Raw genomic sequence first — 115343 nt, forward strand, 5'->3', positions numbered from 1 at the left:
GTTGTTGGGCGAACGACAACACCCGACCCGGCGACGACGCCACACCGGCCGGCAGCACCGGATCCGGCTCGGCCCGGACGCGCTCCTGCCCGGCCGCCACCTCGGCCCGTAGCCGGTCGGCCATCGCAGCCACGGTCTGCGCCTCGAACACGATCGCGGCGGAGAGCGGCAGCCCGAACCGGTCGCGCAACCGGACGGCCACCATCGTGGCCCGCAGCGAGTGCCCGCCCAGGGAGAAGAAGTTGTCGTCCCGGCCCGGCGACTGGCCGAGCACCTCCGCCCACACCTGCGCCACCTGCCGCTCCAGGTCGTCGCGGGGCGGCTCGCTGACCCGCTCGGCCGGTGCGGGCAGCGCGGCCCGGTCCAGCTTGCCGTGCGGGGTGAGCGGTAGGCCGGCGAGACGGACCCACGCGGCGGGAACCATGGTCGCGGGCAGGTACCGCGCCGCGTGCTCGGCCAGCGTCGCGTCGTCCGGACCGACCTCGGGCACGACGTACCCGACGAGCCGGGGACCGGCCGTGCCCTCGTGCAGACGGACCGCGGCGGCCCGCACGCCCGGATGACGCAGCAGCACGCTCTCGATCTCGCCCAGCTCGATCCGGTGGCCGTGCAGCTTCACCTGGTCGTCGACCCGGCCGGCGAAGTGGTAGGTGCCGTTTGGTAGCTGACGCGCCAGGTCGCCGGTGCGGTAGAGGCGGCTGCCGGGCGGCCCGTACGGGTCGGGCGGGAAGCGTTCGGCGGTCAGGGCGGGACGATCGTGGTACCCCCGGGCCACGCCCGGCCCGCCGATGAACACCTCGCCGAGGCTGCCGGCGGGCACCGGGCGCAGATCGTCGGTGAGCAGCCGGATGGCGGCGCCCGCGGCCGGATGCCCGAGCGAGGGCGGGCCGTCGCCCTCGACCGCCACCTCCCCGCTCATGGCCAGCACGGTGGCCTCGGTGGGTCCGTACAGGTTGACGGTGGTGAACGTGTGCTCGGGGCGGGGGCGGGCCAGCAGCTGCTGGCCCCCCGCGCCGAGGATGCGCAGTGCCCCGTCGGGCGGCGTCGGCCGGGTCAGCACGGCCTCGGCGAGCGGGGTGGGCAGCGTCGCCGAGGTGATCGCGTGCGCGGCGAGCCAGTCCACCAGCCGGTCGGGGTCGACCCGGGTCTCGTCGTCGGGCAGCCAGAGGCTGGCGCCGGCCACCAGCGGCGCCCAGATGTCCCACACCGACGCGTCGAAGCCGGGGGAGAACAGGTGCAGGCAGCGGTCGTCGGGACCGAGGCGCTCCGCGTCGGCCCGCCACCGGGCCAGCCCGCGCAGCGAGCCGTGCTCGACCATGACCCCCTTCGGGAGGCCGGTGGACCCGGAGGTGTAGATCACGTAGGCGAGGTCGCCCGGGCCGATCGGCACGGCCGGCGGGCGGTCGGGGTACGCGGCGAGCGCGGCCCGGTCGTCGTCGAGCAGGACGACCGGGGTGCCGGGAGGCACCAGGTCGGCCCGGACCAGCGACCGTACGGTGACGAGCACCCGCGCCCGGGAGTCGGTGAGCATGTGCCGGACCCGCTGCGGAGGGTAACCGGCGTCGATCGGCAGGTACGCGGCGCCGGCGGTGAGCGCCGCCAGCACGCTGACGATCCCGTCGACACCGCGGGGTAGCAGGACGGCGACGAGGTCACCTCGGCCTACCCCGGTGGCCCGCAGGTGCCGGGCCAGCCGGTTGCCGCGTGCGCGCAGCTCCCCGTAGGTGACGAGGGCGTCGTCCGTACCCAGCGCCAACGCGTCGGCGGGATGCCGGGCGATGGCCTCATGGACGAGGTCCGCGTGGTGTGGTTCGCCTCCGGCGGGCTCGCCGGGCGACCGGGCGGGGACGGGGTGCGCTGACCAACCGCTTTCCTTGATCATGATGCGCCGGATGCTGCCAGCGCGGCACGCCCGTCGTCAATGGAAACGGGCCGGGCTAGGGGCTGTCCGGGCCGTTGTCGGGGCTGTCCGGCAGCCCGCCGGACCAGGGCCCGGAGCGGCCCGGCCACGGGGCGACGGGTCGCCCGGCCCGGTGGCTCACCTCGACAGGCGGTCGACGGCCTCGGCCGCGGTGACCACCTCGCCGAGCTGCCCCAGCGTCTCCAGGCTCGCCCGGTGCGCCTCGTCGGTCGCGGCGGTGCACGCGTCGGAGACCACCACCGGCCGGTAGCCGTGGTTGACCGCCTCGAACACGGTGCCGGTGACGGAGAGGTTGGTGGCGACGCCGGTGAACAGGACGGTGTCCACGCCCCGGCGCCGCAGCACCGTGTCGAGTTCGCTGCCGAAGAAGCCGGTGAGCCGGACGTGGGTCATGACGACGTCGCCGGCATCCGGCGCGAGTTCGTCGACGATCTGGGCCTTCGGGGCACCTTCGAGGAAGGCCTGCCGCTCCCGGACCATGGCGAAGCTGGGCGTGTTGGGGATGAGGTCCGGGTATCCGGGCCGGTACGCGACCCGGGTGTGGACAACGAGGCCGCCACTGGTGCGCACCGCCGTGGCGACCTGCGCCGCGTACGAGGCGACGCGGTGCCGCAGGACCTGCTCGGCGAAGAACGGACCGAACACCCCGTCGGGACTGACGACCTCGTGCTGCCAGTGGACGCCGACGACGGCGGTCCGCATCGGGTCGAGTTCTCGCATCGTCCCTCCCGTCACGGGGCGGAGAGCTGTTGCGGCGCCGGCTGGTAGCCCTGGCCGCCCGCGCTGGCCGGCCCTCTGCCGTACGCGTCGAGGCGCCCCCACCGCCCGGGAATGTCGAGCAGCGCCACGAAGTCGAGACTAGCGGGCAGAGCGGGCCTGATCACGAGGTCTTCGCCGACCGGTTGCAGCCCGAGCATCGTGCGCAGCAGCAGCAGCAGGGTGGCCCCGGCGGACCACGCCTGCGGGCTGCACGCGGTGGGATAGTTGACCGGGTACTTGGTCTCGGCCCGGCTGTAGCCGGCGAACGCCTCGGGCAGCCGGCCGTCGTAGAAGACCGCCGCGTCCAGGATCCCGGCGGCGATCCGGGCCGCCTCGTCGCCGTACCCGTAGCGGCGCAGGCCCCAGGCGATGAACGAGTTGTCGAACGGCCAGATCGTCCCGACGTGGTACCCGATCGGGTTGTAGCGGCCCGCGTTCTCGGCCAGCGTGCGCACCCCCCAGCCGCTGAACAGCGCGGGCGACATCAGGTGCCGTGCCAGGGCGGCCGCCTTCGACTCGTCGACGATGCCGCTCCACAGCAGGTGGCCGATGTTGGGACGACAGGGCGTCCACCTGGCGGCCGTCACCGTCGAGCGCGAGGGCCATGTACTCGCCGTCGGCGACCCAGAAGTCGCGGTTGAAGCGTTGCTTGAGGTCGGCGGCCTGCCGTTCCAGCCGGTCCGCGTACCCCGGGTCGTTCCAGATCGCGCGGGCGAGGCGGGCGGTGCGCATCTTCGCGTCGTACGCGTACCCCTGCAACTCGCAGGTCGCCCGGGGGAAGCCGGGCAGCCGCCCGTCCTGGTACGAGATGCCGTCCCAGGAGTCCTTCCAGCACTGGTTCTCCAGGCCGTTGCGGGTGTTGCGCCGCTCGTAGGAGATGTAGCCGCTGCCCGTCAGGTTGGCGTAGTCGTCGATCCAGTCGATTGCCGCCCGTGCCTCCTGCTCGACCGAGCGGACGAGCGCGGCGTCGCCGGTCCAGCGTTCGTACTCGTCGAGCAGCACCAGGAACAGGGGAGTGGCGTCGGCGCTGCCGAAGTAGGGCGTGTGCGGGGTCTCCTCGAACACGCTCATCTCCCCGTACCGCATCTCGTGCAGGATCCGGCCGGGCTCCTCCTCCCGGAAGTCGTCGACCCGGCTGCCCTGCCGGAAGGCGAGCACCTGGAGGGTGGTGGCGGCGAGATCGGGCGCGAACGGCAGCGCCTGGAGGCTGGTGAGGATGCTGTCCCGGCCGAACAGGCTCATGAACCAGGGCAGGCCGGCGGCCGGCACGCTCCGGTCCTCGGCGAGGAAGGGGCTGAACCGCAGCGCGGCCAGGTCGATGAGGCTGCGCCGGTACGCGCCGCGCAGGGGCTCGAAGTCGGATTCCAGCCGGGGCGCCTCCGCCAGCCAGTCCTTGAGCCGGCGCTCCTTGTCGGGGGTGCGCGCCCGCCCGGGGATGGTGAGCCGCTCCAGCCCTCGCGGCATCGGGAGGTCCGGCTCGGCGGTCAGCCTGGTCCGCCACGTGCTGTGCGCCTCGAGGTGGACCGTGAGCGTCAGCCCGTCCTCGTCCAGCTCCGCCGGCGTCGTCGCGGAGACGAGCGTCTCCCGCCTGAACCGCTCCCGCTCGTAGCCGAGGACGAGGCGTCCGTCGTCGACGCGCCGGTAGTGCCGGCCCTTCTTGCGCGCCGTCGCGTCCTTGACCTCGAAGACGTCCGCGAAGTCGGCGTCCACGTCGACCCGGACGGTCAGGTCGACCGGCTGGCCGTCGTGGTTGATGATGCTCAGCTCCTCGTGCAGGCCGGCGTCGAGCGTGTGCACCCGCCGCACCGAGAGCGTGCTGTTGACGTAGACGTCCTGGTGGCCGGGGACCAGGTAGAAGCGGTTCTCGAAATAGTGGATGTCGTCGATGGCGAGGGTGCTCAGCCGCTCCCCGTCGATCGTCAGCACCCACTTCGACAGCAGGCGCGTGTCGTGGGCGAACAGGCCGAGCGGGGTGTCGGGCGACGGGACGATGTCGCCGGCCCGGTCACAGACCATGAAGGTCGTGCCGTCCAGGATGCCCACCTGGTCGTCACCCATGGCCGCCTCCCCGGTGACGCGTCGACCGGGACGTGGGCGGCGGCGGAAACAGCTTCCGGACGGTCGCGAAGATCCGGGGGGCTGCCCGCCACGGCCGCCTCACCGCGCAGCACGGTGGTCAGGAAGTACGCCTCCCCGCTGGCGATCCGGTCGAACACCGCCCGGTCCGCCTCGACGACCGCGTCCCCGCCGGTCGCCTCCTCGGTGACCCTGATGTCGCCCTTCTCGATGGAGACCAGCCAGTGGGCGGTCCGGCCGTCACGGCTGATGTCGAAGCGCACGCTGCCCTCGTCGATGCTTCTCAGCCGGCGGTCGTGCCCACGGCGCGCCAGGCCGTGGAAGAAATCCTGGGTGGCATCCGCCATCGCGACCCCTCCTCACCGGGCCACCATTCCCCGGAAACGCCGCTACCGCCTCACCCGGAGAAGGTGAACTTCGCCGACGCGGCGCCGCCGGGCCGCGCTGGCCGCCGGCCGGCCCCGAACCGCCCCGCCGTGGTGCGTGGGCGGCCCGGCCGACACCCGCCCCAACGCCCGGCATCGCCACTAGCCTGGGACCCGATGGATCCCATCCAGGCGACGCTGCTCGTCGCCGCCGGCGTCGCCACGGGTGCCTTCAACGCGGTCGCGGGCGGCGGTTCCCTGATCGCCTTCTCGGCGCTGATCGCCGCCGGCATACCGCCGCTCACCGCCAAGCTGACCAGCACCGTCGCCGTCTTTCCCGGCAACGTGGCGAGCGTCGCCGGCGGGTACCGGGACCTGCCGCCCCGCGGAGACGTCCGGCGCGTCCTGCCCGCGGCGGTCGTCGGTGGCGTCGTCGGCTCGGCGCTGCTGCTGGTGACGCCGAGCCGCGTCTTCGACGCGATCGTGCCGTTCCTGGTGATCGCCGCGTCGGCCGTCCTCGGTCTGCGGGGCCGGCTGGACGGGCTGGCCCGGCGCGCCGTCCTGCGGCACGGGCGGCAACACCCGGCGGCCCTGCAGGTGTCCGTCGCACTGAGCGGCGTCTACGGCGGCTACGTCGGGGCCGGGTTCGGCATCGTCCTGGTCGCCGGCCTGGCGCTGCTCCAGCACGAACCGCTCACCAGGACGATCGCCCTGAAGAACCTGCTGTCGGCCGTCATCTCGTTCACGGCGGTGGTGCTCTTCGTGCTCTTCGGCACCGTCAACTGGGCGGGGGTGGCGGTCCTCGCCCCAGCCACCGTCGTCGGCGGTGTCGTCGGTGCCCGGCTGCTCCGCAGGCTCCCCGGCGGTCCGCTCAGGGCGGTGGTCGTCGCGTTCGGGGTGGTCTTCGGGCTGTTCCTGCTGGGGCGCAACGTCCTGTAGACCGCGCCGTCGCGCGCCGACCGGCCGCCGGGGGACTCGGCCGACGACGGGACGGGGCCCCCGCCATCCGCTCGGATGGCAGGGGCCCGTCCCGCACCGGTCAGGTCAGCGGGACCTGGCGGGCGAGCGCGGCACCGCCGGCCTCGAAGGCGGCCAGGACGGAGGTGGGCGCGCCACCGGCGACCGGCACCAGGACGGTCACCGGGCGGCCGGCACGCACCTGCACCGAACGCTCACCGAGCGACCGGTCGCCGTCGGCGGTGTGCAGGTACACCGTGCCGGCGCGGTCGGCCCGGACGGTCACCTGCACGCCGCCGGCCACCTGTCGCTGGCCGGTCAGCCGCAGCGCCCGCTCGGGCAGGCGGGCGACGGCGGCCGGAGCCACGCCGTCCACCGCCGACTGCGCGATGGTCTGCGGGCTGTGCACGCTGCGGGCGGCGGTGTCCGGGAAGACCGGGGCGCTGGGCTGCCGCTGGGCCGGGGTGAGGCCGGGCAGGGTGACCAGGCCGTACCGGTACGGGTCGGCCCGGACGCCGGTGAAGGTGGACCAGCCCAGCCGCGACTGGGAGCTGAGGTCCTGGGTGTCCGAGTCGTACACCAGCACGTTGAAGCCCATCCGCGCCGGGTCGATGGCGTCGGGCAGCACCGCGAACGGGATGCGCGCCTCGATGGTGTAGCCGGCGTACGGCGCGGTGACCTTGCTGACGACGGTCATCCCCGGGGCGGTCGTGGCGCCCGGTCCCTGCCGGTTGTCGGCGTCGCGCTGCCAGCACGGCGGGTCGCCGTTGGCGGGGTCGTCGGTCACCGGGAAGATGCCCGCCTTGAAGACGGTGGAGGTGTCCGTCGAGTTCCCCTTCGGGTCGACGATGATCTCCACGCTGTCGGTGCGCCGCTGCCGCTTGCAGTCCTGCGGCACCACCTTCTTGCCGAGCACGTCGTCGGTGACCTGCACGAACACGAGGAGCGTGTCCTCGGTGAAGGCGATCCGGCCGGTGGCCGAGGCATCCTGCCCGGTGGTGGCCTGTCCCTCCCAGATGCGGGACAGGTCCAGCTCCTCGCCGGGGTACTCGCCGGGGGAGGCCACCCCGTCGACGGCGTGGTCGTGCCCGGCGTGCGGCACCTCGCTGGTCGGCACGATCTCCAGGGCGCCGGTCTCCACGGTGCTGCCGGCGGCGCTGGTGGTGGTGATGGTGATCCCGTAGTCGCCGCCGTCGCCACCCTCGTTGGCGGTGGGCAGACTGGCGTCGCTGTTGGTGACGGTGAACGTGACCGCCCCGGTCGCGCCCGGCGCCAGGGCGGCGTAGCTCTTCGTCGCCGCGTCGGCGGTGAAGCCGGCCGGCAGGCCGAGGCCGACCGTGCCGCTCTGGGCGGTCTCGCCGTGGTTGCGCAGGTCGACCCGGACCGTCCGGCTCTTGCCGGAGCCGATGGTCAGCACCGGCTTGATCAGGGTGTCCAGCTGCGGGTAGCCGCTGTCGCCGGCCCAGCTGCGGAACAGCCCCACCTCGGGCAGCGGCTCCAGGGTGCCGCGCACGTCGGCGACCACCCGGACCGCGCGGTCCGTACGGCGGTGCCCTGCCCGGTGGTCAGGGACGCGCCGACGAGGTGCTGCTCGTTGGTGTCGGCACCGGCGGGGACGGTCACGGTGAAGGTGACGGTCCGCTCCTTGCCGGCCGGTACGGCGCCGCGCACCGCACCGGGTCCGACGGCGGTCCAGCCCCGCGGCAGCCGCAGGGAGACCCGGGGCGAGGTGAGTGCCCGGTTGCGCGGCGCCCGCACGTGCGCGGTGACCTCGACGCTCTGCCCGGGGGCGAGGTCGAAGCGGTCGGCGGTCAGGTAGAGCTCGGTGCCCCGGGGGAGCCCGCCGGCCGCCGGGGGCAGCACCGAGCCGCGCAGGATCGCCTCGGGGGAGGTGTCCGCCGGGTCGTACGGGACGCGGCTGTCGACCAGGGTGTAGAAGTCGCAGCGGATCTTCGCGGGGTCGGTGGGGGCGGCGGCGGTGTTGGCCCAGCCCTGGGTCACGTAGTCCCGGCGGGCGTCGACCTCGACCTCGGCCCAGGTCTTGCCGCCGGCGCTGCGGGCGCCCTCCCAGATGCCGAACACCTGGTCGGTCGGGACGGCGGGCACGAAGCCGGTGGCGCACTGCGGGCCGGTCGACGAGCTGCCGGTGCCGCCGGTACGCAGGAACTTCGCCGCCCGGAACGGCTTGAGCCCCTCCCTGGTGACCTGCTCGGGGAAGGCCTTCGGGTCGGCGGCGGCGTGGAACGCCTCGGCGGCGAAGCGGGCGGCCTGCTGGTGGTTGCCGTGGTTGCCGGGCGTGGGCGACGGGTTCATCGTCATGACGATCTCGGGCCGGGTCTGCCGGATCACCCGGACGATCTGGGCCAGGGTGTCGTCGTGCCCCCAGATCTGCTCCGACAGGGGCGCGGACGCGGTGTACCAGAAGTCGACGCGGTCGAGGTTGTACAGGTTCTCCACTCCGGCGCGGCCGATCGCGGTGCGCTCCTCGCGCTCGCGGATGATGCCCAGCGGCGGACCCTCCTCCAGGCCGACGGCGTTCCCGCCGCCCTCGCCGCGGGTGATGGTGACGACGCCGGCCTTGGCGCCGTGCTTCTCCTTCCACTGGCCGAGGGTGGCGAGGCTGCCGGCCTCGTCGTCGGGGTGTGCGCTGACGAAGAGGACGTCCAGGTCGACGGCGTCCGTCGGCCGGGCGTCGGAGGGGGCGGCGAGGGCCACGGCCGGTGTCCCGGACAGGGCCAGGGCGAGCGCCGTGGGTAGCAGGAACGCCTTGAGACGCATGCAGATCCTTTCGCGTGACGCGAGGTCCGCGCAGCGGCCGGCGACGTCGGACGCGGGGCGTCGACGTGGGGTCGCGGTCGGACGGTGAGAGGGCGGGGCAGGGGCGCCGGGCAGAGGGAGCGCCGGCGTCACCGGGGTACGCAGCGGCACGGGGGTCCGTACACACTGGAAGGCCTTCGCCCGGTGACGCTAGGGACCGGCGCGGTGGCCCGTCAATGCTTTGCAAGGTCTTTCTTCATTTGCGAAAAAAACTAACCCCCCGCCAGGCGAGGTGTCGCTGGCGGCGGGCTCGCCCGTCCGGCGGCCTCGACGAGGCCCGCAGGAAGGGCGTTTCTGCTGCTCACGAAGAGGGCCGCAAGGTAACGAGACGGTTTCGTTACTTGACTCGATAGTTCGTTCGCCGTAGGAAGGAAGTGTGACAGACGTGGTGACGCCACCAACGAGCCCGGTGAGCCGGGAGCGGTCGAAGGAGATCAAGCGGTTGTCCGTGATCTCCACCGCCCGCCAGGTGCGGGTGCTCTCCCGCGCCGAGCTGACCGAGCTCACCGGGCTGAGCCCCGCCACGCTCACCCCGCTCGTGCGCGAGCTGATCGCCGAGGGGTACCTCATCGAGCGCGGCCCCGGGACCTCCCGCACCGGCCGCCCGCGCGCGATGCTGGAGTTCAACCCCCGGGCCGAACTGGTAGCCGCCGTCTCCCTGGAGCCGTCCCGGATCAGCTGCGAGATCGCCGACAGCGACGGCGCCGTCATCGCCCACCGCGCGGTCCGGCTCGCCGGCGACATCGTCGACACCATCTGCCGCTCGGTGCCCGAGCTGGCCGGCGACGGGCTGCCGGCGCTGCGCGGGGTGGCCATCGCGGCACCCGGCGTCTCCACCGGCGGCGCCGTGCGCCTGGCCCCCTCGGTCGGCCTCGTCGAGGGGCGGCCGGTGGGGGAGTCGGTGCAACGGCGGCTCGGGGTGCCGGTGGTGGTGGACAACGACGTGAACCTGATGGCGGCCGGCGAGCACGCGGTCGGCGCGGGCAGCGACGTCGCCGACCTGCTGCTGCTGCACGTGGCCGACGGCATCGGCGCCGGCCTGGTGCTCGACGGGCAGGTCCGCAGGGGTGCCGGCGGGGCCGCCGGCGAGGTCGGTTTCCTGCCGCTGGACCCGACCGACCGGGGCCACGACGGGATCGGCCCGTTCGAGGCCCGCTGGTCGGAGAACGCCATCGCCGAGCGGATGGTGGCCCTGGCTCCCGGGCGGCGGCCGGACTCGCCCGTGGCCGACCTGGTCGCGCTGGCGGCCATCGACGACCGGGCCGCCGCCTACCTGGACGACGTGCTCGCGGCCTGGTCGCGGCTCATCGTCTCCTGCGTCTGCGTCGTCGACCCCGGGCGGGTGCTGCTCAGCGGGGCGGCCGCCCACCTCGACGACGCCGCCGTCGACCGGCTCCAGGCGCTGGTCGCCGCCGCCGCACCGAGCACCACCGAGGTGCGCCGGGCCGTGCTCGGCGACCGGGCCGTGCTGCACGGGGCGGTCAGCTACGCCCTCTCCGCCGCTGCCGCCGGCATGCCCACCCTGCTGCCGACCCCTTGACCACACACCACGCACACCGCAGTTCCCCCCACACCCCTCGGAGGTACCCCATGAGACGTCGACTTCTCCTCGCCGGTGCGCTCGCCACCGTGCTCGCCGCCGGCACCGCCTGTGGCGGCGGCGGTGGTGGCGACGACGCGGCCGGCGGCGCGAGCGCCGAGAAGCTGACCATCTACACGGCCCGCGACAAGAAGGTCTCCACCTACGTCGTGGACCAGTTCACCGCCAAGTACCCCGAGTACAAGGGCAAGGTCGAGATCCTCAACCTGGGCGCCCAGGAGATCCTGGAGCGGGTCCGGGCCGAGAAGGCCAACCCGCAGGCCGACGTCTGGTGGGGCGGCACCCAGCAAGGGCTCTCCGCCGGCGCCGGCGAGGACCTGCTGACCTCCTGGCAGCCGGCGTTCGCCGGCAAGATGGACCCGAAGTACAAGGACGCCGAGGGCCGCTGGTTCGGGGAGATCCTGCTCCCCGAGGTCATCATGTACAACAACAAGGCGCTCACCCCGGAGCAGGCCCCGAAGGACTGGGACGACCTGCTGAAGCCGGAGTGGAAGGACAAGATCATCATCCGGGACGTGGCCGCGTCCGGCACGATGCGGTCGATCTACGCCGCGATGATCATGCGGCAGTCCCCGGACGGCAGCAACCCGCAGCCCGGCTACGACTGGCTCAAGAAGCTCGACGCCAACACCGGCGCGTACGCGGCCAACCCGACCGACCTCTACCTGAAGCTCTCCCGCCAGCAGGGCGTGCTCAGCGCCTGGAACCTCCAGGACGTCCTGCTCCAGGCCAACCAGTCGAACATGCCGTTCGGCTACGTGATGCCCGCCTCCGGCGCCCCGGTGCTGGTCGACGGCATCGCCGCGGTCAAGGGCGGCAACACCACCGGCGCCCAGAAGTTCATGGAGTTCCTCTTCGACGACAAGCTCCGCGCCGACCTGGCCAAGGACTACTACCAGATCCCGGCCGTGGACATCGCCGAGAAGCCGGAGTGGCTGGCCCAGCTCAACCTCAAGCCGCTGGACGTCAACTGGGACGTGATCGGCAAGAACGAGACCGAGTGGATCAACCACTGGAACGGCCAGATCAAGAACAAGGGCTGACCGCCCGGGCGTCTCGGGGGCGGGCCGGTCCCGCCCCCGCGCCCCCACCTGACGACCGTCCAGGTCCGGTACCGCACGAAGGAGAGGACCTCATGATCGATGTCACGCTCGAGTCGGTGAGCAAGCGCTTCGCGCGCGGCGGCGACACCGCGGCCGTGGACGACGTCGACATCACCATCGCCGCCGGGGAGTTCTTCACGCTGCTCGGCCCGAGCGGCTGCGGCAAGACCACCACCCTGCGCATGGTGGCCGGGTTCTACTTCCCCACCTCCGGCCGGATCCGGTTCGGCACCGAGGACGTCACCCGCCGGCCGCCGAACAAGCGCGACACCGGCATGGTGTTCCAGAACTACGCGCTCTTCCCGCACATGAGCGTCGCGCAGAACGTCGCGTACGGCCTGAAGATCCGCAAGGTCGGCCGGGTCGAGGCGCGGCGGCGGGTCGAGGAGGCGCTCGGCCAGGTGCACCTCGCCGGCTACGGCGACCGGCGCATCGACGAGCTCTCGGGCGGCCAGCAGCAGCGCGTCGCCCTGGCCAGGGCGCTCGTGATCCGGCCCCGCACCCTGCTGCTCGACGAACCGCTGTCGAACCTCGACGCCAAGCTGCGCGAGGAGACCCGGGTCGAGATCCGCCGCATCCAGCGCGAGGCCGGCACCACCTCCATCTACGTCACCCACGACCAGGCCGAGGCGATGGCCATGTCGGACCGGATCGCCGTCATGCAGTCCGGCCGGGTGCAGCAGATCGGCGCCCCGCAGGAGATCTACCACCGCCCGGCGACCAGCTTCGTGGCCCGCTTCATCGGCCGCAGCAACGTGCTCAGCCTCCCGGTCGTCGCCGCCGCCGCGCAGACCGTCACCGTGGGGCTGCCCGCCGGCGGCGAGATCACCGCGCCCGCTCCGACGGAGCACGGCCTGCGCCAGGGCGACACCGCGCTGGTCTCCGTCCGCCCCGAGCACATCGGGCTGACCTCGGCCACCGAGGCGGGCGCGCTGTCCGGCCGGGTCACCGAGGTGGAGTTCACCGGCATGGCCACCAACCTCGTGGTCGACGTGGCCGGCGAGCCGGTGCAGGTCGCCGCGATCGACGTGCCGGCCGGGATCGCCGCCGGCGACCAGGTCGGCCTGCGGCTGAACCGGGAGCGGATGTGGGTGGTGCGGCCGTGAGCACCATCCCCGCCACCCCCAGCCCGGCCACCGTCGCCCCGATCACCGGCGAGCCGACGCCGCCGCGCGGCCCGCGCCGCCGCCTCGCCGACCGCTTCGCCGGCGGCACCGGCTCGCGCTGGTTCCCGTACGTCCTGGTCTTCCCGCTCGCCCTGATCCTCTTCGGGTACGTGGTGCAGCCGATGTTCGCCACCTTCGCCGAGAGCGTCGGCGTGGACGGCGTGGAAAACTACGGCAGCTTCGTCACCGGCGGGGGCGTGGCCCGGTCCTCCCTGGTCACCTCGCTGATCATCTCCGCGGCCAGCGTGCTGCTCTGCGGCGTCGTGGGCGTGGCGATGGCCTTCCTGCTCAAGCGCTTCTCGTTTCCCGGTCGCAAGCTGATCGAGGCGATCATCCTGGTGCCGGCGGCGCTGCCGCCGCTGATCGGCGCGATCTCGTTCCAGCTGCTCTACAGCGAGACCGGCATCCTGCCGCGCGGCCTCCAGCAGCTCCTCGGCGCCGAGAACCCGGTGCTGCCGTTCAGCGGCATCGCCGGCGTGCTGGTCGTGCACACCTTCACCATGTACCCGTACTTCTACCTGTCCGCCTCGGCCGCGCTGTCGGGGATGGACCCGTCGGTGGAGGAGGCGGCGTACAACCTGGGCGCCGGCCGGGTCCGCGTGTGGCGCACGGTGCTGCTGCCGATGCTCACCCCGGCGCTGGTCTCCGCCTCGCTGCTGGTGTTCATGACCTCGCTGGCGTCGTACACCGCCCCGCTGCTGTTCGGGGTGGACCAGACGATGACCATGCAGATCTACATCAACCGCACCAACGGCGACCTGCCGATGGCCTCCACGTACGCCTCGGTGCTCGGCGTGGTCTCCGTGCTGTTCCTGCTCGGCATGCGCTGGTACGAGGGACGGCGCAGCTACCGCTCGCAGTCCAAGGGCGTCGCCGCGCACCGCCGCGAGATCACCAACCCGCTGGGCAAGTGGCTGGCCCTGGGCGCGTCGGTCCTGGCCACCGCGGTCCTGCTCGCGCCGGTGGCGACCATCGCCCTGGTCGCGTTCTCCCAGGACGGCTCCTGGACCACCGAGGTCATCCCGGCGGCGTACACCACGCAGAACTTCGTCACGATCTTCTCCGATCCGGCGGCGTTCCAGCCGATCCTGAACTCGCTGCAGATGAGCCTCATCGCCACCGTCGCCTGCGTCGTCGTCGGCGTGCTCATCGCGTACGCGGTGCGCCGGCTGGACTTCCGCGGCCGGGGCCTGCTGGACGTGGCGGTCATGCTGGCCTGGGCGCTGCCCGGCACGGTGGTGGCGATCAACCTGATCTCGGCGTTCAGCACGGGCAACGCGTTCAGCTTCGGACAGGTGCTGATCGGTACCTTCTGGATCATGCCGCTGGCGTACTTCGTGCGGTTCCTGCCGCTGGTGTTCCGGTCCAGCTCGGCCACCCTGGCGCAGATCGACCCGTCGCTGGAGGAGGCCGCGCGCAACCTGGGCGCGTCCTGGTGGCGGGCGTTCGGCACGGTCACCCTGCGGCTGATGCTGCCCGGTGTGGTGGCCGGCGCGCTGCTCGCCTTCGTGCACGGCGTGGGCGAGTTCGTCGCCTCGGTGCTGATCTACACCTCCGAGACCGCGCCGATCTCCGTGGAGATCAACAACCGGATGTACTCGTTCGAGGTCGGCACCGCCGCCGCGTACGGCATGCTCCAGGTTGTCCTGATCTTCGTGGTGATGGTGGTCTCCGGCCGGCTGGAAGGCGGCCGGCGCTCCAGTCGGGAGGCGGCCCGGTGGACGGCGTGAGCGCGGCCTGGCCGGCGGGCGGCGGGCTGGTCCCCGCCGCCCGGATCCCCGGCGGGGAACTCGCGGCGGTCGCCGAGGCGGCGGACTTCGCGGTGCTCCCGGTCGGCGCGGTCGAGTGGCACGGCCCGCACCTGCCGCTGGGCACCGACCTGATCCTCGCCGAGGGCTTCGCCGCCGAGAGCGCGATCCCCGGCGACGGCGCGGTGCCGTCCGGCGGCGGCACCCCGGACGGCACCGCGACCACCCCGGCCGGCGGGCGCGCGACGGCGGCGGGCCCGCGCGGGGTGCTCTTCCCCGCCGTGCCGTACGCCGCCTGCCCCGGCCAGACCCGGCCGTGGCCCGGCACCGTGGCGATCCGGCCGGAGATCGCGGTCGGCTACCTCGCCGACGTGATCGAGGGGATCGTGGCCGCCGGGTTCCCCCGGCTGCTGATCGTCAACGGACACGACGCGAACATGTCGACGGTCCGGGCCGCCATGGAGTGGGTCTCCGGGCGGCGCACGGCGAGCCTGCTGCTGGTCAACTGGTTCCAGCTGGTCACCCCGGCCGAGACCGGCGAGCTGTACGGGCCGCTGCCGGCGCGCGGGCACGGCGGGGCGTACGAGACCTCCGGCGTGCTCGGCTTCGACCCCGACGCGGTCCGCCTCGACGCGGTCGCCGACCTGCCGCCGAAGCTGAAGCTGCCGGTGACCCACCCGTACGTGCTGGTGGAGTCCCGGCCCGACCCGTGGCAGGGCTGGTCCGGGCACATCTCGCTGGCCGGCGAGGAGGCCGGCCGCCGGGTCCGGCAGCTGGCCGGCACCCGGCTGCGCGAGGTCGTCGCCGCCTGGGTGGCCGCCCCGCCGCCCGCCCCGCCCACCGCCGCCCCGCTGCCCACCGACGCGACCGCCGGTGGACCCGAGCCCGAGGAGGCGCCGTGACCGTCGACCGCGGACTGGACGTCGTCGACTTCCACCTGCACTTCCGCATCGGCGCGGACGAGACCGTCCGGGCCTGCGAGCACGCCGCCGACATGCACCCCGGCGGCGAGCACGAGCGCGCCGTACGCGCCGCCGGCTCCGCTCCGTACGCGCGGCGGTGGCGGCAGGCGTGGGGCTTCCCCGACCCGGAGCCGCCCGCCGCGCGCTGGCAGGACGAGGCGGACCGGTGGGCCGAGGAACTGCGCGCGGTGAACGTGCGCCGGGCGGTCTTCGTCACCGGCGGCGGCAACGACACCGTCGCCGACGTGGTGGACCGCCACCCCGACCTGCTGCTCGGCTTCGCCCACCACGACCCGTACGGCGCGGACGCCGCCGCCGAGCTGGAACGCGCCGTCACCGAGCGGGGCCTGCGCGGGCTGAAGCTCTTCGCCCCGCTGCTGCGCGGCCCGCTCGACGACGAGGCCCTCGATCCGCTCTGGGGCACCGCCCAGCGCCTCGGCGTGCCGGTGCTGATCCACATCGGCCACTACGGCAGCGCGGGCGGCCTGCCCCACGGCCGGTACGGCGGCCCGGACGAGCTTGCCCGGATGGCCCGCCGCGTTCCCGAGCTGGCCGTGGTGGTGCCGCACTTCGGCGTCCAGCACGTGCAGGACCTGCTCTTCGCCGCGTGGGGCTGCCCGAACATCCACGTCGACACCTCCGGGTCGAACCAGTGGGTGCGCTGGATGCCGTACAAGCTGACGCTGGACGAGCTGTTCCGGCGTTGCTACGAGACCATCGGTCCGCACCGGATCGTGTTCGGCAGCGACTCGTCGTGGTTCCCGCGCGGGTACGTCACCCGCTACCTCGACGACCAGCTGCGAATCTGCCGCGAGCTGGGGCTGCCCGACGACCACCTACGCGCGATCTTCGCCGGGAACGCCGAGCGCCTGCTCGGCCTGGACGACTGACCGGCTGACGCCCGGGCGCGGCGCGCGACGCCACGCCCGGCACGGAAGGAAGTAGAGACCGTCATGAGCACACCCGCGCTGACCACCTATCAGCGGCACCACCTCCGGCCGACCTACGACCACCACGTCGGGTACCTGTTCCCGGCGATGGTGCGGGCGAGCCAGGCCCACGTGGTGATGCTGACCGAGCAGGGGCTCGTCCCCGCGGAGCGGGGCGCCCGGCTGCTGCGCGGGCTGGCCGAACTGCGCGCCGACACCGCCGGCGCGCCGGAGTTCGACGGCACCTTCGAGGACACCTACTACCTGATGGAGAAGCGGCTGGCGCAGGCGTGCGGCATCCCCACCTCAGAGCTCGACGTGCAGATGGCCCGCAGCCGCAACGACCTCGACGCCGGGGTGTTCCGGATGCTGCTGCGCGACCAGCTCCTCGGGGTCCTCGACCGGGTGCTCGCGACCGGCACGACCGCCCTGGACTCCGCGCACCGCTACGCCGACGTGGTGATCACCGGCTACACCCACCGCCGCCCGGCGCAGCCCACCACCATCGGGCACGCCCTCGCCGGCTACGCCGAGGCCCTCGCCGGGGAGGCCGTCGCCTACGCCGAGCTGATCGACCAGCTCAACACCTCGCCGCTGGGCTCCTGCGCCTTCGCGGGCACCGACCTGGACATCGCCCCCGCCCGGGTGGCCGAGCTGCTCGGCTTCGACGGCCTGGTCACCAACTCGTACGAGGCGGTGGCCGGCGCCGACCACCTCGTACGGGTCGGCACCCTCAACGCCCAGGCCCTCGCGACCGGCGCCCGGCTGGCCCGCACCCTGATGGACTGGCTGAGCTGGCGCTGGGTGACCACGCCCGGCGACTTCACCCAGGGCAGCAGCATCATGCCGCAGAAGCGCAACCCGGTGGTGCTGGAGCACCTCGTCTCGATGGCCGGGGCCACCGCCGCCGACGCCGCCAGTGTGCTCAACAACGTCGGCGCCGCCTGGTGGGAGGACTCCAACAACGCCACCACCGACGTGCAGGTGCGGCTCTGGGAGAGCAACGACCGCACCGACCGGTTCTTCGCCCTGCTCGGCGGCTTCCTCGCCGAGATCGAGCCGCTGGAGCCGCCGTCGGCCGAGGAGATCGTCGCCTCCGGCGCCACCACCACCGCCGCGGCCGACGCGCTGACCCGGCACGGGGTGCCGTTCCGGGCCGCCCACTCGGTGGTCGGCCGGCTGGTCCGGGGCGGGGCCCCGGCCACCTGGACCGCGCAGACCGTCCGGGCGGCGGCAGAGGGGATCGCCGACGGGCTCGACGACGTGGCCGTCGCCGACCTGATCGCCGCCGCCGTACGTCCGGAACTGGTGCTGGACCGCGCCCAGGTCGACGGCCCCGGCGCGGACGCGGTGCGCGCCCAGGTGGCGGTGCTGCGCGGCACGTTCGACACCGTCGCCGGCCGGCTGGCCGCCGTCCGCGACCGCCTCGCCGCCGCCGACGAGGCGCTGGACGCGGTCGCCGCGCAGGGGGCGGCCCGATGAGCGCGCGGGACGTGGCGGCCGGGGGCGGGGAGGTGGTTCGGTGAGCGTGCGACTGGCCGGCCGGGCCGCCCAGTCCGCGTCGCCGGCCGGCGACGCGGGCGTGCTGCTCGGCATCGACTTCGGCGGCACCAAGATGGCGGTCGGGGTGGCCGACGGCGAGGGCCGGCTGCTGGCCCGCGAGCGGGTGCCGACGTACGCCGAGCGGGGTGCCCCGCAGGCCCTGGACCGGGCGCTGGAGCTGGCCGCGAAGCTGGTGGGGGAGGTCGGCGCGCCGGTCGCGGCGGCGGGGATCGCCTCGCCCGGTGTGGTTCGCTCCGACGGCATCGATCTGGCCCCGAACGTGCCCGGCTGGGACGGGCTGCGCCTGGCCGACGCGGTCCGCGACCGGTTGGCGGCGCCGACGGTGGCGGTCGACAACGACCTCAACGCCGCCGCCCTGGCCGAGCTGCGCCTCGGCGCCCTCCGCGACGCCGACCCCGGCCTGGTGGTGGGCCTGGGTACCGGCGTGGCGGCGGCGGTCACGGTCCGCGGGTCGGTGCTGGCCGGTCATCACGGCGCGGCCGGCGAGATCGGGTACGCCGTGGCCGGCGGCCCGTGGCCGGGCACGATGCTGGAGCTGGGCTTCTCCGGCCGGGCGCTGGACCGGCTCGCCGAGTCGCTCGGCGTGCCGGGCGGGGCGCGGGGGCTGGCCGCCGCCGCCGAGCGGCCCGGCCCGGCCCGCGACGCGCTGACCGCCCGGGCGGACGAGTTGGCCCGGCACCTGGTCACCTGCTGCCTGCTGCTCGACCCGCAGCGGGTGGTGCTGGTCGGCGGGGTGGCCGGCAACGCGTTGATCCGCGGCCTGCTGGGGGAGCGGATGGCGGCGGTCCTGCCGTACCCGCCGGAGGTGGTGCTGTCGCGCTTCGCCGACGACGCCGCGTTGCTCGGCGCGGTCATCCTCGCCCGCGAGGCGGTGCCGACACCCCGCTGACCGGCCCGGCCGGCGCCGCCGCCGGGCGCGCCGAGCCTTGCAAGTACTTGCAGACCACGAAGTCGACGATCCACGATGGATCGCCGGCTTCGTGGCTTTTGCTGGTTATGCATAAGCCGTGTCGGGGGCGTCGACAGTGTTGCCATGAAATTTCGAGAAGTTTGCTGCAAGGTATTGCAGAGCCTGCCGTCGATCGAGCATTGTCTTTGCTACGCGGACGGCCGTCCCCCTCTCGTCAGTGCCTCTTCGTCCCCGGAAGAAGGTCTCCCTGTCATGGCACGATCGACACCGCCCCTGCGCGCCCGCATCCCCCGCCTGCTCCTCGCCGCCGCCGTCGTCGTCGCGTCCGGCGCCACCCCGGTCGTGGCGACCGCCGCCGCGCCCGCCCACGCCGCCGTCGCACTCAACGACAGCGAGGTGACGGCCAACCTGTGGCAGTGGAACTGGAACTCCGTCGCCGCGGCCTGCACCGACCACCTCGGCCCGGCGGGCTACGGCGCGGTCCAGGTCGCGCCGCCGCAGGAGTCGGTCAGCCTGCCCACCAGCGCCGACGGCGTCCACCCCTGGTACGAGGTGTACCAGCCGGTGTCCTACAAGCTGGAGAGCCGGTTCGGCAACCGCCAGCAGTTCGCCGCCATGGTCACCGCGTGCCACGCCGCCGGCGTACGCGTCTACGTCGACGCGGTCGTCAACCACATGGCCGGCGTCAACAACCCCGCCGGCACCGTCGGCTACGCCGGCACCACCTTCACCGGCTACGGCTACCCGGCGGTGCCGTACGGCCACGGCGACTTCCACCACCCCGGCGACAACTGCCCGACCTCCGGCGGCATCACCGACTGGAACAACGAGTCCCAGGTGACCAGCTGCGAACTGCTCTCCCTGTCGGACCTGTACACCGAGAAGGAACAGGTCCGCGACAAGATCGCCGCCTACCTCAACGACCTGATCGGGCTGGGCGTGGACGGGTTCCGCGTCGACGCGGTCAAGCACGTCAAGAAGGCCGACTTCGCGGCCATCCTCGGCAGACTGAACAACACGGTCGCGGAGAACAGGCGCCCGTACGTCGCCCAGGAGATCTTCGACGGCGCCTCGAACGACGCGCTCAAGGCCCGCGCCTTCATCGGCAACGGCGACGTGCTCGACTTCGCGTACGCCAAGGGCCTCAGGTCCAGTTTCCAGGGTTCGATCGCGAACCTCGCGAACATCCCGAACTGGAACCTCGACGCGCCCGGCGCCAACGTCTTCGCCATGGTCACCAACCACGACCTCGAGCGCGACGGGGTGGTGCTGTCCTACAAGAACGGCAGCGACTACACCCTGGCCAACTACTTCGCGCTGGCGTACCCGCACGGCAAGCCGTCGGTCTACGACAGCTTCACCTGGACCAACCGCAACCAGTCGCCGCCGGCCACCGGCAGCGGTCACGTGACCGACTCCGTCTGCGGCGACAGCTGGACCTGCCTGACCCGGTCCACCGGCGTCAAGGGCATGGTCGGCTGGGCCAACACCGCCCGCGACGTCAAGAGCGTCTCGGGCTTCACGGTCGTCAACAGCAACGTCATCGGCTTCCACCGGGGCGACCGCGGGTGGATCGGCATCAACGACTCCGCCGCCGCCAGCACCGCCCAGTTCGTCACCGGCCTCGCCGACGGCGCGTACTGCGACGTCATCTCCGGCGCCGCCACCGCCGCCGGATGCACCGGCGCCACGGTCACCGTGACCGGCGGCCGGGCCACCGTCACCATCCCCGCCAACGGCGCGGTCGCCATCCACGCCAACGCCCGGGGCGGCCCCGCCGCCAAGGTGGCCACCACGTTCACGGCCGCCGCCACGCTGCCCGCCGACCGGACGCTGCACCTCGTCGGCGACACCCCGGCGCTCGGCAACGGCGACCCGGCCGCCTCCGTGCCGCTCACCCGTACCGGCACCGGCACCTGGACCGCGACGGTGGACCTGCCGGCGGCCACCGCCGTCTCCTACCGCTACGTGGTCAGGAGCGGCACCACGGTGGTCGAGCAGGAGGCCGCCAGCCGCACCTTCACCACGCCGGCCGGCGGGACGGCGACCCGGACCGACACCTACCAGCCGGGGCCCGTCGGCGACACCGTCGCCACGACCTTCACCGTCACCGCCGCCGTGACCGCCGGCCAGGAGGTCTACGTCGTCGGCGGCGTCCCGGCACTGGGCAACTGGGCGCCGGCGAACGCGGTACGGCTGCCCGCCACCGGCGGGGTGTTCCGCGGCGTCGTCGACCTGTCCCGGTCCGCCACCGTGGAGTACAAGTTCATCAAGAAGACCGCGGCCGGGGCCGTCACCTGGGAGTCCGGCGCGAACCGGAGCCTCACCACCCCGGCGGGCGGCAGCCACACCGTCACCGAGGCCTTCCGCGGCGACACCGCCGGGCCGGTCGCCACCTCCTTCCACGCCACCGCCACCACCTCCTTCGGCCAGAACGTGTACGTCGTCGGCAACCTCCCCGCCCTCGGCGGCTGGAACCCGGCGAACGCCGTCGCGCTGTCCCCGGCCGACTACCCGGTCTGGCGGGCCACCGTCAGCCTGCCGCCGAACACCGCCGTCGAGTACAAGTACCTGAAGAAGAACCCCGACGGCTCCGTCACCTGGGAGGGCGGCGGCAACCGGAGCTTCACCACCCCGGCGGGCGGCACCCACACCCGCACCGACACCTGGCGTTGACACAACCGGTGGCCGGCCCCGCCCGGGGTCGGCCACCCGGCCGCTCCATGGCGGTCGCACCTGCGGTGGCTACCGTGGCCGCCCGTGGACGGGACCTGGCCCGCGCTCCGCGACACTCCGATCCGAGAGGTGCACCGGCGCGCCACGATCGTCGGCGAGCTCACCTTCCACGAAACCGACGACGGTCCACGCGGCGCGGGACCACCATCCGGTCTGGGCGCGTACTGTGATCTATCGTGAGCGGGGAGTGCCGGCGCGACGCCCCGGCCTGGTGGCGTGAGCAGGGCGCCGTGCCGGCGCCCACAGGTCCACCTCCCGACCGAGTCGACCAACTCACCGGGAGTAAGGCATGGGCCTCATCCACATCGAACTGTTCGCGACCCTCGACCTCGTCGGGCAGGCGCCCGGCGGCCCCGACGAGGACCCGGTGGGGTTCCCGTTCGGCGGCTGGCAGGCGCCCCTGCTGGACGAGGTCGCCGGGGCGCAGGTCGGTGCCGCGTACGAGGGCACGGACGCCCTCCTGCTCGGCCGCCGGACGTACGACATCTTCGCCGCCCACTGGCCGCACCAGGAGGGCGGCGAGGACGACGAGATCGCCACGCTCTTCAACAGGGTCCCGAAGTACGTGGCCTCCCGCGGCCGGCCCGACCTCTCGTGGGCCGGGTCCACCCAGCTCGGTCCGGACCTGGTCGGCGCGGTGCGCGAGATCCGTGACCGGCACGAGCACGTGAAGGTCGTCGGGAGCCTGAACCTGGTGCAGACCCTCCTGCGCGAGAAGCTCTTCGACCGGCTCGACCTCTGGGTGCACCCGATCGTGCTCGGCGTCGGGAAGAAGGTGTTCGACGGTGGCGCGGTGCCCACGAACCTCACCCTCCTCGAACCGCCGGTAGCCGCGCCGAGGGGCACCGTGTACCTGCGCTACGGGCTCGCCGGTGGCACGCCCGCGACGGGGGACATGAGCGCGCCCGATCGCGGTGCCGGACGCGACGACTGACGTCGCCCCACGCCGGTGGGTCCCTGTCACCGGTGGGTGATTCCGCCGGGACCGGCCTCGCCGGCGCTTGCTCTCAAGTCCACTTCAACTTCTACCCTCGACACGTCAGACCTGATCGAGCGGACAGGATGTGGTCGGTGTGAGCGTGCGGCGGACGATGCTGGTGACCGGGGGGACCGGGCGAGTGGGTGGGCAGGTCGTCGCCCGGCTCGCCGGGGTCGGGGACGTGCGGGTACGCGTGTTGTCCCGCGACCCGGCGAGGGCATCGGCGGTCCTGGGGCCGCAGGTGGAGGTGGTCGGCGGTGATCTCGCCGTGCCCGACAGCCTGGGCGCCGCCCTGGACGGTGTGGACGCGCTGTTCCTCGTCTTTCCGTCGGTCACCGCCGACCGGGCGGCCGGTCGGTTGGTGGCGACGCTGGCCGAGCGGGTCGGGCGCATCGTCTACCTGTCCGCCCACGGCGTACCGGACGACCCGGACGGTGCCGCTGAGCCGGACGGGACCATCATGGGCTCCCACGCCCACGTGGAGGCCCTGATCGCAGGGGCGGCCGCCGATTACGCCTTCCTGCGCTCCAGCGGTTTCGCCGCGAACACCCTGGCGTGGGCGCCGCAGATCCGGCGGTCGGACGTACTGCGGTGGTTCGTGCCCCGGGCCAGTCGGGCCCTGGTGCACGAGGCGGACCTCGGGGCGGTGGCAGCGCAGCTGCTGACGGACGACAAGCACCACCGCGGGGCCTACCACCTGACCGGCCCCGAGCAGCTGACGCAGGTCGAGCAACTCGCGGCGATCGGTACCGCGCTCGGCCGGACGCTGCGTTACGAGGAGATGGACCCCGCACAGGCCGCCGCCGAGCTCTTCCCTTCGATGCCGGCGGGCGTGGCGGCCGGCATCATCGCCGGCCACGCGGCGATGGTCGCGCGACCCGAGCCGGTCACCGACACCGTCCGGCATCTGCTGGGTCGGCCCGCCCTGACGTACGCGCAGTGGGCCCGCGACCACGCCGAGGACTTCACCGGCCGCCGGTAGGGGCCTGTCCGGTCGCCCGCTGCGGCCGGTCGCCGTTCGGTGTCGACGACGGACGCGGCTCCGTCCGCGACCTACGTCGTCCGCATCTACGGCTCGAGTACTAGGCCGCCGACGCGGTCCGGGGGTCGTTCGGCCGGGTGCGCTGCGCCAACCCGGCGGCGGACCTGTCCGAGCGGCCCTGGCCGCTGGCCGGCCGCACCGCGTGCGGCGACGACTGCCTGGAGTCGGACCGGGCCATACGCAGGGCGCGCTGGGCGTTGTTCCAGGCCGGGCAGGGCCAGGCATGGCCCGCACAGAGCAGGTTGCGGCACCCGCCGTCGCCGTCCGGTTCGTGGGCGTCGGCCACGTCCAGGGCGAGCTTCCACAGCAACGGGTCGGTCACCTCGGCGGGACGGTCTGCCTGACGGTCGGACCGGTCGGTGGTGTCGGACACGAGTTTGATCCCCCTTGAGCGCAGGTGCGATCTTCAGCTTCTCCAGTTTCCACGCCGACGAAACCTCGACACCCCTTCCATGCTGCGGAGTGGGACCGCATAGCCTCCGCCGGGCGCGGAACGGGCGAGTACAGCGGGGCCCGCTCGTCACTCCGAGGCGGCCGGGCCCCGCCGCGGCCGGCGCATCCGGACCGCCGCGACGGCGGCGACGGTCAGCAGGACCGCCAGCGCCGGCCCGCCTGCGATGACCATGAGTCCCGCGCCGATGTTGGCGCCGATTCCTCCGGCGGTCAGCACCCGCCAGCCGAGGCCGACGAGGACGCCGGCTCCGACGAGCGGCGCCAGCACCCACCACCACCGGGGGTCGAGACGGCGACGTGCGGTGGCCCGGAGCAACCAGGCGAGCGCGACGACGACGCCGACGCACGCCAGGACGCCGACGATCCGGTCACCCGCCGGGCCGAGGCTCACCGGCCGGATCGCGTAGTCCAACTCGACGCCCTCGGCGGCGAGTCGGCGGGCCTCGTCGTTGGACAGGTCGCCGATGAGCCACCAGGAAGCCACCGGTGTGCCGAGCACCAGGACGAGCGCGGTGATCGGCGACACCAGTCGGTGCGGCTTGGTCATGTCTGTCGCCTTCTTCCCGCGGGCCGGTCCACACTGCTCGGGTAAGTATGTGGGCGGCCTTCAGGCAGGGCGTGAGCACACCTACTCACCGCCGGCCGCAGTGCGGCTCGCGGGTCCACCGGCGGCACGGACGGGACATCGACGGGGATTGACAGATCACTTTGTGTGCGCTGAGGATGACTCCAGTCCACCGACCTCGACCGGAACGGCCTCTCGTCCACCAGCCTGACGACGCTTCCGCGCCCGGCGGCGTCGGTCCGTCGCAACCGGACACCACCACCTCTCCTCCGCCGTGTCGCGACGCGCGGTCGTGGACGCGCGACCGACGGGGCGGAGCCGCGCAACCCGGGCGGCCCCCTCGGCCATCCCGTCCGGCCACCCTGCCGACATCAGAAGGGCGGACACATGCGTGATCTCCTAGCTCCCCGGTGGCGACGCCGCCTACCCGTCCCGGCCGCGCTCGCCGCCGCCACGGCCGCGGTGCTGCTGGTCAGCCCGGCCTCGGCCGTCGTGCCCGCCGCAGAACCCCCGGTCGAGCTGGTCCGGGTCGCCGACGAGGAGGCGGACGTCGTCGAGGTGCTGCTCACCGGCACCACCCAACTGGACGCCCTCGTCGCCACCGGCGTCGACCTCGACCACCACGTCACCCGCACCGGGAACGGGATCGTCGCGCACGCGGTCGTCACCGCCAGCGAGGCCGCGGCGCTGACCAGGGCCGGTTTCAGGCTCGGCGAGGTGCTGCACCGTCCCGCCGACGCCCGGGCCCGGGTGGCGGAACGCGAGGCGACCATCGCCGGGCACGTCGCGCAGAACCGCGAGTTCGCCGCCGCGGCGCGCGGTCCGGCCACCGCCGCCGCGTCCGACGTCAGGATCATCCGCGCGGACTACTACACCTCCGGAACGAGCCAGATACTCTCCGTCGAGGCGAAGTGGGCGCAGGGCCAGACCGCCACCGACGCCCTCACCGTCGAGCGGGACAGCGGCCCGGGCACCGAGATCGGCTCCGGCGGTACGCAGACGATCTCCCGTTTCGTCGACGCCGGCGTCTACCTGTACCACCGTGGGGCCGCGCAGGTGACCAGCCGGCCCGACCGGATCCGCATCACCAGCCCGACCGGCGACGTCGCCGTGGCCCAGGTGCGGGAGTGGCTCCCCACCCCGGGCGACGGTCCCGAGGGCCCGGGCTACCAGAAGGACTTCGTCACCAGCTACCTGACGCCGACCGAGCTGTACGCGCGGATCCATCAGCTGGCGGCCGAGTTCCCCCGGCTGGCCGAGGTCGTCGAGCTGCCGTACCGGACCAACGGCTACCGGCGGCACGCCCAGGCGGTGCTGGGCACCGCCGCCGACAGCCGCGTCGCGGTGGACTCCCTGGCCTGGGGGCACGAGGGCGGCAACGACGTCTCCGTGGAACTCGCCGACCCGGGCGCGGCGAACGCGCCGCTGTCGGTGACCGTCGCCGGCGCGGCCGTCCGGGTCACCCTGGGCACCGACGGCGACGGCGCGGTGACCAGCACCGCCGCGCAGGTCGTCGCGGCACTCAACGCCGGGGCCGGGACGCTCGTGCGGGCGTACACCTATCGGGGCAGCCCGGGCGGCGGCGTGGTCGCGCCGGCCGCGCGGACCCCGCTGAGCGACGGTCTGAGCGCGCCGGCGAGCGTCTCCCGCGACCCGCACCCGGTGTACGCCATCCGCATCGGCAAGCACCGGGACGGCTCGAAGCTCGGCGTGCTCGCCTACGCGCAGGAACACGCCCGCGAGTGGGTGCCGCCGCTGGTGACCGTCGAGACCGCCGAGCGGCTGCTGCGCAACTACGCCCACGACGGGCGGACCCGGCAGCTGCTGGACAGCCTCGACATCTGGATCGCCCCCTCGGTCAACCCGGACGGCGGCCACTACTCCTTCTACGACTTCAACTCGCAGCGCAAGAACATGACCAACCACTGCCCGACGACCGGGGCGGCCGACTTCCTGGCCCGCAACTCCTGGGGCGTGGACAACAACCGCAACTACACCGAGTACAGCCTCTTCGACGGCTACTCGGGGGCGTCGGCGAGCTGCACCAGCGGCACGTACGCCGGGCCGGGCGAGCTCTCCGAGCCGGAGAACCGCAACCTCGACTGGCTGGCCTCCCGCCCCAACATCAGGTTCTCGATGAACCTGCACTCCTCGGGCAACTACTTCATGTGGTCGCCGGGGGCGTACGCGCTGCCCGACCGCGTCTCCGCGCCCCGCCCGACGCTCGCCGAGGAGTCGGCGTTCTGGGGCGCCTCGTCGCGGATCCTGGCCGCCATCAAGCGGCACCGCAACATGGCGGTGACCCCGGCGCGCACCGGCCCGATCTCCGACGTGCTCTACTCGGCGGCCGGCAACTCCGGGGACATGCTCTGGTACAGGTACGGCATCTATGCCTGGAACTTCGAGGTCGGCACCTCCTTCCAGCCGGAATGGGACGAGGCGCACGCCGAGACGCTGGAGTTCGCCAACGGCCTGGTGGAGCTGATGCGGGTGGCCCGGGACTTCGCCAAGGACCGGACCCGGCCGCGCAGCACGCTGGCGGTCGCGCCCAGCGCGACGCCGGGCATGGTGGAGGTGACCTTCTCCACCAGCGAGCCGGCCGCCGTCTTCTACACCCTCGACCGGGCCGCCCCCACGTACGCCTCGAAGCTCTACGGCTCGGCGGGCGTCCGGGAGGGCGGGGAGACGCTGACCGTCCCGGCGGGAACGCGGATCCACTGGTTCTCGGTGGACTCGGCGGGCAATGTCGAGAACAACTACCGCCCCGACGGCAACGGCCGCAACTACCGCAAGGACACCGCCGTGCCGCCGTCGGGCTGACCGCCCACCGGGACGGGGGTGTGGGGCCGCCGGCCCCGCACCCCCGCCGTCTCCCGCGCCGACGCCCGGCCCGGCCGGCGTGCGGATCGCCGCCGCGCGGCAGGGTCGCGTGGGTGCCGGACCCTCACGCCGGTGGCCCCGGGGCGGGGACGGCACGGCCGTCCTGTGCCCGGCGGTCACGCTCCGCCCAGGCGTGCAGGGCGTCCCGGTCGCCGGCCGCGTCGAGGTTGAGGGCCGCCTCGACGAGGGCGAGGTGGGTGAACGCCTGGGGATAGTTGCCCAGCGCTCTCCCGTCGGGAGCGAGCTGCTCGGAGTAGAAGCCGAGCGGGCCCGCGTAGGTGTCGAGCCGGTCGAACAGTTGCCGTGCCGACTCGTGCTCGCCAGCGAGCACGAGCGCGGAGACCAGCTCGAACGAGCAGAGCAGGAAGGCCCCTTCCTCGCCGGGCAGTCCGTCGTCGACCCGGTATCGGCGGATCAGGGCGGGAGCGACCGCGAGATCCCGTCGGATCCGTTCGACGGTGGCGAGCACCCGGGGATCGTCGCCGGGCAGGAAGCCGACCAGCGGGATCCGCAGCAGGGACGCGTCCAGGTCGGTGGACCCGTACGCCAGCACGAAGCTGCCGACCGTGCCGTCGTAGCCGCGGTCGAGGACCTCGGCGTGCAGCGCGTCGCGAGCCTGCCGCCAACGGTCGACGGGAGCGGTGTCGTCGTGCAGCAGGTGGGCCAGACGGATCCCCCGGTCGAGGCAGACCCAGACCATCACCTTGGAGTTGACATAGTGCCGACGGGGACCGCGGATCTCCCAGACCCCGTGGTCCGGCTCGCGCCACCGCTGTGCCATCGTGTCGACGTGCCGGCGCAACAGCCGCCACTGTTCGCCGGTCAGTTCACCCGCGAGCTGCTGGTATGCCAGCGCGGCGTCGAGGATGTGACCGTAGGTGTCGAACTGGACCTGGTCGGCGGCCTCGTTGCCGGTGCGGACCGGTCGGGAACCGGCGTAGCCCGACAGGTGCGGTAGTTCCCGCTCGACCGTGCTGTGGCCGTGGATGCCGACGGCAGGGGCGAGCGGATCCGGACCGGCGCAGGTGGAGATCAGGAAACGTAGGTACCGTCGTCCCTCCTCGGCATGGCCCAGCCGGAACAGCGCGAGCAGGAGCAGGGCCGCGTCCCGGTGCCAGGTGTAGCGGTAGTCCCAGTTGCGGACGCCGCCGACCTCCTCGGGCAGCGCGGTCGTGGCGGCGGCCAGTAGCGCGCCGGTCTCGTCGAAGGACAGGCCCCGCAGCACCAGCGCGCTGCGCCGGACCGCCTCGGCGGCGAAGCCGGTGTAGTCGCTGCGCGCGGACCAGTCCCGCCAGGTGCGGCAGGTGTCGTCAAGCAGCCAGGCGGGATCGGAGGGCGACGCGGCGTCGCCGTAGTCGAGCAGCACGACGGCGGTCCGGCCGGCGGACAGCTCGGCGTCGGCGGTAAGCGTCGTGTCGTCCGCGACGAAGGGCAGGTCACCGCGGATCGTCAGCGGGGTGCCCCGGGCGTGCCACCGGTCGTCGATCTTCGACCAGGCGGTCGGCTGGCCGCCGTAGCCTGGCCGTGGGGCGACGCGCACGGCCAGCCGCACCGAACCGCGTTCGACCGTCACGTGCCGCACCAGGACCTTGGCGGCCCGGATCGGTTGCGTGTCGTCGCCGGGATCCACGGCGAGGAAGTCGTGTGCCACCGCCCTGCCGTCCGGGCAGTCGTACTCACTGCGCAGGACCAGGGTGTCCGGCAGGTACCGGCGAGTGGGAGTGACCCCACCGTCGATGACGAGCGACATTGCTCCGCCCACGTGCCGGTCGAGCAACCGCGCGAAGACGGCGTCGCCCTCGAAGTGGGGTACGCAGAGCCAGTCGACCGTCCCGTCGGCACCGATCAGGGCGGCGGTGTGGGTGTCCGAGAGGAACGCGTACGAGTCGATCGAGGGAAAGCTCACGTCAACTCCGGCAGGATCCGGTCACCGAAGACCTCCAGGAAGCGGTCCTGGTCGCGTCCGACGTGATGCAGGTAGATCTCCTCGACGCCAAGGTCGGCGTACTCGCACAGCCACTGCGCGTGGCGGCCGGGATCGCTGGAGACCAGAACGTGTTCCCGCATGTCCTCGGGGCGGACGTGGGCGGTGGCCTGGGCGAAGTCGTCCGGCGTCGCCAGGTCCCAGCCGAGGTCGCTGCCGAGGATCGCGGAGCGCCACTGCTCGTGTGCCACCCGAAGGGCGGTCGCGTCGTCGAGGGCCCAGGAGAGGTGCACCTGAAGCAGCACCGGCCCGGCGCCCCCGGCGGCGCGGTAGGCGTCGATCACCCGCCGCACCCCGTCGACGCCCTGGTTGATGGTGATCAGCCCGTCCGCCCAGGAGGCCGCCCACCGGGCCGTCTGCGGGGTGACCGCTGCCGCGTACAGAGGTGGCGGCTGCGCCGGCCGGGACCACAGCACGGCCCGGTCGACGGTGACCAGCCCGCGATGGTCGACACACTCGCCGGCGAAGAGCGCGCGGATCACCTGGACGCACTCCCGCAGCCGGGCGTTGCGTTCCGGCTTGTTCGGCCACCGCTGGCCGGTGATGTGCTCGTTGAGCGCCTGGCCGGTGCCGAGGGCGAGCCAGAACCGATCGGGGAACATCTCGGTCAACGTCGCCGCGGCCTGCGCCACGATGGCGGGGTGGTAGCGCTGACCGGGTGCGTTCACCACACCCAGCGGCAGGTCGGTGCGGGCCATCGCCGCCCCCAGCCAGGACCAGGCGAACCCCGACTGACCCTGCTCCGCTCCGAAGGGCGCGAAGTGGTCCGAGCACGTCGCGCGGGTGAAACCGGCCGTCCGGGCCCCCTCCACCAGGCGCAGCAGCGTGCTCGGCGGGAACTGCTCATGCGAGGCGTGGAAGCCGAAGGCCGTCACGAGGTCCTCCCGCCGTTGCTCCGCGTCGCCCGACGCGGTGGGGCGGGCTACCCGTGATCCGGCCGGGCAAACGCCGATCAGCGACCGGGGAGGCTGCCCAGCAGCACCGCTCGGGAGCTGCGGTGCGCCAGGTCCTCCGCCACGTTGCCCAGCAGTTTCTCGTCGAGCCCGTGCCCCCGCCTTCCGATCACCAGGAGGTCCACGTCCCGCGCCTCGGCGACTGCCAGGAGAGCGTCGGCCGGGTGACCCGACACCACCTCCGTGCTGGGAGTGGGCAGCTCGTCCGGCAGGTTGCGCGTGGCCTCGTCCAGCAGCAGTCGGGCCCGCCGGTGCTCTTCGTCCGCCTCGATGTCGACCACGTCCGGGTCGGTCACGGTGACCAGCACCAACTCGCCGGCCGTGCCGCCCAACGCGTGCGCGACGGCGCGCAGCGCGCGGTCGGAGTCGGGCGAGCCGTCCAGGCCGACCAGCACGCGCAGGCCGGATCGCGCCGGCGCCGGCGCCGGCACCCGGACGTCGACCCGTTGCGGATCGGCCCGGCCGCGCTCGGCGGCGATCGGGATGAACAGCGGCCCGAGCAGACCTCCGACGAGATACCACAGCAGGTTGCGGTGCCCACCGCGGGTCACGAAGACCGCTGCGGTGACCAGCCCGGCAACCAGCCAGGCCACGATCGCCAGCAGGGCCAGTCCCAGCTCAGCCACGGCGGCCTCCCGGCGTGGTCGGTGCGGGCGGACGGGTCATGCGGGTGACTACCCCCGGTCGCCGCGGGTAGGCCCCCGCGTCCGCAGGCGAGGCCAGTTGCCGTCGGACCCGGCGCCGCGACGGCGCTCGGGCGGGGTGGAGCGCCGGCTGTGGCGTGCGCGCACGACGAGGGTTCGACCGGTCGCGGTCGGGTACCACCCTGCTGGCGCCGGCCGGATGCGGGCGTCCCGGGCCTACGGCGCACGGGGTGGCTCCGGTCTCCGGGTGGTCCGGTCGGCGGTGGACGAGCCGGCCCCTTCGGACGAGGAGACCCCGTGACCGACGCCGGTCGGCGCCGTGGCAGCCTGTTCGCCCGGCGATCTTGGGCGGAGACCAGCCGCATCACTGCCATCCTGCGCCGGGAGACGGTGGGCGGGGCGCTTCTGCTCGTCGGGGCGCTGGTGGCGCTGCTCTGGTCCAACTCACCCTGGGTGGAGCACTACCAGGCGTTGCGGGACTTCCGCGCCGGACCCGCCTTCCTGCACCTCGACCTCAGCATGGCCACCTGGGCGGCCGACGGCCTGCTGGCCGTCTTCTTCTTCGTCGCCGGGCTCGAACTCAAACGTGAGTTCGTCGCGGGGGACCTGCGGGACCCGCGTCGCGCGGTGGTCCCGGTGGCGGCGGCCTGTGGCGGCGTGCTGGTGCCGGCCCTGCTCTACCACCTGATCGCCGGCGGCGACGCGGCGAAGGGCTGGGCGATCCCGACGGCGACCGACATCGCCTTCGCGCTGGCCGTGCTCGCCGTGGTCGGCCGGTTCCTTCCGCCCGCGCTGCGTACCTTTCTGCTCACCCTCGCGGTCGTCGACGACCTGATCGCCATCGTGATCATCGCCGTCTTCTACACCACCGACCTGTCGGTCGTGCCGTTGCTCGGCGCCCTGGCTCCGCTGGCGGTCTTCGGTCTGTTGGTGCAGCGCCGCGTCCGGTCCTGGTGGCTGCTGCTCCCACTCGCGGCCCTGACCTGGGCGCTGGTGCACGAATCGGGAGTGCACGCCACCGTGGCGGGGGTCCTGCTGGCCTTCACCGTCCCGGTGGTCCGCAGCGACGCCGCCGGGGGGCCGGGCACCGGGCCAGGACTGGCCGAGCACTTCGAGCGCCGGTTCCGCCCCATCTCCGCCGGCGTCGCGGTGCCGATCTTCGCGTTCTTCTCCGCCGGGGTCGCGGTGGGGGGCCTGACCGGCCTGGCGACCGCGCTCAGCGACCGGGTGGCGATCGGTATCGTCATCGGTCTGCTCGTCGGCAAGCCGGTCGGCATCATGGGGGCCACCTGGCTGGTTTCCCGGTTCACCCGCGCCCATCCGGACGAGGGCCTCAACTGGCTCGACGTGCTCGGCCTGTCGCTGCTCGGTGGCATCGGCTTCACGGTCTCGCTGCTCGTCGGCGAGTTGGCCTTCGGGCTGGGCAGTGAGCGGGACGACCACGTCAAGGTGGCCGTGCTCACCGGGTCCCTGCTCTCGGCGCTGTTCGCCTCCGTGGTCCTGCGCGCCCGGAGCCGCCTGCACCGGCAGGTCTGCGAGGCGGAGGCCGTCGACCGCGACCGGGACGGCGTGCCGGACGTCTACGACAGGCATCCTGACCAGCCGGACGCCCACTGAACACCCGTGCCGGGCCGACACCGTTCCCCGCCCGACGGACCGGGCAGTCGCGCGGCCGGGTGGGGCCCGCCGCTCAGTCCGGCAGCAGCGGCATCTCCAGGCCGGGGTCCCGGCCGAGCAGCACCGCCCGGGTGAGCGCCCCCGACCCGAACCGGTCACGCACCGCGTCCACGGCCGCGTCCAGGTCCGCCCCCGGATCGCGGTCGAACGGCAGCGGCGGCTGGACGGGGGAGTCGTCCAGGTTCCCGACCGACACGCCGAGCAGGGTCACGCCCCGTCGTTCGATCTCGGGCAGGGCGGCCCGCAGCAGCGCCCGCGCCGCGGCGAGCAGCGGGGCCGTGTCGGCGGTCGCCTTGGCCACCGTGCGGGAGCGGGTCGCGCGGGTGTAGTCGCCGAACCGCAGGCGCAACGTCACCGTCCGGCCGGCCCGCGTCGCCGCCCGCATCCGCCGGGTCACCCGGTCGACCAGGCCGGCGAGGACCGCCTCCAGCTCGGCGGGGGAGTGCGGGCCGGGGGCGAGGGCGTGCTGTGCGCCCATCGACCCGCGCCGGCGGCCGACCTGCACCGGCCGGGGGTCGCGGTTGTGCGCCAGGGCGTGCAGGTGCCGACCGGCGCCCGCGCCGAGCAGGGAGACCAGTGCCGCCTCGCCGAGGCGGGCGACCTGCCCGACCGTACGGATGCGTCGCTCGCGCAGCTTCGTGGCCGTCACCGGCCCGACGCCCCACAGCCGCTCCACCGGCAGCGGGTGCAGGAACGCCAGCTCCCCGTCCGGCGGGACGACCAGCAGGCCGTCGGGCTTGGCGACGCCGCTGGCCACCTTGGCGAGGAACTTCGTGCGGGCCACGCCCACCGTGATCGGCAGGCCGACCCGTTCGCGTACCTCCCGGCGCAGCCGGGCGGCGATGTCGGCGGGCGGGCCGACCAGCCGGCGCAGACCGCCCACGTCGAGGAACGCCTCGTCGATGGAGAGCCCCTCGACGATCGGGGTGGTCCGCCGGAAGATCTCGAACACCGCGCGGCTCGCCGCCGTGTAGGCCGCCATCCTCGGCGGCACGACGATCGCCTCGGGGCAGAGCCGGCGGGCCTGCCGGCCGCCCATCGCGCTGCGGACGCCCCGGGCCTTCGCCTCGTAGCTGCACGCGAGGACCACGCCCCCGCCGACGACCACCGGCCGGCCGCGCAGGCGCGGATCGTCCCGCTGCTCGACCGACGCGTAGAACGCGTCCAGGTCGGCGTGCAGGATGCTGGCCTCTCGCGACACGAACACATGTTCGCACGGAAGCCCGTGACGGCGGCGCTGACCTGCCCGAACAGCGCCGGACGGGCATCCCCGGAGGCGCCGGGGCCGCGCGACCGACCGGCGTGGCGGCCTACAGCTCGTCGAACGGGCGGGCGTAGGCGAACGCGCCCCGGATCGACGACCGCCAGGCGCTCAGCGGCCGGGCCATGAAGTGACGCGGCCCCCACGGCTGCGGCGGGGTGACGCCGAGGTCGACCGCCGGGCGGAACCCGAAGCGCGGGTAGTAGTCGGGGTGCCCGAGCAGCACCACCAGTGCCTCCTCGCGCGCGTCGGCCGCGCCGAGCACCGCGTGCATCAGCGCGGAGCCGACCCCGCGCCGCTGCCAGGCCGGCAGTACGCCGAGCGGACCCAACCCCAGCGCGACCGGCTCGCCGGCGACCCGGCCCCGGGTGCACACCACGTGCCCGACCACCCGCCCGGCGTCGTCCGCCGCGACGAGGGAGAGGGCCGGCAGCCACCCGTCGTCGGCCCGCAGCGCGTCCACCAGCCCCGCCTCGACGGGTACGGCGTCCGGCTTCCCCGGGTCGGCGAAGGCGGCCAGGTGCACCGCCCGGATCGCGTCGACGTCGGCGGGGGTCTCGCGTCTGATCAGCACCGGGCCACGATAGGCGCGGCGATGCACCCGACGCGCCTCATTAACGGCGTCGCCCGCTCACCGGGTGGGCCGCGGACGCCGGGCGCGGGTGGCGACGATCCGGTGTACCGCCACCAGCGGCAGCACCCCGACCGGATACCAGGCGAGATCGACCGGGTCGAACTGCACCCCGAGCGCGAGCCGCGCCAGCGGGCTGCGCGCCGACAGCGCCGCCGGTACCCCGGTCAACTGCGACAACTCGACCGCCCAGCAGAAGGCGATCGCGACCGCGCCGGCCACCGGCGGCGACAGCCGCGGCCGGAGGAACAACACGCCGGCCCAGACCACGCAGGCGTACAGCGCGGTGCCGGAGTGCTGTTCGAGGCCGCCGCCGGCTGCCGCGCGCACGACGAGGGCGACGAGCAGGAAGAGGACGGCAGCGGCGAGCATCAGGATCCGGCACCGCCTAGGGGTGATCGACATTCCGGCGATGCTAGGCGTTCTCCCGCGGCGGCCAGGAACTCCGCGCGTACTCGTGCGGCGCGTCGCGGACGGTCAGGACATCGCGGTCGGCGAGGGCGGGGCGGTGCCGCCCCGGGGGGCCTCCGCCGTCATCAGCCGGACGATCTGCGCCCGGTCGGCGTCGGACGGCAGCCCCCACTCGGGACGGTAGCCGTACACCTCGTGCAGGGGGTGCGAGGCGGTCCGGCCGTCGAGGACCTCGATCGAGTCGGTGTCGATGAGGCCCGGGTGCTCGACGCCGCAGGCCTCGGCGACCTTGACCAGGTCCCGGCGCAGTGTCCGGACGTAGTTGGCCGCGCGGACGGACTTCGACCCCGGGTCAACGCCCCTGGCGAGCCACGGGTTCTGGGTGGCGACGCCGGTGGGGCAGGTGTCGGTGTGGCACTTCTGGGCCTGGATGCAGCCGATCGCCAGCATCGCCTCCCGGCCCACGTTGACCATGTCGCAGCCGAGCGCGAACGCCACCACCGCGTTGTCGGGCAGGCCGAGCTTGCCGGCGCCGACGAACACCACCTGCTCGTGCAGGTCGTGCTCGGCGAAGACCTTGTAGACCCGGGCGAAGCCCTGCTGGAACGGCAGCGACACCGAATCCGTGAAGATCAGCGGCGCGGCGCCGGTGCCGCCCTCGCCACCGTCGACGGTGACGAAGTCGACTCCGCGCCCGGTGTCGCGCATCAGGGTGGTCAGCTCCTCCCAGAAGCCGAGGTCGCCCACCGCGGACTTGATGCCGACCGGCAGGCCGGTCTCGGCGGCGAGCAGCTCCACCCAGTCGAGCAGGCTGTCGCAGTCGGAGAACTCGGCGTGCCGGGACGGGCTGACGCAGTCGCGTCCCTGCGGGATGCCCCGGGTCGCCGCGATCTCCGCGGAGACCTTGGCCGCCGGCAGCAGGCCGCCGAGGCTGGGCTTGGCGCCCTGGCTGAGCTTGATCTCGAGCGCCCGTACCGGCGCGCCGGCGACCAGGTCCTTGAGTCGGTCGAGGCTGAACCGGCCGCGTTCGTCGCGGCAGCCGAAGTACGCGGTGCCGATCTGGAAGACCAGGTCACCGCCCTTGCGGTGGTACGGCGACAGCCCGCCCTCGCCGGTGTTCTGCAGGCAGCCGGCCAGGGCGGCGCCCCGGTTGAGTGCCTCGACGGCGTTGCCGGACAGCGAGCCGAAGCTCATCCCGGAGATGTTCACCACCGACTCGGGCCGGAACGCGTGGGCACGGCCCCGCGCGGCGCCGAGCACCTTGGCGCACGGTAGCCGCACGTCGTGTCCGGCGCCGGGCGTCGACGGCGGGACGGCGCGACCGAAGGTGCGGTGCTTGATGATCGGATATCCGGGCGTGAACTCGATGTCGTTGTCGGTACCGAAGCCGAAGTAATTGTTCTGCTGCTTGGCCGACGCGTACACCCAGCGGCGCTGGTCGCGGGTGAAGGGCCGCTCCTCGTTGTTGCCCGCGACGATGTACTGGCGCAACTCCGGCCCGATGGACTCCAGCAGGTACCGGGCCCGGCCGAGGACCGGGAAGGTACGCAGCAACGCGTGATCGCGCTGGATCAGGTCGCGCGCGGCCAGGGCCGCGAGGGCGGCGACGGCGGCGGGTACGGCTCGGCTTGCCCACTTCATGCCCGCCACTCTTTCCGCGATCGCCCTCCGTCAAACGGGCCGGCGGTCACGCGGGCGGCGTCGCCGACCCGGACGGCGCTCCGGGGCGCGGCGGACGGCGGCCCCGAACCCCCTGCCGGATCAGCCCGGCGTCAGGACACGGTGGACGACCAGCATGGCGATGTCGTCGGTCGGCCGCTCGGCGCCGAGGGCGTCCATGACAGTGGCGCACACCTCCTCGGCCGGAGCCGGGCGGACCACGTCGACGAGCTGCTCGAGACCGACGTCGATGACCTCGTGGCGGCGTTCGACGAGGCCGTCGGTGAAGCAGACGAGCACCGCGCCCGGCGGGAAGTCCACCTCGGCCTGTCGCCGGGGCGGCGGCCGGCGGCCCGTACCGAGCGGGGGGTCGGCGTGGACCGGAACCGGTGCGCCCGGCTGGCCCGGCGCGGCGAGGACGGGGCGCAGGTGCCCGGCGGCGGAGAGCCGGATGCGCGTCCGGTCGGGGGAGACCATGGCGTAGAGCGCCGTGGTGAGGTTCCCGGCCTCGAAGTGGCCGACCTTGCGGTCGAGGAGCGTCAACGCCTCCGCCGGGTCGTCGCAGACCAGCGCGTAGGCGCGCAGCGCGCTGCGGATGCGTCCCATGACCACGGCCGACTGCAGGCCGTGGCCCGACACGTCGCCGATGACCAGGCCCAGCCAGCCCGAGGGCAGGACGAACACGTCGTACCAGTCGCCGCCGATTCCGGCGACGTGCCCGGGCACGTACCGGGCGGCCAGGTCCAGGCCCGGCAGGCTGGGCAGCTGGGCGGGCAGCAGGCTGCGTTGCAGGGCGAGGGCGGCGTTGTGGTCGAGGTTGTGGGACCGGGCGAGGTTGGCCAGGCTGGCCCGGTCGGCGACCAGCTCCAGCAGGCGTACGTCGTCGGTGGTGAACCGGCGTCGGCCCAGGGTGCCGACGTGCAGCACGCCGATCAGCTCGCCCCGGGCGAACATCGGCACGCCGAGCAGCGACCGCAGCCCCATCGCCAGCAGCACCGGGTTGACCACGACGTCGGAGGTGACCTCCTCGACGAGCACCGGCCGTCGGGTCAGGGCGATCCGGCCGGCGAACCCGCGGCCCACGGAGACGCGGAACCCCTGCCGGACCTCCTCCTCCAGTCCCTTGGCCGCGGTGGCCACGAGCTGCTGGGAGTGCGTGTCCAGCATGAGGATGGCCGCCGTGTCGACGTCGAGCAGGTCCCGGACGCGGTCGAGGAGCTCGTCGAAGAGGTCGGCCGCGTCGAGGCGGGACAGCGTCGCGTCGGTCACGGCCTCGATGCGGCGCAACCGTTCGTCGTCCTGGATGAGCCCCTGATCGGCCACCACCGGATCCTAGCCCTGACGGCTGCGTCCGCCGCCTTCCGCGCTGCGTCGATCGGGCCTGCCGGGCGGCCGGTCAGGATCGGCGGCGGGTCGCCGAGGCCTGGAGCGTGGGTCGGCGGATCACCGCGATCCGGTCGCCCCGGGCGCGCAGCGACGTGCGCCCGCCGCGCCCACGGCGGACGGTCAGGTCGACACCTCGCCGTGCTCGTCGACGATGGCGGTGTCCGAGTCCTTCCACCCCTGGTTCTTCAGGCCGGCGGGGGACCGGCGGTGGTATTCGAGGAAGCCGTCCCGGTCGAGGTCGCCGAAGCGGTCGATCCAGCCCAGCACCCGCCGCGCGGTCGGCAGCAGGTCCCGTACCGTGTCGAGGTCCCCGGTCCAGGCCAGGTACTGGCCGAGGAAGACCAGGAAGTCCGGCGCGGTCGACCAGTCGCCGTGGTAGGCGGCGAACGGGTCGAGCCCGAGCGGGGACACCCGGCCCCGCCGGGCCTCGTGCAACGGCTTGCCGGGTTCCTCGTCCCGCCAGTCGTCGATGCGCCGCCCGAGCTGGTGGGTGTTGAGGCGCAGGCTGTCCGCCAGCATCGTCGGCCCGGCGAGCAGGGACTGCCACGAGGCGGTCATCGTGTCGCGGCCGAAGATCTCCTGGTAGATCGGCAGGCCGGCCATGGGGGCCGTCGGCCCGTCCGGTTCCCCCTGCGGCAGCACGGACAGGTCGTCGACCGCGCACCGCCAGGCGGCGGTGACGTCGAAGTTGCTGCTGGCGAGTCGCACGAGTTCACGAGCCAGGGTGTCGCGGGCGCGCGCCGCCGCGTCGTCCGGCTCGGCGAAGGTCGGCGGCGGTGCGGCGAGGCGCTGGCCGTCGAAGACGGGTTCGACGAGGAGTTCCACCCGGCGGGATCCCCGGGGCGGCACCGCGAGGTCGACCGTCAGGGCGGCGTCGGCGTACCGGACGGGTGTGTCGGCCCGTACGCCGATCGCCACCGCCCGGTCGAGGCCGTCGCACCGGTAGATCAGGCGAAGCTCCCGGTCCCGGTCGTCCCAGCTCGCGTCGACCGTGCCGGACTGCACCCGCCGGCCGCTCTCGGCCTCGCTGGTGTCGGCGAAGTCGGCGGCGAGGTCGATGCGCGGCCGCAGGTCCAGCGGCACGGCCGCGTAGCTGACCACGGTCAGCCGGGTGCGCAGCCCCGCGCCGACGAAACGCTCCACCAGCAGGTAGACCGCGCGGGAGGGCAGCGTGTCGCCGCCGCCGAGGGCGGCGTACGAGAGCTGGGCGTGCCCCGCCACGTTGGCCGTGCTGAACGGGACCGGCTCGCGGCCGTCCACGCTGAGCGCTCGGTGCTGAGCACCCGGGTGTTGCGGGCGAAGCCCTGCGGGTCGGCGCCGGTGATCCGGCCGCGGACGTCGGTCACCAGGGTGCTCCAGCCGCTCGCCACGTAGAGCAGGTCCGGGCGGACGCGCAGGTTCCGGACCCGGGTCATCGCGGCCGGGGCGCGCTCGGGCGGGGGCGGGCGGGGCGTGCGGGGTGCGGGTGCGGGTGCGCGAGCGTCGACAGCATCGGGTGCACCCCTCCGGCCGGCGGCTGCGGGCCGGGGGCACCGGTGGGTGCCGCCCGGGCCCGTCGGACGGCGGTCCCTACCCGCTCGCGCCGCCGCTACACCTCGTCAGTCCCGGGGCTGGCCGATGTTCACCATCCAGCCGATGCCGAAGCGGTCGACGCACATGCCGAACTCGTCGCCCCACATCTGCTTCTCCAGGGGCACGGTCACCGTGCCGCCCTCGGTGAGCTTGCCCCAGTAGCCGCGCAGGTCGTCGGCGTCGTCGCCGCTGAGGCTGACGGAGACGTTGGTGCCGGGGTCGTGCTCCATGCCGGGCGCGGTGTCCGAGCCCATCAGGGTGAAGCCCCGGTCGGTCTCCAGCATCGCGTGCATGATCTTGTCGGCCAAAGCGGGATCGTCGGTGCCCATCGAGCCGAAGGTGTCCATCGACAGCGAACCGCCGAACACGCGGTGGTAGAACCCCATCGCCTCCCGTGCGTTGCCCGGGAAGCTGAAGTACGGGTTGAGTCGAGACGCCACAGCACCCTCCTCCGGTCGTGACGGACCCATCGTCGCAGACCAGGGGGCCGACGGGGGCGAGGTGCGCCGCGTTTCGCCGGCCCGCCGGGGCGGTGCGCCCCACGGGCCGGCGGCGGTGGTCAGTGGCGGAACGACCGGCGTACGACGCCGCCGACGAGCGCGCACCAGGTGTCGACGTCCAGCTTGCCGTGGGCCGGCAGCCCGTGGCTGCGCTGGACGTCCTTGACGGCCGTCTTGGTCGGGTGGTCGTACTCGCCGGTGACGGTGACCCCGGGGTGGCCCCGGAAGTTCAGCAGGAACTGCACGGCGGTGACCGGGAGGCCGGCGGCGTCCCTGCCCAGCTCCGGCACCAGGGTCTCCCAGGTGGGCGCGGTGAGGGTGGCGTCGACGTCGACCGGGATGCCGTTGCGGTACTGCCAGTCCTGCACGGCGGCGACGGTGGCGGCGTCGAAGACGCTGTTGACCGGCACGGTGTAGCCGCGGTGGGCCAGCAGGTACTGCACCACCCGGACGGAGGGGGAGCCGACGAAGCGCCACAGGTCCGGCCAGCGGCGGGCCGGCACGTCGGCGAGGTCGGTGCCGAGCGCCTCGAAGACCCGGCGGCGCAGGGCGGGGAACTGCCCGTAGAAGGCGGCCCCGGGACACAGCGTGGTGCGGAAGTCCCAGTGGCCGAAGATGTCGTGGGCGTGCAGCCCGTACCGCCGGCAGATGGTCGCGCAGAGCGTGACCAGCGAGTCCAGCAGGGCCTCCGGCGGCGTCTCGGTGACGTACGTGCCCTCGTTCTCGATGCCGATGGCGCGGCCGTTCTCGCCCGGGCAGTGCGCCGAGATCATCTGCCGGTCGCCGGCCCGCAACCGCTCCAGGCTGCCCCGGCGTCCCTCCATGACGTACCCGCCGCGGCTGATGGTGAAGTGCTGGCCCGTGTCGGACCAGCCGTTGCCGTCCATGTGCAGGTTCTGGCAGTCGCGGGCCAGCTTGACCGCCTGCGCCTCGGAGTAGTCGGTGACGTTCGGAAACGCCATGTGGTGCACGATGATCTTGTTGGTGGGGATGGCGCTGACCGCCAGCGGGTCCGCCGGTGGGCGCGCGCCCCACTCGTCGCAGCTGTAGATCCAGTCCAGGTCGGTGCCGGGGTCCGCGTGCGCGGCGGACGGGAGGGCGAGTTGGCTGCCGACGACCGCGACCGTGGCGGCGCCGAGGCCGGCCCGCAGCAGGGTTCGACGGTCCACTGCGGAGTTCTCGACGTGCATGGCATCTCCTCTGCGGCCGGAGGTGGGGGCGGGGGCGGCCCCGTGAAAAGGAACTCCAGGCATCGCGTGTGCAGTGGAGGATATTGCCAAGACTCGGCGGTACGCCAGACCTCCGCGCCTGGCAGGATGGCGGGATGCGGCAGGGAGCGGTCGGTCACGTCCGGCTGGTGGAGCGCGAGGGGCGCCGCCTGGTCGAGAAGCGGATGACGGAACCCTCCCGCCACGACACGGAGGTGCTCGCCCTGCGGGCGCTCGCTGACACGGACATGCCGGTTCCCGAGCTCGTCGAGGTCGGGCCGGGCTCGATCCTCATGACGCTCATGCCGGGTGAACGACTGGACAGCGAGAACGCCGACGTGCGACTCGGCGGGCTCCGTGCCTCGGCGACACTGCTCCGTCGCCTCCATGAGCTGCCGCCACCTGACGGGCTGCCGCCCGCGCCGGACGACGCGCTGATCATCCGCCGCTACCGCGACGCCGGCGGCCCCCCGCTTCCGCTCGCCGTTCCACCGGCCGGTCGCACGGCGTTCTGTCACGGCGACTGGACCGACGGGAACCTCCTCGCCGCGAACGGCGACATCACGGCGGTCATCGACTGGGAGGCGGCCCACCTCGGCGACCCGCTCAGAGAACTGTCGCGTGCGGCCTGGGGCGCCGCGCGGAAGGACCCGCGGTCGTTCGACGTCCTCGTCGAGGGGTACGGAGCCGACCCGGCCTTGGTCCGGGCCTGGTTGCCGATCCACGCCGCCGAACTCTGGCTGTGGTTCGCCGAGGCCGGGCCGCCCGAGTACCTCGAACAGCTCACCGCGGAACTGCGGAACCTGCCCACGCGTGCGGACGAGACCTACGGCCCCGGACGGGTCGGCTCACCGACGTGACCGGCTAGAGCACCTGGGAGAGGAAGCGGCGTAGCCGGGGGTGCTCGGCCCGCTCGAAGATCGCGGCCGGCTCGCCGGCCTCCAGCACCACCCCGCGATCCATGAACGCCACGGTGTCGGCGACCTCGCGGGCGAAACCCATCTCGTGGGTGACCACCACCATCGTCATGCCGCCGGCGGACAGCTCGGCCATCAGTCCGAGCACGCCCTTGACCAGCTCCGGATCCAGGGCGGAGGTCGCCTCGTCGAAGAGCATCACCTGCGGGCGCAACGCCAGCGCGCGGGCGATCGCGACCCGCTGCTGCTGCCCGCCGGACAGGTGCGCCGGGCGGGCGTCGGCCTTGGCCGCGAGCCCCACCAGCTCCAGGTGCTCGCGGGCGACGGACACCGCCTCGTCCTCACCGAGCCTGCGGATCCGGCGCAGCGCGAGGGTGACGTTGCGCAGCACGCTCATGTGCGGGAAGAGGTTGAACTGCTGGAAGACCATGCCGATCCGCTGCCGCAGGGCGTCCGGGTCGTCGCCGAGCACGCTGCGCCCGTCCAGCAGCACGTCGCCGCGGTCGGGCTCGATCAGGCGGTTGATCGTGCGCAGCAGGGTGGACTTGCCCGACCCGGAAGGGCCGATCACGCAGGCCGTCGCCCCGCGTGCGACGTCCAGGTCCACCCCGCGCAGCACCCGGTGCGCCCCGAAGGCCAGGTGCACGTCGCGGACGCTCAGGCTCACCGAGGTCGTGGTGTCGATGCTCATCGCTGGTTCCCTCCCGCGGCACCCGGCAGCGCCAGGTCGAGGTCGTCGTCGGCGTCACCCGGCGCGGTGGCCTGCCGGCCGTGCCGCAGCCGCCGGTCGATCCAGTTGACGGCGTGCGTCAGCGGGACCGTCAGGGTCAGGTAGAACAGCCCGGCGAGCAGCAGCGCGGACTGGTTGCCGGTGTTCGCCGCGTAGTCCTGCCCGATCCGGAACAGCTCCCGCTGGCTGGCCAGCAGGCCGAGGAAGTAGACCAGGCTGGAGTCCTTGATGAGCGCGATCAGCTGGTTCACCCAGGCCGGCAGCACCCGCCGGATCCCCTGCGGGACGATCACCAGGCGCATCGCCTCGCCCCAGGACAGGCCCAGCGCCCGGGCCCCCTCCAGCTGCGCGGCCTCCACCGACTGGATGCCGGCGCGGAAGATCTCCCCGATGTAGGCCGCCGCGATCAGCGACAGCGCCAGGATGCCCAGGGGATACGGGTTGGGCCCCCACACCTGCATGCCCAGCGGCGCCAGGCCGACTCCGATGAGCAGGATCGTCGCCGCGGCGGGCAGGCCGCGGAACACGTCGGTGTAGACCCGCGCCGGCCACCGCAACCACCGGCTACGCGAGATGCCCGCGACGGCCAGCGCCATGCCGAGCACCGAGCCGAGCAGGGCGGCGGAGATCGCCAGGATCAGCGTGTTGGGCAGCCCCACCGTCAGCATCTCGGGCAGCGCCTCGCGCATGGAGTCTGCGTCGAAGAAGGTCTCCCACAGGGTGCTCAACCGATCCATCGTCGCTCCTACCGCCCCGCTCGCTCGTCGTCCGTACGTCTCAGGAGGTGGCCGAGGCCGACGGCACCGGTACCGCGCCGCTGCCCGGCCTGAAGTCGGCCGGGATCGGGCGGCCCGGGTAGTACTGGACCTGCAGGCGGCTCCACGTGCCGTCCGCGATCACCTCGTCGAGGCCCTTGTCCAGCGCCTCGCGCAGCTTGTCGTTGCCCTTGGCGAACGCGTACGCCGTGGGGGCCGGGCTGAGCAGCTTGGCCGCCACGGTGATCTTGCCGCCGCTGTCGGCGGCCGACTTGTCGCCGATCTCGGCGGGGGCGATCCAGGCGTCGGCCGTGCCGGCCCTGAGCTGGTTGATTGCGCCGTTGTAGTCGGGCACCCGGACCGGGTCGAGCCCTTCGCCGGTGGCGTAGTCGTCCTGGACGGTGCCCTGCACGACCACGACCCGCTTGCCGGCGAGCTGGTCGAAGCCGGTGATCGACGAGCCGGCCGGCACGTCGAGTCCGAAGTGGCCGAAGTCGTAGCCGTTGCCGAAGTCGACGGTCTTCTTCCGCGCCTCGGTGATCGTGATCGAGGAGCTGCCGACGTCGAACTTGCGGTTGTTGACCTGGGAGAGCAGAGCGGAGAAGTCCGTGCCGACGAACTCCACCTTCAGGCCGACCTTCGCGGCGACCGCGGTGAGCAGGTCGTTGTCGAAGCCGGTGAACCTGCCGTCCTTGAGGTAGACGTTCGGCGGGGCGTCGGTGAGCGTGCCGGCGCGCAGCACGCCCGGCTGGAGCAGGCCGTACGGGTTGTCGGCCGCGCCGGCCGCGTCGTCGCCGCAGGCGGTCAGGGCGGTGGCGGCGAGGACGGCGGCCACGCCGAGGGCGGCGGCCCGGGTGAGGGAGGAAAGGATTCGCACAGGTGTCTCCGAACGAGGTGTTCCGGCGGCGGGCACGGGCGTGCGTCGCCGACGGTGCGCCCGGTGGGCGTACCGCTGGGATGGGTCGTGGAAAGAAGGGGTGGCGCGGCTAGCGCGCGTCGCCGGGGCGACAGGAGGTGACGCAGACCCGCATCATGTCGATGTGGCGGCGCCGGGTCAGTGCCGGCGACGTCGGGGCCACGGCGGGGACCGCCGGTGGGGCGCAGCTGCGGAAGGACATGGCTCTCCTCGGTCGGTGCCGACCTGGGAACCAGGCCGCGCTTGCACCGGAGCCGCTCCGGTGCCTGGTCCTCACCCGGGGCACCCCTGCGCGGACGAGGGTTGCCGGCCAGCGAGCCGGGGCTTGACGCTGGCGCTCATGACCTGCCGACGAGGCTAGCAGCCCGCCACCGTGGGCCGTCCAGCCGCTATGACCACCCTCACGCGTGCTCCAGCCGGGCCCCGCTCACTCCTCGATCGCCCCGCCGACCTGCCGCAGGTGCTGCCGGAAGGTGTGGGCGGGGTCGACGGCGCGGCGGGCCAGGTAGTCGGCGAAGCCGGTCTGCTCCCGCAGCGTCTCCCCGGCGCGGATCCGCCGCGCCTGGACCCGCTCGACGGTCCCGATGCGCTCCGCCGCCGCGAACAGCTCGGGGGCCCGGCCGGCGGGCAGGAACAGCACCCCGTCGTCGTCGGCGACGACGAGGTCGTCGGCGGTCACCAGGTGCGGCCCGACCCGGGCGCTGGTGAGCGTCTCCGGCTCCCGCGGGTCGAGGCGGGCCGGGCCCGCCGGGAGGCTGCCGTAGCTGAAGACGGGCAGGCCGATCTCCACCAGCTCCGGCGTGTCCCGGTGCAGGCCCCAGACGACGAGGCCGGCGATCCCGGCCGCGACGCCCTCCAGCACCGCCAGGTCCCCGACGCACGCCTCGTCGCTCCGGCCGCCGTTGTCGATGACGAGGACGTCACCGGGGGCGGCGTTGCCGTACGCCTCCAGGAACACGTCCACGCTGCCGTGGTGGCGCACCGGCAGCGCCCGGCCCACGAGGCGGTGACCGGGGACGACCGCCCGGATCCCGGCCGGCGCCGCGCGCGGGGGCGCGCTGAGGCGTACGCAGGCGTCGGCGATCAGCGGCGTGGACAGGTCGGCGAAGCGCTCCCGCATGACGTCCTCCCGGCGGTGCGGCAAGTCGTGGGCCGTCATCGTAGGGAGCACGGGTGGTGCGGCGGCGAGGTCCAATCCGGTCCCGCTGGCTCGGCCTAGACTGTCCACGTGATCCCGCTCGAAGCCGTCGCCGCCGCCTACGGCCGCTGGATCACCCCGGTCCTGCCGTTGTACGGCAACGACCACGAACGCTCCGACTTCGCTCCCTGACCGGCCCGGCGCCCCGCCGCCCTCCGGTCCACCTCCGCCACGATCCGGGAGCGATCCGTCATGCCCACGCCCGATGGCACCGAACTCGTACCGCCCGCCGGCCGTCCACCGACCAACCGACCCACCGACCCCGACCCCACCGACCCCACCGACACCTCGGCCCTCGCCGTGCTGCGGGCGCCGCAGACCGCCCGGGTCCTGGCGGCCAGCCTGCTCGGCCGGATTCCGCTGGGCGCGGCCCCGTTGGCCCTGCTGGTCTTCGCCCGCGAGACGATGACGCTGACCGTCGCGGCCCTGCTGGTCGGCGCGTTCACCGCCGGCACCGCCGTGGGCCAGCCGATGCTCGCCCGGCTGGCGCAGCGCTGGCGGCAGCCGCCGGTGCTGTGGCTGGCCGTGACGGCGTCGACGGTCGGCTTCGCGCTCACCGCCGCACACGTCAACCTGCCGGTGACCGTGTTGGCCGCCGCCCTGGCCGGGGCGGGCGCGCCGCCCTTCGAGTCGTGCCTGCGGGTGCTCTGGCGCGACCTGCTCCCCGCGCACCGGGTGCAGACCGCGTACACCCTGGACATCGCCGTGCAGGAGACGATCTTCATCCTCGGCCCGGTGGTCACGCTCGCCGGCGTGGGCCTGGCCGGCCCGAGCGGCGGTCTGGCCGCCGCCGCGCTCTTCCAGGCCGCCGGCACCGCGTGGTTCGCCACGACCGACGCGGTCCGCCGCTGGCGTGGCGAGCCGGCGGTACGCCACTGGGCCGGGCCGCTGCGCGCCAACCGGCTCCGGCTGGTTCTGGGGGCGCTGCTGCTGGTCGGCGCGGCGGTGGGCAGCGTGACCGTCGCCGCAACCGGGTACGCCGAGTCCGCCGGGGCCCGCTCCTGGGCGGGCTGGCTGCTCGCCGCGCAGGCCACCGGGGCGCTGGTCGGCGGCCTGCTCTACGTACGTTTCGGCGGCCTGCGCCGGTACGCCACCCTGCCGCGCGCGGTCGCCGTCTTCGCCGCCGGCTACCTGCCGTTGCTGCTCACCCCGGCCCCGGCCGTGATGCTGGTGCTGATGGCCGTCAGCGGACTCGCGCTTCCGGCACTGCTCACCATCGCCTTCGTCGCGATCGACGACGTGGCGCCCGCCGGCACGGTGGCCGAGGCGTTCGCCTGGGCGGCGACGGCGTTCTCGGTCGGCAGCGCGGGCGGCGCGGCGGTGGCCGGCGCGGTGCTGGACGCGACGGGGGAGGTCACCGTCGGCTTCCTCGTCGCCCCCCTGAGCGCCGTCGCGGCGTGCGGGATCGCGCTGGTGGCCGCCCGCAGGATCGGCGGCGGCGGATCGGCGGGCTGATCCGCCGGCCCTCCGCCGCCCGGGCCCGGGCCGAGCCGGCGGGAGAGTCAGGCCGCGGCCGTAGACTCCGTCGCCGGCTCGCCCGGCTGCGCGGGTACGACCGCCGTCGGCAGCCGCGGCATCGTGAACACGAAGCGCGTCCCGTCGCGGTACCCCTCGTCCAGGCTCAACGTGCCGCCGTGGAACTCGACGACCTTCTTGCACACCGCGAGCCCGATGCCGGTGCCCGGGTACGTGCCCCGGGGGTGCAGGCGTTGGAAGATGACGAAGATCTTCTCGGCGTACCGGGGGTCGATGCCGATGCCGTTGTCCTCGACGGCGAAGGACCAGGCATCCTCGGTGCCCGTCACCGTCACCCGGATCAGCGGCGCCCGCTCGGGGCTGCGGAACTTGACCGCGTTGCCCAGCAGGTTCTGCCACAGCATGGTCAGCAGGGTCGGCTCGCCCCGCACGGTGGGCAGCGGGTCGCGGGTGATCGTCGCGCCGGACTCGTCCACCGCCCGGGACAGGTTCGCCTCGGCCTGCGCGAACACCTCGGTCAGGTCGACCTCCCGCAGGTCGCCGTAGATCCGGCCGATCCGGGAGAACGTGAGCAGGTCGCTGATCAGCTCCTGCATCCGGCTCGCCCCGTCGACGGCGAAGCCGATGTACTGCCGGGCCCGGTCGTCGAGCTGGTCGGCGTAACGGCGCTCCAGCATCTGGCAGAACGACGCCACCTTGCGCAGCGGCTCCTGAAGGTCGTGCGACGCGACGTACGCGAACTGCTCCAGGTCCTCGTTGGAGCGGCGCAGCTCGGTCGCCTGCTGTTCCAGGGCGTCCCGGTCGTGCTGGCTGCGTTCCCACGCCTCCACCACCGTGCGGCGCATCGTCTCCACGTCGCTGGTCAGCCGGGCGATGTCGGCCGGGCCGTCGGGCCGCAGCCGGTGCCGGAAGTCGCCGCCGGCCACCTGCCGCACCGAGGCGCCCAGCCGGTCCAGCGGCCGCAGCACCCGCGTGCGCACCAGCACGGATCCGACGATCCCGCACAGCAGCAGGGCCGCCAGGATCGCCACGAAGGTCAGGTCCCGCAGCGCCCGGGCGCTGTCGAGGTCGTCCCGGCCGGCGTCGCGGATCCCGTCGAGGCGGCCGACCAGCCCGGTCAGCTCGGCGCGCACCGCCGCGAAGGTCTCCGCGTCCCCGGTCACCAGCGGCGCCAGCTCCTGCGGCGTCCCGCCGGCCTGCCGGGAGGCGACCAGGCGTTCGGCGAACTCCGTGCGCCAGCGGTCGGCCAGCCGCTGCGCCCGGTCCAGGTCGCCCAGCGCCGCCGGCTCGTCGGCGAGCAGCCCGCGCAGCCGGGACATGGTCGCGCGTTCGCTCTCGACGCCCTGCCGGTACGAGTCGAGGAACCGCGGATCGGCGGTGACGACGTGGCCGCGTACGGCCGCCGCCTGGGCGAGCAGGCCGCTGTCGAGCTGGCCGACGGCCGTACGGGCCGGGGCGACCCGGTCGGCGAGGTGGTTGGAGACGGCGGCGGTGTGCCTCAGCGCGACGGCGCCGGCGCCACCGCCGAGCAGGACCAGGGCGGTCATCGTCAGCAACAGGACAGTGAGCCACCGTCGGGTCGTCATCGGCCGTCGGGTCGCTGCTTCGGGAGTCGCCTCGCTGCCCACGGCCTGCACCTTAGTCCAGCCGGCCGGGCGGAAGAGTCCAGCCGGCCGGGCGAGAGGGCGCTTGCCGGCGGGTGGTACCAGTGGCGTGTGTCCGTAACCGACCATGCCGCCACCCGCCGGGACGTCCCGGACGCCCGGGGGCCGGAAACAGCCGTTGCGCCGATGGCCGCGCCGACTCACGCGACCACAATGACCACCGGAGGCGGCCCCACCGCCCCCCGGGGCGGAGAGGTGGACGCGTGACCGGCTGGCAGGTCTCCGGCTACCGCCCGGTGCGGCAGCTCGGCGCCGGCGCGTCCGGCCGGGTGGACCTCGCCGTGCACGAGGCGACCGGCACACCGGTCGCGATCAAGTACCTCACCGGCGGGATCGGCGACGATCCGGCGTTCCGCACCGCGTTCCGCGCCGAGGCCCGGCTGCTGGCCGGGATCGACGACCCGCACGTCTCCCGCCTCTACGAGTACGTCGAGTCGCCCGGCGGCGCGGCGATCGTCATGGAGCTGGTCAACGGCGTGTCGCTGCGGCAGATGCTGCGCGCGCACGGACCGACCACGCCGGAGTCGGCGCTCTGTGTCCTCAAGGGCTCGCTGGCCGGGCTCGGCGCGGCGCACGCCCGGGGCGTCGTGCACCGCGACTACAAGCCGGAGAACGTGCTGGTCACCGCCGAGGGCGCCAGCAAGTTGGCCGATTTCGGCATCGCCATGCCGGTGGGCGAGAGCTCCGGGGTCAGCGTCACCGGCACTCCCCGCTACATGGCGCCCGAGCAGTGGACGGGCGCGCCGGCGAGCCCGGCCTGCGACATCTACGCGGCCACCGCCACCTTCTACGAGTGCCTCACCGGCCGGCCGCCCTTCGACGGGCGGGATTTGATCACCCTGCGCCAGCAGCACGCCCGCGCGCCGGTCCCCACCGAACCCGCCCCCGTGCCGGTGCACGACCTGCTGCGGTACGGCATGGCCAAGCAACCGGCCGCGGCCGCAACCCGCCCAGGTCTTCCTCGCCCTGCTGGAGCGGGTGGCGGCCGACGCGTACGGGCAGCGGTGGGAGGAGCGCGGCCTGCGCGAGCTGGCCCGGCGGGCGGCCCTGCTCGCCGCCCTCTTCCCGTTCCCCGACGGCACCGGCGGGGCCACCAGCCTGGCCAGCACCGCGTTCGGCGAGGGGTCGGGCCGGTGGACGTGGCGGCGATCCGGCCGGGCCCGCGCGGCGCTGGTCGGCGGCGGGCTGGCGGCGGCGCTGCTGCTCGGCGGCGCCGGGCTCACCTACGCCGCCGACGACGAGCCACTGCCCGCCGCCGGGCCGGCCGCATCCGAGGCGCCGACGGAGCCGACGGGCACGCCGTCCGCGCCGGCCGTCGCGCCGCCCACCCCGACGTCCGGGACGACGCCCGCGCCGACCCCTCCCGTCGCACCGGCCGCCACGACGGCGGCACCGGAGCCGGCCGGCACCGGCACGCCGACCACGCCCGCCCCCGCCTCGCCGACCGCTCCGACCAGCACCGGCGCCGTGCCGGCGGACACCGTCGCGCCCTCCGTCGGGCGGGTCGCGGCCGATCCGACCGCACTCGATCCCCGGGGCTGCCCGTACGGGCCCACGTCCAGCACGATCTCCGCGATCGTCTCCGACGATCGTACGGCGGCCGGGAAGCTGCGGGTGAGCTTCCGGTACACCCTGGACGGCCGCACCGCCGAGGTGGCCATGGCGCCCGGTGGGCGGGGGTCGTTCCGGGGCGTCCTGGGCGATCTGCCCCGGCCGGCGACCAGCACCCGGATCCCGGTCCGGGTCGTCGCCGTGGACGAGGCCGGCAACGTCTCGCCCGAGGTCTCGCCGGTCCACGTCACGCTGTACCCGTTCTGCATCCCGGGCTGAGCCCGGACACCCGGATGTTGACCACGAGGACGGAGGGCGGGCCGCCGTGACCCAGCCGAACGACCCGACCGAGGCGCTGCCCACCCACCGGCAGTCGGACGACGGCGCGGCGACCGCCCGCCTCGACGTCCACCAGCCGCAGCCACCGGCCGAGCCGACCGCGCACCTGCCCTCGCGGGACGCGACCGTGTACCTGGCCGCCGGGGAGCCGACGGCGCGCCTGGCCTCGGGTGACGCGACCGTGTACCTGGCCGCGGGGCAGCCGACCGTCCACCGCGCGGCCGGGGAGCCCACGGCGCGCCTGACCCGCGATGAGCCCACGGCGCGCCTGACCCGCGATGAGCCCACGGCGCGCCTGACCCGCGATGAGGCGACGGCGCACCTGCCCCAGGGCGAGGCGACCGTGCACCCGGTCCAGGGCGAGGCGACCGTGCACCTGGCCCACGGCGAGCCGACGATGCCCCGGCGCGCTCCGGGCGGGCAGGCCGGGCCGTGGGCGGCGGCGCAGTCCGCGCCGAGGCAGTGGAACACCGGGGCGACGGCCGTGGGAGCCGGGCACGGGACCGCGACCGGGCGTACCACCGGTTCCGCCCCGGGGACGCTCTTCGGCGGACCCACCGGCGCCGCCGCCACCGCGCCCGGCGGGGAGGTGCGGTTCGGGCCGGGTGTGCCGGCCACCCCGCCCCCGGCACCCGCGTGGCCGGCGCCCGCGCCGCCGCGGCGGCGCCCGGTGTGGCGGACGGTGACCTCGGTGCTGTCGACCCTGCTGACCGTCGCGCTGCTCGCGGTCGTCGGCCTCTACCTTCGGCAGCGGATCAGCCCCCTGGAGGTGACCGGTGTGACGGTGGCGGTGCCCCAGCCGGCAGGCGACCGGTGCGACGTCACCGTCGACGTGGTCGCCACCGTGTCGACCAACGGCCGCGCGGGGGAGATCCGCTACCGGTGGCTGCGTACCGGCAGCGCGCCCGGCAGCCTGCTGACCGAGCGGGTCGGACGCGGCCAGCGCACCGTCGAGCTGACGCTGCGGTGGGCCTTCAGCGGCGTGGGCACCACGACCGAGACGGCCACGGTCAACGTCACCTCACCGGCTCCGGTGCAGGCCGAGACCCCGGTGTCCTACGACTGCCGGCGCCGCTGACGGGGCGTTTCCCCGGTCGCCGCCGGGGGTAGGTCGGGCCGAACGAACCCGGATGCCGTGTGGAGGAATTCCGATGAGAGAGAACTTCGGCGACGCGGTGGGGGACGCCCTCCGGTCGGTGATGCTGTTCCTGCCCAAGGCCGTCGCCTTCGTGGCGATCCTGGTGGCCGGCTGGCTGATCGCCAAGGCCGTGCTGAAGATCGTGGACAAGGTGCTGGAGCGGGTGGGCTTCGACCGTGCCGTGGAACGGGGTGGGATCCGTCGGGCCCTGGCCCGCTCCCGGTACGACGCCAGCGACATCGTCGCCAAGCTCGCCTACTACGGGGTGCTGCTGGTGACCCTCCAGCTGGCCTTCGGCATCTGGGGCCCGAACCCGATCTCCGACCTGATCGCGGGCGTGATCGCCTGGCTGCCCCGCGCCTTCGTCGCGATCGTCATCGTCGTGGTCGCCGCGGCCATCGCCCACGCGGTGAAGGACATCATCAGCGGCGCCCTGGGCGGGCTGTCGTACGGCCGGATCCTGGCCACCGTCGCCTCCGTGTTCATCCTCGGCCTGGGTGTCATCGCCGCGCTCAACCAGATCGGCGTGGCCACCGCGGTCACCACTCCGGTGCTGATCGCGGTGCTGGCCACCGTCGGTGGCATCCTCGTCGTCGGGGTGGGCGGCGGGCTGGTCCGTCCCATGCAGAGCCGCTGGGAGTCGTGGCTGAGTCGGGCCGAGCGGGAGTCGCGGCTGATCGCCGAGCACGCGCGCGCCTACCAGGCCGGACGCCGCGACAGCGCGGCCCACCTCGCCGCGGCGGCCACGGACGGCGGCCCGGTGGGCGGCGGCGATCCCGACGCCACGCAGGTGGTTGCCGGCCCGCGCGTCGACACCGACCCGGAGGCCACCCAGGTGGTTCCCGGCCCGCGCGTCGTGGCGGACCCGGACGCCACGCAGGTGGTCTCCGGTCCCCGCGCCGACACCGACCCGACCGTGCCCGTGCCGCGACAGGGTGAACCGGACGCCACCCAGGTCACCTCGGGCGGCGCCACCGTCCCGTCCCGCCCGGCCGGCGAGGACAGCGAGGCCACCATGGTGATCCCGCCGCTGGACGGCGAGCAGCGCCGCCGCTGACCGCGCACCGCCGCCGGGGCGGGATCCACGTCGGATCCCGCCCCGGCGTGTCCGGCGAAGGGCGTGACGCCCCGGGCCGGCGCCGCTACCATCGCGGGCATGACGTGGCGATGTTGATGCACTGCTAGGGGCCACTGCCGTGGGCCGCCGCGGTCGCCGTTCGTCCGGCGTCCGCTTCGTCCCCACAGGAAGGTCCCATGACTGTCCACCCTCCGCGCGTGCCCGACGCGCGCGTCCGCCGGCTGGCGGCCACCCTCTACGGGTACGCGTTCCTCAGCGAACTCGTCCTGCTCTATCCGCTGTACGCGCTGCTGTTCAGCGAGACCGGCCTGTCGGTGTGGCAGATCTCGTCGCTGTTCGTGATCTGGTCGGCCGCCAGCATCCTGCTGGAGGTGCCCTCCGGCGCGTTCGCCGACGCGTTCTCCCGGCGGCTGCTGCTCAGCCTCGCGCCGGTGGTCGCCGCCGCCGGTTTCGCCCTCTGGGTGCTCGTGCCCTCGTACCCCGCCTTCGCGGTCGGCTTCGTGCTCTGGGGCGCCGCCGGGGCGCTCGCCTCGGGCGCGCTGGAGGCGCTGGTCTTCACCGAACTGGACCGCCTCGGCGCCGCCGGCCGCTACGCCCGCCTCATCGGCCGCGCGAAGACGGCCGAGACGCTCGCCGTGCTCGCCTCGATCCTGCTGGCCGGCCCCGTGTTCGCCGTCGGCGGCTACCCGGCCATCGGTGCGGCGAGCGTGCTGGCCTGCCTGCTCGCCGCCGCCGTCGCCACCCGTTTCCCGGAGCACCGCCGGCGCGCGCCCGCCCAGGCGGCCCCCACCGACGTCGTGACCGAGGCGGGGCCGGACCGGAGCGGGCCCGGCGCCGGGGCGGACGACGACGAGGACCTCGGCTGGTGGGCGAGCCTGCGCGCCGGGTTGGCCGAGGTCCGCGCCGACCGGGCCGTGCGCGCGGCGGTGCTGCTGGCCGCGGTCGTCGCGGCGGTCTGGGGCGCCCTGGACGAGTACACCCCGCTGCTGGCCCGCGACACCGGGGTCGGCGAGGCGACCGTGCCGCTGCTGCTCCTGCTCACCTGGATCGGGGTGGCCGTGGGTGGTCTGCTGGCCCCGGCGGGGGAGCGGTTGACCGCCCGCGGGTACGCCGGCCTGCTGGCACTGTCGGCCCTGGCCCTGGCCGCGGGGGCGCTGTTCGCCCGGCCGGCCGGTTTCGCGCTGGTCGCGGTCGCGTTCTGCGGCTTCCAGCTCGCCACCGTGCTCGCCGACGCGCGGTTGCAGGCCCGGATCACCGGGGGCAGCCGGGCCACCGTCACCTCGCTGGCCGGGATGGCCACCGACGTCACGATCATCGCGGTCTACGGAGGATACGGCCTGCTCGCCACCGGGGCCGGCAACGGGGTCGCGTTCGCGGTGGCCGCGGTGCCGTACCTCGTCATGGCGCTGCTCCTGGCGAGCCGCGCCGGCCGGTTGGCCCGCCGCCGGCCGGAGCGGGCGAGCGCCGGGCACATCGGCTGACGACGGGCCCGGCGGCGGTCGCGCGGACCGCCGCCGGGCCCGTCGCCCGTCAGCTCACCGCTCCTGCAGCAACGCGGCTCTTCGCAGTTGAGGGTGTAGCGCCGAGAACATAGAGCTGTTGGACGGTTGGATGTGAGTCGTCAGGAGGTGCGAGAGTCGTAGTTCTCGCGGTTTGCGAGGACCTCGGTCATGTGTGTCTGCGCCCAGTTCCTGAGCCCGCGCGTCATGTGATGAAGCGAGAGGCCGAGGTCGGTCAGCTCGTAGGAGACGGTGACAGGGACGGTTGGCGTCACGGTACGGGTGAGCAGGCCATCGTGCTCCAGCGACCGTAGCGTCTGGGTCAGCATCTTCTGGCTGACCCCGGCCAGAAGACGAGAGATCTCGGAGTAACGCATCGCCTTCGGAGCGTCTGCGTGTGCTGCACCGGGCTGGCCAGGGTTGTTGTCGCCGCCCAGCGCACACAGGATCAGGACGACCCACTTGTCCGAGATTCGGTCGAGCAGCTGCCGGCTGGGGCACCCTGCCAGGAACGCGTTGTACTCCACCTTGGCCTGAGCCCTCTTCTGGGCCGCCTTCATCGTCGTCACTGATCGCACCTCTCACCGATGGGTGGGTTACGCACTCCAAAGTGCCTACTTCCCGACAGGAAGTTTCTCTCCAATGCTGATGCAGGGAGGCAGCAGGCGCCACCCCCAAGTTCGCACGACGAAAGGCAACAGGATGAGCACACCCTCATTCTCTCTTCCCGGCGGCACCCGGACTCTGGGTGACCTGACCGTCACACGGTTCGGCTACGGCGCCATGCAACTGGCCGGCCCGTGGGTCATGGGGCCGCCCACCGATCGCGAGGGTGCCCTGGCCGTTCTGCGCGAAACGGCCGACCGCGGTATCACCCACATCGACACCAGCGACGCCTACGGGCCGCGCGTCACCAACGAGTTGATCCGCGAGGCACTGCACCCCTATCCCGAGTCGCTGCACATCGTGACCAAGGTGGGCGCGACCCGCGACGAACAGGGTGGCTGGCCCACGGCCCGGCGACCCGAAGATCTGCGCCGCCAGGTCCACGACAACCTCAAGTCCCTCCGGCTCGACGTACTCGACCTGGTCAACCTCCGACTCGGCAACGCCGAAGGTCCCCAGCCCGGCTCGCTCGCCGACGCGTTCGCCACGCTCGTGGAACTCCAGCAGCAGGGCCTGGTCCGTCACCTCGGGGTCAGCAACGCCACCGAGGAGCAGGTCACCGAGGCGCAGAGCATCGCGCCGATCGTGTGCGTGCAGAACATGTACAACCTCGCCCACCGCCACGACGACAAGCTCATCGACCGGCTCGCCACCGAAGGCATCGCGTACGTGCCCTTCTTCCCCCTCGGGGGCTTTACCCCGCTTCAGTCCTCGGCTCTCTCGGCGGTCGCCGCTCGACGGGAGGCGACACAGATGTCCGTCGCGCTTGCCTGGCTGCTGCAGCGATCACCGAACATCCTGCTCATCCCCGGCACGTCATCGACAGCGCACCTGCGCGAGAACATCGCCGGCGCGGGACTCTCCCTCTCGCATGAGGACTTGACCGAGCTGGATGACATCGGCCGCTGAATGCCCCGTGGCCGAACGGCCCACAAGCCACGACCGAAGCCACCGTTCGGTGGCAGCTACCCCGCATCGGTGACCGGGTAGGCGTCGAGGTCTCCCGGGGGAAGGGGGTTCCTACCCCAGGCCCATCCGGAAGACCTCGACGTTGCTCGACGCTACCCCTGAGGCGGGCTTCGCCCGCGCTGACATGACTACGTTCTGCCACCTTGACGAGCTCGGGCTCGTGCGTCTGGCCGGCGATGCACTCGACCGGTGCCGCCGACGTGTCCAACTGGCCATCCACGGGCACCGCGCACGCAAGAGCGACACGCTCCATACCGCGCGGCGAACCCTCCACACCGGCACCGACCTACTCACCGACGAGCAGAAGGATCGACTGGCCGCGCTGTTTGTCAGCGACGCTCACGTTGAGGTCGAAGCCGCGTGGGGGTCTACCAGCGGATGAGCGCCGCCCACGCGAGCCCGATCGGAGCAAGGGCCGAGAGCTGATGGTGAAGTTGATCGAGTCGGTCAGCCAAGGCGTCCCGAGCGCGTTGAGCGAGATCATCACACTCGGCCGGACGCTGAAGAAGCGAGCCACCGACGCGCTGGCCTACTTCGAACACCTCGGTCTGGCCCGTCGCGCCCGGTGCGGCCGCGGGTGGCGACGGCGGCTGTGCTGTCGCGGCCCCGCTTACGCCGCGACGGCGGGGCCGTGGGGTGGGCCGGGAGCCGGCGGATGCGCGCTCAGGCGCCGGCGGCCTCGCCGGTCTGCTCCCAGATCGAGCTCATCTCGTCGAAGGCCTGCTCCATGAGCTGCACCATGGCCCGCCGGGCGCGCTCGCCGTCGCGCCGCTGGATCGCCTGGGCCACCTCGGCGTGCAACTGGAGGGCCTGCTCGTGCGGGTGGTGCGGCATCAGGTGGTGCTGGTGCCGGCCGGTGAGCACCTCCGCGATCAGGTCCTGCAACCGGACGAACATCTCGTTGCCGGAGGCGACCAGGATCCGGCGGTGGAATTCTATGTCGAGCTGGAGGAAGCGCTCCTCGTCGCCGGCCTTGCCGGCGGCCCACATCTTCGCCGCGAGCCCGACCAGGTCGCTCGCCTCGTCGTGGCCGACCCGGCTGGCGGCCAGCCAGGCGGCGTGCGGCTCGATGGCGGTCCGCAGCTCGGTGATCGAACGAAGCTGGACGATGCGGCCGGCCGAGGCGAGCCGCCAGCGGATCACCTGCGGATCGAAGACGTTCCAGTCCTCCGACGGGCGGATCATGACCCCGACGCGGCGGCGGGTCTCGATGAACCCGATCGAGGCGAGCACCCGCAGCACCTCGCGGACGACCGAGCGGGACACGGCGTAGCGGTCGACCAGGTCGTCGATGTTGAGCACCGACCCGGGAGCCAGCTCGCCGTCACAGATGGCCGTGCCGAGGCGATCGAGGACGCGTGCGTGCAGGCCCGCCTCGACAGGGGCGAGCTGGGCGGCCACAGCCCTCGGGGAGGACGGTTTCACGCCACGGAGCATATCAGTTGGGTCTACCCCTTGTATAAATCTGCTTTTTCGGCCTAGCATCCCGATGTTAAGCGGATGTAAACCGCGAGGTGGCGGCCCACCCGTCAGGGCGGCGGCCACGGCCACGGCATAAGGAGAGATGGACGTGAGACGTCGATCAGTTATTGGGACTTCCCTGGCGATGGTCGTCGCCCTCGGCCTGTCCGCCTGCGGTGGCGGCGGGGACGACGCCGGCGGCTCGAACACCGTTCGCGTGACGCTGGTGAACCACGTCTGGACGGAGAACATCAAGAAGGCCCTGCCGGAGTTCGAGAAGCAGTCGGGCCTGAAGGTGGAGGTCACCCAGCTCGGTGAGGACCAGCTCTCCGACCAGTACAACGTCAAGCTGAACGCCGGGTCCACCGACCTGGACGTGATGATGTACCGGCCGCTGCAGGAGGGGAAGCTGTTCGCCAAGAACAAGTACCTCGCCGACCTGACCGAGAAGAGCAAGTCGGACAGCGCGTTCGAGATCGCCGACTTCCAGTCCGGGCCGGTACAGGCCACCACGTACGAGGACAAGGTGGTCGGCGTGCCGATCATCACCGAGCAGGAGGTCCTCTACTACCGCAAGGACCTGCTGGAGAAGTCCGGCTTCACCGCCCCGCCGAAGACCCTCGACGAGCTCAAGGCGCAGGCGGCGAAGGTCGAGGCGGACAACCCGGGCGTGGCGGGCTTCGTGTCCCGTACCGGCAAGGCCGCCGCCGTCACCCAGTTCTCCAGCTTCCTCTACAGCTTCGGCGGCGACTTCGTCGACGCCAGCGGCAAGGCCTCGATCAACAGCGAGCAGGCCAAGCAGGCGTACGCCTACTACGGCGGGCTGCTGCGTGAGCACGGCCCGGAGAACATCAGCACCGACATGAGCTGGTCCGAGGCGATGGCGATCTTCACCCAGGGCAAGGCGGCCTTCTACACCGAGGCCAACTCGCTCTACAAGAACGCCACCGACCCGGCCAAGTCGAAGGTCTCCGAGACCGTCGGGTTCGCGGCCTTCCCGGCCGGCCCGGCCGGCTCGAAGCCGTACAACATCCCGTCCTGGGCGCTCGGCGTCAATGAGGCCTCGAAGAACCAGGACAACGCCTGGAAGTTCATCCAGTGGGCGGCCGGCAAGGAGCAGGCGCTGGCGCAGCAGAAGGCCGGCGTGCCCAGCGCCCGTACCTCCGTCTGGGAGAACCCGGAGGGCGCGGCGACCTACCCGAAGGACCTCGCCGAGGCCACCACGGTCAGCACCGCCAACGGCGTGGGCCACGACCGGCCGCTGGTCGAGAAGGTCGCCCAGGCGCGGGAGATCGTCGGCCAGCCGATCGTCGACGCGATCACCGGCAAGGACGCGGCCGCCTCGGCGGACGCGGCGAACGAGGCGTTCCAGAAGTTCCTCGACGACGAGGCGAAGTAGCCCGAAGCGCAGGTGGCGGAGCCGACCGGCTCCGCCACCCCGCGTCGGGCCGCTGCCCTGACCCACCCGGAGACCTGATGTCAGCCGTCACCACACCAGTCAAAAGATCGCCCGAGGCGCGTCCGGCGTCCCCGGAGACCTCGGCCTGGTCGCGCTGGGCCAACGAGCACCGCAAGTGGCTCTTCGCGGCACCCGCCATGTTGTTCGTCGCCGTGCTGATCGTCTTTCCGGTGGCGTGGACCGGGTACCTCAGCCTGACCGACGCCGAGGGCTCGGTCCGCGCCGAGAGCGAGTTCATCGGCATCCAGAACTACCTCGACGTGCTCGGCGACACCGACCGGTTCTGGCCGGCCGTGTGGCGCACCGCGCTCTTCACCGGCGTCGTGCTCTTCTTCGAGGTCGTCCTCGGCATGGCGATCGCCCTGCTGCTGTGGCGGCCGTTCCGCGGTGAGAAGTGGGTCCGGGTCGCGATCCTCCTGCCGCTGGTGGCCACCCCGGTCGCGGTCGGCATGATGTGGCGGCTGATCTTCGATCCCAACATCGGCATGGCGAACCAGGTGCTCGGCTGGGTCGGCATCGGCCCCCAGCCCTGGCTCTCCGGGCAGAGCTCGGCCCTGCCGACGACGATGTTCATCGACATCTGGCAGTGGACGCCGATGGTCGTGCTGATCCTGCTCGCCGGCCTGACGTCGCTGTCCGACGAGCCGCAGGAGGCGGCGCTGATCGACGGCGCCAGCACCTGGCAGCGGTTCCGGCATGTCACCCTGCCGCTGCTGATGCCCACCGTGATCGTCGCGATCCTGCTACGCGGCATCGACGCCCTGAAGACCTTCGACATCCTCTACGCCACCAAGGGGCGCGGCGGTGGGTCGTTCCACGAGGTGGAGACCCTGAACGTGTACGCCTACGGGCTCAGCTTCGACTACAACGACTACGGCGTCTCATCGACCGTCCTCATCATCTTCTTCCTGATCATCATCGGGGTGATGTGGGCCCTGACCTACCGCAAGAAGGGCATGGACCGATGAAGCTGCGCAGGCCTTACAAGATCTTCCGGACGGTCGCCCTCGTCCTCGTGGTGCTGGCGCTGATCGCGCCGCTGGTCTGGATGGTCGCCGCGTCGTTGAAGACGAATGTCGACATCTACGACACCGACAAGGCGTTCGTCTTCTCCCCGACGCTGGACAACTACTCCAACGTGCTCCAGCAGGCCAACTACGTCCAGTTCATCGGCAACAGCCTCTGGGTGGCGCTCGCGGCCACCGTGCTGTCGCTGCTGCTCGGCGTGCCCGCCGCGTACTCGATGAGCCGCTTCAACATGAAGAAGTCCGCGCTCGTCGTGCTCATGGCGCGGGTCATCCCCGGCGTCTCGCTGCTGGTGCCCTGGTACTACGTCTTCTCGAACCTGCAGATGGTCGGCGGGTTCACCGTGCTGATCCTCAGCCACATGTTCGTGTCGCTGCCGTTGATCGTCTACATCATGATGGGCTACTTCGACGGCCTGCCGGCCGAACTCGAGGAGGCGGCGCTCGTCGACGGGCTGACCCACATCGGGGCGTTCCGGCGGATCACCCTGCCGCTGTCGGTGCCCGGCATCGCCACCGCCGGCATCCTGTCGTTCATCTTCTCCTGGAACAACTTCATGTTCGCCCTCGTGCTCTCCGGGGCCGACACCAAGACGCTCCCGGTGGCGATCTTCGACTTCGTCGGCTACGCCAGCATCGACTGGGGCGGCCTGATGGCGGCGGCCACGGTGGTCACCCTGCCGATCATGCTGATCGCCCTGTTCGTGCAGAAGTACGTCGTCTCCGGCCTGACCGCCGGCGCCACGAAGGGCTGAGGACACCGTGACCACGATCGAACGGGTGGAGACCTTCCTCGTCGCGCCGCGCTGGCTGTTCGTCCGGGTCGAGACGTCCTCCGGGATCGTCGGCTGGGGCGAGGCGACCTGCGAGGGCCGGTCCGAGACCGTCCGCACCGCCGTCGAGCAGCTCAGCGAGCTGCTCGTCGGCCGGGACGCGCTGCGGATCGAGGACCACTGGCAGGTCATGACCAAGGGCTCGTTCTACCGGGGCGGGCCGATCCTGGCCAGCGCCGTCGCCGGGCTCGACCAGGCGCTGTGGGACATCGCCGGCAAGCACTTCGGCGCGCCGGTGCACCAGCTGCTCGGCGGCCCGGTCCGGGACCGGATCCGGGTCTACGGCTGGGTCGGCGGCGACGAGCCGAGCGAGGTACGCGACCAGATCGCCGCCGCCGTCGCCACCGGCCTGACCGCGGTGAAGATGAACGCCTCCGGCCGGATGAGCGCCGTCGCGTCCGTCGCCGAGATCGACGGGGTGGTGCAGCGGGTGGCCGCCGCCCGCGAGGTGCTCGGCGACGAGCGGGACGTGGCGGTCGACTTCCACGGCCGGTTCACCCTCGCCACCGCCCGCCGGGTCGCCCCGCTGCTCGAGCCGTACCGGCCGTTCTTCCTGGAGGAGCCGGTGGTGCCGGAGAACTCGCACCTCATCGGCGAGTTCGTCCGCTCCACCACCACGCCGGTGTCGACGGGGGAGCGGCTCTACAACCGGCAGGAGTTCCTGCCGGTGCTCCAGGCCGGCATCGCGGTCGCCCAGCCGGACCTCTCGCACGCCGGCGGCATCACCGAGGTCCGCAAGATCGCCGCGCTGGCCGAGGTGTACGACGTGCAGCTCGCCCCGCACTGCCCGCTCGGACCGATCGCGCTCGCCGCCTGCCTCCAGGTCGGCTTCGCCACGCCGAACTACCTGATCCAGGAACAGAGCATCGGCATCCACTACAACCTCGGCGCCGAGGTGCTCGACTACTGCCTCGACAAGTCCCCGCTGACGTTCGTCGACGGGTACGTCGAGCGGCTCACGGCACCCGGCCTCGGCATCGAGATCGACGAAGACGCCGTACGGGCGGCGGACAAGCGCGGACACGCGTGGCGCAGCCCCACGTGGCGGCACCGCGACGGCTCCTACGCGGAATGGTGATCACATGACCGTCAACCTCACCGCCGACCTCACCGCCGCCCGCGTCCTCGCGATCATCCGCGGCACCGACACCGCCGCCGCGATCGCCGCCGGCACCGCGCTGCTCCAGGAGGGCGTACGCGTCGTCGAGGTGGCCCTCACCACGCCGGACGCCCCGGGGGCGATCGAGGCGCTGCGCGCGGCGGCCCCCGCCGGGTCGCTGGTCGGGGCCGGCACGGTGCTCACCACCGCCGACGTCGCCGACGTGGCCGCCGCGGGCGCGCAGTTCGTGGTGACGCCGGCCGTGGTGGAGTCGATCGCCGAGGCGGCGCGCCGGGGCCTCCCGGTCGCCGCCGGGGCGCTCACCCCGACCGAGGCGTACACGGCGGTGCGGATGGGGGCGTCGGTCGTCAAGCTGTTCCCGGCGTCGGTCGGCGGCCCGGCGTACCTCAGGGCGGTGCGCGACCCCTTCCCGGACATCCCGTTCGTCGCCGTCGGCGGCGTCGGCCTGGACGACGTGCCCGGCTACTTCCGGGCCGGCGCGATCGCCGTCGGCCTCGGTGGCCCCCTGGTCGGCGACGCCGCCTCCGGCGGCGACCTGGACGCGCTGCGGGCGCGGGCGCGCACCTATCTCGCCGCCGTGCGGGAGCCGGCCGCGTCATGACCGCACCGGACCTGCTCACCGTCGGCGAGGCCCTGGTGTCGCTGCGCTCGGCCGGCCCGCTCGCCGCCGGGGGACCGCTGACGATGCACCTGGCCGGCGCCGAGTCCAACGTGGCCGTCGCGGTGGCCCGGCTGGGCCACCGCGCGGCCTGGGTCGGCCGCCTCGGCGCCGACGAGTTCGGCGAGTACGTGCTGCGGCAGCTGCGCGCCGAGGGCGTCGCCGTCGACGGCGTGACCCGCGACCCGGACCGGCCGACCGGCCTGATGTTCCTGGAGCGGCGCACCGCCGACCTGACCCGGGTGCAGTACCACCGGGCCGGATCGGCCGGCTCCGCCCTCGACGTCGACGACCTGCGGGCGCCGCTGGCCGCCGGCGCGCGGATGCTGCACCTGAGCGGCATCACCCCGGCGCTGTCCGACACCGCCCGCGCGGCCACCCGGTGGGCGGCCGAGGCCGCCGTCGCCGCCGGCATCCCGGTCTGCCTCGACGTCAACCACCGCGAACGCCTCTGGTCCCGCGACACCGCCCGTGAGGTGCTCACCCCGCTGGCCGGGTACGCCTCGACCGTCGTCGCCTCCGCCGACGAGCTGGACCTCGTCGGCGACCCCGGGGCCGACGAGCCCACCGTCGTGGCGGACCTGCTGCGGCGGGGCGTCGACACGGTCCTGGTCAAGCTGGGCGCCGACGGCGCCCGCGCGCACACCCGCGACGGGGTCCGGCACGTCGAGGCGCTGACCGTGACCGCCGTCGACGCCGTCGGCGCCGGGGACGCGTTCACGGCCGGCTACCTGTCCGGCTGGTTCGACGGGCTCGACCTGGCCGGCCGGCTGCGCCGCGCGGCCACCCTCGGCGCCTTCGCGGTCTCCAGCCCCGGCGACTGGGAAGGGCTGCCGCGCCGCGCCGAACTGTCCCTCCTCGACGGCCACGAGGCCGGAGACGTCCTCCGCTAGCCGCCGAGCACCCGAAGAAGAAAGGCACCCCGTGAAGATCGTCGCCGCTGACGTCATCGTCTCCAGCCCCGACCGCAACTTCGTCACCCTGAAGATCACCACGGAGGACGGCGTCACCGGCCTGGGCGACGGCACCCTCAACGGACGGGAACTCTCGGTCGCCTCGTACCTGCGCGACCACGTCGTTCCGCTGCTGCTCGGCCGGGACGCGCACCGCATCGAGGACGCCTGGCAGTTCCTCTACCGCTCGGCGTACTGGCGTCGCGGGCCGGTCACCATGGCCGCCATCGCGGCCGTCGACGTGGCCCTGTGGGACATCAAGGCCAAGGCCGCCGGCATGCCGCTGTACCAGCTGCTGGGCGGGGCCTCGCGCACCGGCATCATGGCGTACGGCCACGCGTCCGGCCGGGACCTGCCGGAGCTGTTCGACTCGATCCGCCGGCACCTCGAGCAGGGCTACCGCTCGATCCGGGTACAGACCTCGGTGCCGGGCATCAACGCCGTGTACGGGGTCGCCACCCAGCCCAGCGCCGACGGCAAGCGCTACGACTACGAGCCGGCGCAGCGCATCCCGCTGCCGGCCGAGGAGGACTGGGACACCCGCTCCTACCTGCGTCACCTGCCCGGCGTGTTCGAGGCGGTCCGCAACGAGTTCGGCCCCGAGCTGCCGCTGCTGCACGATGGCCACCACCGGATGACCCCCATCCAGGCGGCGAAGCTGGGCAAGGCGCTGGAGCCGTACGACCTGTTCTGGCTGGAGGACTGCACCCCGGCGGAGAACCAGGAGGCGCTGCGGCTGGTCCGCCAGCACACCACCACGCCGCTGGCGATCGGCGAGGTCTTCAACACCGTCTGGGACTACCAGACGCTCATCCGCGAGCAGCTCATCGACTACGTCCGCTCCGCCGTCACCCACACCGGCGGCATCACGGCCATGCGCAAGCTGCTCGACTTCGCCGCCCAGTACCAGATCAAGTCCGGCATCCACGGGCCGACCGACATCTCGCCCGTCGGTATGGCCGCCGCCCTGCACCTGGACCTGGCCATCCACAACTTCGGCATCCAGGAGTACATGCAGCACGGGGCGCTCACCAACGAGGTGTTCCGGCAGTCGTTCACCTTCACCGACGGCTACCTGCACCCGGGGGAGCAGCCCGGCCTCGGCGTCGAGCTGGACGAGGAGGCCGCCGCGAAGTTCCCGTACGTGCCGGCCTACCTGCCGTTCAACCGGCTCCAGGACGGCACCGTCCATGACTGGTGAGGACGCGTCCCCGACGCGGCACGTCGTCGTGATGGGGGTGTCCGGGGCCGGCAAGACCACCGTGGCCCTGGGCATCGCCGCCGCGACCGGCCTGACCTTCGCCGAGGCGGACGAGTTCCACACGCCGCAGCACGTGGCGCGGATGCGTGCCGGCGTGCCGCTGGACGACGCCGCCCGCCTGCCCTGGCTGCGTGAGCTGGCCGGCTGGATGGCCGCCCGTGCCGCCGAGGGCGTCTCGACGGTGCTGGCCTGCTCGGCGCTGCGGCGCTCCTACCGCGACGTGCTGCGCCAGGGGCCGCCGAGCGTCGAGTTCGTACACCTGGACGGGGCGGCCGAGGTGATCCGGGAGCGGATGGCCGGGCGCGCCGGGCACTACATGCCGGCGAGCCTGCTGGAGTCGCAGCTGGCCACCCTGGAACGGCCCCACCCGGACGAGTCGGTGCTGGTCCTCGACGTGTCGCTGACGCCGGACGCGCTCGTCTCGGCGGCGGTGCGGCGGCTCGGCCTGTCGAAGGGCGTCACCGCGAACGGCTGACCGCGTCCCGGTCGCGGTGCCCCGGCGCCGCGACCGGGGGTCAGTCGGGCAGCGCGTCGAGGTAGACCCAGCGGCCGTCCTCGCGGACGAACCGGCTGCGCTCGGTCTGCGTACCCGGCTGGCCGCCGGCGCGGTGGTGGGCCCGGAACTCGACGGTGCCGGTGGCGTCGAACAGCCCGCCCCGGTCGGTGCCGACGATCTCCAGGCCCGTCCAGCGCTGGCCGGGGTCGAGGTCGAGCCGGCCCGGCCGGGTCGAGGAGTGCCAGCTGCGCAGCAGGTACGCGGTGTCGCCGACGGCGAAGGCGCTGTACCGCGAGCGCATCAGCGCCTCGGCGGTCGCCGCGTCCGCCTCGCCGCGGTGCAGCCGCCCGCAGCATCCGGCGTACGGCTGGCCGGAGCCGCAGGGGCAGGGCCGGTCCGGGTCGTCGGCCGCCCGCCGGCGGGGTCGCTTCGCCACCGGCCCATTCTGGCCGACGGCCCGGCGCGGCGGGCGTCCGGACCCCGGTGGGGCGGCCACCCGGGGTCGGGTCCGACGCGGGCGCCGGGCGCGCCACGACCGCGGCGTCTGCCGCTGCCGACGCCGGGCCGCCGCTCCCGGCGTGCTGCGGCCTTCCGCGTCAGCCGGCGCTCGTCCGGGGCGCCCGTCGGGTGCCGAACGACTCCATGGTCGTCGCCTTGCGGGCCGGGGTCTTCGAGGCCGCGCCGGCGCGGGTCGCCGCGGCCCTCGCCGCCTTCTTGGCGGGCGCCTTCTTCGCCGGCGCGGCCGTGGCGGGCGCCTTGCGGGCGCGGGCCGGGGTCGCCGTGGCCGAGGTGTCCGTCTTCCGGGCCACGCGGGCGGTCGTCGGGGTCGCCTTCTCACCCGGGGATTTGGCCGCGGTCGCCCCGGTGGCCCGCTTCGTGGCCGTCGCCACCTTCTTCGCCGCCGCCGCCCGCTTCATCGGGGCCTTGCGGGCCCCGGTGGCCTTCCTGGCCCGTCCTGCGTCCGCCATCGTCGCTCCTCGGGAATCGGCCCTGGGCGCACGGTCTTCCCCCGGCCCCGGCGGTCAAACGCCGGGGCCGCCGCGGCGCGGGAGCGGGCCGGGCCCCCGCGCCGGCGCGTCACGCCCCGGTCCCCGGCTTGTACGCGCAGACCAGCTCCCAGCCGCCGGGCAGCACCGCCACCCGTTCGAAGCCGACCTCCTTGAGCAGGCCGGTGTAGAAGTCGACCTCCCGCAGCCGGCTCACGCAGCTGTCGACCCCGATGAGGAAGTAGCTCCAGAAGAACTGCATCGCCAGCCGGTCCGGGGTGCGGAACTCCTCGCAGATCAGCAGCATCCCGCCCGGCTCCAGGGCCGCGTACGCCTTCTCGACCAGCCGGCGGGCGACCTCGTTCGGCCAGTCGTGCAGCACCCGGACGAACGCCAGGGCGTCGTAGCCCGACGGCAGCGGCTCGGCGAGGAAGTCGCCGCCGACGAACCCCAGCCGGTCCGCGTGCCCCCGGCGGGCCCGGGTGGCCTCCACCAGCGGCGCCACCGCCGGCAGGTTGTACACGTCGACCCGCAGCCCCGGGGCGTCGTCGAGGACGTGCGCGGCGAGCGTGCCGTCCCCGCCGCCGACGTCCAGCAGTCGCGTCCGCCCCGGCCACAGCCGGTCGGCGTTGCGGTGCACCGCCTCGATCACCGGGCCGAGACCGACGGCCATGCTGCGCTCGAAGTCGGCGGTCTGCTCGTCGGTCTTCGGCGGCCAGGCGAAGTCGTCGTCGCCCATGCTGACCTCGCCGCGCAGGCTCTCGCCCAGCCGGCCGTGCAGCCGCCGCCAGGGATAGCGGTCCCGGTCCCGCTCGATGGCGTCCGGGCCGACCACCGCCGCGACGGCGTCGCGCAGGCCGGGCGCCGCCCGGTACGTGGCCGAGGCGATGTCGTCGCCCGGCTCGCTGCGCGCGACGAAGCCGAGGCTCTCCAGGCAGTCGAGGAACTTGTAGAGCCGCAGGGGCCGCACGCCGAACCGCTCGGCGAGCTCGCCGAGGCGGGCCGGCCCCGGCTCCAGGGCGTCGAGCAGCCCCATGCCGAGCGCGGTCTCCAGCACGTCCATGGCCTTGGGCCCGTTGGCGAGCAGGCTCATCAGTGCCCGTGGTGACAGGGTGACGTTCACCGGCCCAGCTCCTCTTCCAGTGCGTCCATGAACGCGTCGATCTCCTCGATGGTGTTGTAGACGTGCGGCCCGACCCGCAGGTAGCCACGCCAGCTGCAGACCATGTCGCGCGCGGCCAGCCGCCGCTTGACCGCCTCGCCGTCGGCGACGTCGAGGCACACCACGCCGCCGCGCCGGTGCGGCTCGGTCGGGCTGACCACGTCGATGCCGGCCGCCGTCGCCCGCTGGATGACCCGGGAGGTGCAGGCCAGCGAGTGCCGCCGGATCGCGGGGGCGCCCACCCCGGCCAGCAGGTCCAAGCCGACCTGGGAGACCAGCGAGGTGAGGGGGTACGGCGTCCCGCCGGCGAACCGCCGGGCGCCGGGCGCCCAGTCCGTCGACGGCTGGAAGGTCAGCGCCCGGTCGCCGGCCTGCCAGCCGGTGGCCGCCGGTTCCAGCCGGGTCGCCAGGTCTGGGCGGACGTACAGGAAGGCGGTGGCGACGCCGCACAGCCACTTGTGCGCGCCGCCGAGGACGACGTCGACGCCGAGCGCCGTCACGTCCAGCGGCACGACCCCGACGGTCTGGAAGGCGTCGACGACCACCAGGGCACCGACGTCGTGGGCCCGGCGCACCAGTCGGGGCAGGTCGACGGTGGCGCCGGAGGAGAAGCTGGCGTGCGGGACGCACACCAGCAGCGTCCGCTCGTCGACGCGCGCTTCGAGGGCGTCCTCGTCGAAGCGGGGACCGCCCGACCCGACGACGTCCGGGCGCGCGCCGTAGCGGCGGAACGCGTTGAAGATGAACGGCACCGTCGGGTACTCCAGGTCCGTCATGACGACCCGGTCGCGCGGCGCGCGGTAGTCGAAACAGGACGCGACCCTGGCCAGCAGCGTGCTCAGGTTCGCGTCGGTGACGACGCTGCCCGGGGGCGCGCCGATGAGGGCGGCGACCGAGTCGGCGTACCGGTCGAGGCCGACGTGCCAGTCCTGCCAGACGTCGTCGCGCCAGCCGCGCAGCGTCTCCCAGTAGCCGGTGAGCACGTGCTCCGCGCCCCTCGGCACGGCGCCGGTGGAGTTGTTGTTCAGGTAGACGCACGTGTCGAGCAGCGGGAACTCGGCGCGCAGGGCGGCCTGGGCGGTGGCGTCGAGGCACTCCGGCGTGTCGGGGCCGGGTGCCGGGGCGGGCGGGTTCACTCGGGGGTGCCTCCGGTCGGGTCGGTCCGCGCCGAGCGACCCGGCTCGTGGGCGACGGAGGTGAAGACCGGGATGGACCGGACGGCGGCCAGGTAGGGCGTGCCCTCCGTGTAGCCGGTGCCCGGGCGGGGGCCGAGCATCCGGGTGGCCAGCCGGTGGTGCGTGCGCCGCCACTGGAGCACGGCGTCGGCGAACGCGCGCATCGCCCGCGCCACCAGCTCGCCGTCCGCCCCAATGAGCAGGCCCCCGCGTACGGCCGCGCGGAACGCCTCGTCGACCGACGGCTGCCCGGCGTGCACCCGGTCGCGCACCTCCGGCACCTGCTGGTAGGCGGGCGACTCCAGCCGCGTCCCCTCCGGCGCGCGGCACAGCGCCTCCATCAGCTTGTAGGAGCGGGACTGGATGGCACTGGCCCCCTCCGTGTACTGCCGGAACGTCCGGAACGCCGTCGGCTGCATGGTGGCCAGCAGCGAGAACAGCGGCCCGGCGGCGGTGAGCTGCTCGCCGGCGTACGCCAGCCGGTCGGCCGCCGGCCGGGCGTGACCGGCGCGCAGGGCGACGATCGTGGCGCGCAGTTCCTCGACGAGCCCCGCGAAGAGGCACTCGTACGCCTGGAGCACCCGGATGAACAGGTACTCGTCGTGCGACACGTAGACCGGCAGCATGCTCAGCCGCAGGGCCGGCTCCCCGGCGGGGTCGCGTTCGGCGGCGAGGGCCCGCAGCACGGCCGCCGGCTCCCGGTCGTGGACCGCCCCGGCGAGGCCCAGGCGGGCGAGGGCGGGGGAGGCGGCCCGGACGCCGAGCCGGTGGCGCTTGGCCACCACCTCCGGGCTCGGGCGGTCCTCGGGCAGCAGGTCGGTGGCGCCGGAGCCGGCGGCCAGCTCGAACGCCAGCGCGTCGGCGACGAGGCGCACGAGGAGCCGGTCGCGGTCGCGGCGCGCGCCGTCCGGCTGGGCGACCGACCCGTCGTCCTCGCCGTCCGGCCGGTCGTCCACCCCGCAGGGCAGCCGGAGCACGCGCAGGGCCAGGTAGCTGCGGTAGTCGTACCGGCCGTCCCACTTGTCGAGCGCGACGTCGAGGAAGTCGCGCAGCAGCCCGACGGCGGGCGCCGGTCGGCCGGCCGTCGGGCCGCTCACCTGGGCCCGGATCTTGTCGAGCAGAGCGAGGAGCTCCTTTTCGACGAAGTGTTTGCCGACCCGGTGGAACTCCGCCAGCACGGGGAAGTAGGGAAAAGTGTCGGCGTCGGCGGCACCCGACAGCCAACTCGTCAGTTCACGCACGAACCGCACCTCGATATTCGGCCCGTGTCAACCGGGGACGGGGAGACAATTGACGAATTAAGGGGTGGGTGGGGACTGTTGTCGGGGCCGTTCGGCACGGGAACGGTCGCTCTCATGCGTGGACGGGCTTCACGCGGGCCTGCCACAGTTCCGGGAAGAACCGGTGCCCGATGAGCTTGGCGAGCATCGTGGCCTCGGCGCCGTCGGGGGCGTGGCCCCCGACGCGCAGGGCGGCCTGGTAGTGCCGCACCCGCCACAGCGACACCCGCTCGTCCCACTCCATCATCGCCTCGGCGAGCAGGTGGGCGGGGTCCGTCGGGTCCGCCCGGCGCAGCTCGGACAGGGCGGTCCCGCGTGCGGCGAGGTGGTCGGCGAACGCCCGGCCGAGCTGTCGGCTCGCGGCCTGGACCCGCCGCCAACCGGGCGACTCGGCGCCGGAGCCCTTGCCCAGGGCGGGTTGCATGGCCTCGAAGTCGGCCGGGGACAGGTGCCGGAACATCTCCAGCTGGTCGGTGATGAGCCGCACCCCGAGCGTCGCCCGGGCCAACAGCGGCTCGGCCGCCGCCGGCTCGCCGGCGCGGAGGCGGGCAACCGCCTCGGTCAGCTCGGCCCCCGCGAGCTTCAGCCACAGCTCGGTGGACTGGTGCACCACCTGGAAGAGCAACTCGTCGCGGTGGATCATGTCCGCCGGGCTCCGTTGCAGGTCGAGCAGCGCGTCCGTGCGCATGTAGCGCGCGTAGTCCGTGGCGCCGTCGCCAGGAAGAACAGGTGAGTGGTCCCGCTTCACGGAATTGTCCCCTTCGGTCAGCGTCGCTGCGTCGGGAACGTCGGCCCGACAGCGCGTGCGGCGGCCATTATGCAACGACGAAAGGCAATGTGTCACGCCTTCGTCGCGGGCCGTGTCCGGCTCCGTAAAGGGGAGGTTTCCGCCATTTTCTGCGATGTGTAAACGCGGCGGAATAACACATAGATCAACACGGGTCAATAGCAGTGGACGGCAGACATGTCACACGGCCGCCGGCGGCGCGCCCCACGGGACGCGCCGCCGGCGGACCGGCCTCACCAGCGCGACGGTGGCGGTGGCGGCACGACCGGCGGGCGGTCGTCGCAGGTGATGGTGTTCGGCAACTGCCACGGGGCCAGCCAGCCGCCGTCGTTGCCGCCGAGATCGGTGAGGGCGAACTCCGAGCCGGTCGCCGGGAAGTTGAACGACCCGCAGTTGTTGACGCCGACGGCGCCGACGTTGCGGGCGTCGACGTCGCGCAACGAGGCCGAGCCCGCCGCGCGGGCGCTCAGCACGGAGGTGCCCGTGCCGTCGACCCGGATGTCCTGGAACCGGACGCCGGTGATCGAGTGGAGGTCCTTCACCGGCCAGTCGCTGACCAGCATGATGGCGTTGTACGTGTTGTCGAGGTAGCTGTCCCCGATCACGTCGACGGTCGCGTCGATGTCCCGGTCGAGGGCGTAGAACCAGATGGCCCCCAGGCCGATCTTCCAGTTCAGCTCGTACGTGCCGGCGCGGGCGGTGGTGTTGCCGGTGATCAGCAGCCGCCCCGTGAAGGGCTCCGCGCCGAAGCGGGATCCGACCTGGATCGCGCTGCCCTCGCGCACCGGATCGGCGACCAGGTTGTGCGACACGGTGAGGTCGGTGCCGCCGTAGAGGGCGATGCCGTTGGCCAGCACCGGCGACTGCACGGTGTTGTGGTCGAACCGGTTGCGGGCGTTGCCGACCTTCTCCGACCACATGGCGAGCCCGTCGTCGCCGGTGTTGCGGACGAAGGTGTGGGCGACCCGCGAGTCGGTGACGCCGGTGTGGAAGTTGAGCCCGTCCGCGATCTGGTCGACGATGATCGTGTTGGTGACCCGTACGTTGGTCATCGGCCCGTCGAACCAGATGCCCACCTTCGTGTGGCGCAGGTGCAGCCCGTCGATGGTGGAGTCGCTCATCGCGCCGCCGATCGCGTTGACCTGGTCGGTGTCGATGCGCTCGCGCACGTCGCCCTCGATGGCGAAGCCGGAGAGGTGCACGTTGCGGCTGCCGCCGTCGGCGGCGCTGCGGCCGTAGAAGCCGACGCCGGTGTGCACCGAGCCGTCCGGCGCGGGCGTGGGCAGCGCGACCTCGCGCCCCTTGACGATCGTGTACCAGTTGCCGGCGCCCTCGATCGTCACGTCGTCGACGATGATGTGCCGGTTGACCTGGTACGTGCCGGGCGGCAGGTAGACCGGCACGTCCGCCCGCCGGGCGAAGGCGATGGCCCGGTCCAGGGCGGCGGCGGAGTCGCGGCGGCCGGTCGGATCGGCGCCGAAGGCCAGGACGTTCGCGGCGCGCAGCCGGACGCGCGGGGGACCGACGAGTTCGGAGTCGAGCAGGTCGATCACCGTCCACGCCGCGTTGCTGCCCGCCGGGGCGGTGAGCCGGACGCGGTCGCCAGCCCGGTACGTCCGGCCGAGCAGCAGCCGCTGCTCGTCGTAGAAGTGGCTGGGGCGGAACGGGGTGGGGATGCTCGGGTACGGCGTGGTGGCCGCCGGCACGCACGAGCACTCGGTGATCCACCAGTCCGGGTGCAGCAGCCCGGCGGTCGGGTCGTTGGAGAACGGGTACTGGTTGTAGAGCCAGGCGTACTGCGAGGTGAGGGTCATCGTCCGGACCCGCCGGTCGTTGACCGCCACGTCCAGCGGGGCGGTGATACCGCCGCCCCGCGGGGCGTCGGGGATGCTGTAGCGCACGGTGATCGCGTTGGCGGCGCGGGGCAGGACGAACTCGACGTACCGGCCGGGGGTCAGCCGGACCGCGCGGCGCCCGGAGGCCTCGGCCGGCAGCGTGTAGGCGGTGCGGTCGGGGCCGATGACCTCGCCGTTCGTGGTCGCGTTCTCCGCCTCCTGCTCGACGAAGTCGACGTCGGCGCCGCGTCCCGCGACCAGGTGCGGGTCGAGGCCGGCCCTGGTCACGACCGGCCCGGTGCCGGCGGGTGGGGTGGCGGTGGCCGGGCCGGGCGCGCCGGCCAGGACGCCGAGGGCGGCGGCGAGCGCGACGGTGGCGGCGACCGCCGCCCGGGGCCGTCGCCGCGACGACGGTCCGGGCGGCGAGTATCTGCTCAGGGGCATGGCGGGACTCTTCTCGTGGTGGGACGGGTCCGGCCGCGGCCGGCAGTGACCGCCGCTATGCGGCGTACACCTCAAGCTGGGACAGCTGCGCCGCCGGCCAGCCGGTGTTGCCGGTGACGCGGATCCGCACGTACCGGCCGGGCGTCGCCGGGACGGCGAGCACCACCCGGTTGCCGGTGGCCGGATCGAAGACCCGGCCGGCCGGCGCGACGGGCGTGCTCCAGGCGGTGCCGTCCGGGCTCACCTCGACCGCGACCGTCTGCGTGCGTCGCTGCCAGGCGGCGGCGGGCGGGAGCCGGAGCACGACCTGTCCGACGTCGACGACCGTGCCGAGGTCGACCCGCACCCACTGCGGGAAGGCGTTGCCGGCGCTCTCCCAGTAGGTGTCGGCGTCACCGTCGACGGTGTTGGCGCAGCCGTAGGTCTGGACGTGGCTGCTCTCCGTCACCGGCCGGCCCCGGGTGAGGTCGGTCCCGGGCGCCGGGTCGGTGGTCACCGGCACCGCGCCGGACGGCGCCGACAGGGTGCCGCCCCCGTCCACGGCGACGACCGTGAAGGTGTACGCGGTGCGGGGCGTCAGCCCGCCCACGGTGGCGGAGGTGCCCGGGACGGACGCCACGGTCTGCCCGTCGCGGCGCACCTGGTAGCCGGTCACGCCGTCGGCGTCGGTCGACGCCGTCCAGGCCAGCGACACGCTGGTCGAGGTGCGACCGGTCACGGTGAGGCCGCCCGGCGGCGTGGGCGGGGTGGGCGTCCCGGTCGCCGCGTACACCCCGACGCGGGCGAGTTGGGCCGCCGGCCAGGCGGTGTTGGCGGTGACGGTCACCCGCACGTGCCGGGCGGTGGCCGACGGCACGGTGAGGGTCGCGGTGTTGCCGGTGGCCGGGTCGAACCGGACCCCGGCCGGCCCGGCGAGCGTGCGGAAGGTCGCGCCGTCGGTGCTGCCCTGCACCGCCAGCGTCTTGGTGCGCGCCTCCCAGCCGGCCGGCACGGCCAGCACGATCCGGGTCACCGCGTGCGCCGCGCCGAGGTCGACCTGCCACCACTGGGGGAAGGCGCCGTTGGTGGACTCCCAGTAGCTGTTCGGATCGGCGTCGACGGCGTTGCCGGCGGCGAACGAGCCGTTCCGGCTGCTCGCCGACGTCGGCCGGCCGGCGGCGAGGTCGCCCCCGGGCGCCGGGCCGCCGCCGACGACGGGCGGCGTCGGCCGTACGGGGGTCAGGGCGAGCTGGCCCTTGAACATCCGGCCGCCGTCGGCGGTGATCCGCAGGTAGTAGTCGGCGGAGCAGGCGACGCCGTCCTCGTCCAGTGCGCGGATGCCCGCCCCCGCCGGGGTGGTCGCCTGCGTCTCGCTGGTCTTGGCGATCTGGTTGCCCTCGTTGAACTCGTCGAACATCGACACGTAGAGGCCCTGGGCGCCCAGCCGGGTCATGTTGTAGAGGTGCCGCCAGTAGAAGTCGCCGTGGCGGCGGTGCCCGGCCGACAGGTCGCCCGGCATCACGCAGGGCTGGTAGTCGATGCCGTGCGCGGCGCAGTCGGCCAGGTCGGGGACGTTGACGTTGGTGTGGAACCAGTCGAGCCCGTCGAGGGTGCCGGTGCGGCCGACCATCCAGGGCGAGAGCATGTGGAACGCGTGGTAGACCTCGGAGAAGCCCGGCCGGGAGTCGTTGACGCCCTGCCGCCAGTACGTCGGCACGCCGCCGATGACGTAGCAGCCCTGGGCCTTGAACCAGTTGACGACGTCGAGGCAGGCGGCGGGGGCGAAGGGGCGGCCGTCGTCGTTGAAGCCGAAGCCCCAGACGCAGACCACCGGCCGGCCGTTCTGCCGTGCGTACGCCGGGGAGGCGGTGTGCGCGGCCATCCGGTGCAGCCAGTCCTCCTTGATCTGGGACTGCATCGCCGTCCAGCCGGTGACGTCGTACATGATGTAGAACTTGCGGCCGTGGCGTTCGGCCGCGCCCCGGACCTTGACGGTCATGGCGTCGCGCGTGGGCCCCTCGTCGCCGAACGGGTTGAACCGTTGCAGGGCGGCGGTGTCGCAGCCGTGTTCGCGCATCCAGCGGAAGTGGGTGTCGACGGTCTGCTCGTCGTAGGAGGAGAAGAGCTGCGCGGGCTGGCCGTTGCCGAGCGGCGGGTAGGCGGTGGTGTAGCCGCGGGCGTACTCCCGCATGTCGGGCCAGGAGACGATGGTGGTGTTGGCCGGGGAGGGCGACTGGAACCGGTCGCGGCTCCAGTGCCACCAGCCGCCGATGGGCGCGCCGTCACCGGGGCAGCTGAACCAGCCCTGGTAGCCGACCGAGACCTTGCCGACGACGTCGCCCGGCGGGCTGGCCGCGTACGCGGTGCCGCGCAGGGCCGCCATCAGGTCGGTCGGCGCGACGGCGGCGAGGGCCGAGCCCGCGGCGAGTGATCCGATCAGTCTCCGGCGCGACACCGCCATGGCCCTGCTCCCTTCGATACGGAAAGGTATCGATGGGCATGGTGTCAGTACTGGACTGGCAAGCGCAAGAGTTGGATCTCGTGACGAAAGAAATCGACTGCGTGTGCAAGCGTGGCAGGCGCGGGGCCCGCGGCGGGGGCGGGCCGGTGCACGCCCGCCCCCGCCACGGCGTCATTGCCGCAGCAGCGGCAGCACCCGGCGGCCGAGCAGGTCGACGCCGCCGGCCGGGGTCAACCCGTGCGGGGTGCCGAACTCCACCCGGGTCGCCCCGGCGTCGAACACCGCCGCGGCCTGCGCCGCGACGTGTTCGGGGGTGCCGGAGAAGGCGAACAGGTCGAGCAGGTCCCCGCCGATCAGCGCGCCGGCGAGGTCGTGTTCCTGGCGGGCGACGTGCTGCTGGATGCGCGCCAGCAGCTCCGGGTCGATGTCGACGTTCGGGTCGAGGGCGGCGACCACGGCGAGGTACATGGCCACCTCCGTACGGGCCACCCGACGGGCCAGGGCGCCGTCCTCGTCCACCACGGTCACGGCGCCGAGCACCACGCCGACCCGGGCCTCGGGCGCGGCGTCGTCCAGCCAGGCGCGCATCGTCTTGGCCATCGCCGGGTTGGCCGACCCGCCGACCTTGATCTCCGAGGCGAACGCGGCGGCCGTCCGGGCGGTCTGCTGACCCCACGTCCCCACCAGGACGGGCACGTCGGCGCGGACCGGGGCGTAGCGCAGCGCCGTGCCGGGCGCCACGGTGAACTCCCGGCCCTGGAAGCCCTGGTCGTCACGGGACAGCAGCAGCCGGACCACGTCGACGGTCTCGGCGATCCGCCGCAGCGGCCGGGCCTGGGGCACCCCGACCTGGTCCAGCCAGGTGCCCCGGGCCAGCCCGAGGTAGGCCCGCCCGTTCGACGCCAGGTCCAGGGCCGCGACCTGTCCGGCGATCTCCACCGGATGCATGGTGAACGGGTTCAGGCAGGCCGAGCCGAGGCGGATCCGCCGGGTGTGCCGCGCGGCCACCAGCAGCGGGAAGAACGGCGGCTGGTACATCAGGTCACCGAAGACCGACAGCACGTCGAAGCCGTGTCCCTCGGCGAGCTCCGCCAGCGCGGCGTACTCGTCGGCACTCTTGTCGGACTGCAGTCCGACGCCGACCAGTCGGCGTCCGTCGTCGGTGCTCACGTCAGTTCTCCAGTCGGGATCTGTCGCCGGCCGGTCCGCTCGATGCGCAGGATGACCCGCTCGTCGGGATCGGGGCAGGCCACGTGGCAGTCCCGGGCCAGCCAGTCCTCCGGCGGCAACGGGCGCTGCTTGGCCGGCAGCAGCGGCAGGCACGCGGCGAGGGCGTAGAGGCAGAAGTGTCGACCGGCGGGGATGCGGAGCCGGTTCGACTCGGTCAGGTCGATGTGGTCCCCGGGCTGGAGGCCGCAGACGGAACGGCCCTCGATCCGTTCCACCACGACCCGCAGGTCGTACAGGTCGGTGACCGGTTCCTCGGCGCTCATCGCAGCGCCTCCGCGTGGTGGTGCACGATCCGCCAGCCCCGCTCGTCGCGGCGCAGCACGTCCGTCACCCGGAAGCAGTCGTCGGGCTGCCCGGCCGCGTACCGGGCCCGCAGGACGTAGCGGACCAGGCCGGTGTCGCCCCACGTCTCGGTCCGGAACTGCTCGGGGGCGACCGAGGCCGGCGGCGCGGCCGGTCCCCGGTCCGCCGCCCGGCGGTCCCGCAGGTCGTCGAGGGCGGCCAGACCGTCCAGCAGGTCGGGCGCGTCGGACTCCCAGATCGTCAGTTCGGGGTGCAGCCGGGCGTCGAACGCCGCCCGGTCGCCCAACGACCGGTACATGTCGGTGATGGCGGCGGTGAGATCGTCAACGGTCATCGGGGCTCGCTTCCGGTCGGGGCGGACGGGGGTGTCGGGGGTGACGGTGGATCAGGAGAGTTCGGCGAGGCGGGCGCGCAGCGGGTCGAGCCCCATCGGGCCGAGCCGCAGGGCGCGGTGGTGGAACCGCTTGCGGTCGAAGCCGGCGCCCTCGCGCCGTTCGACCTCCCGGCGGGCCTGCTGCCAGAGCCGCGCCCCGGCCTTGAAGGCCAACGCCTGCGCCGGCCAGCCCAGGTACCGGTCGACCTCGAAGCGCGCGGTCGCCGGGTCCAGCCCGGCGACGCGGATCAGGAGGTCCACGGCCAGTTCGGGGGTCCACCGGCGCGCGTCGGTGAGACCGGTCCCGGCCGGGACAGGCACGTCCAGGTGCAGGCCGAGGTCGATGACCACCCGGGCGGCCCGCCACATCTGCCCGTCGAGCATCCCGAGCCGCTCGGCGGGACCGGCGTAGAGGCCCAGCTCGTCGGCGAGGCGCTCGGCGTAGTGCGCCCAGCCCTCGGCGTAGCCGTGCACCTGGCACAGCGACCGCTGCCACGGGTGCAGCTCGGCGGTGGTGAGGGTGATCGCGTGCTGGAGGTGGTGCCCGGGCAGCCCCTCGTGGCAGAGCGTCCCGACGTGCCGCCACACCGGCACCGTCGACTCGCCCGGAGGCGTCGACCACCAGATCCCGCCCGGCCGCGTCAACCCGGCGTCCGGCGGGGTGTAGTACATGACGCCGGAAGCGGCGGGGCTGAGCCGGCACACCACGCGGCGGGTGGCGGCCGGGATGTCGAAGTGCGGGCCGTCCAGGGCGTCGGTGAGCCGCTCGGTGCGCTCCCGCAGCCAGCGCTCCAGGTCGGGCCCGACCGGCACCCGGCCGGCGGGGTCGGCGTCCAGCGCGGCCCGCGCCCGCGCCACGTCCGGGTGGCCCAGCTCGGCGGCGACCGCGCGCTGCTCGGCGGCGGTGCGGGCCAGCTCCTCCCAGCCGTACGCGTACAACTCGTCCAGGTCGACGCTCGCGCCGAGGAAGCTGCGGGCGGTGACGGCGTACAGGTCGCGGCCGACGCCGTCGACGTCGGTGGCCCGGGGCGCCAGTTCGGTGCGCAGGAACGCGGCGAAGTCCGCCGTCGCGGCGGCGGCCGACCGCGCCCCGGCGGCCAGCTCCCCGGCCAGCGGCCCGCCCGGGTGAGCGGCGACCAGCCGGCCGTAGAAGTCGTCGGCGGTGACCCAGGAGGTGCACTGGGCGGCGACCGCCAGCACCTGCCGGCGGGCGACCAGGTGTCCCCGCTGTGCCGACCAGCGCAGCGTGTCGGCGTACTGGCCGAGCGCCGTCGGCACCCGGCGCAGGTGCGCGGCGACGACCGCCCAGTCCTCCGCGCTGCGGCGGGGCAGGTTGTCGAAGACCTGCCGGACGAGGTGCACCGGCGTCGCCAGCGGGGCGAGCAACCGGGTGGTGAAGCCCGCGTCGTACAAGTCGACCTCGCTGGACAGCCGATCGGTCAGCGCGCCGGCGAGGGCCCGCTGCGCGGTGCCGTCGGCGTCGGCGCCGGACGCCGCCGTGGCGGTGGCGCGGGCCAGCTCCGCGCGGGCGGCGAAGCCGTCGGGGGAGAGGTCCGCGAAGTGCGATCCGGGCGTACGACCCGACGCCTCGGCGGCCTCCGGGTCCAGCTCGGCGAGCGCGTCGAGGTACCCGTCGGCGACCTCGGTGATCGTCGTCATCGGGCGACGCCGAGGCGGCCGTGGTCGTCGCGGTAGGCGACGCCACCCTTGAGCACCGCGTGCAGGGTGCGCAGCGCGGACACCGAGCGGGTGGGATCGTCGCGCAGGACCAGCAGGTCGGCGTGCTTGCCCACCTCGACGCTGCCGAGCGTGTCGGCCTGGCCCAGCCACTGGGCGGGGCGGATGGTGGCGGACCTCAGCGCGTCGGCGACGGGCATCCCGGCGTCCACCATGAACTCCAGCTCCCGCACGGTCGCGGTCGTCTCGTCGTAGCCGGCGTGCGGCGGCATGTCGCTGCCCAGCGCGATCGGCACCCCGTTGCGGATGGCGTGCTGGAGGCTCTCCCAGTGCCGGGGCCCGGCGCCGAGGGCGCGGTCCATCAGCCAGCCCGGCACGCCGGAGTCGCGGAAGAACTGCTCGCAGCGGCTGACCACGATGGTCGGGACGTACCAGACACCCCGGTCGGCCATCAGCCGGGTCACCTCGTCGGTCAGCTCGTAGCCGTGCTCGACGCAGTCCAGCCCGAGTTCCACGGCGCGGCGCACCGAGTCGGCCGGGCCGGCGTGCGCGGTGACCTTGCGTCCCCAGTCGTGCGCCACCCGGATCACCGCCGCCAGCTCGTCGTCGAGCAGCTGAGGGGTGTCGATCGACTCGAACTCGCCGGCGATGCCGCCGGAGATGCACACCTTGATCAGGTCGGCGCCGGCCCGGATCTGCTGCCGGGTGAGCCGGCGGAACCCGTCCGCCCCGTCGGCCTCCAGGGCGTCGGCCTCCCAGCCGTGCCCCCCGGTGCAGCAGAGGGCGTGCCCGGCGGTGAAGATCCGCGGGCCGTCCACCGCGCCGCGCTCGATCCCCTTGCGCAGGGCGAAGTCGGCGTAGCGGCTCTCGCCGACGAGCCGGGCGGTGGTGACCCCGGAGTGCAGGGTCCGCCGCGCCGAGTCGGCCATCAGCAGCACCAGTTCGGCGAGGTTCGACCGGTGCACCTCGTCGCCGAAGTGGCCGGGCAGCCCGAGCGAGAGGTGCACGTGCATGTTGGTCAGGCCGGGCATGACGTGGTCGCCGTGCAGGTCGACCACCCGGGCGCCGCCGGCCTCGGCGAGGACGTCGTCGACCGGCCCGACCGCGCGGACCGTGCCGTCGGCGCCGATCCAGACGCCGCTGTCGCGCTGGACGTCGTCCCGCACGCCGTCGTAGAGCGCGAGGTTGACCAGGACCTGTTCGGTGGGGATGTGCATGCGGAGTCCTCTACGCGGCGGGCACGGTGGTCGGCGCCACCGTGGGGTCGTTGAGCCAGCAGGCGGCGCTGCGGCCGCCGAGGTCGAGCGTGGGCGGCTGTTTCCCGCACGGCGCGAAGGCGTGCGGGCAGCGCGGCCGGAACCGGCACCCGGTCGGCGCGTGCGCCGGGTCGGGCACCTCTCCGGCGAGCGTTTTGGGCAGCTGCGGGTGCGGGCCGATCTGTGGCACCGCGTCGATCAACGCCCGGCTGTACGGGTGCCGGGGCGAGCGCCACAGCTGGCGGGTGGGTGCGGTCTCCACGATCCGGCCCAGGTACATCACCGCCGTGACGTCGGCGATCTCGTGCACCAGGGACAGGTCGTGCGAGATGAACAGCATGCCCATGTCCAGGTCCCGGACCAGCCCGACGAGCAGGTTGACCACCTGCGCCTGGGACGAGGCGTCCAGCGCGGTGACCGGCTCGTCCGCGATGATCATCCGGGGTTCGGGCGCGAGCGCCCGCGCGATGGCGAGCCGCTGCCGCTGGCCGCCGGAGAACTGGTGCGGGTACCGCTCCGCGGCCCCGGCCGGCATGCCGACCCGGTCCAGCAGGTCGGCGACCCGCGCCCGGCGGGCGGCGCCGGTCACCGTGTCGGGCACCCCGTCGAGGAGCTGGGCGCCGATGGTGCGCCGGGGGTTCAGCGACGCGTACGGGTTCTGGAAGACCATCTGGAGCCCGACCTGCGGCACCGGCCGGCGGCGCCAGCCGAGCGGGGTGACCGGGCGGCCGGCGAAGCGGATCGTCCCGGCGCTCGGCGCGGCCAGCCCGACCGCCACCCGGGCCAGCGACGACTTGCCGCAGCCGGACTCGCCGACCAGGCCGACGATCTGGCCGGGCGCCACCTCGAGGCTCACCCCGGCCACCGCCCGTACCGGCCCCCGGCCGCGCGCCTTGTACTCCACCTCGACGTCGCTGATCTCGAGCAGGTTGCCCGAGCCGACCGGCTCGTTCATGCCGCCACCTCCAGGTGCGGACGGACCACGCAGGCCACCGACCGGTCGGCGCCGGCGGGGGAGAGCGGGGGCGGCGCGGTGCCGCAGGACGGCTCGGCGAACCCGCACCGGGGCTGGAACGGACATCCGGGCGGCGCCTGCCCCGGCGCCGGCGGCCCGCCCGGGATGGGGCGCAGCGTGCCGACGGCCTGGGTGCCGTGCGGGCGGGCGCCGAGCAGCGCCGCCGTGTACGGGTGGCGCGGCGCGGTGAGCAGTGCCCCGGTGGGCCCGGTCTCCACCACCCGCCCGGCGTAGAAGACGTACCCGCGGGTGGTGAGCGCGCTGAGCACCCCGAGGTCGTGGGTGATGAAGGCGACGGCCAGCCCGGTCTCGGCGCGCAGCTGGTCCAGCAGCGCCAGGATGCCGGCCTGCACCGTCACGTCCAGCGCGGTGGTCGGCTCGTCGGCGATCAGCAGCCGGGGGCGGGCGGCGAGGGCGATCGCGATGGCCGCCCGCTGCCGCATGCCGCCGGAGAACTGGTGCGGGTACGCCCGCACCGCCCGCTGCGGGTCGGGGATGCGGACCTGCTCGAGCAGCTCCACGGCCCGCCGGTCGGCCGCCCGCCGGTCCAGGCCCAGGTGGACCTGCATGTGTTCGGTGAGCTGCCGGCCGATCGTGAGCATCGGGTGCAGCGCGGCGGTGGGGTCCTGGAAGACCATCGCGATGCCGGCGCCGCGCACCTTCTGCCAGCGCCTGGTGTCCAGGCCGAGCAGTTCGGTGCCGGCGAAGCGGGCCGACCCGGTGACCCTGGCGCCGGCGGGCAGCAGCCCGAGCAGGGTCTGCGCGGTGAGGCTCTTGCCGCACCCGCTCTCCCCGGCGATGCCGACCATCTCGCCCTCGTCGACGGTGAACGACACGTCGTGCAGGATCGGCAGCGGCCCCGTGGGGCCGGGCAGGGTGACGGCCAGGGAGTCGACCTCGAGCAGGGGTGCCATTTCTCAACGTCCCTTCGCGTAGCGGGGGTCGATCCGGTCGCGCAGCGCGTCGCCGAGCACGTTGAAGGCCATCACCACGGTGAGGATCGCCAGGCCGGGGAAGACGCTGACCCACCACATGGAGAGGTCCTGCGAGCCGAGCGCGACCATCGAGCCCCACTCGGCGGCCGGCGGGCGGGGGCCGAGGCCGAGGAAGGACAGCGCGGAGAGCAGCAGCACGGCGTTGCCCAGCTCCAGGGTGGCCAGCACGATCGCCGGACCCACGCTGTTGGGCAGGACGTCGCGGCGCAGCGCGCGCATCGGCCCGATGCCGAGCAGCCGGGCGGCGCTGAGGTAGTCCTCGCCGCGCATGGTCAGCACGGCGCTGCGGATGACCCGGGCGTAGACCGGCCAGGAGACGATGACCAGCGCGAGGACGGCGTTGCGGGTGCTGGGCCCGAACGCGGCCGTGACCGCCATCGCCAGGATGATCTGCGGGAACGCGAAGACCAGGTCCGTCAGGCGCATCAGCGCCTCGTCGACGAACCGGCCCACGTAGCCGGCGACCAGGCCGAGCAGGCCGCCGATCAGCAGGGCGAGCGAGACGATGGCGAGCGCGAGGGGGATCGACAAACGGGCGCCGTGGACCACCCGGCTGAACACGTCCCGGCCCAGGGAGTCGGTGCCGAACCAGTGCGTGCCGGACGGCGGCGCGTAGGCGTCGGGGCTCTGCGCCAGCGGGTCGTACGGCGCGACGAGCGGGGCGAACAGCGCCGCCAGCAGCCACCCGCCGAGGATGACCAGGGCCGCCACGGCGATCGGCTGCCGCCAGATGGGCCGCCCGGTCGAGCGACCGCGCAGCCGGCCCGGCCACCGGCGCCGGGCCAGCGCCCCCGTCGCCTTCGGGTCGGGCGCCACGGGATCGGGTGCGAGTGTGGTCATGACAGGCGGATCCTCGGGTCGATGAGTCCGTACAGCAGGTCGACGGTGAGGTTGACGAGCGTGTAGACCAGCGCCACGAAGAGGCTGACGCCGAGGATCGCGGGCAGGTCCAGCGCCGTCGCGCTGCGGTACGCGTACTGGCCGAGGCCCGGCCAGCCGAAGATGTTCTCCACCAGCACCGTGCCGGAGAGCAGCGAGGCGAAGGCCAGCCCGGAGACGGTGATCACCGGGACCAGGCCGGCCCGCAGCAGGTGCCGGCGGAACACCACCCCGGCGGGCAGGCCCTTGGCGTACGCGGCCCGGATGTAGTCCTGCTGGAGCACCTCCAGCATGGACGAGCGGACGAACCGGACCAGCATCGCCACGGTCAGGCTGGTCAGCACGAGCACCGGCAGGACCAGGTGCTGGGCGGCGTCCCAGGCGACGTCCCACTGGCCGGCCAGAGCGGCGTCGACCGTGTACATGCCGGTCACCGTCGGCGGCGGGCTGAAGTCGGTCGAGAGCCGGCCGCCGCTGGGCGCCAGGCCGAGTTGGTAGAAGAAGACGTAGAGCACGACGAGCGACAGCCAGAACGGCGGCGTGGACAGGCCGAGCAGCGCGCCGACGCGGATCAGCTGGTCGGTGACCCGACCGTTGCGGACGGCGGCGAGCATGCCGATCCCGGTGCCGATGAGCAGCGCCAGCACCATGGTGGGGATGGCCAGTTCCATGGTCGCCGGCACGTACTGCAACAGGTCGTCGGCCACCGTCCGGCCGGTCTGCTGGGAGATGCCGAGGTCGCCCTGGAACAGGTTGCCCAGGTACTGCAGGTACTGCACGTACAGCGGCTGGTCCAGGCCCCACTTCTCGCGGAACGCGGCCACCGTCGCGGGGTCGTTGAGCGCCTGGTCGGAGAGGTTGGCCGTGACCGGGTCGCCGGGCACGACGGTGACCAGGCCGAACGTCACGATCGTGACGCCCAGCAGCAGCCCGGCCGTGATGGCCACCCGCTTGAGCAGGAAGAACAGCAGTGCCCGGTGCGGCCGGGGCCGGGACACGGTCGTGGTGACCGTGCCCGGCTCGGCGTCGTCGATCGTCGTCGTCATGGAGTGACTACCCCCGGCCCACCGCGGCGAGGTCGACCTGCCAACCGGCGGCGGTGTAGTCCGTGCCGGTCAGGTCGCCGCTCGCCACCACGGTGGAGGAGTTGCTGGCCAGGACGACGTACGGCGAGGCGGCGTTCATCGCCCGCTGCCACTCCTGCATGGCGGCGGCCCGGGCGGCCAGGTCGAGGGTCTCGGTGACCTTCTTGCCGGCGGCCACGACGGCCGGGTCGGCCCGCTCCACCGTCCAGCCCGAGCGCAGCGCGGTGGCCTGGCCGGGGGACATGTTGTTGATCAGCGAGTCGGCGACCGGGTAGTTCAGGCTCTGCGGGGTGAAGCCGAGGGCCATCTTGCCCGTACGCATCTCGTCGAGGAAGGTGGTCAGCGGCTGCGGGGTCAGCTCCAGCTTGATGCCGGCCTCGGCGGCGTCGCCCTGCACCTTCGTCGCGACCGTGCCCAGGTCGACCCCCTTGTAGGTGATGGCCGGGTAGTTGAACTTGACGGTCGGGTTGGTCAGCCCCGCCTCGGTGAGCAACGCCTTGGCCTTCGCCACGTCACGCTTCGACTGCTCCTCGGCGGGCAGCGCGCCCGGGAACGCGGGGGCCACCAGCCCGGCGCCGAGGGCGGCGCCCTTGCCGTACAGCGCGGCGAGGCCCTCGTAGTCCAGGGAGGCGCGCAGCGCCTGGTTGAACTTCGCGTTCGAGGTCACCGGCGAGACGGCCGGGTCGGCGTTGAGGAAGAGGAAGTAGACGGTGTCCTGCACGCCGGAGGTCTTCAGGCTGCCCGGCAGCCCCTCCAGCAGCTTGCCGGAGATGTCCAGCGCGATCTCGGAGCCGCCGGCCCGCTGCATGGTCAGCTTCTGGGTCTGCACGTCCATGTTGCGCAGCACGACGCGGCTGAACTCGGGCTTGGTGCCCCAGTAGTTGGGGTTGGCCTCCAGCACCACCTGCGCCGACGGGTCGTACGACTTGAGCACGTACGGGCCGCTGCCGACGGAGTTCGTGTCGAGGTACTGCTGCGCGGTGTCGCTCTTGGCGGCGTCGGCGGCGTCCGTCGCGCCGTGCTCCTTGGCGACCTTGGAGTTCACCACGCCGGTGGAGGGCATCGCGAGCACCACGGGGATGTTCGGGTCGGCGGTCGCCGAGGTGACCACCACGGTCCGCTCGTCGGTCTTGGCGAACGTGAGGCCGCTGACCATGACGGCCGGGCTGGCCTTGACGTTCTTCAGCCGGTTGAGGGAGAAGACGACGTCGTCGGCGGTCAGCGCGGTGCCGTCGGAGAACTTCACGCCCTCGCGCAGCTTGAAGGTGAAGGTCTTGGCGTCGGGCGACGCCTCGTACGACTCGGCCAGCGCCGGGACCGGCTTGCTGACGTCCGAGCCCTCGAAGGTCAGCAGGGTGTCGTAGAGCGAGTGCACGGCGGTGAGGCCGGTCGCCTCGTAGATCCGGCCGGGGTCGAGGGTCTTGAGGACGAACGAGGTGTTGACGGTCAGGGTCTTGGCCGAACCGCCGTCACCGCTTCCTCCGCTGCCGCCCGCGCTGCACGCGGTGCTGGAGGCTATGGCCAGCGCCGCCAGAGCGATCGCTCCGACGCGGAGCCGGCGAGGGGACACCGACATGCTGTTCCTACCTTCGTATGGGGCCGGCCCGCGCGGGACGGGCTCTGGGGGCTGTCACACCCGGCGACGTCGGTGACGCCGCGGCCGGGCCGTTGGTGCCAACCGTGGCGGCCTCGCGGGTCTGTGCCGTTGTGCCGTCATGGGGTTGGATGTACCCGGACAGAACTCGTGTCCGGTTCGTGCCTCGACGCCGCTTGTCTAGTAGCGCCAAACACGTTCACCTTGTGTTTGACCACCCTAGACAGCGGCGTATAGTCACGTCAAACATTTCTAGCCACACTGTTTTGGAACGAGGAAAGACGCATGCTCGGTGACCAGCTCCGCGACCTGCGCCAGCAGCACTCCCTCACGCTGCGCCAGCTCGCGGCCGCCGCCGACGTGTCGCCCGCCCTGCTCAGCCAGATCGAGAACGGCGCCACGGATCCCAGCCTGGCCACCCTGCGTAAGCTCGCCAAGGTCTTCGACACCTCCATAGCGGCGCTGTTCTCCGAGCCGGACGCCCCGCTGGTGCACATCAGCCGGCCCGGCTCGCGGTCGCGGCTCGCCGCGCCTCCCGGGCAGATCGCCTACGACCGGCTCACGCCGGGGCGGGGCGACCTGGAGGTGCTCGAAGCCGAGCTGGCACCCGGTGACGCCAGCTCCACCGAGCCGTGGGCGCACCCCTCCACCGAGTGCGCGATCGCCGTCACCGGTGAGGTCGTCGCCGAGATCGGCGGCGAGAAGTACGTGCTGAAGACCGGCGAGGCGATCACCTTCGACTCCCGGCTGCCCCACCTGTACCGCAACGCCAGCGACCAGCGGGCCCGGCTCATCATCGCGGTCACCCCGCCGACCCCCTGACCCACCTGGCACGTCACCCGGCCCGCGTCGCGCACGTGGGCGGTACGACGCCGCCCGTCGAAAGGACCCGCAGTGGACCGTGACAGCGTCGACTGGTTCGGCTACCTCCCGGCCGTCACCACCCCGTTCACCGTCACGGGCGAGCTGGACCTCGCCGCCTGGCGCGGGCAACTGGACTGGCTCGCCGCCGAGCGGCTGCACGGGGTGATCGTCGGCGGGACCACGGGCGAGTGGTTCAGTCTCAGCGAACACGAGCGGGCCGAGCTGTTCCGGACGGCCGCCGAGCGGGTCGGCGACCGGCTCACCGTCCTCGGCGGCTGCAACGCGTACACGCCGGCGGAGGCGATCCGGCACGCCGAGGCCGCCCGGGACGCCGGCCTGCACGGCATCCTGCTCACCCCGCCGCCGTACGTGGTACCCACCCGGGCCGAGGTCGTGGCCTTCTACCGGGCCGTCTCCAAGGCGGTTGACCTGCCGCTCTGCGTCTACAACTGGCCGCGCGGCACGGGCGTCGACCTGGACGCCGACCTGCTGCTGGAGCTGAGCGCGCTGGACACCGTCGTGGCGGTCAAGAACTCCACGCCCGACTTCGGCGGCTTCGTCCGGAGCCTGGTGGCCCTGCGGCGCCGGGTGCGCTACTTCGGCATCCCCACCAACGAGGTGGGCATCGAGCTGATGACCACGATCGGTGGCGACGGGCTGATGGGCGCCGGCGCCGTGCTCGGCGCCGACCACCCCGACTTCTTCCGCGCCCTGCGCGCCGGGGACCTCGACCGGGCCCGGGTGCTCGGCGCCCGCGACCGGGTGATCATGGAGGACTGGTTCGGGCCCGACTACGGCGCCCGGTTCGGCAACGCGCAGGCGATCATGAAGTACGCGCTCACGCTGCGCGGCGTGCCGGCCGGTCACGTGCGCGCGCCGCTGCTCCCGCTGACCCCCGCCGAACAGGACCGCGTCCGGGCCACCATGACCCAGCTCGACCTGCTGCCGTGACCGTGTACGACACGGCGGTCGTCGGCGGCGGCCTGCTCGGCTGCGCGACCGCCTGGCACCTGGCCCGCGCCGGCAACCGGGTCCTGCTCGTCGAGAAGGACCAGGTCAACCGGCACGCCTCCGGGCAGAACGCGGGCAGCCTGCACTTCCAGCTGGAGTTCCGGATGGTCGAGCACGGCGACGACGCGGCCCGGGCGGCGGCCCGCGCGCTGCCGCTGCACCTGGACGCCGTGCGGGCCTGGGCGACCATCGAGGACGAGCTCGGCGAGCGGTGCGGGGTGTCGCGCACCGGCGGGCTGATGCTCGCCGAGACCCCGGCGGAGATCGCCGTGCTGGACCGCAAGGCGGCCCTGGAACGCGAGTACGGCCTCGACGTCGCCGTGCTCTCCGGCCCGGAGCTGCGCCGGTTCGCGCCGTACCTGGCGGACACCGTGCTCGCCGCCGGCCACGTGCCCGGCGAGGGCAAGGCCAACCCCCGGCTGGTCACCCCGGCGCTGGCCCGGGCCGCCGGCCGCCACGGTGCCGTGCTGCGCACCGGCTGCCGGGTCACCGGGCTGCACCGGCGCGGCCGGCACTGGGAACTGCGCACCGGGGCGGGCCCGGGGGACACCGCCGGGGAGACCCACCTGGCCGACACGGTCGTGCTCGCCGGCGGCGTCTGGACCGCCGAGCTGGCCGCGATGGCCGACGTCCGGCTGCCGGTCTTCCCGGTCGGGCTGACGATGAGCGCCACCGCCCGCAGCCGGCCGTTCCTGCCGCACCTGATCCAGCACGTCGGCCGGCGGCTGTCGATCAAGCAGACCGAGGACGGCAACGTGCTGATCGGTGGCGGATGGCCGGCGAAGCTGGTCAGCCGCGCCGGGCGGGTCGACCTGGAGACCAACCCGGAGCTGCGGTACGAGTCGCTGGTCGGCAACGCCGACGCCGCCCGGGTGGTGCCGGCGGTGTTCGACCTGCCGGTGATCCGGACGTGGACGGGCATGACCACGCTCACCCCGGACCATCTGCCCCTGCTCGGCGCGGTGCCGCGCCGGCCGGGACTGTACGTCGCCACCGGCGGCTCGGCCTTCACCCTCGGCCTCACCTACGCCCGGCTGCTCGCCGCCATGGTCGTCACCGGCGAGCCCGACCGGTCGATCGAGGACTACTCACCCTCCCGCTTCGGAGCGCTGAACTTTGTCTGAACACCGCCCGCCGGAGCCCGCGCGGGCGCCGAGGCGCACCGCGACGCACCGGCCCGCGCCGGTCACCATCGAGGTGGACGGCCGGCCGGTGCCCGCCCACCCGGGCGAGTCGCTGGCCACCGCGCTGCTCGCCGCCGGGCAGCGGGCCGTCGGCACCACGCGCGGCGGCGCCCGCCGGGGGCCCTACTGCAACATGGGCGTCTGCTTCGAGTGCGTCGTCACGGTCGACGACGTGCCCTGCCAGCGTTCCTGCCTGATCCGGGTGCGGGCCGACATGCGGGTCCGCACGGGGGTGCCCCGGTGAGCGCGCCCGACGTGGTGGTGGTCGGCGCCGGCCCGGCGGGGTTGGCCGCCGCCGCCACCCTCGGCCGGTACGGCGCCGCCGTCACCGTCGTCGACGAGCAGGAGCAGCCGGGCGGGCAGATCTACCGCCGGCCGCCGGTCGGCTTCGCTCCGCCGGCCGCGCCCTCCTCCGCCGGTCGGGCGCTGCTCGCCGAGGCCGCCGCCGCTCCCGGCGTCCGGTGGCTCGCCGACACCACGGTGTGGGGCGTCCTCGGCGCCCGGGCCGGCCTCGACGGCTACGCGGGCGAGCAGCCACCGCCGGGCCGCTACCGGGTCGCCACGCACGGCCCGGCCGGAGTCCGCCTGCTCGAACCCCGGGCGGTGCTGCTCACCGCCGGCGCGTACGACCTGCCGGTGCCGTTTCCCGGCTGGACCCTGCCGGGAGTGCTCACGGCGGGCGGCGTGCAGACGTTCGTCAAGGCGCAGGGCCTGCTGCCGGGCGGCCGGTTCGTGCTGGCCGGGGGCCACCCGCTGCTGCTGGTGGTCGCCGCCCAGCTGGTGCGCGCCGGTGCCCGGGTGGTCGAGGTCGCGCTGGTCCAACGCCGCCGCGACCTGTTGCCCGGACCGGCCGGGCTGGCCGCCGTGGCGGGCGCGGGCGGCAAGATCGCCGAGGGCGTCGGGGCGCTGCGCGTGCTGCGTCGGGCGGGGGTGCCGGTCCGGTTCGCCACGGTGGTCCGCCGCGCCGACGGCGACCCGGACCTGAGCAGGGTGACCCTCGCCGAGGTCGGCGCCACGGGGCAGCCGGTGCCCGGGACCGACCGGGACGTGCCCTGCGACGTGCTGGCGCTGGGGTACGGCTTCGTCCCCTCCGTCGAGCTGGCCCGGCAGGCCGGTTGCGCGGTGGCCTGGGACTCGCCCGCGGGCGGCTGGGTGGTCCGGCACGACGAGTGGTTGCGCACCTCGGTGCCCCGGATCGCGGTGGCCGGCGAGCTGACCGGCGTCGCGGGCGCCGAGCAGGCGGAGGTCGAGGGCCGGCTGGCCGCCCTCGGCGTGCTGCGCGACCTGGGGCTGCTCGACGCGCACCGGGCCGCCGCGCTGGCCAACCCGGTGCGCCGGGAACTGCGCCGCCGGCGACGTTTCGTCACCCAGGTGCTCGACCGGTTCGCGCCGGACCGGGCGGCCCTCGGCAGCCTGGTCACCGACGACACCGTGCTCTGCCGCTGCGAGGAGGTGCGGGCCGGTGACGTGCGCCGCGCGCTGCGGGCCAACCCGCACCTGGGCACCGCGAACGCGGTGAAGCTGGTGACCCGCGCCGGGATGGGTCTGTGCCAGGGCCGGTCCTGCCAGCCGGGCCTCTGCCAGTTCATCTGCACCCTGACCGGCCGGGGGCCGGAGGAGGTCGGGGCGTTCACCGCGCAGGCACCGGTCAAGCCCGTCCCGCTGCGCGCCCTCGCCGTCGGCGACACGCCGCCCGGGGCACCCTGACCGGGCCGCCCGCCGCCCGTCGCCGACCGGGGCCGCCGCCCGCGCCGACCCCGTCGCCTCGATCGACAACTGTCAATCGCTATCCGTCAATCCCTTGATCGGCGGGACCGGCGCGGGCCGGCCGGTCGCAGGTGCGCGCGGATCATCCGATTTCCCTGCCGAGGGCACTCGACGGGGCCACGGTGGCGGCGTCGGTTCCGTAGGTTGCCCAGCACATCCGCCTCGCCGGAGAGGGGTCGCCATGGGGAACATGCCGGACCTGGGGGGCGTACCGCGCCGACGGCTGCTGCGCGATGGTGCCGTCATCGCCGCCTCCGTGCCACCGCTGCTGCTGGCGGGCCCGTCCGGCGCGTCGGCCGCCGTGCCCCACCACGACCCGCAGCAACGCTTCATCCGCCTGGTCGGCGGCGGGTACGGCGTCATCTTCGCGATCCAGGCCGACGGCGCGCTGCACTGGTACCGGCACACGGGCTGGCAGACCGGCGCGTTCAGGTGGGCGAGCGGATCGGGCCGCCGCATCGGCTCCGGGTGGCACCAGTTCCGGGCGGTCTTCGGTGGGCTCGACGGCTCGCTCTACGCCGTACGCGGCGACGGCACCGTCCACTACTACCGCTACCGGCTGACCAACGCGACGACCGGCGCCGGCACCTGGATCAGCGGCGGGCAGATTGGCGCCGGATTCGAGCGCTACCCGCGGCTGTGCGGGTTCCACGGCGCGTTCTACGGGCAGAACGCCGCGGGCGAGCTGTTCCTGCACCAGTACGACCTGGTCGGCAGGACGTGGACGGTGCAGGGGGCGCGGGTCGGTGGCGGCTTCGCCGGCGCGGTGCTGCAGGCGGACACCTCCGGGGTCCTCTACGCCTACCACTACGGCGACATCCGCTGGCACCGGCACCTCGGCGGCGGCACCTGGGCGTCGGGCTCGGGCCTGCGGATCGGCTCCGGGTTCCGCAACTTCTTCCTCAACGACGGCGTGTGGTTCACCGGCCAGGGGGCGCTGTACGCGATCTGGCCGGACGCGGCCACCGCCCGGCAGACCGGCGCGCTCGCGCAGTACCGGTTGACCAACCACACCACCGCCGGCCCCGACCGGCGGGCCGCCTGGATGAACAGCGGCACCGGGAGGAGGGTCGGTTCGGGCTGGACGGTGCAGACCCAGGCCGCCCTCCAGGGCTACGCCAACACGCCGAGCGTGGCGCAGGGCGAGGTGGCGCGGATCGCGGTGTCGACCGGGTTCCCGTCGCTCACCGCGTCGATGGTGCGGCTGGCACCCAACCCCGGTGCCCCGGTGGTCGTCTCGCCACCGCTGGCCGTGACCGGCGGGGTGCAGTCGCTGCCGGTGGGGTTCCTCGGCGTCGGCTGCGGATGGTCGGACCGGTTGCGGTTCCCGGTCCCCGCCGACTGGCAGCCCGGCCTGTACGCCGCCCGGCTGGAGGGCCCGAACGGGCTGCACCGGTACGTGCCGTTCCTCGTGCGCCCGACCCGCCCCAGCAACAAGATCGCGGTGCTGCTGCCCACCTTCACCTACAACGCCTACAACAGCTGGGGCGGGCACAGTCAGTACTGTGCGGACACGACCGGCCGGCGGCCCCTCTCCGTACGTCGGCCGTCGACGGAGCTGAACGTCGACGACCCCGGGATCCGCGACCACACCCTCTTCTCGGATCTGTTGCTGACCCGCTGGATGTCCCGACAGGGGCTCGCCTTCGACGTCTACGAGGACGCCGACCTGCACGGCTCCAACGGCTGGCTCACCAACTACCGGGTGCTCGTGCTGGGCAGCCATCCCGAGTACTGGTCCGACACGATGCGGCAGCGCCTGGTCAACTTCCAGGCCGGCGGCGGCCGGCTGATCTATCCGGGCGGCAACGGCCTGTACGAGCGGGTGCAGGTCAACTCCGGCCGTACGGTGGTCACCTACCGCCGCGCGGACGGCAGGCGGGACATCTACACGGAGCTGGGCCTGCCCGCCTCGCAGCTGCTCGGCACCAACTACACCGACGCCGGCACGTACGCGCCGTACCAGGTGCTGCGTGAGCACCCGTTGCTGGCCGGCACCGGCCTGGTGGTCGGCAGCAGGTTCGGCCGCACGGGTTACAACGGCGCCGCCAGCGGGTGGGAGACCGACGGGCTGCGCGGGCTGGCCGGCGAGGCGTCCCCGGCGCAGGTCATCGCCCGGGGGGAGAACCCCGGGGGCCGCGGCGCCGCGCTGGTCCTCCTGGAGCGGCCCAACGGCGCCCTGGTCTTCAGCGCCTCCTCGCTCTCGTTCGTCGGCGCCCTGGCGGACGATCCGGCGATGTCGACGCTGTTCCGTAACGTCTTCGACCGGATGCTGGCGTCGGCCCCGGCGGTCCGGGCCACCGAGGTCCCGATGCCGCGCACCACCCCCGCGCCCGCGATCCCGGAGCCGTCCACGATGGAGTAGCGGCGGTCAGAGCCAGCCCGAGCGGCGGAAGAGGCGGTGCAGGGTGAACGCGGTCAGCGCCATCAGGCCGAGCACGGTGGGGTAGCCGTAGCGCCATTGCAGCTCCGGCATGTTGGCGAAGTTCATGCCGTAGATCCCGGCGATGCCGGTCTGGGTGGCGGCGATGGCGGCCCACGCGGCGATCTTGCGCATGTCGTTGTTCTGCTCCACCGCGAGCTGCGCCAACCGGGACTGCACGATCGAGTTCAGCAGGTCGTCGTAGGCGGCCACCCGGTCCACCGCCCGGGTCAGCCGGGCGTCCACGTCGACGAACCACCGGTGCAGGCCGCGCGGCGGGTTGTCGGGCCGCTGGTCGAGCAGGGAGCGCAGCGGCGCCTGCAGGGGCTGCACCGCCCGCCTGAACTCGACCACCTCCCGCTTGAGCTGGTAGATGTGCTGGATGTCGGCCGAGCGGTCGCGGGCGAACACCGCCTCCTCGATGCGTTCCAGGTCCCGCTCGACGTGCCCGGCGACCTCCAGGTAGAGGTCGACCATCCGGTCGCAGACCGCGTACGCGACCGCCCACGGGCCCTGCGCGAGCACCGCCGGGCGCTGCTCGACGTCGGCGCGGACGCAGGTGAGCGCGCCCGCGGCGCCGTGCCGCACCGTGACGGCGAAGCGGTCGCCGAGCAGCACCATCACGTCGCCGGTGTCGACCACCTCGGAGGTGTCGGTCAGCTCGGCGTGCTCGACGTACCGGGCGGTGCGCAGCACCAGCAGGGTCACGTCGCCGTCGCGGCGCGCCGTGGGGCGGTGGCCGTCGGCGAGGGCCTGCTCGACGGTCAGGTCGTCGAGCCCGAAGGTGCGGCCGACGGCCGCCATCACCGCCGCGTCGGGCTCGTGCAGGCCCAGCCACACGAAGGCGTCGCGGCCGCGACGGCTGCGGGCGTACGCGTCGGCGTAGTGCGGGCGGCCCGGCTCGCGCCGCCCGTCGACGTAGACGGCGCAGTCGACCACGGCGTCGGGATTGGAGCGTGGGGGCTCCGGCGCGCGCTGCCGGGGCAGCGGTCGGCCGAGCAGCCGGTCGAACACGGCCGCCAGCCTGACCCGTTCTCCCACCCGACGAGCCACCCGTCCCCCTCCGTCGCGCCCGCATCCGCGCGGACACCGTACTCGGCCGCGGCGGGTCCGGGGGTCACGGCACCCGGGTGGCCAGGACGACGACGTTGTCGACGTAGTTGCCGCTGTCCCGGTCGAACCGGCCGCCGCAGGTGATCAGGCGCAGGCCGGTCGCGTCGCTGGGCCCGTAGACCAGGTCGGTGGGGAAGCGGTCCTTCGGGTACGACCCGACGGCGTCGACGGCGAAGGTGGCGACGCTGGCGTCGGCCCGGGTGATCCGCACGGTGTCGCCGGGCCGCAGCCGGCCGAGGTCGAAGAAGACGGCGGGACCGGCGGCGGAGTCGACGTGCCCGACGATCACCGCGTTGCCGGTCTCGCCCGGGCTGACACCGTGGCGGTACCAGCCGGCCAGGGTGGGCCGGTCCAGCGGCGGTACCTCCAGGTGCCCGTCGGCGTCGGCGCCCACCGGGACGATCCGCGCCCGTACGCCGATGGCCGGGATCCGCACGTCGACCGGCTCGGCCCGGTGCAGCGGCGGCAGCGCGGAGCGGGTCGGTACGGGGGCGTCGGCGGCCCCCGGCCGGGGCGGGCGGGGCGGGGTCGTCGCCAGTCCGGCGGCGACCAGGCCGAGCCCGGCCGTGGCGAGCAGGACGACGACCGTCACCGCCCAGCCGGGCCTGCGCCAGGACACGATCCCACCTCCGTACGCGTTCGCCCGGGTGCCCGCTCCGGTGGTTCACCGGTGCGGGCACCCGTTGCAGGGATGGACGGCTTCCAGGAGTGGACGGCGCGGGGCCGTCGGTCAGAGCGTGGCCGCTGCCATGTGGCGTCGGCGGCGGGCCAGGATCAGGGCGCCGCCCGCGGCGGAGCCGAGCAGGGCGCCGCCGGCCGCCAGTTCCCCGGTCCCGTCGTCGTTGCCGCGGCCGCCGGCCGGGGCCCCGCCGATCGGGGTGACGGTGAACGTGGCGCTGCCGGCCGCGCTGCCGTCCCCGCAGGTCGCGGTCACCGTGTAGGTGCCCAGGGTGAATCCGGCGGTGAAGAGCTCGGCGCTCAGGCCGCCGCCGGCCGCCGCGGTGGTGGACCGGACGTTCTGGTCGCGGTCGGGGCCGGTGACGCGGAAGATCGCGTCGCCGGACTTCGGGTTGCAGGTCGTCGCGGTGAGCACGACCGTTCCGCCGACCGGCGTGGTGGCCGGTGACACGACGGTGTCGGCCAGCGCCGCGCCGGGGAGCAGGAGCGTGCCGAGACCCACGCCGAGCGCCGCCGATACGAGAACTGTCTTTGCCTTCATACGCGTCTTCCCTCACTTTTCGTCCGCTGACTGCGTGGGACGTCGTTCGGGTGGCCAACTCCGTGACTAGCACCGGTGTGACCAACCCTAGGAGGGTTGGGGCCCCGATCCGGTGAAAATGAGAAATCTTCGTTGCCGTCACGTGTCCACCCGCGAGGCGGAGGGAGCAGCGGAAATGCCGGCGCGGCCCGCCCGCGAGGGTTGGCCGGGTCGGTGTCGCCCGGGGGCGTGCTGTCGGGGCTGGGCCGTCTCGGCCCGTCTCGGAACGATGCCCCGCGGCGGACCGAACGCGTCCGGCCCGCCGCCGTCGACGGTCAACCGGACGAACGCGCCGTACCGGGCGATCCGGTCGCGCCGGTGTGCAGGAGATCCACCAGGACGGAGAGGCCCTCCTCGCCGTGGCCCCGGGCCACCGCCTCGTCCAGCAGGTCGCGCACCGGTCGCATCAACCCGGCGTCGACCCCCAGGTCCCGGCAGGCCGCCAGCAGGTTGCCGAAGCCGGCGGCCTGCATCCGCAGGGACGACCCGTCGCCGTCGTGCGTGCCCGAGTCGACGGCCGCCGCCATGGCCGGCAACTCCCCGAGCATGGCGGTCAGCCAGCCGGTCACCATCGGCGCGAACTCGCCCGCCGGTACGCCGGCCGCGCGGATCATCGCCGTGGCGTGCAGGAACCCGCCGAACAGCCCGTACATGGCGGCGAGCAGGGCCAGGTCGTACACGGCCGCCCGGCCGGGGTCGGTGCCGAGCCAGCGGGCCTCGCCGAACGCCGCGAGGGTGTCCCGCCAGTCGAGGAACGCGTCCTGCCCGCCGCTGTAGAGCACGAGCGCCCCGGGCCCGCCGATCATGGCCGGAACCGCCATGATGCCGCCGTCGACGTGGCGGGCACCCCGGGCCGTCACCCACTCCGCCAGCCGGCGGGCCTGCTCCGGGGTGCCGTTCGTCAGGTCGACCACCGTCCGGCCGGCCAGGGCGGGCGCCGCCTCGTCGAGCACCCGCCGGGTGACCTCGTCGTCGAGGAGGCACACCACGACCAGTTCGCCCGCGGCGACCGCCTCGGCGGGCGAGCCGGCCACGTTCGCCCCTGTTCCGGCCAGCGCGGCGGACCGCCCCGGCGTCCGGTTCCACACGGTCGTGGGGTGGCCGGCGGCGAGCAGCGCCGAGGCCAGGGCCCGCCCCATCACGCCGAGCCCGAGCACGGTGACGGGCCGGCGGCGCGGGGCGCTCACGCGCCCGCCTCCGCGTACACCCGGGCCAGGCGGGAGAAGTCCTCGTCACCGTGCCCGGCGTCCACCGCCCGGGCGACGACGGCGTTGGCCGCCCGGAGCGTGCCGGCGTCGATGCCGTGTCCCTCGGCCGCCTCGACGACGTGCGTCATCGTGGCGGCGGCGGAGGCGATGGTGGAGACGTCGGCGGTGTGGTTCCCGACGTCGATCCGCCTGGCCAGGTCGTCGACGAGGTCGGGTAGCAGGCCCGAGACGCCCTTGGCGTACGGCGCGAGCCCGGTCGCCGTGATCCCCTCCGCCCGGGCCAGGGCGAAGGCGTGCGCGATACCGCTCATCGCGGTCCAGAAGATGTCGAGCAGCGCCACGTCGTGGGCGGCGGCGCGAGCCGGGTCCGCGCCGAGCCAGTCGGCCGAGCCGCCGAGGTTCGCCAGGCTGTCCCGGTGGGCGTGCCAGAGGTGCTCCGGCCCGCTGTAGAGCACCAGCGCCTCCGGGCCGCCGATGGTGGGGGCCGGCGTCATGATCGCGCCGTCGAGGTAGTCGACGCCCTGCCTGGCGGCCCAGGCGGCCATCGCCCGGGCCCGCTGCGGCGTGTCGGCGGTCAGGTTCACCAGGGTGCGCCCGGCGAGGGCGTCGGCCGCGGGCTCGACGACGGCGCGGACGGCGGCATAGTCGATGACGCAGGCGAGCACCAGCGGGCTCGCGCGGACGGCCTCCGTCACCGTCGGCGCCCGGCGCGCGCCGCGTACCACGAGGGGGGCCGCCCGGGCGGCCGTGCGGTTCCAGACGGTGGTCGGGTGGCCGGCGGCGAGCAGCGCGCCGGCGAGGGCCCGGCCCATCGGTCCGAGGCCCAGCACGGTCACCGGGGGCAGGTCGCGGTCGGTCATGGGAGTGCTCCTTCGTGGACGGATCGCCCGGCCTTGCGCGTGCCGCCGGGTCGGTCCCATCCTGTTTCCGTACGCACGGAGCAGCAAGTACCGACAATTTTCTCAGGTACTTACCTTTTGGTGAGTGAGGGGAGCGACGTGAAGAAGCGGACCTACACGTGCGGGCTCGACGCCGCGATCGACGTCGTGGGCGGCAAGTGGAAGGCGCTGATCCTGTGGGAGCTGGACCAGGGCCCTCGCCGCTTCGCCGAGGTGCGCCGGGGGATCGACGGGATCAGCGAGAAGATGCTGATCCAGCAGCTGCGCGAGATGGAGGCGTACGGCCTCGTGCACCGCGAGGTCTACCGGCAGGTGCCGCCCAAGGTGGAATACTCGCTCACCGACTTCGGCCGGTCCCTCAACGAGGCGCTGATGCCGCTCGGCGACTGGGGCGAGCGGCACATGGCGACCATCGAGGCCATCGCCCGGGACTGACGGGCCGCCGCGAATCCCGCGTGCCCCGGCGCCCGCCCGACGCTAGGGTCGCGCGGTGACGGAGATCAGGACCGAACGGCTGCTGCTGCGCGACTGGCGGGAGTCCGACCTCTCGCCGTGGGCCGCGATGAACGCCGATCCCGAGGTGCGCGAGCACCTCGGCCCGCTGCTCACCGCCGAGCAGGCCGCCGCCTCGGCGCGCTCGTTCCAGGCGGACCTCGACCGGCTCGGCTACGGATTCTGGGCCGTCGAGGTCCGCGACGGCGGCGCGTTCGTGGGCTTCGCCGGGCTGGACCGGGTCGACGACGGCGTGCCGGTCACCGGCGTGGAGGCCGGCTGGCGGCTCGCCCGCTCCGCCTGGGGGCACGGCTACGCCACCGAGGCGGCCCGCGCCGTCCTGCGCCACGGCTTCGACACCGTCGGGCTGTCCGAGATCCTCGCCATCACCACCGCGACCAACGTGCGCTCGCAGGCGGTGATGCGCCGCCTGGGCATGACCACCGATCCGACCGATGACTTCGACGACCCGGACGTCGACTCCGGTCCGCTGCGCCGCCAGGTGGTCTACCGCAAGCGCGCCGGGCGGCGCTGAGCCCTGGGCGTCGGGGCGCCGCTCGGAGGCAGGGCCGCCGCCGGCTCGGCGCGGACCTCCCGGCACTGCCCGCTCCGGTGACAGCAGCCGGTCGCCGCCGTCGACGCACACCGGACCGCCGGTCGACGACGGTCGGGTCCAGGGGGGGGCGAGGGTGCCGCCGTAGCGCTCGCGCAGCGCCTCGGCTCCACGGCCGCGGACGCAGGGCGGAGCGGTGCGCCCCACCTCAGGCGCGGCCGTCGGGCTCGGTCACCCAGCCGGCGAGCAGCACCAGTCCGGAGGGCCGGTGCACGGCGAGGAAGCCGAAGGGGCGGTCGACGTCGAGGCGTACCCGCCGCTTGCGCGCGGTGACCGGCCGCCGCGCCGAGCCCGCCCGCGTGGAGACGGCGGTCACCACCCCCGCGCGGAAACCCGTCGCGCCGAACGTCGCCGTCGCGCTCTGCCGCGCCTGCGAGACGGCCAGCAGCCGGGCGATGCCGGGGAAGTGGTCGCCGTCGCCGGCGGCGGTGGCGAGGCCGAACGTCGCCGCCCGCTCCAGCAGGTCGTGGTCGGCCGAAACGGTGAAGCCCACCGTGGAGACGAGCAGCTCGGGCCGGTCGTCGTACGCGTCCACGATCTGCTCGACGACACCGGGGCCGGCGGCGACCGGCAGCGCGTACGGTGCGCCGAGCGCGCCGAGCGCGGCCGGCAGCACCTCCGCCGCCCCGCGCCCCGGCACGCCCAGGGCGAGGACCACGTCGACGTCCTCGGCGCCGCGTACGGTCAGCAGGCTCAGCGGTCCGGCGGCGGTGTCGACGGCCCGCAGCGCGTCGAGGTCGTGGCCGAGTCGGCTCAGCCCGGCCAGCCGGCGGCCGCGCCACGGCCCGGCGGCCGGCTGGCACCACGCGTCGCGGAACGGCTCGGCCCACCCGGTCCGCAGCGACAGCGCGCTGGCCAGGACCATCGCCGTCGCCGGGGTGACCCGCACCGGCATCCGGGGGACCAGGCCGTCGGTGTGGGTGGCGGCCCACCCGTCGAGGGCCGTCCGGTCGCGCGCCGGATCACCGGTCAGCTCCCCGCGCATGGCCGCCGGCACCTCCCGCGACCAGCGGTCGGTCAGCGGCAGGTCCCGCCGCGCCCAGGCGGCGAGCGCGAGCCGGGTGGTGGGGGAGCGGTCCAGGTCGGATCGGGCCGGCTCCGGCGCGACCGCCAGCAGCTCGTCGCGGGCCGGACCGGCGGCGTAGCGGGCGAGCAGCGCCAGCAGCGGGTAGACGCCGGCGCCGGAGAGGACCGTCTGGCCGTCGTCCAGGCCGGACGCCCACCGGGCGGTGAGGGCGTTGGCGGCGTCGGTGCTCATGGGGCGGGCGTCCTCCGGGGGCGACGTGACCGTCGCCCGGGGGGCGACCGCTGGCACCCTACCGCCGCCCGCCGCCACCCGGATGCGCGCGGCCGGGGGCGGCGGGGCCGGTCGGTGGCCGGACGGCCCGGTCGGTGTGGCAGCGTGGGCGGCGTGAACACCTCCGCACCGCTGGACGTCGACCTGGCGCTGGTCGGCGGCGGCGGCGCCGCGTCGCTGGTCCTCGCGGCCCTGGACCGGCACGGCGTGCGGGACCTCCGGGTCGCCGTCATCGACCCGGTCCACCGGCGCGGCCAGGACCGGACCTGGGCGTTCTGGGACCGCCCCGGCAGCGACCTGGACCCGCTGCTGGCCGCGAGCTGGCCCCAGGTCGAGGTGGCGACGCCCGCCGGCCGCCGCGTCCTCGATCTCGCCCCCCTGCGGTACGCCATGCTGCGCTCGGGCCCGGTCTACGACCGGGCTGCCGAGGCCGAGCGGCGGCTCGGGGTACGGCGGATCGTCGCGCCCGTCGACGCCCTGCACGACGACGGCGGGCACGTCAGGGTACGCGCCGGCGGCGCCGGGCCGACCGTCCGCGCGTCCTGGGTGCTGGACTCCCGGACCCGGCCACCTCGGCGACCCGGGCGCACCAACTGGCTCCAGCACTTCCGGGGCTGGTGGCTGGAGTCCGACGCGCCGGTCTTCGACCCGGCACGGGCCGTCCTGATGGACTTCCGCACCCCGCAACCCGCCCGGGGCGTGTCGTTCGGCTACGTCCTGCCGGTGAGCGACCGGTACGCCCTGGTGGAGTACACGGAGTTCGGCCCCGACCTGCTCACCGACGCCGGGTACGACGCGGCGCTGGCCGGCTACCGGGACCTGCTCGGCCTCGACCCGACCCGGTTGACCGTCCGCGAGGTGGAGAACGGGGTGATCCCGATGACCGACGGCCCGTTCGAGGCCCGGCCCTCGCCCCGGGTGGTCCGCCTCGGCACGGCCGGCGGCGCCACCCGACCCTCCACCGGCTTCACCTTCTCCGCCATGCACCGCCAGGCCGAGCAGGTCGCCCGCGCCCTCGCCGCCGGCCGCCCGCCGGTGCCCGCTCCCGCGTACCCCCGTCGGCACCGCTGGATGGACGCGGTCGCGCTGCGGGCGCTGGCCGCCGGCGGTGTCGGCGGGCCGGACTTCTTCGGTCGGCTCTTCGACCGCAACCCCGCCGAGCGGGTGCTGCGGTTCCTCGACGGCGCGACCACCCCGGCGGAGGAGGTGGCGCTGATGAGCTCCACCCGGCTGCGGCCGATGGTCGCCGCCACCGCCGGCGACGCCGTCGCCCGGCTCCGCGACCGACTCGACCCGGCCCGCCGGGCGGCGACCTGGACGGTCCCGCGACCGGTGGTCGGCGACCGGGCCGACGCCGACGGCTGAGCCACCTCAGCCGGTGGCGTCGGCCCGCAGGCCGTCCCGGCTTCCCGTCACGGGAGGCCATCCCGCCAGCGGCGGGGGAACCGGGGCGCGGCCCTTTCCGCCGCCCCACGCCCGGCCGGTGGCGGCGACCCTCCGGCCGTCGGGCGCGTACGCGCGGAGGTGACCCGCGCCGCGCCGCCGCCCGACGGCGGGGGAGGCGGCGCGGATTCGGTAGGTTGCCGGCATGGTGGACGAGACGGCCGGCAGGGTCGTGCAGATCTGGACCGACGGGGCGTGCAGCGGCAACCCCGGCCCCGGCGGGTGGGGCGTGGTGCTGCGCTACGGCGCGCACGAGCGGGAGCTGTGCGGCGGCGAGGCGAGCCCGACCACCAACAACCGGATGGAGCTGATGGCGGCCATCCAGGCCCTGGAGAGCCTGACCCGGTCGGTCACGGTCGAGCTGCACACCGACAGCACGTATGTGCGCAACGGCATCACCAGCTGGCTGGCCTCGTGGAAGCGCAACGGCTGGCGGACGGCCGCGAAGCAGCCGGTCAAGAACGCCGACCTGTGGCAGCGGTTGGAGGCAGCGTGCGCCCGGCACGAGGTCACCTGGCTGTGGGTGAAGGGGCACAACGGCCACCCGGAGAACGAGCGCGCCGACGCGCTGGCCAACCGGGGCATGACCGAGGCCCGCGCGTCGGCGGTGCCCGCCGGTCGCTGACCGGGCCGGCGGGCCGGCGGTCAGGTCACTCGGTGCGGCTCGGGTCGGTGGTGCCGGACACGGCGTCCACGTCGTAGCCGGCGCGGCTGACCTCCCGGGCCGACCGCCGGTCCTCGGCCGGCAGGTCGGCGAAGTCGTCGCCGGTGTCGTCGGTGCTGCGCAGGGACTCGCCCGGCGGACGCAGCGACGCCTGCATGGCGGTGGCGCCGTCCGGCTCGTCGGTGGCGGCCCGGTCGGTACGGTTCTGATCGGTCATGCCGCTCTCCTGCCCCCGTGGCCTGCCCGCAAACGTGCTCGCGGTGCTCAGCGCGCCGCGTCCGGGTGACCCGGCATGCCGGACCCGCCGCTGGAGGTGCCCGACGCGCCGCCCGCCATGCCCGACCCGTCGTCCTCGGTGACGATGTCGGGCTTCGTCGTCGTGTCGTCCGACGCCGGGACGTCGGTGTCCGCCTCGACCTGGACCAGCCGGGCCTGGCCGGCCTCGTCCTCGGCGTGCGCCGGATCGACCGGCAGCTCACCGTCGCGTGCCCGATACCCCACCGCTGCCTCCCTGCCGTCCGCCGCTGCTGGTTCCGCCCCCGCCTACCCCCAACCCCCCACCCAAAACCCACCCACCCACCCACCCACCCGCCCGGGCGGCCCTGCCGTGGCGATCATGCAGTTGTGGTGCCCGCCGTGATGGGGTGAAGACCGTTTTGTCCAGCACCACAACTGCATGATCGCGAAGAGGGGGGCGCGCGGGGCGAGGGCGTGGGGCGGGAGAGTGAAGTCAGCGGCGGCGGGGTGGGCGGGGTGGGCGGGTGGGGGAGCGGGGTGGGCGGCGCAGGGGGGTGAGGGACAGCGGGGACCAGTGGCCGGGGCGCGTCCGGCCGGGCGGTAGGGCGGTGTGCTGGTCGCCCCGGGCCGCGTCGAGCTGGGACTGGTGCAGGAACAGGGCGCCGGAGAGGTCCGCGCCGCGCAGGTCGGCCCCGCGCAGGTCGGCGCCGGTGAGGTCGGCCAGGCCGAGATCGCCGCCGCGCAGGTCGGCGCCGATCAGCAGCGCCCCGCGCAGGTTCGCCCGGCGCAGGTCGGCCCGGCGCAGGTCGACGCCGAACAGTTGGGCGCCCCGCCGGTCCACGCCGGGCCGGCCGCCCCGGGCCCGGGCCGCGTCCCCGGCGCGGGACAGCAGCGGGTTGACCCGTCCCCGGTACGCGTCCACGTCGAGCCCCAGCAGCGTCCCGGCGGGCTCCCGGGCCAGCCGCTCGGTCTCGTCGAGCGCGGCGGACAACTCGTCGCGCAGCGGCTGCGGCGGGCGAGTCGCGAGCGCCTCGGTCAAATACCAGAGCAGCTCGTGCAGCGGTCGCATCACCGCGAACGTGTCGAACATGCGCGCCGCGGTCTCCGGCGCGTCGCGCCAGTCCCGCCCGCCGAAGGTGACCTGGGCCACCCGCTGCCCGGCGCCGAAGCAGTCGAAGACGGTGCAGCCGGGGAAGCCCCGGTCGCGCAGGTCGGCGTGGATGCCGCAGCGCGAGTCAGCCCGCAGGTTCGGGCAGGGCCGCCCGGCGGGCTTGTCGATGGCGAAGTCGGCCGACGCGGAGAAGGCGGGCGCGACGCAGCAGAGCCCGAAGCACCGGGCGCAGTCGGCGCGCAGTCCGTCCGCGGGCGACGTCGCCCCGGGAGTCTCCGACACGCTGACCGCTCTCCTGCCGTTCGGGGTCTTCCGCCGGCAGTCTCGCGGGCGGAGGCCCCCATTGTCCCGCCCCCGCGGAGGCCACCGGGCCGCAGGGTACGCGGCCCACGCCCCGGGCGCGGGAGCCGCGGCGCACCGTCCGCGTGGCCCACCCCCGGGGCCGTTGGAGCCGTGGCGTCCGGCTGCGCAGCTCGCGTGCCCGGGTGCGGTGGAGCCGGCGCACTGTCCGCGTGGCCCACGCCGGGTGCGGTGGAGCCGGCGCACTGTCCGCGTGGCCCACGCCGGGTGCGGTGGAGCCGGCGCACCGCCTGCGCTGCCGGGCAGCGGGTGCAGGGGGCGGAGCCGCAGGCAGGGCGGGCCGCGCCCGCGCTCAGCCCTCCACCGAGCGCCAGTCGTGCGACTCCAGCGCGTTGGCCTGCGGGCCCATCATCAGCATGCCGCCGTCCACCGGCCAGGACGCGCCGGTGACGTACGCGGCGGCGGGCGAGGCGAGCAGCGCGACCACGGCAGCCACCTCCCGCGCGTCGCCCGGCCGCCCGACCGGCACCCCGGGGCGTTCCTCGGTGAACGGGTCGACGTCCTCCTGGCCGGTCATCGGGGTGGCGATCTCGCCCGGGGCGACCGCGTTGACGGTGATCCCGTCCGCCGCCAGCTCCTGCGCCATCACCTTGGTCAGCAGGCCGAGCCCGCCCTTGGCGGCGCAGTACGCGGCCGAACCGACCCGGGGCGCGTGCTCGTGCACGCTGGTGATGTTGACGATCCGTCCGCCCAGCCCCGCGGCCCGCATCCGCCGGGCGGCCCGCTGCCCGCACAGGAACGGCCCGTCGAGGTCGACGGAGAGCACCTCGCGCCACTGCTCCCAGCCGGTGTCGACGAACGGCGTGGACGCCCCGGTGCCGGCGTTGTTGACGAGCACGCCGAGGCCGCCGAGCCGGTCGGCCAGCTCGTCGACGACCGCGTCGGCGCCCGGCAGCCGGGTCAGGTCCAGCTCGGCGACCTCGCAGCGCCGGCCGGCGGCGCGTACCTCGGCGGCGGTCCGCTCGGCGCCCTCGGCGTCGCGGTGCCAGGTGACGCCGACGTCGAAGCCGGCCTGGGCGAGAGCGACGGCGCAGGCCCGGCCGATGCCGGAGTCCGCGCCGGTGACGATGGCGATCCTCGGGAAATTCTCGTAACGCGATGGCATGCTGGCGCACTACCCGTTCCATGCCAATGCAACCATGCGTCGATCCCCGTCCATGCAGGGGATTGTCTGCGTCGATGCGCTCTGTCATTCTCCAGCGTGGACGCTGCCAGCGGCGGTCGGCAATCCGGAGGGTCGCGCTGAGGTGGCGCCGTCATTTTCCGGAGGGACCTCGTGAAGCGCAGACGTCGCCACCTGCTCGCAGGACTGGCGGTCGGTGCCCTGGTGGCATCGACCGGCCTCATCGGAATCCACTACGCCGGCGCCGAGGTGCCGGCCCCCGTCGCCGCGGCCGGCGACGGGGAGATGCCGGGCGCGCTCGGCGCCCACATGGAGCGGCTGCGCCAGGCCGTGCCGGGCAGCGACGGCATGTCGCCGGACGGGCCCGGCAACGCCGCGCAGCAGGAGTTCCTGGAGCGCGCGTACCCGGCCAGCACGATCAGCATCGCCCAGGTCGACCGGTCCAAGTCGGCGTACGCCGCCGCCGAGCGGCGCGCCGGCGGCACCCGGGGCTGGACGAACATCGGGCCCAGCGAGGCCCTCTACCCCTTCACCGAGTTCCGCAACGCCTCCAACTACGTGCCGAACGCGTACGTCGCGGGTGGCCGGGTCACCTCCATCGACATCGCTCCCGACTGCAACGCCCTGCTCTGCCGGGCGTACGTCACGCCGGCCGGCGGGGGCGTCTGGGGCACCCTGAACGTCCTCGCCGCCGAACCGAAGTGGTTCTACCTGGGCGGGCCGCTCGGCATCAACGCGGCCGGCTCGGTCAAGATCGACCGCAACGACAAGACGGGGCTGACCATCTACGTCGGCACCGGCGAGGCCAACACCTGCGCCTCCGGCTGCGTCGCCGGCGTCGGCCTCTACAAGTCCACCAACGGCGGCGTCACCTGGAAGGGCCCGCTGGGCAAGGACGCCCTCGCCGGCAAGGGCATCGGTGAGATCACCGTCAAGCCCGGCGACCCGAAGACGCTCTACGTCGCCACCACCACCGCCCTGCGCGGCATGTCCAGCTCCTGCTGCACCGGCGTCACCCGGCCCGTGCCCGACGCCGAGAAGTGGGGCCTCTACAAGTCCACCGACGGCGGCGCGAACTGGAAGTTCATCCACAACGGTTCGGCCGACGCGACGCAGTGCACGGGCAGTGCCGCGGAATACAACAACACCGCCGCCTGCTCGCCGCGTGGCGTGCGCTACGTCAAGCTCGACCCGCGCGACGCGAACACCGTCTACGCCTCCTCGTACGCCCGGGGGGTCTGGCGCTCCGCGGACGCCGGCGCCACCTGGACGCAGATCAAGCCCTCGCTGAACCCGGCGGTCTTCCAGACCCGGGCCGCGATCGACGTGACCGCCCTGCCGAACGGCAAGACCCGCATGTACGTCTACGAGGGCAACATCGGCAACCCGTACTCGCGGCTGTTCCGCAGCGACGACGTGGCCGGCGGCGCCCCCGCGTTCGCCGACCTGAGCAGCGCCAACCCGGCCGACCCGGGCTACGCCACCTACAACCAGTGCACCGGCCAGTGCTGGTACGACGTGTTCGTGCACACGCCGGCCGGGCACCCGGACATCGTCTACACCGGCGGCTCCTACGTCTACGGCGAGACCGTCGCCCACAAGCGGGCCGTGGTGCTGTCCACCGACGCCGGCGTCAGCGGCACCGACATGACCTACGACGGCACCGACGAGCTGCACCCCAACGGCCTGCACCCCGACCAGCACGCCCTGGTCACCAACCCGCGCAACCCGTACCAGTTCTTCGAGGCCAACGACGGCGGCGTGATGCGCTCCAGCGGCCAGTTCGTGGACCGCTCGGCCTGGTGCGACAACCCGGACCGCAACCTGACCACGCAGGCGCAGAAGGACCGCTGCCGGCAGATGCTGTCGAAGATCCCGTCGAAGCTGGACGGCATCAACAAGGGCATGAACACGCTGCAGTTCATCAGCCTCTCGGCCAGCCCGCACGACCACCGGCTGCTGCAGGGCGGCACCCAGGACAACGGCACCTGGGAGAACAAGGGCGAGCGGCGGCGCTGGGTCAACACGATGATCGGTGACGGCGGCGCGTCCGGCTTCGACGTCGGCAGGCCGGAGTTCCGCTTCCACACCTTCTACGACGCCTCGCCCGAGGTGAACTTCGCCAACGGCGACGTGGGCAGCTGGATCTCGATCTCGGACCCGATCTTCGGGCAGCCGGGCACCCTGTTCTACGCCCCGGTGATCACCGACCCGAAGGTCAGCGGCACGATGTTCGCCGGCACCTCGCGCACCGTCTACCGGACGAAGACGTTCGGGCTGGGCGACCGGAGCCTGGCCGAGGCCGACCGGATCTGCAACACCTGGACCGGCACCTTCGAGGCGCAGTGCGGCGACTTCGCGCCGCTGGGCACGGTCAACCTGACCGACGCCGCGTGGGGCGACCGGGCCGGCGGCGCCGTCTCGGTCGTCGAGCGGGTCGCCTCCGACTCGTCCACAGCGTACGCGGCCACCAGCACCGGCCGGGTGTTCGTGTCCCGCAACGTCGACGCCGAGCCGGCGTCGGCGGTCACCTGGACGCGGATCGACACCGCCGCCACGCCGAACCGCTTCGTCACCAGCGTCCACGTCGATCCGGCCGACCCGGCGCGGGCGTGGGTCTCCTACAGCGGCTTCAACTCGAACACCCCGGCCACCGCGGGGCACGCGTTCGAGGTGCGGCTGGCCGGCGCCGGCGCGACCTGGACCGACCGGTCGTACGACTTCGGCGACCAGCCGATCACCGACCTGGTCCGCGACGACGTCACGGGCACCCTCTACGCGGCCACCGACTTCGGCGTGCTGCGGCTGGCCAAGGGCAGCACGACCTGGGTGAAGGCGGCCCGGGGCATGCCGAACGTGGAGGTCGCCGGGCTGACCATCGTGCCGGGCAAGCGGGTGCTCTACGCCGCCTCGCACGGCCTCGGCGCCTGGCAGCTCACCCTCTGAGGCAGCGACCATCGGCAACGACACGGTGAGGGGCCGCGCACGCGGCCCCTCACCGCTGCCCGAGGCGGCCGGCCGCGCCTGGCGGACCCTCGGCGCGGCCTTCGTCCTGCTCGTCTTCGTCCCGCCGCTGCTGCTGCTGGTCTCCGGTTCGCTCACCGAGCCGGGCCTGCCGCCACCGCCCACCCCGCAGCTCGTGCCGGAGCCGGTGTCCACGACCGGCTACCGGCAGGCCGTCGAGCTGGGCGGACTGCTGCGCGCCTCGCTCAACTCGGTCCTGGTCGCGGTCGTCGCCGTGCCGCTGAGCGTGCTCGTCGCCTCCCTGGCGGGCTTCGCGCTGACCCGGATCGCCCCGCGCGTCACCGGCGTCGTCGTGGCGGCCTCCCTGGTCGCGCTGATGGTGCCCGCCACGGCGCTGCTCGTGCCCCGCTTCGCCATCTTCCGGATGCTCGGCCTGACCGACACCCTGGTGCCGCTGGTCGCCCCGGCGTTGCTGGGCACCTCACCGCTCTACGTCCTGGTCTACCACCTGGCGTTCCGGGCGCTGCCGACCGACCTCTACGACGCCTGCCTGGTGGCGGACCTGTCGCCGTTGCGCACCTGGTGGCGCGTCGCCCTGCCGCTGGTGCGCCCGGTCACCGCCGGCCTCACCGCGCTGACCTTCGTGCTCACCTGGTCGAACTTCCTCGACCCGCTGGTCTACGTCTACGACCGCGACCTGTTCACCCTGCCGCTGGCGCTGCGCTCCCTGTCGGTGCTGGACCCGACGAACTTCCCGGTGTTCCTGGCCGGGGCGGTGCTGGCCACGGTGCCGGCGCTGGCCGTCTTCGTGCTCGCCCAGCGGCGCTTCCTCCACCATGACGACCCGACGGGACGGGACTGACGATGCGACCGGCAACGGAACCGACGATGCGACCGAAGGCGCTGCTCGCGCTGCTGCTCACCGCCGTGCTGGCCGCCGCCGGGTGCGGCTCCGGCTCCGGGTCGTCCGCGGACGGCCCGGTGCGGCTGCTGGTCTTCGGCGCCCCCGAGGAACTCGCCGCCTACCGCACCCTCGTCGAGGCGTACGAGAAGGCGCGTCCCGGCGCCGACGTGCAGCTCGTCGAGGCCAGCGACCGCAAGGACCTGCTGGCCCGGCTCGCCACCTCGGTGGCCGGCGGCGCCCCGCCGGACCTGTTCCTGATGAACTACCGCTTCTACGGCCAGTTCGCCGCCAAGGACGTCATCGAGCCGCTGGACGACCGGCTGGCCGCCTCCGAGGCCGTCGACCCGGCCGACTACTACCCGGTGGCGTGGGACGCGTTCCGGTGGAAGGACCGGCAGCTCTGCCTGCCGCAGAACGTCTCCAGCCTGGCCGTCTACTACAACCGCACCCTGTTCACGAAGTACGGCGTGCCCGAGCCGAGGGCCGGCTGGACCTGGAACGACCTGGTCGCCACCGCGACGGCGATGACCCGCGACTCCCGCGGCGTGGTGGTCAAGGCCACCGAGAGCGAGGGCGCGGCGCTGCGGCCGGCCGTGCACGGCCTCGGCGTCGAGCCGTCGATCATCCGGCTCGCCCCGTTCGTCTGGTCCGGCGGCGCCGAGATCGTCGACGACCCGGCGAGGCCGACCCGGCTGACCCTGGACACCCCGGCCGGCCGGGAGGCGCTGAAGAACCTGGTCGACCTGCGGCTGGCGTACGGGGTGGTGCCCACCGACGAGGAGGTGGAGGCCGAGGACGACGAGTCGCGCTTCGCCAACGGCCGGCTCGCCATGCTGATGAGTTCCCGCCGCTCCACCACCACGTTCCGCTCGATCACCGGGTTCGAGTGGGACGTCGCCCCGCTGCCCGTCTACAAGGAGCAGGTCGGGGTGCTGCACTCCGACGCGTACTGCATGACCCGGGGCGCGAAGCACAAGGAGGCCGCGTGGCGGTTCCTGGAGTTCGCCATCGCCGAGGAGGGCCAGCGGATCATCGCGGCCACCGGGCGGACGGTCCCGTCCCACATCGGGGTGTCGCGGTCCCCGGCGTTCCTCGGTCCCGCCCAGCCGCCACGCAGCGCGAAGGTCTTCCTCGACGCGATCCCCACCGTCCGGGCGCTGCCGACCGTCTCCACCTGGCCGGAGATCGAGGACGTCACCTACGGCATCCTGGAGAACGCCATGCACCGGGGCGACCGGCTCGACGACGTCGTCCGTGAGCTGGACCGGCAGACCCGGCCGATCTTCGCCCGCGGGGAGCACGGGTGAGCGACCCGAATCTCGCCCTGGCCGGCGTCTCGGCCGCGTACCGGGGATCGACGGTGCTGCACGAGGTGGACCTGACCGCCGCCCGGGGCGAGCTGCTGGTGGTGCTCGGCCCGTCGGGGGCCGGCAAGTCGACGGTGCTGCGGGTCGTCGCCGGCCTGGAGCCGGTCACCGCCGGCCGGGTCCGCATCGCCGGCCGGGACGTCACCGCCGAGCGTCCGGGCCGGCGCAACGTCTCGATGGTGTTCCAGTCGTACGCGCTCTTCCCGCACCTGAGCGTCGCGGAGAACATCGCGTTCGGCCTGGAGGTGCGCGACACGCCGCGCGCGGTGGCCCGGGAGCGGGCCCGCGCGGCGGCCGAGACCGTCGGCTGCGCCACCCTGCTGGAGCGCCGGCCCGGGCAGCTCTCCGGCGGCGAACGGCAGCGGGTGGCGCTGGCCCGGGCCCTGGTCCGCGAGCCGGACGTGTTCCTGCTCGACGAGCCGCTGTCCAACCTCGACCAGGCGCTGCGGGTGCAGATGCGCGCCGAGCTGCGGACCCTGCACGACCGGCTGGGCGCGACGATGGTGCACGTCACCCATGACCAGACCGAGGCGCTGGTGCTCGCCGACCGGATCGCCGTGCTGCGCGACGGGCGCATCGAGCAGGTCGGCACCCCCGACGAGATCTGGCGCACCCCGGCCACCACCTTCGTCGCCCGCTTCGTCGGCTCTCCGGCGATGAACCTGCTGCCCGCCCGGGGGCCGCTCACCCCCGGCGGCACCGCGCCCGTCGACCCGGCCGGCGCGGGCGAGCTGGAGATCGGCTTCCGGCCCGAGGCGGTCGTCCTGGACGCGACCGACGGCGCGGCGGCCACCGTCGACCGGGTCGAGGTGGTCGGCGAGGACGCGTACGCGTACCTGACCCTCGCCGGCGGGCACCCCGTCGTCGCCCGGGTGCCCGCCGCCCGCCGGCCCGGAAGGGGCGCGCCGGTACGCGTCGGCGTGCGCTGGGCCGACGTGCACGTCTTCCACGCCGGCACCGGACGCCGGTACGCCCCGTGACGGGCCCGGACCGCCGCTCGCGCCGGCAGTTGGCGCTGATGCTGACGCCGTACCTGGTCGGGCTGGTCGGGCTGGTGCTGCTGCCCGCCGCGGTCACCCTGGCGCTGGCCTTCACCGAGTACGACCTGCTGCGCCCGCCGCGCTGGGTGGGGCTGGACAACTTCGCGGCGCTGCTGGCCGACCCGGTGTTCCGGGTGTCGCTGACCAACTCGCTGGTCTTCGCGCTGGTGGCCGTACCGCTGCGGGTGCTCTTCGCCCTCGGCCTGGCGCTGCTGCTGCACCGCCGCGCGGTCGGCGTCGGCGGCGCCCGCACCGCGGCGGTGCTGCCGACCGCGGTGCCGGAGATCGCCTACGGGCTGCTCTGGCTCTGGCTGCTCAACCCGCTCTACGGCCCGATCAACCAGCTGCTGCGCACGGGCGGGGAGAACGGCCTGACCGCGCTGGGACGTACCCCGCCGCAGTGGCTGACCGACCCGACCGACGCCCGCGCGGCGATCATCCTGATGAGCCTGTTCACCGTCGGCGAGACCTTCGTGGTGCTGCTGGCCGCGCGCCGCGCCCTGCCCCGCGACGTCTACGAGATGGCGGCGATCGAGGACGCCACCGGCTGGGACGTCTTCCGGCGGGTCACGCTGCCGCTGATGGCGCCCGTGCTGGGGCTGTTGGCGGTGCGCGACGCCATCCAGAGCCTGCACTTCTCCTTCGTGCCGGCCTTCGTGGTGACCGACGGCGGCCCACCCCCGTACGCCACCACCTACCTGTCGTTGTTCGTCTACCGCACCGGCTTCGAGTACCTGCGCTACGGCTACGCCGCCGCCGCGACCCTGGTGATGATCCTGCTGACCGTGGCGGCGGTGCTGGTGCAGTGGCGGCTGATCCGCCGCTACCGGGCGTTCTACCGGGTGTGACCCCGCGGTGTGCGGCGGCTGCCCGTCCCGCCGCGGGCCGTCGATCAGCAGGGCCGCCGGGCTAGGCCACCATGTCCCGACGCCGGTAGCCCGCCACGCCGACCGTCGCGGCCGCACCGGCGAGCACGATCATGACGGTCGTGGCGGGCCGGTCCGGCGTCGCCTGGGGCACGGCCGCGAGATGGGTGTACGGCGAGAGCCAGCTCACCCAGCCCGCCGCCCCGGTGCTGTCGGCGACGACCTTCAGGAGGAACCCGCCGGCGGCCGGCACCATGCCCAGTACCGCCACCCCGTGCGGCGTCCGGCCCAGGACGAGGGCCGCGGCTCCGAGGCTGAGCAGCGCCACCGGCAGCACGTTCCAGGTGCCGGCGACCGCGGCGCGCAGCGGCAGATCCGCGCCGACCAGGCTCGCGCCGAGCCACGTCGCGACTCCGGCGACGGTGACGAGCACCGCGGCGCCGACCGCGGTGGTGCCCACCTCGGCGGTGAGCAGCCGGGCGCGCGGGGCCGTCCCGGCGTGGAGCAGGGTCAGGCGCCCGTCGGTCTCCGCGGCGGCGAACGCGGCGACCCGGACGGCGGTGAAGGCGCCGACCGGTACGGCGAGCAGTGCGAACAGGGCGGCGGTGTACCCACGGACGGTGCCGAGGCCGGCGAAGCCCGCCTGCGCGGCGAGGTCGGCGAAGCCGGGGTTGTCGGCGAGAAAGTCGGTCAGGGAGACCGTGAGCACGCCGATCAGCAGGAAGTACGCGCCGACGCCGGACGCCCAGCCGGCGAGTGGCCGCAGCATCCGCCGGACGGCGAAGCCCTCCACCGAGCCGAGCAGCCGCAGACGGGGCGGCCGGCCGGCGCCGGGGGAGAGCAGTCCGTCGCGGACGTCCCGCCGGCCGGCCAGGGTGAGTGCGCCGGCGGACAGGACGACCGTGGCGAGCGCGAGCACGATCAGGGGCGACACCCGATCGTCCTGGTAGGGGCGGGTCAGCGCCAGCGGCCCGTACGGCGGCAGCCAGCGCAGCCAGCCGAGCGGGGCGACGCCGTCACCGACCATGCGGGCGAGCAGCCCGACGCCGAGAAACACCAGCGTGGCCCCGCTCGCGGCGGCCCGCGTGGGGAAGACCTGTGCGGCGAGGGCCGCCGCCGCGACGGCCACCGTGGCGACCAGCGCCAGACCGGCGGCGTGCAGGGCCGCTCCGCGGGCCGGGGTGCCGGCCGCGACGAGCGCCACGGCGAGCGTGACCCCGGTCAGGGCCGTCGCGGCCGCCAGCACCGCGAGGTGCCGGCCGAGCAGCGCAGCCGGCCCCAGCCGGCCGGCGAGGAGGAGGTCCCACCGGCCCGCCGCCTCCTCGCCGCGGGTGACGCGGGTGGTCGCGAGCAGACCCCAGACCGACAGCACGATGGCGAGTATGGTGCCGGTCCGCCAGACGGTGAAGCCGCCTGCGGTGTCGAGGGCGACCGGTTCGCCGAACAGCGTGCGGATCGCGGGATTGCGGGCCAGGGCGGCGAGCGCGTCCGCGTCGAGACCGTCCCCGACGGTCGTGGCGTAGGTCGCGGCGACCAGCGTCGACATGCCGACCGTCACGGCGAGCACGACCAGTGCGCCGCGGCGTACCTGTCGTACGGCCAGGCGGGTGACGGCCCGCCCAGCGGCGGTGCCCGCGGTGCCGCCGGCCACTCTCAGGGCGGCGGTGGTCATCGGGCGGTCTCGCCGTAGTAGTCGAGGAAGATCTCCTCGAGGCTCGGCTCCCGGACGGTGAGGGCGGTGACGTCGGCGGCGGCGAGGGCGCGTAGTGCTAACGCGGGCGGCCCGGTGAGGGAGAAGCTGAGCGTCCCGCCGTCCTGAGCGACGATGTCGACTCCCGCCACACCGGACAGGTCGGGTACGGGGCCGGTGAAGCGGGCCGTCACCTCGGTGCGGTGCAGGCGGCGCAGGTCGCCGACGGTAGCGACGTCGACGAGGCGGCCGGCGCGCAGGATCGCCACCCGGTCGCAGACCGCTTCCACCTCCGCCAGTTGGTGGGAGCAGAGGAATGTGGTCTGGCCGCGGTCGCGGGCGACCGAGACGGCACGGCGGAACTCCCGCTCCATCAACGGGTCCAGCCCGCTGGTCGGCTCGTCGAGGACCAGCAGCGGCGCGCGGGTGGCGAACGCGGCGACGAGCGCGATCTTCTGCCGGTTGCCGGTCGAGTAGGTGCGGGCCGGTTTGGACAGGTCGAGGGCGAACCTCTCCACGAGGTCGTCGCGGTAGGCGCGGTCGATGCCGGGTCCGGTGGCGGCGAGCAGTTCGAGGGTCTCCGCGCCGGTGAGCTGCGGCCACAGCGCCACGTCGGCCGGCACGTACGCCAGCAGGCGATGGGCGGCGACGTCACCGGCGTCGGCGTCGAAGACCCAAGCCCGACCGGCGGTGGGTCGGGCCAGGCCCAGCAGCAGCCGGATGGTGGTGGACTTCCCGGCGCCGTTCGGGCCGAGGAACCCGAACACCTCCCCGGCCGGCACGGTCAGCTCCAGCCCGTCGAGGGCGAGCACCTTTCCGTAGCGCTTGGTCAGGTCTTGCGTGCGAACGGCGGGTGTGGCCATGGGATGCCTCCGGTCGACGACGTGTCACGACTGCCGACCAGGCTTCCCGGCGCACCGTCCTCACCGTACTGCGCCGCGTCACGCGTGGGAAGCGGCGCGGTTCATCCGGCGTCGGCGGAGCGTTCCACGTTGTCGACCGGGCCGACGACGTCGTGGGGTGGGGTGGTCGGCGCCCGCCTCAGCGACGGCCGGCCCGGGAGGCGCGGGTGCATCCGGTGCGTCGGCGTGCAGACCGTCGGTATGATCGCCGGGATCTGTGGAGCGCCGGGAAGTCTGGTCGGCACCGTGATGACCCGCGCCCTCGGAAGGTCTCCCCGTGCTGCTGCTGTCTTTCGCCGCCGTCCTGCTGGCTGCCGTGCTCGTGTCGGCGCTGGCCCACCGCACCATCCTGTCCACGGCGGTGCTGTTCCTGGCCGCCGGCTTCCTGTTGGGCGAGGACACCGGCGGCGTGCTGCACCTGCGGGCCGACTCGCCGATCGTGGCCGAGC

At 74.0% G+C, this 115343-nt stretch carries 97 protein-coding genes, 6 pseudogenes and 1 riboswitch (1 of these 104 running past the window's edge); of the genes and pseudogenes, 47 read left to right on the forward strand and 56 right to left on the reverse strand.

Annotation, left to right across the window (positions count from 1 at the left end; genetic code table 11):
* The 4 genes and pseudogenes from ACFHW0_RS18950 to ACFHW0_RS18965 form a co-directional block, all read right to left on the reverse strand.
* Positions 1 to 1882: non-ribosomal peptide synthetase (locus ACFHW0_RS18950; protein ID WP_416609395.1), on the reverse strand; the 1882-nt coding region annotated here is incomplete at its 3' end.
* A 156-nt stretch (positions 1883 to 2038) separates the two neighbouring features.
* Complete coding sequence (locus ACFHW0_RS18955) at positions 2039 to 2641, reverse strand: cysteine hydrolase (RefSeq protein ID WP_416609397.1); 603 nt, start codon at positions 2639 to 2641, stop codon at positions 2039 to 2041.
* Positions 2642 to 3039: 398 nt separating this feature from the next.
* Positions 3040 to 3267, reverse strand: a pseudogene (locus tag ACFHW0_RS18960) (MGH1-like glycoside hydrolase domain-containing protein); the annotation flags it as partial.
* 958 nt (positions 3268 to 4225) lie between these two features.
* Positions 4226 to 4738, reverse strand: a pseudogene (locus ACFHW0_RS18965) (glycogen debranching N-terminal domain-containing protein); the annotation flags it as partial.
* A 560-nt stretch (positions 4739 to 5298) separates the two neighbouring features.
* On the opposite strand from ACFHW0_RS18965, the gene ACFHW0_RS18970 reads away from it, so the two are divergent.
* Positions 5299 to 6060, forward strand: coding sequence for a sulfite exporter TauE/SafE family protein (locus ACFHW0_RS18970; protein ID WP_416609399.1), 762 nt, complete (start codon positions 5299 to 5301; stop codon positions 6058 to 6060).
* Positions 6061 to 6160: 100 nt separating this feature from the next.
* Here ACFHW0_RS18970 and ACFHW0_RS18975 read toward each other — a convergent pair whose 3' ends face one another.
* A complete protein-coding gene (locus ACFHW0_RS18975; protein WP_416609401.1) occupies positions 6161 to 7591 on the reverse strand; it encodes a sugar-binding protein in 1431 nt (476 codons plus the stop codon).
* On the reverse strand, positions 7504 to 8856 hold the full coding sequence (locus tag ACFHW0_RS18980) for a PIG-L family deacetylase (RefSeq protein ID WP_416609403.1): 1353 nt from the start codon (positions 8854 to 8856) through the stop codon (positions 7504 to 7506). Before ACFHW0_RS18980 ends, ACFHW0_RS18975 begins: the two co-directional genes overlap by 88 nt.
* Positions 8857 to 9271: 415 nt before the next feature.
* On the opposite strand from ACFHW0_RS18980, the gene ACFHW0_RS18985 reads away from it, so the two are divergent.
* The 11 genes from ACFHW0_RS18985 (at position 9272) to ACFHW0_RS19035 (ending at position 23573) form a co-directional block, all read left to right on the forward strand.
* Entirely contained in the window at positions 9272 to 10435 is a 1164-nt protein-coding gene (locus ACFHW0_RS18985; protein WP_358091915.1) for an ROK family protein, read from the forward strand.
* Positions 10436 to 10485: 50 nt separating this feature from the next.
* A complete protein-coding gene (locus tag ACFHW0_RS18990; RefSeq protein WP_121398494.1) occupies positions 10486 to 11538 on the forward strand; it encodes an extracellular solute-binding protein in 1053 nt (350 codons plus the stop codon).
* A 92-nt stretch (positions 11539 to 11630) separates the two neighbouring features.
* Positions 11631 to 12704 (forward strand): ABC transporter ATP-binding protein, encoded by a 1074-nt coding sequence (locus tag ACFHW0_RS18995; protein WP_416609406.1) that lies wholly within the window; start codon positions 11631 to 11633, stop codon positions 12702 to 12704.
* Positions 12701 to 14494 carry an ABC transporter permease gene (locus tag ACFHW0_RS19000; RefSeq protein ID WP_416609407.1) on the forward strand — a complete coding sequence of 598 codons (1794 nt, stop codon included), beginning with the start codon at positions 12701 to 12703 and terminating at the stop codon, positions 14492 to 14494. The genes ACFHW0_RS18995 and ACFHW0_RS19000 overlap by 4 nt, the downstream gene beginning before the upstream one ends.
* On the forward strand, positions 14482 to 15414 hold the full coding sequence (locus ACFHW0_RS19005) for a creatininase family protein (RefSeq protein WP_416609409.1): 933 nt from the start codon (positions 14482 to 14484) through the stop codon (positions 15412 to 15414). The genes ACFHW0_RS19000 and ACFHW0_RS19005 overlap by 13 nt, the downstream gene beginning before the upstream one ends.
* The gene (locus ACFHW0_RS19010; protein WP_416609411.1) at positions 15411 to 16364 is read left to right on the forward strand and encodes an amidohydrolase family protein; all 954 of its coding nucleotides are present in this window, start codon (positions 15411 to 15413) and stop codon (positions 16362 to 16364) included. The genes ACFHW0_RS19005 and ACFHW0_RS19010 overlap by 4 nt, the downstream gene beginning before the upstream one ends.
* Before the next feature lie 63 nt (positions 16365 to 16427).
* Positions 16428 to 17885, forward strand: coding sequence for an argininosuccinate lyase (locus tag ACFHW0_RS19015; protein WP_416609413.1), 1458 nt, complete (start codon positions 16428 to 16430; stop codon positions 17883 to 17885).
* Between the two features lie 40 nt (positions 17886 to 17925).
* The gene (locus ACFHW0_RS19020; protein ID WP_416609415.1) at positions 17926 to 18855 is read left to right on the forward strand and encodes an ROK family protein; all 930 of its coding nucleotides are present in this window, start codon (positions 17926 to 17928) and stop codon (positions 18853 to 18855) included.
* Between the two features lie 273 nt (positions 18856 to 19128).
* The gene (locus ACFHW0_RS19025; RefSeq protein ID WP_416609417.1) at positions 19129 to 21552 is read left to right on the forward strand and encodes a carbohydrate-binding module family 20 domain-containing protein; all 2424 of its coding nucleotides are present in this window, start codon (positions 19129 to 19131) and stop codon (positions 21550 to 21552) included.
* A 349-nt stretch (positions 21553 to 21901) separates the two neighbouring features.
* The gene (locus tag ACFHW0_RS19030; protein WP_416609419.1) at positions 21902 to 22546 is read left to right on the forward strand and encodes a dihydrofolate reductase family protein; all 645 of its coding nucleotides are present in this window, start codon (positions 21902 to 21904) and stop codon (positions 22544 to 22546) included.
* Positions 22547 to 22703: 157 nt separating this feature from the next.
* Positions 22704 to 23573 carry an SDR family oxidoreductase gene (locus tag ACFHW0_RS19035; protein WP_416609619.1) on the forward strand — a complete coding sequence of 290 codons (870 nt, stop codon included), beginning with the start codon at positions 22704 to 22706 and terminating at the stop codon, positions 23571 to 23573.
* 100 nt (positions 23574 to 23673) lie between these two features.
* Here ACFHW0_RS19035 and ACFHW0_RS19040 read toward each other — a convergent pair whose 3' ends face one another.
* Positions 23674 to 24006 carry a hypothetical protein gene (locus tag ACFHW0_RS19040; RefSeq protein ID WP_416609421.1) on the reverse strand — a complete coding sequence of 111 codons (333 nt, stop codon included), beginning with the start codon at positions 24004 to 24006 and terminating at the stop codon, positions 23674 to 23676.
* Between the two features lie 147 nt (positions 24007 to 24153).
* On the reverse strand, positions 24154 to 24633 hold the full coding sequence (locus tag ACFHW0_RS19045) for a hypothetical protein (RefSeq protein WP_416609423.1): 480 nt from the start codon (positions 24631 to 24633) through the stop codon (positions 24154 to 24156).
* A gap of 405 nt (positions 24634 to 25038) precedes the next feature.
* Here ACFHW0_RS19045 and ACFHW0_RS19050 point away from each other — a divergent pair, with 405 nt between their 5' ends.
* Positions 25039 to 27471 (forward strand): M14 family zinc carboxypeptidase, encoded by a 2433-nt coding sequence (locus ACFHW0_RS19050; protein WP_416609425.1) that lies wholly within the window; start codon positions 25039 to 25041, stop codon positions 27469 to 27471.
* A gap of 124 nt (positions 27472 to 27595) precedes the next feature.
* Here ACFHW0_RS19050 and ACFHW0_RS19055 read toward each other — a convergent pair whose 3' ends face one another.
* From ACFHW0_RS19055 to ACFHW0_RS19065, 3 genes are all read right to left on the reverse strand, one after another.
* On the reverse strand, positions 27596 to 29437 hold the full coding sequence (locus ACFHW0_RS19055; protein ID WP_416609427.1) for a glycoside hydrolase family 15 protein: 1842 nt from the start codon (positions 29435 to 29437) through the stop codon (positions 27596 to 27598).
* Complete coding sequence (locus tag ACFHW0_RS19060; RefSeq protein WP_416609429.1) at positions 29434 to 30390, reverse strand: TIGR03885 family FMN-dependent LLM class oxidoreductase; 957 nt, start codon at positions 30388 to 30390, stop codon at positions 29434 to 29436. Before ACFHW0_RS19060 ends, ACFHW0_RS19055 begins: the two co-directional genes overlap by 4 nt.
* 77 nt (positions 30391 to 30467) lie before the next feature.
* Entirely contained in the window at positions 30468 to 31094 is a 627-nt protein-coding gene (locus tag ACFHW0_RS19065) for a universal stress protein (RefSeq protein ID WP_416609431.1), read from the reverse strand.
* A 315-nt stretch (positions 31095 to 31409) separates the two neighbouring features.
* On the opposite strand from ACFHW0_RS19065, the gene nhaA reads away from it, so the two are divergent.
* Positions 31410 to 32729 (forward strand): Na+/H+ antiporter NhaA, encoded by a 1320-nt coding sequence (nhaA, locus tag ACFHW0_RS19070; RefSeq protein ID WP_416609433.1) that lies wholly within the window; start codon positions 31410 to 31412, stop codon positions 32727 to 32729.
* 73 nt (positions 32730 to 32802) lie between these two features.
* On the opposite strand, the gene dinB is transcribed toward nhaA, so the two are convergent.
* The 8 genes from dinB to ACFHW0_RS19110 form a co-directional block, all read right to left on the reverse strand.
* Positions 32803 to 33990, reverse strand: a complete 1188-nt coding sequence (gene dinB / locus ACFHW0_RS19075; RefSeq protein WP_416609435.1) for a DNA polymerase IV — start codon at positions 33988 to 33990, stop codon at positions 32803 to 32805.
* A 109-nt stretch (positions 33991 to 34099) separates the two neighbouring features.
* Positions 34100 to 34624 carry a GNAT family N-acetyltransferase gene (locus tag ACFHW0_RS19080; protein ID WP_416609437.1) on the reverse strand — a complete coding sequence of 175 codons (525 nt, stop codon included), beginning with the start codon at positions 34622 to 34624 and terminating at the stop codon, positions 34100 to 34102.
* A gap of 57 nt (positions 34625 to 34681) precedes the next feature.
* Entirely contained in the window at positions 34682 to 35086 is a 405-nt protein-coding gene (locus ACFHW0_RS19085; protein ID WP_416609438.1) for a DUF2809 domain-containing protein, read from the reverse strand.
* A gap of 72 nt (positions 35087 to 35158) precedes the next feature.
* The gene (locus ACFHW0_RS19090; RefSeq protein ID WP_416609440.1) at positions 35159 to 36733 is read right to left on the reverse strand and encodes an FMN-binding glutamate synthase family protein; all 1575 of its coding nucleotides are present in this window, start codon (positions 36731 to 36733) and stop codon (positions 35159 to 35161) included.
* 120 nt (positions 36734 to 36853) lie between these two features.
* Positions 36854 to 38074 (reverse strand): PP2C family protein-serine/threonine phosphatase, encoded by a 1221-nt coding sequence (locus ACFHW0_RS19095; protein WP_416609442.1) that lies wholly within the window; start codon positions 38072 to 38074, stop codon positions 36854 to 36856.
* Positions 38075 to 38257: 183 nt separating this feature from the next.
* Positions 38258 to 39397, reverse strand: a complete 1140-nt coding sequence (locus ACFHW0_RS19100) for a glycogen debranching N-terminal domain-containing protein (protein ID WP_416609444.1) — start codon at positions 39395 to 39397, stop codon at positions 38258 to 38260.
* Between the two features lie 338 nt (positions 39398 to 39735).
* A complete protein-coding gene (locus ACFHW0_RS19105) occupies positions 39736 to 40149 on the reverse strand; it encodes a VOC family protein (RefSeq protein WP_416609446.1) in 414 nt (137 codons plus the stop codon).
* A gap of 119 nt (positions 40150 to 40268) precedes the next feature.
* On the reverse strand, positions 40269 to 41399 hold the full coding sequence (locus tag ACFHW0_RS19110) for a peptidoglycan-binding protein (protein WP_416609448.1): 1131 nt from the start codon (positions 41397 to 41399) through the stop codon (positions 40269 to 40271).
* Between the two features lie 134 nt (positions 41400 to 41533).
* Between ACFHW0_RS19110 and ACFHW0_RS19115 the strand changes: the two genes are divergently transcribed.
* Positions 41534 to 42277, forward strand: coding sequence for a phosphotransferase family protein (locus ACFHW0_RS19115; RefSeq protein WP_416609450.1), 744 nt, complete (start codon positions 41534 to 41536; stop codon positions 42275 to 42277).
* Between the two features lie 4 nt (positions 42278 to 42281).
* Here ACFHW0_RS19115 and ACFHW0_RS19120 read toward each other — a convergent pair whose 3' ends face one another.
* From ACFHW0_RS19120 to ACFHW0_RS19135, 4 genes are all read right to left on the reverse strand, one after another.
* Complete coding sequence (locus ACFHW0_RS19120; RefSeq protein WP_416609451.1) at positions 42282 to 43025, reverse strand: amino acid ABC transporter ATP-binding protein; 744 nt, start codon at positions 43023 to 43025, stop codon at positions 42282 to 42284.
* Positions 43022 to 43801, reverse strand: coding sequence for an amino acid ABC transporter permease (locus ACFHW0_RS19125; protein WP_416609453.1), 780 nt, complete (start codon positions 43799 to 43801; stop codon positions 43022 to 43024). The genes ACFHW0_RS19120 and ACFHW0_RS19125 overlap by 4 nt, the downstream gene beginning before the upstream one ends.
* Before the next feature lie 40 nt (positions 43802 to 43841).
* Positions 43842 to 44696 carry an ABC transporter substrate-binding protein gene (locus ACFHW0_RS19130; protein WP_416609455.1) on the reverse strand — a complete coding sequence of 285 codons (855 nt, stop codon included), beginning with the start codon at positions 44694 to 44696 and terminating at the stop codon, positions 43842 to 43844.
* Between the two features lie 273 nt (positions 44697 to 44969).
* A riboswitch (SAM riboswitch) is annotated at positions 44970 to 45081 on the reverse strand.
* Positions 45082 to 45162: 81 nt separating this feature from the next.
* A complete protein-coding gene (locus ACFHW0_RS19135; RefSeq protein ID WP_416609457.1) occupies positions 45163 to 45894 on the reverse strand; it encodes an RraA family protein in 732 nt (243 codons plus the stop codon).
* A 231-nt stretch (positions 45895 to 46125) separates the two neighbouring features.
* On the opposite strand from ACFHW0_RS19135, the gene ACFHW0_RS19140 reads away from it, so the two are divergent.
* Positions 46126 to 47388: an MFS transporter gene (locus tag ACFHW0_RS19140; RefSeq protein WP_416609459.1), complete on the forward strand. Its 1263-nt coding sequence runs from the start codon at positions 46126 to 46128 to the stop codon at positions 47386 to 47388.
* Between the two features lie 47 nt (positions 47389 to 47435).
* Here ACFHW0_RS19140 and ACFHW0_RS19145 read toward each other — a convergent pair whose 3' ends face one another.
* Positions 47436 to 48995 (reverse strand): sensor histidine kinase, encoded by a 1560-nt coding sequence (locus ACFHW0_RS19145; protein WP_416609461.1) that lies wholly within the window; start codon positions 48993 to 48995, stop codon positions 47436 to 47438.
* Positions 48996 to 49354: 359 nt separating this feature from the next.
* Between ACFHW0_RS19145 and ACFHW0_RS19150 the strand changes: the two are divergent.
* From ACFHW0_RS19150 to ACFHW0_RS19170, 5 genes and pseudogenes are all read left to right on the forward strand, one after another.
* Positions 49355 to 49948 (forward strand): annotated as a pseudogene (locus ACFHW0_RS19150) (serine/threonine-protein kinase); the annotation flags it as partial.
* A 103-nt stretch (positions 49949 to 50051) separates the two neighbouring features.
* Complete coding sequence (locus tag ACFHW0_RS19155) at positions 50052 to 50903, forward strand: hypothetical protein (protein WP_416609621.1); 852 nt, start codon at positions 50052 to 50054, stop codon at positions 50901 to 50903.
* 46 nt (positions 50904 to 50949) lie between these two features.
* Complete coding sequence (locus ACFHW0_RS19160) at positions 50950 to 52041, forward strand: hypothetical protein (RefSeq protein WP_416609463.1); 1092 nt, start codon at positions 50950 to 50952, stop codon at positions 52039 to 52041.
* 52 nt (positions 52042 to 52093) lie between these two features.
* Positions 52094 to 52891: pseudogene (locus ACFHW0_RS19165) on the forward strand (mechanosensitive ion channel family protein); the annotation flags it as partial.
* A gap of 464 nt (positions 52892 to 53355) precedes the next feature.
* On the forward strand, positions 53356 to 54660 hold the full coding sequence (locus ACFHW0_RS19170) for an MFS transporter (protein ID WP_416609465.1): 1305 nt from the start codon (positions 53356 to 53358) through the stop codon (positions 54658 to 54660).
* Between the two features lie 140 nt (positions 54661 to 54800).
* On the opposite strand, the gene ACFHW0_RS19175 is transcribed toward ACFHW0_RS19170, so the two are convergent.
* Positions 54801 to 55247, reverse strand: a complete 447-nt coding sequence (locus tag ACFHW0_RS19175) for a winged helix-turn-helix transcriptional regulator (protein ID WP_416609467.1) — start codon at positions 55245 to 55247, stop codon at positions 54801 to 54803.
* Positions 55248 to 55380: 133 nt separating this feature from the next.
* Here ACFHW0_RS19175 and ACFHW0_RS19180 point away from each other — a divergent pair, with 133 nt between their 5' ends.
* A complete protein-coding gene (locus tag ACFHW0_RS19180) occupies positions 55381 to 56253 on the forward strand; it encodes an aldo/keto reductase family oxidoreductase (protein WP_416609469.1) in 873 nt (290 codons plus the stop codon).
* Positions 56254 to 56467: 214 nt separating this feature from the next.
* Positions 56468 to 56861, forward strand: a pseudogene (locus ACFHW0_RS19185) (ISL3 family transposase); the annotation flags it as partial.
* 115 nt (positions 56862 to 56976) lie between these two features.
* On the opposite strand, the gene ACFHW0_RS19190 reads toward ACFHW0_RS19185, so the two are convergent.
* Positions 56977 to 57738, reverse strand: coding sequence for a FadR/GntR family transcriptional regulator (locus tag ACFHW0_RS19190; RefSeq protein WP_416609471.1), 762 nt, complete (start codon positions 57736 to 57738; stop codon positions 56977 to 56979).
* 139 nt (positions 57739 to 57877) lie between these two features.
* On the opposite strand from ACFHW0_RS19190, the gene ACFHW0_RS19195 reads away from it, so the two are divergent.
* The 8 genes and pseudogenes from ACFHW0_RS19195 to ACFHW0_RS19230 all read left to right on the forward strand — a co-directional run bounded on the left by ACFHW0_RS19195 (position 57878) and on the right by ACFHW0_RS19230 (position 65558).
* A complete protein-coding gene (locus tag ACFHW0_RS19195) occupies positions 57878 to 59173 on the forward strand; it encodes an ABC transporter substrate-binding protein (RefSeq protein WP_416609473.1) in 1296 nt (431 codons plus the stop codon).
* A gap of 77 nt (positions 59174 to 59250) precedes the next feature.
* On the forward strand, positions 59251 to 60201 hold the full coding sequence (locus ACFHW0_RS19200) for a carbohydrate ABC transporter permease (RefSeq protein ID WP_416609474.1): 951 nt from the start codon (positions 59251 to 59253) through the stop codon (positions 60199 to 60201).
* Positions 60198 to 61013, forward strand: a complete 816-nt coding sequence (locus ACFHW0_RS19205) for a carbohydrate ABC transporter permease (protein ID WP_121398463.1) — start codon at positions 60198 to 60200, stop codon at positions 61011 to 61013. Before ACFHW0_RS19200 ends, ACFHW0_RS19205 begins: the two co-directional genes overlap by 4 nt.
* Before the next feature lie 7 nt (positions 61014 to 61020).
* Positions 61021 to 62169: a galactonate dehydratase gene (gene dgoD, locus ACFHW0_RS19210; RefSeq protein ID WP_416609476.1), complete on the forward strand. Its 1149-nt coding sequence runs from the start codon at positions 61021 to 61023 to the stop codon at positions 62167 to 62169.
* 4 nt (positions 62170 to 62173) lie between these two features.
* Positions 62174 to 62812 carry a bifunctional 4-hydroxy-2-oxoglutarate aldolase/2-dehydro-3-deoxy-phosphogluconate aldolase gene (locus ACFHW0_RS19215; protein ID WP_416609478.1) on the forward strand — a complete coding sequence of 213 codons (639 nt, stop codon included), beginning with the start codon at positions 62174 to 62176 and terminating at the stop codon, positions 62810 to 62812.
* Positions 62809 to 63762: a sugar kinase gene (locus ACFHW0_RS19220; RefSeq protein ID WP_416609480.1), complete on the forward strand. Its 954-nt coding sequence runs from the start codon at positions 62809 to 62811 to the stop codon at positions 63760 to 63762. Before ACFHW0_RS19215 ends, ACFHW0_RS19220 begins: the two co-directional genes overlap by 4 nt.
* 19 nt (positions 63763 to 63781) lie before the next feature.
* Positions 63782 to 65023: pseudogene (manD, locus tag ACFHW0_RS19225) on the forward strand (D-mannonate dehydratase ManD); the annotation flags it as partial.
* Positions 65013 to 65558, forward strand: coding sequence for a gluconokinase (locus tag ACFHW0_RS19230; RefSeq protein ID WP_416609482.1), 546 nt, complete (start codon positions 65013 to 65015; stop codon positions 65556 to 65558). The pseudogene manD and the gene ACFHW0_RS19230, both read left to right, overlap by 11 nt.
* Before the next feature lie 40 nt (positions 65559 to 65598).
* Here the strand turns inward: ACFHW0_RS19230 and ACFHW0_RS19235 are convergent, their stop codons facing one another.
* The 18 genes from ACFHW0_RS19235 to ACFHW0_RS19320 form a co-directional block, all read right to left on the reverse strand.
* Positions 65599 to 66015 (reverse strand): YchJ family protein, encoded by a 417-nt coding sequence (locus ACFHW0_RS19235; protein ID WP_416609484.1) that lies wholly within the window; start codon positions 66013 to 66015, stop codon positions 65599 to 65601.
* 160 nt (positions 66016 to 66175) lie between these two features.
* Positions 66176 to 66547 carry a hypothetical protein gene (locus ACFHW0_RS19240; RefSeq protein ID WP_416609486.1) on the reverse strand — a complete coding sequence of 124 codons (372 nt, stop codon included), beginning with the start codon at positions 66545 to 66547 and terminating at the stop codon, positions 66176 to 66178.
* A 109-nt stretch (positions 66548 to 66656) separates the two neighbouring features.
* Positions 66657 to 67688: a methyltransferase gene (locus ACFHW0_RS19245; RefSeq protein ID WP_416609487.1), complete on the reverse strand. Its 1032-nt coding sequence runs from the start codon at positions 67686 to 67688 to the stop codon at positions 66657 to 66659.
* Positions 67685 to 68863, reverse strand: coding sequence for an aminotransferase class V-fold PLP-dependent enzyme (locus ACFHW0_RS19250; protein ID WP_416609489.1), 1179 nt, complete (start codon positions 68861 to 68863; stop codon positions 67685 to 67687). The genes ACFHW0_RS19245 and ACFHW0_RS19250 overlap by 4 nt, the downstream gene beginning before the upstream one ends.
* On the reverse strand, positions 68860 to 70152 hold the full coding sequence (locus ACFHW0_RS19255; protein WP_416609491.1) for a tryptophan 2,3-dioxygenase family protein: 1293 nt from the start codon (positions 70150 to 70152) through the stop codon (positions 68860 to 68862). The genes ACFHW0_RS19250 and ACFHW0_RS19255 overlap by 4 nt, the downstream gene beginning before the upstream one ends.
* A gap of 103 nt (positions 70153 to 70255) precedes the next feature.
* Positions 70256 to 70930: a tryptophan 2,3-dioxygenase family protein gene (locus ACFHW0_RS19260; protein ID WP_416609493.1), complete on the reverse strand. Its 675-nt coding sequence runs from the start codon at positions 70928 to 70930 to the stop codon at positions 70256 to 70258.
* Between the two features lie 272 nt (positions 70931 to 71202).
* Positions 71203 to 73248 carry a glycosyl hydrolase family 28-related protein gene (locus ACFHW0_RS19265; protein WP_416609495.1) on the reverse strand — a complete coding sequence of 682 codons (2046 nt, stop codon included), beginning with the start codon at positions 73246 to 73248 and terminating at the stop codon, positions 71203 to 71205.
* 55 nt (positions 73249 to 73303) lie between these two features.
* On the reverse strand, positions 73304 to 75688 hold the full coding sequence (locus ACFHW0_RS19270; protein WP_416609497.1) for a discoidin domain-containing protein: 2385 nt from the start codon (positions 75686 to 75688) through the stop codon (positions 73304 to 73306).
* 171 nt (positions 75689 to 75859) lie between these two features.
* Positions 75860 to 76858, reverse strand: a complete 999-nt coding sequence (locus tag ACFHW0_RS19275) for an LLM class flavin-dependent oxidoreductase (protein WP_416609499.1) — start codon at positions 76856 to 76858, stop codon at positions 75860 to 75862.
* Positions 76855 to 77181, reverse strand: coding sequence for a TIGR04076 family protein (locus ACFHW0_RS19280; protein WP_416609501.1), 327 nt, complete (start codon positions 77179 to 77181; stop codon positions 76855 to 76857). Before ACFHW0_RS19280 ends, ACFHW0_RS19275 begins: the two co-directional genes overlap by 4 nt.
* Positions 77178 to 77555, reverse strand: coding sequence for a nuclear transport factor 2 family protein (locus tag ACFHW0_RS19285; RefSeq protein ID WP_416609503.1), 378 nt, complete (start codon positions 77553 to 77555; stop codon positions 77178 to 77180). Before ACFHW0_RS19285 ends, ACFHW0_RS19280 begins: the two co-directional genes overlap by 4 nt.
* Positions 77556 to 77606: 51 nt before the next feature.
* Positions 77607 to 79253, reverse strand: coding sequence for a DUF885 domain-containing protein (locus tag ACFHW0_RS19290; RefSeq protein WP_416609505.1), 1647 nt, complete (start codon positions 79251 to 79253; stop codon positions 77607 to 77609).
* Complete coding sequence (locus ACFHW0_RS19295; protein WP_416609506.1) at positions 79250 to 80488, reverse strand: amidohydrolase family protein; 1239 nt, start codon at positions 80486 to 80488, stop codon at positions 79250 to 79252. The genes ACFHW0_RS19290 and ACFHW0_RS19295 overlap by 4 nt, the downstream gene beginning before the upstream one ends.
* Positions 80489 to 80498: 10 nt before the next feature.
* Positions 80499 to 81482: an ABC transporter ATP-binding protein gene (locus tag ACFHW0_RS19300; protein WP_416609507.1), complete on the reverse strand. Its 984-nt coding sequence runs from the start codon at positions 81480 to 81482 to the stop codon at positions 80499 to 80501.
* Positions 81479 to 82456: an ABC transporter ATP-binding protein gene (locus ACFHW0_RS19305; RefSeq protein WP_416609509.1), complete on the reverse strand. Its 978-nt coding sequence runs from the start codon at positions 82454 to 82456 to the stop codon at positions 81479 to 81481. The genes ACFHW0_RS19300 and ACFHW0_RS19305 overlap by 4 nt, the downstream gene beginning before the upstream one ends.
* A gap of 3 nt (positions 82457 to 82459) precedes the next feature.
* The gene (locus ACFHW0_RS19310) at positions 82460 to 83377 is read right to left on the reverse strand and encodes an ABC transporter permease (RefSeq protein WP_416609511.1); all 918 of its coding nucleotides are present in this window, start codon (positions 83375 to 83377) and stop codon (positions 82460 to 82462) included.
* A complete protein-coding gene (locus tag ACFHW0_RS19315) occupies positions 83374 to 84462 on the reverse strand; it encodes an ABC transporter permease (protein WP_416609513.1) in 1089 nt (362 codons plus the stop codon). The genes ACFHW0_RS19310 and ACFHW0_RS19315 overlap by 4 nt, the downstream gene beginning before the upstream one ends.
* A gap of 7 nt (positions 84463 to 84469) precedes the next feature.
* Positions 84470 to 86077 carry an ABC transporter substrate-binding protein gene (locus ACFHW0_RS19320; protein WP_416609515.1) on the reverse strand — a complete coding sequence of 536 codons (1608 nt, stop codon included), beginning with the start codon at positions 86075 to 86077 and terminating at the stop codon, positions 84470 to 84472.
* Positions 86078 to 86380: 303 nt separating this feature from the next.
* Between ACFHW0_RS19320 and ACFHW0_RS19325 the strand changes: the two genes are divergently transcribed.
* The 6 genes from ACFHW0_RS19325 to ACFHW0_RS19350 all read left to right on the forward strand — a co-directional run bounded on the left by ACFHW0_RS19325 (position 86381) and on the right by ACFHW0_RS19350 (position 93286).
* Positions 86381 to 86917 carry a helix-turn-helix domain-containing protein gene (locus ACFHW0_RS19325; protein ID WP_089000224.1) on the forward strand — a complete coding sequence of 179 codons (537 nt, stop codon included), beginning with the start codon at positions 86381 to 86383 and terminating at the stop codon, positions 86915 to 86917.
* A gap of 72 nt (positions 86918 to 86989) precedes the next feature.
* Positions 86990 to 87910 carry a dihydrodipicolinate synthase family protein gene (locus ACFHW0_RS19330; protein WP_416609517.1) on the forward strand — a complete coding sequence of 307 codons (921 nt, stop codon included), beginning with the start codon at positions 86990 to 86992 and terminating at the stop codon, positions 87908 to 87910.
* Positions 87907 to 89094: an NAD(P)/FAD-dependent oxidoreductase gene (locus tag ACFHW0_RS19335; RefSeq protein WP_416609519.1), complete on the forward strand. Its 1188-nt coding sequence runs from the start codon at positions 87907 to 87909 to the stop codon at positions 89092 to 89094. Before ACFHW0_RS19330 ends, ACFHW0_RS19335 begins: the two co-directional genes overlap by 4 nt.
* Positions 89087 to 89398, forward strand: a complete 312-nt coding sequence (locus tag ACFHW0_RS19340) for a (2Fe-2S)-binding protein (RefSeq protein WP_416609521.1) — start codon at positions 89087 to 89089, stop codon at positions 89396 to 89398. Before ACFHW0_RS19335 ends, ACFHW0_RS19340 begins: the two co-directional genes overlap by 8 nt.
* The gene (locus ACFHW0_RS19345; protein WP_416609522.1) at positions 89395 to 90861 is read left to right on the forward strand and encodes an NAD(P)/FAD-dependent oxidoreductase; all 1467 of its coding nucleotides are present in this window, start codon (positions 89395 to 89397) and stop codon (positions 90859 to 90861) included. The genes ACFHW0_RS19340 and ACFHW0_RS19345 overlap by 4 nt, the downstream gene beginning before the upstream one ends.
* 241 nt (positions 90862 to 91102) lie before the next feature.
* Positions 91103 to 93286 carry a N,N-dimethylformamidase beta subunit family domain-containing protein gene (locus tag ACFHW0_RS19350; RefSeq protein ID WP_416609524.1) on the forward strand — a complete coding sequence of 728 codons (2184 nt, stop codon included), beginning with the start codon at positions 91103 to 91105 and terminating at the stop codon, positions 93284 to 93286.
* A gap of 6 nt (positions 93287 to 93292) precedes the next feature.
* On the opposite strand, the gene ACFHW0_RS19355 is transcribed toward ACFHW0_RS19350, so the two are convergent.
* The 5 genes from ACFHW0_RS19355 to ACFHW0_RS19375 form a co-directional block, all read right to left on the reverse strand.
* Positions 93293 to 94396 (reverse strand): magnesium and cobalt transport protein CorA, encoded by a 1104-nt coding sequence (locus ACFHW0_RS19355; protein WP_416609526.1) that lies wholly within the window; start codon positions 94394 to 94396, stop codon positions 93293 to 93295.
* A 64-nt stretch (positions 94397 to 94460) separates the two neighbouring features.
* On the reverse strand, positions 94461 to 95075 hold the full coding sequence (locus tag ACFHW0_RS19360) for a class F sortase (RefSeq protein ID WP_416609528.1): 615 nt from the start codon (positions 95073 to 95075) through the stop codon (positions 94461 to 94463).
* Between the two features lie 111 nt (positions 95076 to 95186).
* A complete protein-coding gene (locus ACFHW0_RS19365; protein ID WP_416609529.1) occupies positions 95187 to 95675 on the reverse strand; it encodes a hypothetical protein in 489 nt (162 codons plus the stop codon).
* Positions 95676 to 95989: 314 nt separating this feature from the next.
* Positions 95990 to 96901: an NAD(P)-dependent oxidoreductase gene (locus ACFHW0_RS19370; protein WP_416609531.1), complete on the reverse strand. Its 912-nt coding sequence runs from the start codon at positions 96899 to 96901 to the stop codon at positions 95990 to 95992.
* A complete protein-coding gene (locus tag ACFHW0_RS19375) occupies positions 96898 to 97782 on the reverse strand; it encodes an NAD(P)-dependent oxidoreductase (RefSeq protein WP_416609533.1) in 885 nt (294 codons plus the stop codon). Before ACFHW0_RS19375 ends, ACFHW0_RS19370 begins: the two co-directional genes overlap by 4 nt.
* A gap of 138 nt (positions 97783 to 97920) precedes the next feature.
* Here ACFHW0_RS19375 and ACFHW0_RS19380 point away from each other — a divergent pair, with 138 nt between their 5' ends.
* On the forward strand, positions 97921 to 98256 hold the full coding sequence (locus tag ACFHW0_RS19380) for a winged helix-turn-helix transcriptional regulator (protein WP_416609535.1): 336 nt from the start codon (positions 97921 to 97923) through the stop codon (positions 98254 to 98256).
* Between the two features lie 55 nt (positions 98257 to 98311).
* Positions 98312 to 98848: a GNAT family N-acetyltransferase gene (locus ACFHW0_RS19385; protein WP_416609537.1), complete on the forward strand. Its 537-nt coding sequence runs from the start codon at positions 98312 to 98314 to the stop codon at positions 98846 to 98848.
* A gap of 226 nt (positions 98849 to 99074) precedes the next feature.
* Here ACFHW0_RS19385 and ACFHW0_RS19390 read toward each other — a convergent pair whose 3' ends face one another.
* Positions 99075 to 100184 carry a hypothetical protein gene (locus ACFHW0_RS19390; protein WP_416609539.1) on the reverse strand — a complete coding sequence of 370 codons (1110 nt, stop codon included), beginning with the start codon at positions 100182 to 100184 and terminating at the stop codon, positions 99075 to 99077.
* A gap of 153 nt (positions 100185 to 100337) precedes the next feature.
* Here ACFHW0_RS19390 and ACFHW0_RS19395 point away from each other — a divergent pair, with 153 nt between their 5' ends.
* Both ACFHW0_RS19395 and rnhA read left to right on the forward strand, forming a co-directional pair.
* Positions 100338 to 101588, forward strand: coding sequence for a lycopene cyclase family protein (locus ACFHW0_RS19395; protein WP_416609541.1), 1251 nt, complete (start codon positions 100338 to 100340; stop codon positions 101586 to 101588).
* A gap of 223 nt (positions 101589 to 101811) precedes the next feature.
* On the forward strand, positions 101812 to 102291 hold the full coding sequence (gene rnhA / locus ACFHW0_RS19400; protein WP_416609542.1) for a ribonuclease HI: 480 nt from the start codon (positions 101812 to 101814) through the stop codon (positions 102289 to 102291).
* A gap of 25 nt (positions 102292 to 102316) precedes the next feature.
* Here rnhA and ACFHW0_RS19405 read toward each other — a convergent pair whose 3' ends face one another.
* From ACFHW0_RS19405 to ACFHW0_RS19420, 4 genes are all read right to left on the reverse strand, one after another.
* Positions 102317 to 102547: a hypothetical protein gene (locus ACFHW0_RS19405; protein WP_121398427.1), complete on the reverse strand. Its 231-nt coding sequence runs from the start codon at positions 102545 to 102547 to the stop codon at positions 102317 to 102319.
* A 47-nt stretch (positions 102548 to 102594) separates the two neighbouring features.
* Positions 102595 to 102831, reverse strand: coding sequence for a preprotein translocase YidC (locus tag ACFHW0_RS19410; RefSeq protein WP_416609545.1), 237 nt, complete (start codon positions 102829 to 102831; stop codon positions 102595 to 102597).
* Between the two features lie 229 nt (positions 102832 to 103060).
* Positions 103061 to 103960 (reverse strand): pentapeptide repeat-containing protein, encoded by a 900-nt coding sequence (locus ACFHW0_RS19415; RefSeq protein WP_416609547.1) that lies wholly within the window; start codon positions 103958 to 103960, stop codon positions 103061 to 103063.
* A gap of 370 nt (positions 103961 to 104330) precedes the next feature.
* Positions 104331 to 105143: an SDR family oxidoreductase gene (locus ACFHW0_RS19420; protein ID WP_416609549.1), complete on the reverse strand. Its 813-nt coding sequence runs from the start codon at positions 105141 to 105143 to the stop codon at positions 104331 to 104333.
* 171 nt (positions 105144 to 105314) lie between these two features.
* Here ACFHW0_RS19420 and ACFHW0_RS19425 point away from each other — a divergent pair, with 171 nt between their 5' ends.
* Genes ACFHW0_RS19425 through ACFHW0_RS19445 form a run of 5 tightly spaced genes read left to right on the forward strand, consistent with a single transcriptional unit; the run spans position 105315 to position 112284 of the window.
* On the forward strand, positions 105315 to 108107 hold the full coding sequence (locus ACFHW0_RS19425; RefSeq protein WP_416609551.1) for an exo-alpha-sialidase: 2793 nt from the start codon (positions 105315 to 105317) through the stop codon (positions 108105 to 108107).
* Positions 108108 to 108132: 25 nt separating this feature from the next.
* Positions 108133 to 108987, forward strand: coding sequence for a carbohydrate ABC transporter permease (locus ACFHW0_RS19430; RefSeq protein ID WP_416609553.1), 855 nt, complete (start codon positions 108133 to 108135; stop codon positions 108985 to 108987).
* A 26-nt stretch (positions 108988 to 109013) separates the two neighbouring features.
* Positions 109014 to 110336 (forward strand): ABC transporter substrate-binding protein, encoded by a 1323-nt coding sequence (locus ACFHW0_RS19435; RefSeq protein ID WP_416609555.1) that lies wholly within the window; start codon positions 109014 to 109016, stop codon positions 110334 to 110336.
* Positions 110333 to 111376, forward strand: a complete 1044-nt coding sequence (locus tag ACFHW0_RS19440) for an ABC transporter ATP-binding protein (protein ID WP_416609557.1) — start codon at positions 110333 to 110335, stop codon at positions 111374 to 111376. Before ACFHW0_RS19435 ends, ACFHW0_RS19440 begins: the two co-directional genes overlap by 4 nt.
* A 38-nt stretch (positions 111377 to 111414) precedes the next feature.
* Complete coding sequence (locus ACFHW0_RS19445) at positions 111415 to 112284, forward strand: carbohydrate ABC transporter permease (RefSeq protein WP_416609620.1); 870 nt, start codon at positions 111415 to 111417, stop codon at positions 112282 to 112284.
* Positions 112285 to 112345: 61 nt separating this feature from the next.
* Here ACFHW0_RS19445 and ACFHW0_RS19450 read toward each other — a convergent pair whose 3' ends face one another.
* Together ACFHW0_RS19450 and ACFHW0_RS19455 are read right to left on the reverse strand one after the other, a co-directional pair.
* Positions 112346 to 113974, reverse strand: a complete 1629-nt coding sequence (locus tag ACFHW0_RS19450; protein WP_416609559.1) for a hypothetical protein — start codon at positions 113972 to 113974, stop codon at positions 112346 to 112348.
* Complete coding sequence (locus tag ACFHW0_RS19455) at positions 113971 to 114855, reverse strand: ATP-binding cassette domain-containing protein (protein WP_416609561.1); 885 nt, start codon at positions 114853 to 114855, stop codon at positions 113971 to 113973. The genes ACFHW0_RS19450 and ACFHW0_RS19455 overlap by 4 nt, the downstream gene beginning before the upstream one ends.
* A 316-nt stretch (positions 114856 to 115171) precedes the next feature.
* On the opposite strand from ACFHW0_RS19455, the gene ACFHW0_RS19460 reads away from it, so the two are divergent.
* A protein-coding gene (locus tag ACFHW0_RS19460) for a cation:proton antiporter (RefSeq protein WP_416609563.1) crosses the window boundary here: on the forward strand, positions 115172 to 115343 show its 5' portion. It continues 1148 nt past the right edge of the window; the window shows 172 of its 1320 coding nt (coding positions 1-172); the start codon lies at positions 115172 to 115174; its stop codon lies off the right edge, out of view.

Source organism: Micromonospora sp. LOL_025 (assembly GCF_048060285.1).
Classification (GTDB): domain Bacteria; phylum Actinomycetota; class Actinomycetes; order Mycobacteriales; family Micromonosporaceae; genus Micromonospora.

Coding starts and splice junctions, on each gene's coding strand:
- ACFHW0_RS19285 (WP_416609503.1), bottom strand. CDS start 77,555: ATGACCGTTGACGATCTCACCGCCGCCATCACCGACATGTACCGGTCG.
- ACFHW0_RS19200 (WP_416609474.1), top strand. CDS start 59,251: ATGTCAGCCGTCACCACACCAGTCAAAAGATCGCCCGAGGCGCGTCCG.
- ACFHW0_RS19295 (WP_416609506.1), bottom strand. CDS start 80,488: ATGCACATCCCCACCGAACAGGTCCTGGTCAACCTCGCGCTCTACGAC.
- ACFHW0_RS19445 (WP_416609620.1), top strand. CDS start 111,415: ATGCTGACGCCGTACCTGGTCGGGCTGGTCGGGCTGGTGCTGCTGCCC.
- ACFHW0_RS19110 (WP_416609448.1), bottom strand. CDS start 41,399: ATGCACGTCGAGAACTCCGCAGTGGACCGTCGAACCCTGCTGCGGGCC.
- ACFHW0_RS19390 (WP_416609539.1), bottom strand. CDS start 100,184: ATGAGCACCGACGCCGCCAACGCCCTCACCGCCCGGTGGGCGTCCGGC.
- ACFHW0_RS19170 (WP_416609465.1), top strand. CDS start 53,356: ATGACTGTCCACCCTCCGCGCGTGCCCGACGCGCGCGTCCGCCGGCTG.
- ACFHW0_RS19325 (WP_089000224.1), top strand. CDS start 86,381: ATGCTCGGTGACCAGCTCCGCGACCTGCGCCAGCAGCACTCCCTCACG.
- ACFHW0_RS19115 (WP_416609450.1), top strand. CDS start 41,534: ATGCGGCAGGGAGCGGTCGGTCACGTCCGGCTGGTGGAGCGCGAGGGG.
- ACFHW0_RS19310 (WP_416609511.1), bottom strand. CDS start 83,377: ATGACCACACTCGCACCCGATCCCGTGGCGCCCGACCCGAAGGCGACG.
- ACFHW0_RS19315 (WP_416609513.1), bottom strand. CDS start 84,462: ATGACGACGACGATCGACGACGCCGAGCCGGGCACGGTCACCACGACC.
- ACFHW0_RS19120 (WP_416609451.1), bottom strand. CDS start 43,025: ATGAGCATCGACACCACGACCTCGGTGAGCCTGAGCGTCCGCGACGTG.
- ACFHW0_RS19265 (WP_416609495.1), bottom strand. CDS start 73,248: ATGCCCCTGAGCAGATACTCGCCGCCCGGACCGTCGTCGCGGCGACGG.
- ACFHW0_RS19270 (WP_416609497.1), bottom strand. CDS start 75,688: ATGGCGGTGTCGCGCCGGAGACTGATCGGATCACTCGCCGCGGGCTCG.
- ACFHW0_RS19145 (WP_416609461.1), bottom strand. CDS start 48,995: ATGACGACCCGACGGTGGCTCACTGTCCTGTTGCTGACGATGACCGCC.
- ACFHW0_RS19030 (WP_416609419.1), top strand. CDS start 21,902: ATGGGCCTCATCCACATCGAACTGTTCGCGACCCTCGACCTCGTCGGG.
- ACFHW0_RS19230 (WP_416609482.1), top strand. CDS start 65,013: ATGACTGGTGAGGACGCGTCCCCGACGCGGCACGTCGTCGTGATGGGG.
- ACFHW0_RS19050 (WP_416609425.1), top strand. CDS start 25,039: ATGCGTGATCTCCTAGCTCCCCGGTGGCGACGCCGCCTACCCGTCCCG.
- ACFHW0_RS19300 (WP_416609507.1), bottom strand. CDS start 81,482: ATGAACGAGCCGGTCGGCTCGGGCAACCTGCTCGAGATCAGCGACGTC.
- ACFHW0_RS19290 (WP_416609505.1), bottom strand. CDS start 79,253: ATGACGACGATCACCGAGGTCGCCGACGGGTACCTCGACGCGCTCGCC.
- ACFHW0_RS19420 (WP_416609549.1), bottom strand. CDS start 105,143: ATGCCATCGCGTTACGAGAATTTCCCGAGGATCGCCATCGTCACCGGC.
- ACFHW0_RS19375 (WP_416609533.1), bottom strand. CDS start 97,782: ATGACCGACCGCGACCTGCCCCCGGTGACCGTGCTGGGCCTCGGACCG.
- ACFHW0_RS19305 (WP_416609509.1), bottom strand. CDS start 82,456: ATGGCACCCCTGCTCGAGGTCGACTCCCTGGCCGTCACCCTGCCCGGC.
- ACFHW0_RS19045 (WP_416609423.1), bottom strand. CDS start 24,633: ATGACCAAGCCGCACCGACTGGTGTCGCCGATCACCGCGCTCGTCCTG.
- ACFHW0_RS19195 (WP_416609473.1), top strand. CDS start 57,878: ATGGACGTGAGACGTCGATCAGTTATTGGGACTTCCCTGGCGATGGTC.
- ACFHW0_RS18995 (WP_416609406.1), top strand. CDS start 11,631: ATGATCGATGTCACGCTCGAGTCGGTGAGCAAGCGCTTCGCGCGCGGC.
- ACFHW0_RS19320 (WP_416609515.1), bottom strand. CDS start 86,077: ATGTCGGTGTCCCCTCGCCGGCTCCGCGTCGGAGCGATCGCTCTGGCG.
- ACFHW0_RS19455 (WP_416609561.1), bottom strand. CDS start 114,855: ATGGCCACACCCGCCGTTCGCACGCAAGACCTGACCAAGCGCTACGGA.
- ACFHW0_RS18970 (WP_416609399.1), top strand. CDS start 5,299: ATGGATCCCATCCAGGCGACGCTGCTCGTCGCCGCCGGCGTCGCCACG.
- ACFHW0_RS19135 (WP_416609457.1), bottom strand. CDS start 45,894: ATGACGGCCCACGACTTGCCGCACCGCCGGGAGGACGTCATGCGGGAG.
- ACFHW0_RS19085 (WP_416609438.1), bottom strand. CDS start 35,086: ATGTCGATCACCCCTAGGCGGTGCCGGATCCTGATGCTCGCCGCTGCC.
- ACFHW0_RS19125 (WP_416609453.1), bottom strand. CDS start 43,801: ATGGATCGGTTGAGCACCCTGTGGGAGACCTTCTTCGACGCAGACTCC.
- ACFHW0_RS18955 (WP_416609397.1), bottom strand. CDS start 2,641: ATGCGAGAACTCGACCCGATGCGGACCGCCGTCGTCGGCGTCCACTGG.
- ACFHW0_RS19180 (WP_416609469.1), top strand. CDS start 55,381: ATGAGCACACCCTCATTCTCTCTTCCCGGCGGCACCCGGACTCTGGGT.
- ACFHW0_RS19220 (WP_416609480.1), top strand. CDS start 62,809: ATGACCGCACCGGACCTGCTCACCGTCGGCGAGGCCCTGGTGTCGCTG.
- ACFHW0_RS19435 (WP_416609555.1), top strand. CDS start 109,014: ATGCGACCGAAGGCGCTGCTCGCGCTGCTGCTCACCGCCGTGCTGGCC.
- ACFHW0_RS19215 (WP_416609478.1), top strand. CDS start 62,174: ATGACCGTCAACCTCACCGCCGACCTCACCGCCGCCCGCGTCCTCGCG.
- ACFHW0_RS19035 (WP_416609619.1), top strand. CDS start 22,704: ATGCTGGTGACCGGGGGGACCGGGCGAGTGGGTGGGCAGGTCGTCGCC.
- ACFHW0_RS19015 (WP_416609413.1), top strand. CDS start 16,428: ATGAGCACACCCGCGCTGACCACCTATCAGCGGCACCACCTCCGGCCG.
- ACFHW0_RS19450 (WP_416609559.1), bottom strand. CDS start 113,974: ATGACCACCGCCGCCCTGAGAGTGGCCGGCGGCACCGCGGGCACCGCC.
- ACFHW0_RS18990 (WP_121398494.1), top strand. CDS start 10,486: ATGAGACGTCGACTTCTCCTCGCCGGTGCGCTCGCCACCGTGCTCGCC.
- ACFHW0_RS18980 (WP_416609403.1), bottom strand. CDS start 8,856: ATGCGTCTCAAGGCGTTCCTGCTACCCACGGCGCTCGCCCTGGCCCTG.
- ACFHW0_RS19280 (WP_416609501.1), bottom strand. CDS start 77,181: ATGAGCGCCGAGGAACCGGTCACCGACCTGTACGACCTGCGGGTCGTG.
- ACFHW0_RS19350 (WP_416609524.1), top strand. CDS start 91,103: ATGGGGAACATGCCGGACCTGGGGGGCGTACCGCGCCGACGGCTGCTG.
- rnhA (WP_416609542.1), top strand. CDS start 101,812: ATGGTGGACGAGACGGCCGGCAGGGTCGTGCAGATCTGGACCGACGGG.
- ACFHW0_RS19025 (WP_416609417.1), top strand. CDS start 19,129: ATGGCACGATCGACACCGCCCCTGCGCGCCCGCATCCCCCGCCTGCTC.
- ACFHW0_RS19090 (WP_416609440.1), bottom strand. CDS start 36,733: ATGAAGTGGGCAAGCCGAGCCGTACCCGCCGCCGTCGCCGCCCTCGCG.
- ACFHW0_RS19205 (WP_121398463.1), top strand. CDS start 60,198: ATGAAGCTGCGCAGGCCTTACAAGATCTTCCGGACGGTCGCCCTCGTC.
- ACFHW0_RS19240 (WP_416609486.1), bottom strand. CDS start 66,547: ATGGCGGACGCAGGACGGGCCAGGAAGGCCACCGGGGCCCGCAAGGCC.
- ACFHW0_RS19405 (WP_121398427.1), bottom strand. CDS start 102,547: ATGACCGATCAGAACCGTACCGACCGGGCCGCCACCGACGAGCCGGAC.
- ACFHW0_RS19140 (WP_416609459.1), top strand. CDS start 46,126: ATGCCCACGCCCGATGGCACCGAACTCGTACCGCCCGCCGGCCGTCCA.
- ACFHW0_RS19365 (WP_416609529.1), bottom strand. CDS start 95,675: ATGAAGGCAAAGACAGTTCTCGTATCGGCGGCGCTCGGCGTGGGTCTC.